Origin of the sequence: Prochlorococcus sp. MIT 0701 (assembly GCF_000760295.1) — a bacterium.
Lineage (GTDB): Bacteria > Cyanobacteriota > Cyanobacteriia > PCC-6307 > Cyanobiaceae > Prochlorococcus.
On record NZ_JNBA01000039.1, the window covers coordinates 1 to 115,343 of the forward strand.

The following is a 115,343-nucleotide window of genomic DNA, read 5'->3' on the forward strand; positions in this document are numbered from 1 at the left end:
AATCAAGGCTGCCTGGATCCAAAGTGGTGATTTCTCGACCTTCCTTCTAAATTTGAAAAAAATTGCCGAAAGGGGCTGGATCCTTGAGTTTGCCAAATATCAGCCAGTTAGCTTTAAGGCTTGGTGATGGATTGGCTCAGGAATGATTTACAGAAATCATTGATCATTATCTTTTTTAGACTTTATTAATATCTTCTTTGATTTTCTTGGCTTCTGTCATGGTCTATTTCAGTACATTAGTGATGTGTATTTTATATTTAAGCTTGCATAACTATTTAAGCTTTTCGTTCAATCATTTTTCATTGCTCATCGATGGTTATGCAAGATAATTACGGGTCAGGATTCGATTTGCCTTTTGATAAAATATATATTCGTTATTATATGTCAGCCAAGTTGTGTTCTAATCAACATCAATATTCCCTAGTATATGCGATTAGCAGTGTTGTTGCCAGTCAAATTCAGGCATCCTGAGCTTTAATTACACTGCTTTGTGGCGCCTTTGCCAGGAACGATTTCTCGTTAGGTATTTATCATTACATATGACTTCGAATTCTGATTTAAATCCTATACTCCATGCTTTTAATCGATGCTGGTATCATGACTCTACATCCTTAATCAAAATCTATTCTGTCTGATGCATAGCCTTTTAATTGATAGTGGGCAATCATTTTTCCGGGCCCTCGTTATGATGCCCTATTTTATTTGAATGGATTTATTTAACTGCCTCCCCATAAAAGGAAATGGTAATCAATTAGTGGTCTAATGCGAAGATTTCGTTTAACGTCAAAATATCATCACAACTAATCCTTTTGCTAATGACATGACTCGCCTCTTGGTGGTTCAACATTTAGATCGTGAAACTCCTGGTTTGTTTCAAGACCTTGCACATCAACACGGGATAGAAGTCCATGTCATCCGTGTAGACCTTGGGGAACCCTTGCCTTCTTTAGTCAATGGAGATGGTTTGTTGGTGCTAGGAGGACCGATGGGCGTAGGCGATCTGCATAACCCAGTCTTCCCATGGGTACAGGATGAGGTTCTCTTAATTCAACAAGCCTTGGAGCATCAGATCCCTTTTGTTGGAGTGTGTCTTGGTGCACAGTTGCTTGCACATGCTGGTGGTGGTGGTGTTGAGCAACTGTTGGGTGGCGACCCACCGCGACCACTTGCGGAAGTCGGGTGGGCACCAATTAGATCAACGGTCGAGGCGGCAAATCAGTCACTCATAACGTCTTTAATGCAGCCACTGGATGTTTTGCATTGGCATGGGGACAGGATTATTCTGCCTAAAACAGCGACCGTTCTTGCTAGTAGTGAGCGCTGTCGTGAGCAACTGTTCAGAATTGGCCCATTGGCTTATGGCCTCCAGTTTCATCTAGAGATCGAGGACGAAGATGTTTTTCGTTGGATTTCTGAAGACAGTGATTTCATCTGTGCCGCCCTTGGTGAGAACGCAGCAGATATTTTGCGTAATCAGCAGCGATTGTATAGCAGTAGTAGTAGACCTAGGCGGCTAAAATTACTTGCAGGTTTATTTGGCGAGCTTTGGCCATCACATTTTTAGATCATTATATATGATGCAATCTATTTCTACGTATTCTTAAACTACTTACGGTTTAATTCACCAATTTAAACTTAACAAGCAAGTCTCTAGTTTTCCAATGTATTTGACGGTCGTATGCTGTGTAGACTTTAGATAGATCATGTCTTGCGCTAATGTTTGCTTTCCAGCAAACATTAGTTTTTTTAATGCATTTAACTTTGACTGCGTGATCGATGGCTGGATGGTTTTCTTTTAAAACAAAGAAACCTCCGCAAAATTTTTTAAGATGCACTTTCATTGTTTTTTTGTGTCCCATTCCATTATTGGTTACTTTCTTTGCCTATTGATTATGTTTGGTCTATGCCTTGTGCTGGCCAGCAAGAATTTGCATGTAACTTGATGATTAGGTCTTTATAATATTATTTTTGCTCTCTCAGCATGTATTCCTTGGACGTTTCCGCCGACAGCCTTGGTATTCATTAAATGAATCGCAAAAGGTTTATGGCCTGAATCTTTATAGTTTTAAATCATGATGTATGATCGTCAATATATATATTTAATGAGTATTTGGCTTCGATGTTTGCTACTGTTTGATTGTTGCTAAATGAAGTTTTCAATACATTTTCTGGGCGATGGTTGCCTAGCTATCATCAATAGATCAGTGGCCTGAAATGTGTTGAACAAGCTTAGCGATTTCATCCATCTCTATGCAAAGGAGCAGCTTGCTGATAAAAGTGGCATATTAGAGGGGCACTTCAAACGTTAGTCAGATCGCAACACAATCCTACGATCCACCAACTCCACCGGAGAACAGGCCTCTAAACAGGACTGATTTCGTCATTGAGCCCTACTTGCAACGCAGTGACCCTTGGGCTTGTTGGCAGTTGTTATCCACTGTTGTTCCGATCGCTGGATTATGGCTGATGGTGTCATTGATTGGTCAAGCAACCTCTCCAGTTGGTCTGAAGGCTGTTCAATTATTCATTGTTCTTGTCCTGTTGGTTTTGCTGTCGTCTCGCTGTTTTTCTTTAATGCATGATTGCGGACACGGTTCTCTTTTTCACTCCCGATGGCTCAACCGCTCGGCCGGTTTTTTTCTTGGAGTGCTGAATGCGATACCTCAGCACCCTTGGTCACGAGGGCATGCATATCATCATAAGCACAATGGTAATTGGCAGCTTTATCGAGGACCTTCAGCTTTATTAACTCTTGCTCAGTATCAATCTCTATCCAAAATCAACAAGATTATTTATTTTATAAGTCGGCATCCATTGATGTTATTTCCTGGTGGTTTCTTTTACCTCATAATCAAGCCTCGATTGGCCTTGATCCTGGGATTAACAGAATATTGTTGGGCTAAGTGCTGTGAATTTGTTGCAGGTCTTCGAGATGAGGGCTTGAACAGTATCAATAGTTTTAGCTCTCAATTACTGAATCATCAGTCAAGTTATTGGTATACCTCTGGAGAATTAGCTGATCTTCTTGCAAATAACCTCTTGGTACTAGCAAGTTGGTTATTAATGAGTCGATGGCTTGGAGTCGGTCTGTTTTGGACTTGTTACTCGTTGGTGATGACAGCTTCGGCAGCAATCTTTATTTGCATCTTTTTTGTTCAACATAATTTTGAAGGTTCCTATGCTCATGGTAATGACGATTGGAGCTACTTTACTGCAGCAATTGAAGGGAGTAGTAATTTAGATATTCCTATATGGCTTAATTGGTTTTTTGCAGATATTTCTTTCCACAGCATTCATCATCTTTGCGAGCGGATACCTAATTATAGATTGAAGGCATGCCATACACATAATCAAACACTTCTGCTTGGAGCAAAGAAATTACGCATTAAAGACATACCAGATTGCTTTGCTTATATTCTTTGGGACTCAGACTCCAATAAGTTAGTCACACTTTCAGAAGCGAATTTACAACCTGCTTGAGTGGCTCGTCGAACACTCAGATATTGAGTTTCCTGCTACAGCTATAAACATAAAAGCTCTCTTGGAATCTAATAACGTCTTAATACCGTAACTGAAACGGAGAGGGTGGGATTCGAACCCACGATGCCCTTGCGGACATGCTGGTTTTCAAGACCAGAGCCATCAACCACTCGACCACCTCTCCATATCTCATGCTGTCGCTAGGCGACATAATTAATTATACCTGATTGTAGGATCAAGCATCAATCATACTGTTAAAAAATGAATTCGTCCTGAGTAAGCTTAAAGAAAGATCATTAAGCGGATAATAGCAAATGAATAGTATTGATTATATTATTATATAGTTTATGGTAATCCGCGCAATAGACTGGCTACTCTTCTTGTAAATAAATCCTTGCCGTAATAGTTACTATTTATTAAAAAAGGGAATTCTCTATTCATCCTTTGATATAAAAAAATAAGGAGCTTTCTCTGCCTTTCGCGTTTGACTTTTGACAGTCAGATTGATTTTTAATACTGTAATCAATTATTTTCTCACTAGTATCTATCTCTTTTAATGATTAATGCCTACTTGGATTCTTTGATCCAGAATTGGAATAGACAATTAACGACTTTTATTCCCGGTTGGTTGAACTGTGACCGAAATGTCGGCGACGCATCCCTGGTGATTTCAACAACCCCAGATCTTTGTGCTATTTATTTTGGATCAAAATGATGCTTCTTTCTGTTGAATATGGGGAGCCCATCTTTTTGCACCCAAGAGTATTTTGAAAGAATAATTTCAACCTATGACAGGCCTTCCTCTTCTTTCCCTGAATCAATACTACACCTCTGTTGTATGAGTGCATTGCGTCTCTTGTGTCAATTTGTCGACCTGTTCAATTCCTTTCCGATTCAATCGATAAATTATATCTGTCGATGAATTCCTTGAGAAGTTACTGATGCCAAGCAAGCCACGCGATCGGCTTGGAGAAGTTTATGGTCGGCTAACCGTTGTCCGCGCATCAGATCGCCGTACCGCAGCAGGTAATTCATATTGGTGGTGTCGCTGTAGTTGCGGGAATGAGCGTGAGGTACCGAGCGACTCTTTATCTCATAAGTTGAGAAAGAAAAAAAATATTACCGAATGCATTGAATGTTCTCGCGAACTCACAACGGAGGCAGTTTGTGATAAGAATGATCGTGAGGAAAACTTTAGAAGGAAGCAAGCGCTAATGAATCGAGAGAATCTTGTAGGCAAGGTTCCAGATCAATGGCTAAAACTTCCCTTAACTGATGCTCATGCTAGGGAAATCGGAGTAAAGAAATTTTTCAGAGGTATTTACTGTCTTAATGGTCACCTTTCTCCTTATCGAATCAATGGTGGCTGCTTGGCTTGTAATAGAGCTGAATAGGATGCCTATTAACCAATATTCCATGCACTCTGAATAGTATTTCTTACCAAGCACCCATAACATTCATTCCCGTAGCCCAAATCCCCATTCCTACAAGGCACGCGCTAATTGCTCCCATGCCAACACAGCCGATGCTCACCAATCCCATTGACACAACACCAATACTCACAAGGCCCATCGGCACGATGCCGATGGCAATGATTCCACGCGGTGCAATCCCGATAGCAAAAATTTTTGCTAAACCAGAAAACTCTTCTTCTTGTTTAGATTGATTTGGTCCATCAACAATTTTGGGCTTCATGCTTGAATGGCTGTTTGTTGATTGTAATACCCTAGCGCTACTTGCACATATGTAGTCATCCCAAATATGAATCAATTAATTTGATGGGAGAATGATCAATCTATTTGTTCGGCTATCGAGGTCAAATTAGTTTCTTACACTTGCTCTTGTGGTGTGCTCGAGTCATGTGATTGATAGATCTTCTTTCGTAGACGCTAGTGAAGAAAACGTAGAATAAATCCTATACTTTTTGCGATAGGCTTAATGCTTGCTGTCACCTGCCTACTCAAAAGTTGTTGACAATTGATTTGATGGTATACATATCATTCTTCAATTTCACAAGGTATTGTTTTCATATGTGTCTAAGATATTATTTTAGTTTTCAACACTCACGATCCGAAGTTTATTTTCACGATCTTCAATCAGTGTTTTTAGCCACTTGGCTGCAATCGCACGAGAGATCGTGCGATTATGTAGAAATTCGCAGATCACGATGTATAACGGCCCTAAATTGCCCTCAATGTTGAATTGAGCATCGAATTCAAGTAACTGCTCGTCTGTTTGACAAGCTCTAAGTTTGTCCACTATTGCTTCTCGTGTGCTTTTACTCATCGCATTGATCTGGCTCTTGGCAGTGCTCATTGGCTTAAGGCGGTGTAGAACGCTCTTTGCTCACTCCATAAATTGCCACTTTTAGCTTTTGGTTGCCATGCTCTTTACCAACTAATTGATGTGGTCCCATCAGAAATTGAAGATCCATGGCAAGAAACCCGTCCTGGAGCAACCCAGGACAGATTCCATCATGAGAGTCTTCGTCAGACTCCAGGTTTGGCCAGTGGAAGTAGGCATTTGTCTGAATCACAGCCAGCCGGCCCCGCCTCCATCAGTTCACCTTCGTCATAGGAGTGAAGAGCCTCGAAGAAGTTGCTCCTTACCCTCCGATTAACGACCTCTGCTTGCAGGCGCTCGAACGTGTTTTCATTGATCGGTTCAAACGGCAACCGCGGGAAGGTTGCATTGTTGGCATCGAAGCGAGCAAGTAGCGCAGCAGAGATGTAACCCTCACTGTTGTCAATGGCCTGATGTAACGCTTCGCCCAGAGTCTCTATCTCATCCTCCCGCAGTTCGATCGTCGCTGAAGTGTTGTGGGCCGTGTAATGGCGTTGCACTTGCATGTAGAAATCAAATTGAGCGAGTGCAGAGAAGTTATTGATATTGACAGCATCGGCACCAGGAAGATTGGCCCAGCTGACTTCTGTGGGGATTTCAACCAACCATTCGCTGCAGCGTGGATCAAATGGATCATCCAGCAAGCGACCTTGCTCATCTTTATCAGATTGAGACGGCACAATGGTGTATCCGTAGTCCATACATGCCATTGCTACTGGATCATTTTTTCGGAAGGTAATCCGACGTATGAAACGTTGAGCCTTAGGAGGATGCCATCCCGGAGCTGCTCCTGTAAGCAGACTTTTCGTTCCGGCTGGTTGCACTGTGGTGCAACGGCTAGGGCGACGCATCCCGTGGCGATCGCAATAGTCCCAAACAGTTTCGTTGACTATTTTTTTCCAACCGATCAAAAAGGATGCTTCCTTTTGCTTGAAATCGCGACCTTCATCTGTGTCAGGTCTGCCGTTTTCCCACCATCTGAGCCAGGCAGTGCCGAAGGCATGGACAAAGAAGTCAAATAAGCCAGTAAAACTCACGCCCACAATTGGATCCCAGGCACGGCTTTGGCGATATCTGGGAACTTCAAAGCGATGGTTCAGTAGGCAGGCAACCGATAGAGCCGCAGCTTTGAATGCATCGGCTTGACCTTCTTCATCGGAAGGGTCGATTTGGTTGAGATGGATCTCGGCCAAATTGCAGTGAAAATCTGCTCCAAGAATTTCCCCGCATGGGTTTAGGCCATAGCGGCCTAGTCGATGCTCTACTTCGCTGGCATCGATCGGACCGTGGTTGGTCTGCAACCAGCGACCTGCTTCGTCTTTTCCTTGATCGCAGTAGACCCCAATGAATTCCTGGCGTAATTCTTGTGTGGTGAGCAGGTCTGCATTGGAACGGGCAATGGCCTCTGGTGCGAATTGGATGGCACCCTCTCCAGAGTGGAATTGTTTTCTTACGGCATCAATCACAATGGATCGGCTCGGTCTGTTGTGGTAAACCCTGGTGTGATTTGCCATGCGTAGCGCATCTTTTTCGGGATCGATGCGCCAATTGCCGTCGGAATCTTGATGCCAGAGATTCTCTTTGGCATCTGCAGCTGCAAGATCTTCCGCCGAGAACTGACGCATGCCAGCACTGCGGCGGATGTTGCCTGCAACGATCGTTACTGCTGCTTCGTCAATTAGGAGGCAACACTCCACTGATGTGAGGCGACGGCCGACTGCCTTGCCAAGCAGTCGAGCGACACGGGTATAAAGATCCTTCAGCTTCACTGGATTGGCCATTCCACCAAAGCCCTTGAGGGTCTCGCCTACTGGCCTTACGTCTGAAAGGTCAATGCTCACATTGATGGTTTGTCCAGCGAAGCGTTCGTCGCTGCATAGTTCGAGTAATAACTGATAGCTGTCAACCCATCCACGACGTGTGTCTCCAACCTTGATCAAGACGTTGTCGTTTTCAATGCTGTGCGTTGTGTGCTCTTGTCTTTGATGTGCTGCTGTTAGGCCGATATCTGTTACGCCATTGATTTTGATGGGGTTGCGAACCACCGGAAGCTGAGCAATCAAGTGAGGTTCAATGACTGCACCAGTTCCGCAGCCCATCATCGCAAGGTCCATCATCAGACCAAAGGCTTCCCAATCCACCAGGTTGGTGGATGTGCAGTTGTACGCACCTGAGAAATTCTCTGATTTTTGGATCCAATCCGTTCCACCGATCCATAGCCAGCGTCCAGAGGGGAGAGCCTTTTTCTCGGCTTGCATGCGCGACATCAGCGCCACCTCCTCAGCTCTGAGTTTTCCGAGCTGCTGCAGTCCTTGGAGGTTGCGTGTGCTGACTTCGTTCCAGCTTTCTCGTCCCGAGGAGGTGCGGCGGCTATAAGTGCGATAAAAAACTGGATTAGCGGCTGGAGCTGTAGCAGGGAAATCGCCACGTTGTCCGCTGGCTTCTAAGGCTGTCATTGCTATCTCAGGTCTGCTCGAAGTCAGGGTCATAGGTTGGCTCATGCCGATAAGTATGGGAACGCTACCGCCACTTATGGTGTCTGCAAGCTTTAGTAACACCATCGACAGTGCCTGGTTGAGACTAGTGAGAAATTTGAGTGAGATCTTGTGAGGCGGTTGCCTGAGCCGGAGTTAATGAATGATCCGCTTCAGGCCAAGGCCTATGCCGAAGCAGATTTCTCCTGTGCCGATGAGGCATTGATCAATCGCTTGCAGGATTATCTGATCAGCTTGAGCAAGGTTCCTTCTCCAGGCAGCATGATCGTTGATCTTGGTTGTGGACCTGGAAATATTTGTGAGCGTCTTCAGTGCCTCTGGCCTGATGTGATGGTGCTTGGCATTGATGGCTCTCAAGCCATGCTTGATCACGCTTTGCAACGGCAAAAAGCGATGGCAGCCGAACTTAAGCGACTGACCTATCGCTGTTCCAATCTTTCATCACTAGTGAACCAATCCGTCGATTTGGAAAATTCGGCTGCTCTCGTTGTTAGTAATAGCTTGCTTCACCACCTTCATGACCCTAATCTTTTATGGCAGGTTACTAAGTATTTAGCAGCCCCAGGTGCGATTGTTTTTAATCGCGATCTGCGTCGACCCTCGTCCACTGAACAGGCTATTGCGCTTCAACAAAAACACATGCAGCAAGCACCTTCTATATTGATTCGCGATTATTTGGCGTCTCTGCACGCAGCCTTCACCTTGGAGGAGGTGCAGACACAGCTTGATCATGCAGGGCTAGATCATTTGCATGTGAACGAAGTTGAGGACAGGTATCTCGAAGTATTTGGCACGATCTAACTGCATAGGTTCAGTTTGATTTATGAGGCCTTCTTGCCCATTCTCACAAGTGAGGGAGCAAGCCTTTCCCCATTGAATTGAGTTGTCGCACAATCGAAGTATTGAGATCAATGTTGGTGTTTACTAGCTTGCTTGCAGGTATGGGTAAGTACTAGAAATTGATGAGATTGGTGGCGTCGATGAATCAGGATTGATTGATAACGGTTAAGCACTTTACCGGAACAGTTCTTGTCACTGAGATTAGCTTAGATTGAAAAACTGATCACAATCATTCATTGACAGAGGCTTGCATGTACTCGTGCATCTGCCATGAAGAGAATTCCTCGTCTTATGAATCTCAGAGGCAGTCAAGTGCTGGATCATTTATCGCACCTTTAATATGCACTTGCACCCGCCAGATCTTCGTTACCGCTTGACCTCTCTTCCCGATTCCCCGAGCGCGCCGATTGATTCGGCTTCTTCGATCGATATAGATCAAGTCCTTGAGGCCTCGTTGGCCGAGGCCATTAGCCGTCGCCGCAATTTCGCGATCATTTCCCATCCGGATGCAGGGAAGACCACCCTTACAGAAAAATTGTTGCTTTATGGAGGTGCGATCCAGCAAGCCGGGGCCGTTAAAGCTCGTGGTGAGCAGCGCAAGGTGACCTCTGATTGGATGGAGTTGGAGAAGCAGCGGGGTATTTCGATCACCTCCACCGTGCTGCAGTTCGATTATGCCGATACCACAATTAATCTCCTTGATACACCCGGACACCAGGATTTTTCTGAAGACACTTATCGCACCCTGGCGGCTGCAGATAATGCGGTGATGCTTGAGGATGCAGCTAAGGGTTTAGAACCTCAGACAAGAAAGTTGTTTGAGGTATGTCGCATGAGACATATCCCAATCTTTACTTTCATCAACAAGATGGATCGCGCAGGGCGGGATCCTCTGTTGCTCTTGGATGAGATTGAAGCAGAGTTGGAATTAACACCTTGGGCCGTGAATTGGCCTATTGGTAGCGGGGAGTTATTTCGTGGTGTTATTGATCGCCGGACTAGAAATGTCGTTCTTTTTACACGAGCGGAAAGGGGCCGGCAAGCTAGTGAGCGTCATCTACATCTTGACGATCCGGAACTGCCAAGCCTTGTCGAGAAGGAGCTTTTGGATCAGGCTTTAGAAGAGTTAGAGCTCTTGGAGGCAGCAGGTGCAGAGCTTGATCTGGAATTAGTACATGCAGGCGAGTTGACACCTGTGTTTTTTGGTTCAGCAATGACCAATTTTGGGGTAAGGCCTTTCCTTGATGCCTTTCTTGAGATGGCGCAGCGGCCTGTAGCTCGTTCTACAAGTGAGGGTCCTGTTGATCCTTTGCGTTCGTCCTTCAGTGGCTTTGTGTTCAAATTACAGGCCAATATGGATCCTCGCCATCGTGATCGTGTTGCCTTTGTAAGGGTCTGCAGCGGACGTTTTGAAAAGGATATGACGGTGCGTCTAGCACGAACCGGTAAATCCATACGTCTATCTCGCCCACAGAAATTATTTGGCCAAGAACGTTCGGTAGTTGATGATGCTTATCCAGGTGATGTTATTGGTCTAAACAACCCCGGTATGTTTGCAATTGGCGATACTCTTTATACCGGTTCTCGAGTTGAATACGAGGGGATACCATGCTTCAGTCCTGAGATATTTAGCTGGTTACGTAACCCAAATCCTTCGGCATTTAAAAACTTCCGTAAAGGAGTTAATGAGTTAAGAGAGGAAGGTGCCGTACAAATTCTCTACGACACTGACCAGAGCAAACGGGATCCCATTCTTGCTGCAGTAGGTCAGTTGCAGCTTGATGTTGTTCAGCATCGTTTAGAAAACGAATATGGCGTTCAAACCCGCCTTGAGCCTATGGGATTCCAAGTGGCACGATGGGTCAGTGATGGTTGGCCTGCTCTGGATGAGATGGGTCGCATCTTTAATTGCAAGACCGTTCAGGATGCCTGGCAGCGCCCTGTTCTCTTGTTCAAGAACGAGTGGAACCTTAATCAGCTTCTTGATGATCACCCTAAGTTGGAACTGAGTGCTGTCGCGCCTGTGGTGAGTGGTGTAGAGCCGATCAGCCTCTGAGCTTTCGGCTTAAATCTGCTTCCCTGATGAAATGGACTCGCGATTCACTGCTCTAGTTAGCCAGAATCGTTAAAGAATGTTTTCAGTGGTAGTGGACAACCAATGGCTGATACGTCCCCGTGTTGATGGTGGGACTGAGTACGTTTGCTTTCGTGCTCCAAGCTGCAATGATCAGCCTGGAAGGGTTGAAATGCTAGTTGGCTCCCACCTTCCACCACAGATGCCGTTGCTCAAGAGTAGGCAGTGGATGGGACGGCAAGAGGCTTTGGTTTGTTGCAAACAGCTCCAGAGCAGCCATGGCTATTGCCATGGCGCACCCCTCTTTTGAGCTGATCTCGATACGCTCAGAGTAGTTCTCGTAGAACCATGGCCTCGGGCATCGGCTCCAGTTCGAATCCAGGGTCGCAGGATCCATACTCCATTCTTGGTCTTGAACCAGGAGCCAGCTTTGAAGCTGTGCAACAAGCAAAGGAAAAGCGGCTTTTAGAGGTGGGAGATGACCTACAAGCAAGAGCAAGGGTTGAAGCGTCCTACGACGCTGTGCTTATGTCCAGCCTCAAGGAACGTCAGCTTGGCAAAGTGAGCAATGCTGCAGTAAGTGCCTCTCAGCGAGAGGAGGTTCAGGTAGTGACAGCAGGACGCAGTGGTGGAAGCAATGCACTGCTTACACGCCTACGCAGTATCAATTCATCAAGTTCTAACACCAAGCCTGGAGAATTCTGGCCGAATCTCTCCCTACCTGAAGGTCAGGGCCTGACTGTTCGATTGGTGTTGGGAGGCCTTGCCTTATTGCTTGTGATTGTTGCTCCTGTTGGTAGTACGGAGCTCATTCTTTCTGTCTCAACAATCGCTCTGTTTTTGAGTCAAATCAGACGAGGTCGTCGCCCACTTGCATCATTGGGATGGAGTGTCCTCTTGCTCGCTACAGGCTTGATTCTTGGGGGACTCCTCATGCAAGCAATGACAGCTTTGCCAAGCGTTACCCTGCCGATTACAGGAGATCAGCTTGAGGCGGTGCCAACCGTTTTGTTGCTTTGGGGTGGCGCACTTCTGTTAGCTTGATCAGATAAGACCGATTTAAACAATGGCTCGCTTTAACGATCTAGTTAACTGATAAAAAGGCCTATGTTGCTTCTATTAAGCAATTAGATAGTCTTCCAAATTATAGCTCAATTGTATATTAAGAGCTTCCTTAAGTATGCTTTTGAGTCCTTCAGTAATGAGTCTTAGGGTTGCAATGCTCGTCGGCGCTTAGGCTAATCTTTTGTTTTTATTCAATTTCATCAATTACCTATTGATTAAACCCCAGGAAGATGTTTTTAGATCGCTGGACCAATTGGCTTTAACAGTGTTCCTAATGAATGGTTGGCCAATGTGAATTGCTTCGCTCTGAATTTCGAGTGCGAAGCCAGCTAGTTATTCAAGTTGATATAGGGCTATCTAGACACCTTGCGAAGCTTGCCTGAATCGAGCCGATAAGCTGCACGTGACCAGCCCTCAAAGAGTTCTGGTTCATGAGTGGCCACGATTAGCAACTGATCTCGAGCAAGATTGGCAAGCAGTTTCAAGACCTCATCACGTACTGACCAATCAAGCCCAGCGGTTGGTTCATCAAGCAACAAAATGGTTGGCTTGCGTAGCAACTGAACAGCAAGGGCAAGCCGTCTTTGTTGCCCTCCACTGAGGCGTTCCGGTGCTTGTCTCATATCAAGCTGAGCTAGCCCAACCTTTTGAAGTGCTTGTGTTTGTGCCCCAGTGGTGAGTCGCCGATGACCTAAGCGCAGCTCCTGGGCCACTGTTAATCCAAGAAAGTGGCGCTCTGGAAATTGAAATACGACCCCACACATCCATCGCCGTTGACGCTGATTTAAGGGTTTGTGTTCCCAGTGAATTTCGCCTTGTTGAGCGCTTGCAAGTCCACTGATCACTTCTAGCAGACTGGTTTTGCCACTTCCACTAGCTCCAGCTACCACCACAGGTTGGCTCGCATGAGCAATGAGATCAACTCCCTGCAGCACAGGCTCTTCAGATGTTGAGGGACGGTATTGAAGGCCTTTCAGCTCCAGCATGAGCTCCTCACTTCTCTTGTCCTAGCAGCTAATGACCCCCCACTTTGATTGATGAATGCTTGCTTATGCAGACGTATATGGTGAATGCCGCGATGATGGAGCCATCGTCGAGCTTTCATGGACGTTCGTTTCCGCGAGGTTGATCCATTCAACTGTTGGCTATGGCTTCACTTTGCCGATGTACCAAGCCAGGGTGAGCAAAATTACGTCGATGGCATCTTTGATAGTTGGTACGTGATTGGCCGTTTGGGTGGATTTAATGCTGAGAACCTACAAGTCCATGAGGAAGGTGCGGATCTCAGTTGGATCACTTACGACAATGAAGACGCCAGATCGGTGATCCCTGCGCTGATGCACAACATGGGCCAGTTGGAATATCAAGGCTGCTGGGCACGTTGTTGGGTTGATCTTGGTACAAGTGATGCTGTTGCACTTGATGTCCTGATCAACGCTCTTCAACAAATTGACTCCGATGTGGTGCAGTTGGATGAAGTGCTGATTGGTGGTGTCAATGATGACTGGCCTGTTGAGCCCCATCCTGACAGCATCTTCCCTGTGGAGGCCTAAAGCATTCTCTTGGCTGAGCTCAGACGCCTTTTGGTTGAATCGCATCGTCTTGCGGCAATGAAGACTGCGGAGGGGATGTTGTCTCTCACCAAAAACGAAACCCACTACCTACGTCGTGTGCTTCGCCTTCGCCCGGGGCAAAAGGTTGCGGTTGCTGATGGTATTGGTCACATCTGGGAAGCTTTTCTTCAAGCAGGTGATGTTTTGAAATTTGCCACATCACTGGCTCAACCATGTCTAAACGAACCTTGCCCTGCCCAACAACTTGGTTTGGCTGTTGTTATCCCAAAGCGTGGCTTTGATGAGGTTTTGAGGATGAGTTGTGAACTAGGCGTAAACCTGATTCAGCCTCTACGTTCTGATAGGTGTACTCCTCAGGCGGAGGATCGACCATTGCGATGGAAGGTGATCCTTAGGGAAGCTGTTGAGCAATCTGAGCAGCTTTGGCAGCCAGAACTTTTGCCCTTAGCAGAAGCTTCAACCTTGTGGAAAAGTCCACCAAATAATGCAGTTTTTGCTTTGGCCACCACTCGTCGGCAGGGACTGATTGATCTACAACTTTTGATGGAACGATTGACACCAGAAATCAATCAAGTCACCGTTGCCATTGGTCCTGAGGGGGGTTGGAGCCCAATTGAAGAGTGTGCCGCTGAGGCCGCCGGTTGGGTGCCTGTGGCGTTGGGAGATTCAATCCTGCGCACTTGCACAGCTGCTGTGGCAGCAGCTCAAACAATGGTGTCAAGTCGACGGATCAGGTTGTCAAGAGATCAGTCAAGATTTGATTGAATTCCTGCAGGTTTGTTTTTGATTCTCGCGGCTGCGTTTCAGCTCAATAATGGCAGCGGTTATAGGCGTCTTTTTCAAGGAAACTTCGATTTCATAGTGGCTTTCTTTGACTCGAGGGCTTGGACTTCTTCCGTGGTTTTCTGCAGAGGCTTTTGAGGTGATAATTTTTTCATTGCTGAGATTGAGAAGATCAAAACCGTAGGCTGTTTTTCTGCTTCATGCTCTGGTCTGCCAGATAGCGTCAAGCAATAACCCGCACTTGCTGTCTTTTGTCCAATTTGGCGAAGGGCAGTGCTATCAAAGTTGATGCTTTTTTCTAATCCGACTCTGGCTCAATGGCTCTGGGCTTTTGCTCTCAATGCTCTATTGATTGCGGTGGCCCAGAGGCTGCCATTACTCACTTCCACCGGATGGGTTCATGCCGGGGCACTAGGCACCATCCTCTGGGGATGTCTTGGCTGGCGCGGTTGGCTTGCGGTTGTGATCTATCTCGTCCTGGGATCGATGGTCACCCGTCTTGGGATGGCCCAGAAGAAGCTCGCTGGCCTTGCTGAGGGACGTGGTGGCAGGCGTGGGCCTGAAAATGTCTGGGGATCTGCAGCCACTGGTGCTGTAGTGGCAATCCTGATCAAACTGGACCTTGGTTCGCAGTCTTTGTTGATGATCGGCTTCGCAGCAAGTTTTGCTGCGAAACTTGCTGACACCTTCGGCAGTGAGATAGGCAAACGTTGGGGCCGAACCACTGTGCTCATCACCACACTGCGTCCTGTACCTGCTGGTACGGATGGCGCCATCAGTCTCGAGGGCACTCTCGCAAGTGCCCTTGGCAGTCTTTTGATGACGTTCGTGATGGTCTCCCTCTCACTTCTGCCTTTTGGTCCCCAGGCGATCTTGGTTGCTTTGATTGGCTTGTTGGCCACTCTTATGGAGAGCCTTTTAGGAGCAGTTGCTCAGAACAGAATTAGTTGGCTGAGTAATGAACTTGTTAATGGTTTACAGACAAGCTTTGCTGCTGTTTTTGCCATCGCAATCGGCGCTTGGCTTGGATTGGCTGCTTGATGAGCTCATCAGATTTGTTTGCGGACCAAAGTTGGAGTTGTTTAATTAAACCTCGTAAAACCCTTCGCAGGACTCTCTCCTTCATCTTTTCGCGCTTTGCTAACTCTCTCAAGCTGATGTCATCAATGTAATGGGCGTAAAGCAAGTGTTGCTGGTGGGGTGTTAGACGCTGCATAGCCTTTTTCAGCCATTGATGTTGCAGATCAGGCTCTTTCAGCTTTGGTGACTTGAGCAGTTCCAATAATGGGACTCTCTTCTCAGCATGATTGCCTCCTGTTGAAGTCTCTCTGGCATCAAGAGCTACAAGGCGTGTCTGCCATACAGCTTCGACAGCTTTTTGCCAGCGCTCTGAACTTACATCTAATTGTGCAGCCAGCTGTTCTTCAGTGAGCGGGTTTAACCCATCATTCTGTTGAAACTGTTGGAGTCTCATGCCGCGGGTATATAGGTCTCTCAGTCGCCAGGGCACTCTCACGATCTGGCTTCTGTCTCTGCGGAAATGGAGGATCTGGCCGTTGGCACGGGCCATTGCATAACTGCTTATTTTAAATCCACGATTGGCATCGAATTTTTCCATCGCCATGATTAATCCCAGTCTTGCTTCTTGAATTAGATCATCCAGTTCCTCTGCGCCACGGGTGGCCTGGCGAGTTGCTGCAAGGTGAGCCAATCCCAAGTGTTCAACTACAGCCTGATTGCGTTTTTGTATCGATTCGGGCAAAGAAAGAGAACCCTTATAGCCAGATCGCTTCGCCCTCTTTGTCATCAAGGTCTTGCAAGAAGTTTGTGCCATGACTTGACTTTCTGTTGACTTGCTTAACTGTCTGCTTTTCTGCAGCGCTGGTAAACCAACTAAAGGATGAACATCAGATTCCTTAGGGGTGATTTCAGCCAACCGTAGGAGTGAAATTTGTTAGTTGTTCGAGCTGTGCCCACTCCAACAGTGATGTCCATGTCATCACCCGTTGGTGGATCCAGTCATGTCCATCTGAGTTGAGATGGATACCATCGGGTTCGATCCAGCTGAGCCAGTCAGGTTCATTGAGCATGGCGTTGTGCAACGGCAGAAATGGCACATCAACCTCTAGACAGGCTTCCTCAAGCTGTGCTTCATAAACCGACCCCGATTGGTTTGAATACCAGAGGCATTGCGCAAATGGCATTACAGCTTCATCGACAGGAGTGAGGCCCATCACCATCACATTCGTGAGGTGTTTCATCTCTGTCAGCATTTGCTGCAGGCCAAAGCGAAAGGCCTCTGCTGTCAGTTGGGGCCGTCCATCGGGTCGTCCAATACGTGCTGTGTCATTGAGGCCCACCGCCAGTAGAACTGCATCAGGAACCTGACGACGGAGTTCGCCTCGACTTTGCCATTCTTTTAGCCAGCGTTTTGCAACGCTTTCCAGCCCATCGCCTCGAATTCCAAGGGGGTAGACCACTGGGGCATCAGGGAGACTCATCCATTGGCAGCGAAGACGTTCACACCATCCGCCCCCCTCTCGATCTCCCCATCCATAAACACCACTGTCACCAATGACAACGAGTCTCTTGTATGTATTCGCCATCACATCGACAAGTGGAACCTGATCAGCTTTGTAGGTCTACAACCATAGGCAGCTTTTTAGTGAAACCAGTCCAGTGATATCGCAAGCGATCAGTGATCGATTCTCCGATCAAGGTTAGAGCTGTGAAGACCGTGATTAGGACACTTACCTGTGCCCAGTTGAACGAACCAAGAGATTCGATCAACTGCCAGCCCAGTCCAGTACCCCCAACCAGGCCAACTACCACGGTTTCACGCAAAATCACGTCCATTCTGTATGCGGCATAGGCTAAATAGCTACGGCTTTGGCCGCTAAAGCATCCATAGAGCCAAGCCGATCGTGCTCCGGCGCCAGTCGCGCTTAAGGCTTTCAAATTGTTGTCGCTTTGTTGGTCAAGTCCCTCTTGTAAAAGGCGACCCATCACTCCAATGTTGTGGGCTCCAAGTGCCAGAGCAGCAACAGCCAGACTCGGTTTGCTGAAGAGCAGCAAAAATAGAGCAGTAAGAGGGATTGGGATCAGTCTTAGCAGTCCCCAGATGATTCTCTGTATTGCTATTCCCAGCCTGCTTGGCCAAAGCATCATTGCTAGTGGCGGTGTTCCGATAGCTATTCCTGCCGCTAACACTGTTAGTAACATCGTGCTGCTGATTAGTTGGATCCATGGGAGAGCGTGAATAGCGTTTACTAGCTCATCAACCGTTGGTAATGGAAGGGGACTCCAGTGAAGAGGTTCTCCTAGATTAATGTCAACTGCATTAAGCCAGGGAATACTTAGTGCGCATAGAATCAATAAAACAATCAACATTATGAAAATTTGCCAAATGCCATTCTTCGAAAATTTAAAATATCGACGTATCAAACTTAATATCTGTTCAAGACTAAACATCACTGCAGCCAGTAACCATAAAGCTGTCCATACGTCATTGAATTGAAGAGATTGAAGTGCCAGTTGAAGGTCAGTCCCAATACCACCTAATCCAAAAACCCCCAACACGGTGGCCCCTCTTAATGCGCATTCAAGTCGATATCCGATGTAACTCAATAAGACAGGCCCCATCGCAGGGCCAAGAGCTGTAATCAAGGCGGAAGAGGAGCCCGCTCCAGCCTGTTTTAAGCCCCTCAAGGCTCGACGATCCTGGGTGTCAAGTTGATCGCTGACGACTCGAGCAACAAGTGAGGTGTAAGGAATGACGATTGCAACAATTGCCACCCAAGGGCTCAACCCAACCATTTGAAGTAACAACAAACCCCATAGCAGTTCGTGAATTGCGCGTGGTATTGCCAAAATTCTACGAATCCAAATCGCTGGCCAGCTTTCACCTAAAAAGGTCTCCCAAACCACCCTGGCGCTTGCTATACCAAGACAAATTCCGCATATTGAACTTAATGACCAGCTAAGAAGAGCAGTGGCCAAAGTGATCTGTATTCCTCTAAATCCACTTTGAACGACCTCTGCTTGAATAGATGGATGAACGGCAGCGCAAATAAACTCCCATAGAAGAGTAGCTCCACCATTGTGGAAACTTATGAATATGGAAATAAGCACAGGCAATAAAGCCAGTGCTGGCCAAAGACTCAGGATTGGAGGAGTTGGACTGAGGCGCCTCATGCAGATCCGTAGATCAAGGCTAAGGCTTCTTCATCAAGACAGTTGGCAGGTTGATCAAAGACAACTCTGCCCGATTTAAGTGCGATTACCCTGTCAAAGTGTTGAAAAAAACAAGGTTGATGCAGGCTCATCAAAAGGGTTCTTTCTTCGTCCATATCACTAGTCATTGTGTTGTCCAAAAAAAGATGGAGTATTTCCTCTGCAAGGATTGGATCGAGGCTGAATAAAGGTTCATCAGCAAGAATTAGTTCTGGTTTTTGACGTAAGAGTCGTGCTATTGCTACTCGCTGCCGCTGTCCTCCAGAGAGTTCGCTGACCTTTGCAGAAAGCACGCTAGTTGAAAGACCTACTTTTTCAAGACATTCACTGCAGGCTTTTAATTCGATTGGCCCCAGTAAATTAGCTAGAGCCCATAGCAAATTTCTGTTGGCCAACGCACCAGAGTTTATATTTTGTGCAACATTAAGCTCTTCTACAAGACGTAGATCTTGCCACAGAGTTCCTATTTTTTGTCGTTGACGTTGCCTTAAGTTTGAGGTTGAATAATTTTGCCAAAGCACCTTCCCTGAATCAGGGATAAGACTACCATTGGCAACCGCTAATAAGCTACTTTTTCCTGATCCGTTGCTACCTACAAGCGCAACACGCTCTCCAGAGGATATGCTAAGGTTGATATCATTAAGTCTACTGCCTCTACTGCTGTGAACAAATACGCCCCTTATGTCAAGCAATCTTCTCACTGAATCTTTCCTAATTGTCGGCCTATCTTCTCGATTGTTATGTACTGCTTTTGGCTGGCATCTATAAAACTATTTGCTCCAAAAAGTTCAAGTATCTTTTCTTGAGGTTCTGAACTTTTCTTTAATCCAGTAAGAGTTGATTTTAGTTTGTTAGTGAAACCATTTCCGAATTTTTTATCGAGATTTGGTTGTGCTAGCCAGTGATAGTCGGCATACGGGGGAGTCCTCCAAATCACTTTGACTTTGGCTGGATCGATGCGGCCATTTTTTTGAGCCGATTTCCATACACTTTCGTTCAGGGCACCAGCGTCATAAGAACCGCTTTGTACCAATGCAATTGTTGCATCATGACTGCCACTAAAGCCTGGCTGACCTCCTGAAAAATTTTTCATTTGTACACCTGCTTGCTGAAGGAAATGCTGAGGCATTAATCTTCCAGAAGTGGAGCTTTCTGAGCCAAACGTGAACCGCTTCCCATTAAGTTGTTGAAGTCCAGACAGACTTTTTAATGGCTTAATTCCGCTCTTTGTATTGGCTATAAATACACTTGTAAATTTGGCATCAATATCTCTTTGAGCGACAACTTCTGCTCCTGGCTTCTGCAACCTAGCTTGTACACCTGTTAGACCTCCAAACCAAACCAGATCAAGGCTGTTAGTGCGGAATGCACTGACTGCGGCTGGATAGTTCGTCACAGCTTTGTAGCGAACTGGCACGTTTAATTGATTGCTCAGTTCAGTCGAGAGTAGACCGTATAAACGATTCAATCGCTCAGGATTTTGATCGGGAATCGCCCCAATACGAAGTGTCTTCTCAGTTTGATTACTGCAGCTCAGCACCCCAAAGCAGCAGATCAATGCAGTGAGGACAAACGCCCGGTCTGGTCTTGAAGACATGTTCTATTTGTTTTGGCGTGTGTTTCGCTCTATTTGAGAGCGCTGCGGAGACGTTCTAGTCCATCGCAAATCGTCTCTGGTGATACTGCACAGGTGAGGCGTATACAGCTGTCGTCACCGAATGCGGCACCTGGAACCATGGCAAGCCCATAGTTTTCAAGAGCCTGCTGACAGAAACTTACTGAGTCGAGGCTGCCCGTAGGTAGTTTTGGGAAGGCGTAAAACGCACCTTTTGGAGGGACAAGACTGATTCCTTCAAGACCAAGCAAGCCAGAGGTGAGGAGTTCGCGTCGGGTGTTGTAGCTATTAACCATCGTGTTCACACACTCCCGTGACCCTTGCAGCGCGGCCAAGGCTCCACGCTGAGCGAAACTGCAGACATTGCTGGTGCTCTGGCTTTGGAGGGCAGTTGCCGCTTTCACAGCATCAGCGGGGCCGGCTAGATAACCCAACCGCCAACCGGTCATTGCCCAGCCCTTGGCAAAGCCATTAACGATGAAGGTTCTGCTTGAAAGATCCGGTGCTATGGCCGAGAAGCTGTGATGCTTTTGCCCGTCTTCAAGAATGAACTCGTAGATCTCATCACTCATTACCAGGATCTGGGGATGATCTCTGAGCAGATCAGCCAAAGCTTCCAGCTCCTCACGTGCCATCACACGACCGGTTGGGTTGCCCGGGGAATTAAGTATTAAGAGACGGGTTTTTGAGCCGATGGAGGCTTCTAGGTTGTTGAGATCTAGACAGAAACCGTTTTCTGCTGTCGTGGGAAGTGTTGTCACCTTTGCGCCGGCCAAGCGGGCCATTGCTGGATAACTCAGCCAATAAGGAGAAGGGATTAAAACCTCATCGCCTGGATTGAGGATCACCTGAAACAAGTTAAAGATTGCTTGCTTGCCTCCATTGGTGACCAACACTTGCTCTGCATTGGTAGGCACAGTGTTTTCTTTGCTCAGCTTGATGGCTATCGCCTCACGGAGTTCAGGATCTCCAGCGGCAGGGCCATAACGGGTGATGCCATCACGAAGTGCCTTCACCGTGGCATCAATGATGAATTCAGGAGTATTGAAATCCGGCTCGCCAGCACTCATGCTGCAGATGTCCCGGCCTTTTTGCTGAAGGGCCTTTGCTCGAGCGCTGATTGCCAGTGTGAGTGAGGGCTGAAGGGCAACGACTCGGTCGGAAAGTTGGGGCGGGCGTGGCATTGGTGCCGCATCCCATTGCGGGATGCCCGTAAGGATTACATCTTGCCTGATGCTCTGACAGTGACAACCAACTTCTTTAAATACGCTTTTTAAAGGTCATGTCTTGCCTGGGTTGTAACCCCACTGTCCTTTGAAGGTCATTCGATCTTGCCAAGAGCTAGTTTTTGGCGACTCTTCGCCGCTTTTAACGTCTGAATCCGCTTAGATCTCATCAACGCAAGGCTCTACTTTTCATGAAAGAGTCGTTTGCGTTGTTCGCAATTATTTAAAATAAAACTTGTCAAGGTTTACACCTTTGTATGGGGATCATATGGACGCCGCTAATGGCTGTGGATCCTGTGACTTGCCTTTTACCAAGCCCCAAGTCGTTGTGAGTCGTGGAAATCCACAGGCCTGTTTGATGATGATCGGAGAAGCTCCTGGCGCTCGAGAGGATGAGTTAGGAAAACCCTTCGTAGGACGTTCTGGAAAACTGATGGATCGTTTGATGGAGAGTGTTGGCCTTGACCCTGATGTTGACGCCTACATCTGCAATGTTGTGAAATGCCGGCCCCCTAAGAATCGGCGACCGACACTTGTGGAGATTGCTTCTTGCCGTCCCTGGTTGCAACAACAGATTGAGTTGGTTGATCCCTATGTGATTGCTCTTGCTGGGTCGACAGCAGTCGAAGCCATCCTTGGCATCAAGGGAGGAATTACTAAACTTCGCGGACAATGGCAGCACTGGCATGGTCGTTTACTGATGCCGCTTTTGCATCCTGCCTACCTTCTGCGCAACCCATCTCCAGCAGATGGTGCCCCTATCGCGCTGACCAGAAGCGATCTGAACGAGGTTCGCCACAGGCTCAAACAAGTCGATAGATGCGCTGTTGTGCCAATGTTGGATTCATCTAGGCGCCGTCTGCCATGACCGCAACCATGGCCGAGTCTCAATTCAGCACATCCAGGAGATACGACACCCAGATCCACAGACGTGTAACCCGCACTGTCAACGTAGGAGGTGTCTTGATTGGTAGTGATCATCCTGTCAGGGTGCAGTCAATGATCAACGAAGACACCCTTGACGTGGAGGGTTCAACAGCAGGCATTCGTCGCTTGCATGAAGCTGGATGTGAAATTGTTCGTCTAACCGTTCCATCTCTCGGGCATGCCAAGGCTGTCGGAGAGATTTGCAAACGCCTTAAGGAGACTTATCAGCCAGTACCACTAGTGGCTGACGTTCATCACAACGGCATGAAAATTGCCCTTGAGGTGGCACATCACGTCGACAAAGTGAGGATCAATCCAGGTCTCTTTGTGTTTGATAAAGCTGATCCAAATCGAACCGAGTTCAGCAGCGAAGAGATTACTTCTATTAGAGAACGCATTGCCGAGAATTTTGAACCCCTTGTCACCCTTCTCAAGCAGGAAGATAAAGCCCTTCGTATTGGCGTGAATCATGGTTCGCTTGCTGAACGAATGCTCTTTGCTTATGGAGATACACCTCTTGGGATGGTTGAGTCAGCAATGGAATTCGTGCGTATTTGCGATGCGCTCGATTTTCATAACATCGTTATTTCGATGAAGGCCTCTAGAGCGCCTGTGATGTTGGCGGCTTATCGATTGATGGCTGACACCATGGATCAAGAGGGTTTCAATTATCCCCTTCATTTGGGCGTAACCGAGGCTGGTGATGGGGATTACGGACGGATTAAAAGTACCGCTGGCATCGCAACGCTTTTAGCAGAAGGCCTAGGCGATACCATCCGAGTGTCTTTGACTGAGGCGCCTGAGAAAGAAATTCCTGTCTGTTACTCGATTCTTCAATCCATTGGGCTGCGCAAGACGATGGTCGAGTACATCAGCTGCCCAAGTTGCGGCCGAACGTTGTTCAACCTTGAAGAGGTGGTTAAGAAAGTACGAGATGCCACCTCCCATCTCGTTGGTTTGGATATTGCGGTGATGGGTTGCATTGTGAATGGCCCAGGTGAGATGGCAGATGCTGACTATGGTTATGTTGGTAAAGGCCCAGGTGTGATATCTCTCTACCGTGGCAGAGATGAGATTCGCAAGGTTTCTGAGTCTGAGGGGGTAGATGCGTTGATCCAGTTGATCAAGGACGACGGTCGATGGGTGGATTCGCCATGAAGTCGTTATTGTGTGCAATCAGTCCAATTTGGACGCCATGCCTATCTCCAGAAGTCTTCGCTCAATAGGCCGCCAGCGCAGTTCATGGCTGATCCTTCTGGGCGCGGGAGGAGCCGCTACCGCAATTGCACTTGCCTCTCCAAGTTTGGGTCTGCCAAGCAGTTCTTCTTCAGCTATTAGCGATAGCCCCAAAGAGGTGATTGATCAGGTCTGGCAGATTGTATATCGTGACTATCTTGATTCCACAGGTAAATATAACCCTGAAGCCTGGAAGGTACTACGCAAGGACTTATTAGCAAAGAACTATTCAGCCACTTCAGAATCTTATGAAGCGATCCGTGGCATGTTGGCCAGCTTGGATGATCCATATACACGATTCTTAGATCCAAAGGAATTTAAGGAAATGCAGATCGACACCTCAGGAGAATTAACAGGTGTTGGCATCCAGCTTTCTCTAGACAAGGATACAAAAGAATTGGTCGTGGTCTCACCAATCGAAGGAACTCCTGCGTCTAAGGCTGGTGTCCAACCTAAGGATGTGATCGTTTTCATTAATGGACAATCCACTAAGGGTATGTCTACTGCGGATGCTGTTAAGTTGATTCGTGGTAAAGAAGGTAGTGAGGTCACCCTTGGGTTGCGTCGCAAGGGTGAAGTTATCCAGGTCCCGTTAATACGTGCACGGATTGAGATACAGGCAATTGATCAACAGTTAAATACGACAGTTGATGGTACAAAGATTGGTTATATACGCCTGAAACAGTTTAATGCCCATGCAGCTAAGGGTATGCGTAGTGCAATCAAGGATTTAGAAAATGAGGGCGCTCAAGGCTATGTACTCGACTTGCGTAGTAATCCTGGAGGTTTGCTTGAGGCTAGTGTTGATATCGCACGCCAATGGCTTGATGAAGGCACAATTGTTCGAACAAAAACTCGTGATGGCATTCAAGATGTACGCCGAGCGAATGGTAGTGCCTTAACCAAACGACCTGTTGTTGTTTTGGTAAATGAAGGCTCAGCTAGCGCAAGTGAGATCCTCTCAGGAGCACTACAGGACAACCATCGTGGTGTACTTGTAGGACGGAAGACCTTTGGCAAGGGCTTGGTTCAATCTGTTCGAGGTCTTTCTGATGGCTCTGGTCTTACTGTCACGATTGCTAAGTATCTCACCCCAAGCGGAACAGACATTCATAAAAATGGCATCAAGCCAGATGTTAAGGCCGTGATGTCGGAAAAAGAAATCAAAAATCTTAAGCTTGAGGATCTTGGGTCTGGGAAGGATAGTCAATATAAGGTGGCCGAAACAACACTAATTAAAGTCCTTGAAAAAGCACTTGATGGGCAATTATATAACCCTGTAGGAGTCAATCTTCCATACGCCATTCCTTCATCTCTATAATGTCTAAGCAGTTAGATCTTGGATTAAATGATGATTGATTTATGATTTTTCTGGATGCGCAGAGCGCATAAAAATGACTTCCTGTTTAATCCTTAAGTAACAGGTTGCATTAAGCCACCATCTCCGCCTGAATTCGAATCGTCGTCATCGTTTTCGGCATCGCTTTGAAGAAAAGCAAAAATAGCCATGGCTGCGAGACTGAACACCCCGCTCATTAAACCCATGATTCCCTGATTGCTACCTATCTCAGTGAATTCCCCCAAAGCCTTTTTTGCTATTTCTGCAAATGTAACGAAGAATTGCGCTTTTGTAAAGACTTCTTAATATAGTTGCGCGAGAAGGGCCTAGGGGGTAAGGACAGCCTCGTCTCGCTCTGCGGCTTGCTGCTTTTGCTGAATTGCAGTTAATCCATCCTCGCAAGGAATCTGAGTAGCCATGAGACGCAACCACTCCATCAGTTGTTCAAGTTGTTTTTCCATAGGCAAGACGCTTAGACCTCGTGCCAGCACCTTGGCTTTATTTCCACTTCCAGTCTGGTAAATCAGTCGACCGTGTAGGTGTTGAGGTAATCCTTGCCTAAGTAGCCGGAAGGCGGGCTCCTCCATAGGCGTTTCCATAGCAATATTTGGCTTTTCTGGCTTAATTCTCGAGATCCCGCAGCGACGAGCTAAGAGTTTGAGCTCCATGAGTTGAAGAAGTGATTGCACAGGGCCAGGAATGGCTCCGTAGCGGTCTGTCCAGCTAGCTGCCAACTCAATCAATGATTCATGAGAAGTACAATTTGCGGCAGCTCGGTAAGCAGCGATCTTTTCGTCACCATCAACAATCCATTCCGCTGGTACGAATGCTGTTACCGGTAGGTCGACTTGAGTGTCATCTACAGATGGAATGCCCTGTCCTTGGATTTCAGCAAGCGATTCCTGCAACATTTCCATGTATAGATCGAAACCAATGGTTTCCATTTGTCCGCTTTGTTCAACCCCGAGAAGGTTGCCAACACCACGGATTTCCATGTCTCGCATCGCCAGTTGATAGCCACTTCCTAGCTGTGCAAATTCTTGGATTGCTCTTAGGCGTTGTCTTGCGGCATCACTGAGTGATGCGTCACCCGGATAAAACAACCATGCATGAGCCTGAACACCACTTCTACCGACACGTCCGCGTAGTTGGTAGAGCTGTGCTAGTCCAAATTTATGAGCATCCTCAATGAGAATAGTGTTCACACGTGGGATATCGAGACCACTTTCAACGATCGTTGTGCATAGCATTAAGTCGGCTTCCCCTGCATTAAAGGCGACCATCGAGCTCTCAAGTTCGCCTTCTGCCATCTGACCATGGGCTACCAACAACTTCAAATCGGGCAGCATCTGTTGAAGTTGACTAGCTACATCTTCAATACCCTCAACGCGTGGAACGACATAGAACACCTGTCCGCCTCGATCAAGCTCCTGGCGGATAGAACTACGAACTGCTTCTTCATCAAAAGCGGCTAGGTGGGTTTTGATAGGACGGCGCAATGGCGGAGGGGTTGTGATCAGACTCATTTCCCTTACCCCTGAAAGGCTCATGTATAACGTCCGCGGAATTGGTGTGGCTGAAAGGGTCAAAACGTCGACATCCTTACGAAGCACTTTGATCTTTTCCTTTTGATTGACTCCAAAACGCTGTTCCTCATCAACAACCAACAACCCTAGTTTTTGGAATGTTGTGTTTTTACTGAGTAGCTGGTGGGTACCGACAACTGCATCGATTGTCCCTTCTTTTAGGCCATTAAGTATTGATTTTCGTTCTGAGCTTGTTCTGAATCGGTTCAGTAAAGCGACCTTGATTGGGTAGGGAGCGAAGCGGTCCGAAAGTGTTCTCCAGTGTTGTTGGGCTAGCACTGTTGTGGGGGCAAGCATGGCAATCTGGCGTCCAGATGTGATTGCTTTGAAGATGGCTCGTATTGCTACTTCCGTTTTTCCGAAACCAACATCACCGCACACAAGCCGATCCATAGGTTGTGCTGCTTCCATATCGCGTTTTACATCAACTACTGCCTTGACTTGATCAGGTGTTGGTTCATAGGGAAATGATTCTTCTAGTTCAATCTGCCATGGTCCATCTGGCGGGAAGGCATATCCAGGGGCTTGAAGTCGCTCTGCATAGAGCTTGACGAGATCCATCGCCACTTTGCGAACCAACTTTCGGGTTCGCTCTTTAATTTTTTGCCACGCTGTTCCTCCCATACGATTAAGTTTTGGTGGCGATTCACTTGTTGATCGATACCGACCAAGGCTGCCGAGCTGATCGGCGGCCACGCTGAGTGTTCCATCCAAATACTGGATAACCAAATAGTCACGGACCTCTCCACTGATGGCTAATTTTTCTAATTTCAAAAAACGACCGATGCCGTGATTGCGATGTACGACGAAGTCCCCTGAGCACATTTTATTGGGGTCAACCGTGCGACTCGCGGCCCGTCGACGACGACGAACATAGCCGCTTGATTCAAGGTTTTTTTGACCGAAAAATTCACGGTCAGTCATCAAAACAACACGCCAGGCTGGCAATATCAGCCCCTCTAAATCCACAGAACCGCTTGTCTTTAATGCCACGGGGGTGTTTTGCTCGAGCAAACGTTCAATCGCTGGGTGATCTTTAGCGTTTGGGACGAAGCGTGTGATGCAGTCATGTTCCTCAAGAAGAGCCACAGCACGGCTTGGTTGCGCTGATAAAAGCCAAACGGGGTGATGTTCTTTTTGATAATTTTTGATTTGCTCTCCTAACCGTCCGAATTGGTTTGGGTTGGCCGGAATTGGGCGACTAGCAAGATCAAAACTATTTGTATAACCATCATCTTCATGGAGTTCGGCAAGATCAATACCAGCAAAGCTATCTGTGTTTGCATAGCTTTCTTCGATGCTGCGATGAAGCAAAGGAGGCCAATATTTTTTTTGTTCTTCAATGGACAAGCCCATTGATTGCCCGACATCAATGTGATGTTCTTCTGCATGTTGAAGCCATAGCTTTCCATGTGCAGAGCCATGACGCTTCTCATCTATTGCGATAAAGGAGTTGGCAGGAATGTAGTCAATTAGCGAGGCAGGTTTGTTCCATGCAATTCCCATTAATCTTCTTATCCCATCAGGCGTACAACCTTCTAATAGTTGATCTAACGTTTCTTCATTAACGAGACGGTCAAATCCATCGGGCATGGACTGTCGTAGTTGGTTAGCAATTAATGGACTAAACCCTGAAGGTGTTAGACAAAGTTCATTAACTTCATCCAGGGAACGTTGGCTGACTGGGTCGAATTCTCTTAACTTGTCAAGTTCATCCCCGAATAACTCCAGGCGAACTGGTAATTCACTGCTAACTGGAAATATGTCAACGATGTCACCACGACGACTCCAGGTAGCTTCCTGATCAACAGCTGTAACTCTTTCATATCCAAGCTTAGTGAGAGTATTCGCTAAGGCTTCAAGATCAATATGCTGTCCACGATTGAGTGTTTCACACTGTGATGCGAGTGCTTCAACAGGAGGTAGATGTGGCTGCAAAGCTCTTTCTGTGGCCACAATGGCTCGATCCCACCTTTTCGTTGATTCTCCAAGTAGTTCACTTAGAACCTGCAATTGCCCCCAGACGATTTCTGTTGTGGGGTCAAATGGCTCATAGGGTGATCCTTCACTTGTTGGGTAGAGGTGGTTATGCGACCAACCCATCATTGCAAGAAGCGAAGACCAGCGATTCGCCTCTTCTAGTGTCGGTACAATCACAACCAATGGACAGCTCTGCTGACGAGCTATTGCACTTGCAATTAATGCACGGCCAACACGCCCGGCCCCACGCATCAGCAAGCGGTCCTTTCGATTACTTCTATCCACTAACTCACCAGTGAGAGTGGAGTTCTGAAGCTGACGAACTAATGAGCTGAGAGGCATGGGAGCTAAATAGTAAGCAAAATTGACACGTGATAAATATAGCTTGCGATGTTTAGGATAAGTTCTTTGTCTACATATTAGGCATGAATTATTGCTGGGCAATAATTCATCAAATAGAAAATCTAAATCTGGAAAATAGTAGCGTCATTTATTCTTGACTCTCAATAATCGGTATTGAGGCATTGCTAGGGTGGATTTGTTGAAATAAGTCTGGCGCAAAGATGAATGCTAGTATGATCAGAATTATAGAGAATAGCCGAATAGCAACTTTACGATGGATTGTCCTTTGAATATCATGAGCAAATTTAGGGTTTGCGGGAGGGTATACCATCAACATATCTTGATGAATGGTATTTGTATGTGCCGTCGTAGGGTGTAAGTCCCAAGGGCTTTCTTTCTCAAGTGCGTTCTGATGCCAATCCCAAAACAGCTTAATCATTTTATCTTCTGCTAAAAGTTTATTTTGCTCTTGATTCATGTATCCCATCTGTTCATTAAATGTTTGAGTTTGTAAGACAAGATAATCCTCAGAGAAAATGGTATAAAAAACTTTTTGCTGACGTTGCTTGAAAAGTAGTATTTTGCATAGAAGCTGATTCGTGATGAACTTTCTATAATGACGAACAATAATACGAGCCCTATTATTTGCCAAGGGGATATGATCTAAAACCTGTACATATCTTGCTTTATCAGTTGCACCCTTGAAGATAATCACCCTGCCAGGAGGGATAAATATCTGAGAAATAAATTCATCCTTATTGTTTCCTTTCTCGTTGTAGACACTTCTTAAATGCTTATGATCTTTGCTAATCGTTTGATTAAAGCTTTGAATTGTTTTACGATTAACATCATTGCCGGGCAAGGTATTGCCATGCATCCAGAAAATATGCAATATGTCTAGATGATTTTCTATAATCCGAGACCAATCACACTTAAAATCAATAAAAACCTCTTCAAAAGCAGAATCACCTAATTGAAATCCATATGTCTCTGGGAAGCTTGCTTCTAGAGGAGTTTTAATGTCAAAATCATGGGGACTAGCTTTTGCATGGCCTGTATAGTAAATATAAATATAGTCACCTTTTTCAATACAGGGATATTGACGTAGATGAACATGTTTGGCGAAATTACTGTAATCGGAGTCGACAATATGGCTACAAGTTATCTTGTGTGATCCATTACTGTCACATTCAGTGTTGTAACGTGCCCCATGATATGGACAAATGATTTCGCCATTTATATTTTCTCCACCTCGAAATGATGCTGCTCGATGAGGGCAAAAATCTTTGATGCATCTAGGCTTGTTATTCTTGTCTCTGTATATCACTAATGGTTCATTAAACATGGACAGATGATATAATTCATTTTCTTTTAATAACTTACTAGCACAGACGGAATACCAACCCAGCAGGCCTACTGAAGGACGTATGGCTTTCTCGGTTGGAGACTCAACTGTCAACTTGGTCTTTTTTTATTAATTCGATTTTATCGTGCGGGCATCTGGTTTGTAAATTCTGCAGTTATGGCGTAATAATATTGATATACTGTTGAGCTGCTCATTAGCCTCCTGGCTGCGACATTAAGACCCATAACCTACTGCCCTGCAGGCGATCATACGGGTGGCTCCTAGGTTTCAAACCCCTGGCAGGACCTTCCTGGCACTTGGCTCACTGCTTTCTGCTCACTCATTCCTGCCTTGAAGGTACAGGTTTCAGCACCTTCGTACTTTGACGACCTAATTGATTATTCAGGATGAAAACTATTTAACGCTAACAATTTATCAAATATACCAACGCTGACCAATCACGAACAGACTACCAGTATCTCTCTGGCTGGATCTCAATTAACAGTTTAACTCTTCTGTAGTCCTTGCAATTAGGCTGCAACTGATCACACCTGCCTAATGTAGATTTTTTCAGCTTAACAGTCTTATGTCGATATTATGGTGCAAGATACTATTCTTTGCGCCCCGATTCCGCGCATTTGATTCCTCCCGATGTAGCAGGATAGATCCTTCTCTTTGTTGACGCAGTCTCATTGTATAGGAAACAGTCCTGATTTAAACTCCTTATTCTCATTGTCTTTAATGCTCATATTGCTCTAGAGTATTGACACCTCTTGAATTTTATTTTTTAAGCTTTTATCGTTTGTGCATATGTTCCAGACGATATTCAGAGTCATTCTTATTTAGTCTATATTTATGCCCCTCTATATGTTTTATTCGGTGTTAGTCGATAGATTTACTTGACTGCCATAATGATCGTTGTCCTTAAGCCTTTTCTCTATAAAGCCATCAACATATACGAATCAAACGTGCAATACTTACATGTTGATTACTGACTATTTGTTATTAGCTCTGCTTCTAGCAACATGTTGAAACTCAGCAATTGTTGATCATTTAATTGTTGTCGACTTCTTGCTTTTAGTTGGTCTTGTAAGTATCTCCTGCCTTGGTCTGGAGTCCATCTAAGTTTCTCGAGTAATTGATCACATTGGTTCAAAAGATCTGTTCGCCGTAATGGTTTACCAGCCTCATTAGGGTCTTCGCCAGGCTTTAATTCTTTTAGTTGATTAAGAAAGGAAGTTAAATCACTGTAACGAGTGATGCGATGACGACTTGAGTGACCAAAACACTTCTGCAGGTAAAGCATCTCTTGTTCCCTATCCCATCCGATTCTTTGCAGCTCATTATCTATTGCTGCCAATTCATCACTCCAGTCTTCGGGATCTGTCAGAGCCTCTACTTGATGCTCTGATGCTGATACTTGTTCTGCATTATTTGGTTGACGTATCTGCTCATCTTTTTTAAATGGCACCCTTATTAATCTTTTATTAGTGCTTGCATCTGACTCAGCTTCTTGAGTCTCAACTAAATCACTATCATTGAGAGGGCTTGTCTTGTTGGCTAGTCGTTGGATCAGCCTTCCCAAGGCTCGGTCTTCTGCAGATTCAGCTGTCGGTCCCTCTCCTAAGGCACTTCCTAGAGGTTCACCGCCTTGCCAACCCGAAACTTGCACAATGCAACGACTTGGGTCTGTGTGGCACAACTTTACCTGGATCTGCATCACCAACGGCTACTGCCAGCCTTTCTAGGCATTATTGACCACACCAACTCATTATTGCGCTGATTGTGATTTCTCTATTCCTTTCGCCTTTTTTGCATTGCTCTTCTAAGCATTCTCCTATATGGATTAGTCATGTCTTTGTTTTAAATAACGGCATGTTAGTTGAAACTCGTTAAACGGACTCATCTGGATATTGGATCGCTTAGGTTAGATGTTGCCATCTTTCCCAATGTAATCACCGACAGACGCTTGCAATTGTTGTATCAATACCTGTCCTGTGGCTTTGCTTTTGCCTTCCAATTGCGCCTGCTGAATCAGAACAGGGCAGGTTTTTGTACTTACGACTAGGCCCAGATTGGGTTCGCATGACAGTATCTTTCCTGGTGCATGTTTGCCATCTTGCCAGCGTCCGAGCAGTGGTCTTACTTTTTCAGAAAGCTTGGATTTCAATCCTTCCTCAAGAGGTTCAGTTGCCTGTACTTTCAACCTCTTGTTATTCCAGCTGCTTAATGCATTTGGATAAAGGCCCATGACCCTGCGATGCAGTTCCATTGCGGATTGATTCCAGTCCAGAATGTAGTCTTTTTTCGAGAGCATTTGGGCATATGTCGGGTTAGCCCCAATCTCCTCCTGTTTGATCACTTCTAATTGTTTCCAACGTTCCGATTCGACTCCGGGACCTGCTGCTGCAATTCTTGGCATTGATTCTAAAAATAATTTTGCCGTTATAGAACTCAAACGATTAGCCAGTGCAGTCGCATTTTCCAGTAGGGCGATAGAAACCCGCTCTTGGACCAAAACGGGACCGGTATCAAGTCCCTCTTCCATTGCCATGATTCCAACGCCTGTGACGTTGTCACCACTTAGCAAACTCCATTGAATAGGTCCTGCTCCACGCCAGCGGGGCAACAGTGAAGCGTGACCATTCCAACAACCGAGAGGTGGTTGCTTGAGAACTGCTGAAGGTAGAAGCTGCCCAAATGCCACTACAACTGAAATATCAGCCTTGAGTGATGCTAATTCTGCTTGAACGACGATGTCATTCCTAATCCGTTCTGGGGTGAAAACACGGATGCCCAGCTCCAGTGCTCGTTGTTTTACGGGCGAGGCAATTTGCTGATTGCCACGTCCACGGCGACGATCAGGCTGGCTCACCACACCTACAACTTCATAGCCTGCATCATTTAGAGCATCCAGAGTTGGCACTGCATAGGTGGGAGTACCCCAGAACAGCACCCTCATGCTTCACCAGTAATTGACAACCCTTCAATCCACACATAAGGAGATACCCCTCCAGGTGTGATCACCTGTTCAGCTTCAATATTTACAATGTTATTCAGAAGCGAACGGATGTCCCCAGCAACTGTGGCTGCTTCGATCGACACTCTTTCCCCTTTGTTTACCAACCAACCATTAAATGGCAGAGAGAATGAACCCTGACTTGCTTTAACGCCAGCATGTAGGGCATTTAAACCTTCAATTAACACGAACTTTTCTTTGCACTTGCTTTGCTGCAGATGAGTATTTGTGCTGTTTTGACCTTCAGTGTTGTTCACTTCAAACCAATCTGGTCCCACTGATACCTTTGCTCCTAGTCCTGCATGGCCTGTTGGGGGTACACCGAATGCTCTTGCGGTAGCTTCCGAGTGCAGGAAATTCTCAAGTCTTCCCCCGTTGATTAAGCATAGTTTTTGAGTTGGTGTGCCTTCTCCATCGAAACTAGAGGCCCCTACATGTGCTGGATGTAATCCGTTGTCATGCAGGGAGAAGAATGGAACGGCGATGTTGTTGCCGAGTGTTTCTCGCTGGCTGAGGCTGACGCCATCGAGGACTGCTCTGGCATTGAACATGCTGCTGAAGGCACCGATCAAGTCCAGGAAAGCCTCTGGTGTGAAGCAGACGAGATAACATCCAGTGTCGATTGGCTGATAGTCAAGATGGCTAATTGTTCGTTCTGCTGCTTCATCGATACATCCATCAATATCAAGATCTTGACTACCTAAAGCAAGGCGAATTGCACCACCACTGCGGGGTTTACGTCCACTTTCTTCTGCGCGGGCAAAAAGGTAAAGGCTTGCTTGACTACGCTTCATTTGACGTAGCGCTCCATCGCTGTTCAGATAAACTCGTTCGTAGGTTGCTTCCCCTAGACCGTTGTAAGGAATGGTCTGTATAGCAGAATGTCGACTAAGAAGATCAGCTTCGGCCTCTTTAAGCACCTCCAGCATTCGTTGAATTCCCTGTGCTGGTAGTAGGGGGCGCTCTAGTTTTGGTAACGGAGATGTGGCGAGTTTTGAGAATGCAGGAACGTCATTTCCGTTGCCAAAGTCACTTGCCTGATGAGCACCAATAAGTGCTTTTTCTAATCCTTTCTCTGAAAGATCTGACGTGCTTGTTATGCCTACAAGGCCTTTGTTGTTCCATACACGCACTGTGATTGAGCTGCGCTGCGCACCTTTTAACTGCTTGGCTTCGCCACGATCGATTTGAACAGAGCTATCTGTGCTGCAGGCTGCTCCCAAATCCCATTGATGGATACCCTCGCGGCTAGCAAGTTGACTGAGCTTGTCTCGTAGAGCATGAGTATCGAGCTCGATAGCATTCGCTGTTTTTATCTCAGACATAATCAGCGGCCTCCCACGGTGATTGAATCGACTTTGATATGTGGTTGTCCAACGGTGACAAAAATGTTGCCGCTTACTGACCCGCAGAAACCAGCGGCTAGCTCAAGGTCATTGGCACACATAGAAATCCGTGGCATCACATCCTTTGCTTCGCCAATCAGAGTGGCTCCTTTTACAGGTTTGCCGAGCTTGCCTTTCTCGATCAGATAGCCCTCTTCCACGGCAAAATTAAATTGACCGGTTGGCCCAACGCTGCCTCCACCCATTGATTTGCAGTAAAGCCCTCGATCGATCGAGGCGATGAGTTGTTCCGGTGAGTGCGGGCCAGCGGCGATATATGTGTTGCGCATGCGGCTAGCTGCAGCGAATGTGTGGGCTTGACGTCGGCCGCTGCCGGTTCGTTGGTGACCGGTGCGGAGCTCACCGGCTCTATCGCTGATGAATTGCTTAAGCACACCGTTGTTAATTAACACGGTTCGCTGGCTTTCCATGCCTTCGTCATCCATGCTCAGTGAACCGAAGGCCCCATCGGTAATACCCTCATCGATTGCCGTTACAGCTTCATGGGCGATCGATTGGTTCAACTTGTCGCTGAAGGGTGTTGTACCGCGTTCGATCTGAGTGGTTTCGAGAAGATGCCCACATGCTTCGTGAAAGATCACACCACCAAAGCGGTTGGCCAGTACTGCTGGCATTTGTCCGGCGTCCACGTAATCGGCATAAAGCATTGTGCCTGCGCTTTCGCAAACTTCCTTGGCACTCGTTTCGGCATCCCACTTGCGAAGGTCGTCTGGTCGTCCCGAAGTTCCATAACGGCGACCAATGCTTGAGCGGTGTTCGCCATCTGTAGCAAGGACATTAAGCCCAATGGACTGATGCAAGCGGATGTCCCGTCCAAAGGTGCCATCACTTGCAGCCACGAGAACCTCCTGCCAGTCACGGGCATAACTGCCTCGCCGCACCTGCAGATGGGTTCCGTTCTGATCAAGCAATTGCGTTCCATTTAGAAGGCGATCACTTGCTTCAGAAAGCTCTGGGCATTGGTTGAGCCAGTGGGCCTTATCGATGGCGAAATCACGAAGGTTCGGCAGACCCTCAAATGATGAGCGAACAGCTTCATTAACCTCAATCCCAAGCATGCTGAGAGCTTGATCTAATGCATGTTTCAGGCCTGCATCTGAAAGATCATTGGTACTGACAAAGCCATCTTGTTTGCCCAGGAACACCCTGATTCCAGCCCCCCTACCGAAGGATGGATTGACACTGGTAATGGTGTCTTGTTCAGCAAGGACGCTGAGATGATCAATTTGCTCCAGGTAGACCTCCACCAGATCAGCACCGGCAGTTCGACCACGCGCTAGTAGAAATTCCAGTTGTGGTTGCCAGTGGCTATTAAAGGCTTCTGCCTTGTGCACCAGGCTTTGATCTGGGGTGTAGGTCGAGACCAACCATTTCTCCTGCAGCTTGCGTTGATTATGGAGAGAATTTGCGTAGATATGTAGATGGACAGCGCCGATCCAGGCGAACCGCAAAAAAAATGCTTATTTGGTTCTCCACCAAGTGGCGTTGGAAATGGCGAAAAACGTTAACAAGCCTGAAGAAACTAATAAGTCGCTCAGTTTGCAGTCAACCATTTCTGACCATTGAGCCGTTGCAGCAGACGTGAGCGCAATAAAACCAATGTCATCTTTTTTTCATCAATTAGGAATGGCTCTAAGAGACTCGGTTCGGTTCCAGTCTCAGCTAGAGAAATAGTCTTTTTAGAAGCGATTGAATTACTTGCAAAGCAAAGCCAAAAGCGACGACCGATGGGGATCTCACCGCAGACCATCCAGCAAGGATCACCGACAACTGGTCGATCTCCCTGAATCAGCTCAAGAGTTGAGGGTGGCATACCTCTTTCAGTAAGTGCCTGTTTTATATTTGGAAGAAAGTCATCACGAATAAAGGTCTCAAAAGGCTTGTCTTCTACCTTTGAAGCTGGGGGTTTGGCGGTTTGGGGCTTTGCTCCCTCCTGTTGATCTTCAGTAGGGTTGGTTTTCACTGGATTCTCTAGAGTTGGTCTTTGTTCGGCTGGCTTTTGAGCGTCAGCATTAGGATTTACTGGGTTGTCGTTCACTGGATCAGTACAGACGAATGAACTTTAAACAGCTTTGCGACGAACTCAACGATCCGTTGAGTTCGTCGCGCTATTGGTTTACCAGTCCTCACTGAGTGAATCTCCCCAAGAATCATTTTCTGTTGATGAATATCTATGTGGAACGTTGCTCTCGACAGGTTGACGCTGGGGCGATTTCCCAACATGTGTTTGCCGCCTTACTGATGATCTTCGTACGACTCGGAATGGCACAGCCACCGTGGGAGATGGATCTCTTAAATCCCGTTCTGGGTTCTCATCATGCTTTGTTCTTGATTGGGATGGTTCATCGTTAGCTGACTGCCAGTTTCGTTGCCACGTGGTGCTGGTATTGGGCGAAGCATCTCTTACCCCTTGATGGAAATGATCACGCAATGGGTCTCTGCTTAGTGGTAAGGAGAGACTTGTGGTTAGGGCGAAAATTGCCCCTGCGCTGCTGCCAAGGACCATCCACCCACCTAGTGTCAAGGTTGGAGACCGCCAATTCAATATGCGTAGGTTGACAGGTTGGTTGAGATTGAAACCTGCAACTACAACCACAGCCAGCAGAGGACTCAGGCAAGGCAAAAGTAAGTACTTTTGCAGTCTTGTCATTGTGAAGGACCATTCCAGCGGTTAATGGGGGCGAGCCTTTCATCAAAGAGGTCGAACAATCTCACAACAAGAAAATCAACCATCTCTTCAATTGTGTTTGGTTTTGTGTACCAGGCAGGAATTGGTGGCGCAATTTTGGCTCCTGCTTCTGCAAGTGATGTGAGGTTGCGAAGGTGGATAAGGCTCCAGGGCATGTCCCTTGGCGCAATCACCAGAGGTCTCCCCTCTTTGAGGTGGACGTCTGCACAACGTTCGATTAGATCTATTGATACACCAGCATTGATTCGACCAATTGTGCCCATACTGCAGGGCACAATTGCCATCCCGCGGGTGCGAAAACTACCGCTTGCGATGCAGGCAGATTGATCATTCCAGCGATGGCATGTCAGATTGCCATTTTTTACTTGTAGATGATTGCGCCAGAATTTCTCCTGATCAGAAGGATCCACTGGAACTTCAATTCCTCTTTCGGCTTTCCACACCTGAAGAGCCCCGTGGCTGAAAATCAAATGAACGTCACGGCTGTTTTTAAGCAAGAGCTGCAGCGATCTTTCAGCTAGAGGTTGAGCTGAAGCTCCTGAAACGGCAAGGACATAGGGATCCACAAACTATGCCTCGCTTGAGGTGACTAGTTGTTGACCATTCTTGGTGCTCTTGCCTTTGACCTCACTTTTTGTTGTAGTTGCGTGATTGGTTAGATCTGAATCAACATTCATATTGGCTTCAACAGTCATTGCTGATCCATTAACTTCGAGGTCAATTTGGTTCCGTAAGGCGTCAACTTTGACAACCTTCACGTTTACTTGATCACCAAGTTGATAGATCTTGCGATTCTTCCGACCCACCAATCGGTTTTGACGTGAGCGATATTCGTACCAATCGTCATTTAAAGAGCTGACGTGGACAAGACCCTCTGCCATAGAAGGTGGAATTTCCACAAAGAACCCATAACTCTGCACTCCGCTTATCACCCCCTGATGCTCTTCCCCAACAAGGGATTCCACGATACGTGCCTGAACCATGGCGATCAGGTCTTGGCGAAGCTCTTCAGCTTGACGGCGCAGTGTGTTGAGGCGATGCACGAGGCCTTCACTACAGATTTCTTCTAGGTTCTTTGCTTGGCTTGTGCTGAATAGTGGCCATTTGATTTGTTGCCAGCATTCACGAGATCCCAGAACCACCTTTTCTTTTTGTCGGACATTTGGACGATCTTTACCGTTACTTAAAAGTGACACTATGATCTCTTGATTAACAAGATCGGTGTAATGGATAGTTGGACAGCACCAAGGTGATTGTAGGTTCGAAGCCATTGACTTTGTGTCTTCATGGTCGGACTCAATGTTTCCATTCTCTTTTTGACTATCATGAATTCCGAGCCGTAACACTGGTTCTGGCAGTGCATGGCGTAGTTGCTGATCCAGCACTCTTCGACACGCTGTTGTCGAAAATGCTTTTGCAAGCTCTGTGGCAGCAGGACTACCTTCTTCATCAAGTTCCAAGGCAATATCAAGAGCTAATGCTGATTTAGCAACGTCGTTCAAGGTGTTGTTGTCTGCTTCTGAAGCCTCAATCACCAGGCCAGGGAGTTGCAAGTTCTGGGCATGTTGCGCCCAGGCGCGATGTGCAGCTCTAATCATGGGGCTCAAAACTGATTGGGGGTCAGTTTGATCAAGAGGAAGCGCCCATTGATGACGATATGAATCAGGGTCTGCCCAGCGGAGGTCGCCAAGACATTGAAGTTCTGGAACAGCCAGATCCAGCTCTATAGAGCCACTGGCCTGTTCTCCCATTTGCAATGTACGAGCACAAAAGATCAATGTCTCGAGTTGGGCTAAGTGATCCTTTACGGACTTCAGAGCCGCAGGGACTGTTCTTGCCTTTGGTTTCCTGTTGCTAAGAGCTGTGAGGGTCTTCGGTCCGATTTCTGCTACTGGCTTGATTGCGCTAAGGCTGAACTGCCAATCAATCACCTCACCTTCTGCCGAGATGTCGAGAGCAACGCTCACTGCATCGTTGATTTCTCCAACTTTAAATGAGCAGGCCTTTGAAAGAATTTGGCCGAGTAGGGGATGCCAAACTTCGCCAAGGCAGAGAGCTTCAGCTCGATCTCTTAGCCAGAGATCGAGGTTGTTCCCAATACTCAGACGTTCTGCTACAGCAGGCGCATGAATCCACAGACGTGTGCCACCTGCATGGGGCTCCACATAGACCGCTGGTAGGGGTGGAGCATCAGATACCTGCCAGCTGCGCAGTAGCAACACAGGTTGTGAGCTCAGATCTTGCCGATGTTTAGCCGTTGGGGTCTTTAGGCTGCTGCGTGGTGGAGCAGGTCGATCTTGAAGGTTGGCTTTGGTAAGAAGAAGATCACGATCACTTGAGGGGCCTCCATTCAAGGGAAGTGACCGCGCTACATGCCCTTCAGCGGGGAACTGGGCAATGGGATAGCGGTCAAGCTTCACCTCCACCACGCTTGTCTGCTCGCCATCATTCAGATGGGCTTTATCACCATCTGGCAGTTGGATCGTTGCAAGGATGCGGTCATCAAGAGGTATCGCAAGGACATTTTGATCTTTGCGTTCAACATGACCAAGCAAGCTGGTGGTGGTCCTTTCGAGGATGCATTGCACCCCACCTTCTGGCGATCTTCGACGTCCCCCATCTCTTGTGATGCGGACTAGTACCCGATCTCCGTTCCAGGCATGGTTGAGCTGATGATCGCGAATATAGATATCGTCTCCCCCATCATCTCTGAGGGCAAAACAAAATCCTTTACTGCTGCAGCGCAAACGAGCTTCAATCAGTGACTCGTCATCACTGCGCTTTATTGCACCGGCTTCTTCGTTGTTGACAATGCCGAGTCTCAAAAGACCCTGAAGGGCTGTTCCAAGACCGTCGCGATCGGCCTTTGTGGTGAGCTTGAGAATTTTTTCGAGTTTTTTGATCTCCAGTCCCCCAGTAGGGGGTAACTGGTCAAGCAGGTCAGCGACCGTGAACTTCATTGAGATAGGAAGGTAGAAGACCAGTCTTCATGACCGGCGGTGCCATCACCAAAGAGGAATGCGAAGACAGCGCAGAGTCAACATTGGTTGTGAGTTAATTCTAGACATTTAATCGCATTTATTTCTCAGGGGCTGCCTCCTCTGCAGAAGAAAGACTCAGGTTTGAGAACATAAGGCGTAAGCCAATGATCAGAAAACCTAACGAAGCCAGCAATTGCAAAAGGTTTTCAGGGATTAAAGCAGCCATCGAACCTCCGGCCATGGCCCCCAACAGGCTTGCAAAGACCAAAGCACTTGCAGAACCAAGAAAAACAGCAAAAGGTCGGTTTGTTGTTCCACTGATGGCTACGGTTGCCAGCTGTGTCTTGTCACCGAGCTCGGCAAGGAACACTGTGATGAATGTCGATAACAACAGGGTGAAATCCATAGACTTAATTATTGGCTTGCGATTAGCAGAGACTGTGTGGCTTGTAGTCCAAGCCATAACCCCAAGCCCACCATCAGCACCCCGGCCATTTTTTGTAGGCGTTCTGGTGGCAGGATTCCAGCAAGCCAACGACCCACCAAGACGCCCACCAAACTGGAGGAGATGAGAGCTAGGGCAGCCCCGAGAAACACAACCCATGGTTGGCCTGACTGAGCTGATAGCAATAGGGTTGCTAGCTGGGTTTTATCGCCAAGTTCAGCCAAAAAGACTGTAGTGAATGTCGTTAACAACACTGTTGTGAAACCCACTGCTCCGTTCTCAGGAGCGGGTTTTGGAATTGTGTCATTAGAAGTTGGTGCCTTAACCATCTTTTTGAAATGGCAGGCGCAGGCTACGTTCAAAATTTCGTAGCTCTCGGCTTCTACCGCCATAGACAGAGCGAATCTGCTGGCGGCAGCATTGGATTGCAAATGATTCTGATTTGTCCTGCGGCAGATTGAAAAGTGATGCCAGTAAACCAACCCTGCAGAAATCAGGGCGGGAGTCATAGATGCGACAACGACGTCCACCAGTGTCGTAATGCTTGCACCAGCCGTCTGGGTTGACCATCCCTAAATAAATCTCTTGCTGCCTTTCATTGAGTACTGCGATGGCTTCTCCTCGATCAGTGGGATCTAGACGGCAGCAGGCTCCGCAATTTTGAATGCATTGCCACTTCGTCCAGGCATGGCTCATCCTTCATGCTGTGACAAGGCATCACAGAGTCGGTGATCAGGCACACTTTATGTGAACGCAATCTCGTATCCTCAACCAGTCAAAAGGGATCATCTCTAAGTCGCTATGGACGCTGCCATCCGCATTCTCGAGATCTTTGGGCCACTTGGCGCAGTCGCCCTGGCCGGTCCAGCAGTGATATTCCTATGTTTTTATCAACGCCGATTAGGTCTTTGAAGCTCGGCAAGAGCGTGATAGACCGGCTTACGTGCCACTAACCGTCCTATGTAGGCTGCCAGCACTGAAGAAAGAACTACACCTGCAAATAGTTGCTGATCGCCAACTAGTCTCCAGGCGAACACAATCGAAACCAGTGGAAGCTGTGTGGCACCAGCCAAACCAGCGGCCATTCCTAGCGCTAAGCCGAGGTGAGTGCTTGAACCGACCAATGCACAAAATGTGTACCCAAGGAGGCCTCCAAACGCAAGTGAAGGGTCAATAAGGCCTCCAGGTACCCCCGGTGAAAGTGCAATCATCGGAGCTAAGACGCGAACCAAAGTGATCCATATGGAAGTTAGTCCTTGTGAAATAGAGCCACCTTCAGGGAAATGGTTCGGCATCCCTTCCTGAATCAACAATTGCAGAAGCCCCTCTCCATCACCTGTGCTTGTGCCCCAGCTGGACAGAGCTAAGGCGCTGAGGCAAATTCCAAGCAACAGACCAGTTCGGATTGGTCGTTGACGCACCCATGGCTCAAGAAATGAAGAGCACCAGACAAGGCCTCGATTAAAGAATCCCCCCACAATCCCAGCTAAGACTCCAATTGGAATTGCAATTAAGAGCTGTTCGGATTCTGAAGCCATCACATTGATCATGCCAAGACCGAAGATTGGTTCTCCGCCAATGCTGCTAAACCAAGCCGCGGAGATTCCAATCACAAGAGCAGGCCAAATCAGAGTGAGGGAATATTCAGTAGTGAGTTCCTCAATCATGAATATTGGTGCTAGTAGAGGGGTGTTGAAGCCTCCTGCAAGTCCTGCACCACCACCAATAGCCACAATCTGACGCTCATTCAGTGAAGGGAGCCAACGCTTAAAACGTTTGTGAATAGCTCTTGCAACAGCTGCTCCTACGTGCACGACTGGCCCCTCCCGTCCAAGAGGGAAAAGAGCAACCGTTGCAATAGTCCAGAGAAGACCACGTTGAATCGTTCTTGGTGCAGCGAGAGCAGGGGCTAGCTGTGAGTGATCTTCAAGAGCATTCATCGTCTGGGGTATCCCAGATCCAGCTGCATCTCGCCATGGCCCCCGCTGCAGTAACAAGAGGGTTGGCATCACTCCTATTGGCAAAAGTGCCAATAGCAGACCAATTGGCCGCCAGGAACTTCCTGTTGTTGCAGGTAACTGCTGAAATAGAAGCTTTTGAACTCCATCAATAAGGTTGAGTGGCAGGCATGCAAGGCCGATTAGAAGCCCAATAACCAAAAGACATAGAAGATGTTGGAAGAGCTGAACAATCTCAGATTGTTTTCTTCCGATCACTCCTGGGATTAATTGTTCGAGCCGTCGTAGATCAAAACTCATGGGCGAAGTCCCAGGCCTATTAATCCCTCTTCCATCAGATTATGAATGTATGGATGCCTAGCTCGACTGTCACTGCTTTTAAGGTTTCCATTGCTTGACAAGATGGCTTTTAGGACCTCACCTTTGGGATTAATTAGTACCATTTCACCTTCTTTATCGATAAGGCAGCGATAGGTTTTACCTTTTCGATGAAGGTTGATTTCAGGGCAATATGCTCGTAGGGCGACAATCTCCATCTGCAGGCGATCCTCCCCTTGCCAGTGGTTCATGTTGATTCGAAATGCCAAGTCAATCCGTTCAGGAACTTGGGCTTCGCTTATCCATCGCCACGCAATTGCTCTCCTCTGGCAGTCACCTTGGGACAAAATCATTTGTAGGTGACCACCACGCATTCTGTGCTGGTCAACAACAAGACAATCCCTGGCCCAGAACAGTGGAGCTGGGTGACCAATGCCAAAGGGCTCTAGTTGCTGAAGGCCATTCCATAGATCCAAGTTGATCTCGTGAAGCTTTAAAAGTGTTTCTGGTGAAATAGAGGCCCCACCACAAACAGTTGCATGCCAATTGGTAGCTAACTCATTTAATGCTTCATGCAGTGCTCCTACTTTTTCAGCCCGAATCGTGAAACCACCTGCTGCTGAATGGCCACCAAAGCGATCAAGATGAACAGCACAGGCCTTGAGAGCATCATTCACAGCGAACCCAGATGGTGCACGTACAGAGGCACGTAGACGTCCATCTCCCTCACCAGCAAGTAATGCAGTTGGGCGAAAATATCTTTCCATTAGACGAGCTGCCACGATTCCGATCACGCCATGGTGCCAATGATTCTGAGCAAGCATCAAAAATGGTGGAGGGGTTGCACCTTCGGCCTCAACCAGGGCAATAGCTTCTGCCTCAATGGCATTACAGAGATCCTTGCGCTGCCGGTTGAGCTGGTCACATTGACGAGCAAGGGTCATGGCCTCGTCTTCGTTGTCAACTGTCAAAAGTTTCACCACGAGCTGCGGATCACCTAGTCGCCCTACGGCATTGATCCTTGGGGCTAGCTGGAAGCCGATGTCTTCGGCTTTAAGGGGACGTTCTTCTAGACCAGCAAGTCGTTGGAGAGCTCTCAGGCCTTTACATCGGCTTCGATGCAGATTGTTCAGGCCTTCTCTCAAGAAGGCTCGATTTGCACCAGTGAGCGGTGCCATATCCGCTACGGTCCCAATACAGAACAAGTCTCTGGCAGGCCCTACAGCTTCTTTGCAATCCATCGCTTCAGCAAGAGATGAAGCAAGCAGGTATGCCAGCCCTACGCCTGCCAGACATCGGTAGGGTGAGTCTTGAGGTGTTACTGATGGATGAAGCAGGGAAAGGACTTTAAGAGGTGAATCAGGGAGTGTGTGGTGGTCGGTGAGGATCACCTCCATGGAGAGATTCTCTGCTTGCTGCAGTGCCTCTTGGGCTGTTACACCGTTGTCGACGGTGACAATCAGTCGAATGCCCTGTTCATGAAGCCTTGTCACCATGTCGCGATTTAGCCCGTAGCCTTCGCTTTTTCGGCTCGGAATCGCAGCTATTGGTTGAGCGCCAAGACACTTCAAGGTCAGCATTAGCAAGGCTGTGCTGGTCATCCCATCGGCGTCGTAGTCGCCACAGATGGCGACTGATTCTGCTTTTTGACAGGCTCCCTGCAGACGGATAATGGCCTTCGCTAGATCAGGAAAGTGACCGCAAGGATCTGGCGGTTTGGGTGGTTCCAGAATCGTTGCAGCTGTAGAGGAATCCAGCACGCCTCTGCGAACCAGCACTGCCCTTAGGGGCAAAGGAAGAGGAACTTCTGGCAGAGGATCAGGGGTGATGGGCGTCGGCAGCTGCCAGCTCCAGGAAGGATGTTCGGATGATGACAATGGTCCCAGGCAACCTTCTGCATTTTTAGCGTTGCATCAAGCTGTCAGGAAGTTGTATCGCCGCTAGACATGAACAAGCTTTGTTCAGTGTTCTGGGACGTTGATGGAACCCTTGCTGACACAGAAATGGAAGGCCATCGCGTGGCCTTTAATGCGGCCTTTGCTGAGGCCGAACTTACTTGGTATTGGGATCAAATCCTATACGCTGAGCTTCTTCTAATACCAGGTGGGAGACAACGTATTGAGACCTATGCTGAGCGGCAGGGAGAAGAGTTCAATGAAGAGTTTTTGGCTCAGTTGCGTAGGCGTAAACAACACCACTACATCGAAAGAATACGTTCTGGACACGTCCCTTGGAGACCCGGTGTGCGGCGTCTTCTCAAGGAACTCCAACTGAATGGAGTTGAGCAATGGGTGGTAACCACAAGTGGTCGCGACTCTGTAAATGCCTTACTTGAGGTGAGTTTCCCTTCTGGTGATTCACCGTTCCAGGGATGTATCACCGCTGAGGATGTTTGCCTTGGAAAGCCACATCCAGAGGGATATCTGCATGCTCTTTGCGCCAGTGGTTTCAACAAGAATGAGGTAATTGTGATCGAGGATTCTGCAGCTGGACTTGCTGCCGCTAGATCTGCAAATCTGCCATGTCTGCTCACCCCATCCCCATGGGATCAGGAACTCAAATCACAGTTTCACCAAGCCAATGCGGTGTTCGACCATCTTGGTGACAAAGAGTTGCCCTGCAAAGTGCTTGTAGGCCCTCCTTGTCTCCAAGGACAGGTCAAGCTGGAGTACTTAGAAAGACTCGTCGTTATGGCTCCTTCATGAGCCTACAAAACACACGCTTTGCACGATTCCAGCGTCAGCTTTGGGGGCATCTTTCTCAAGCTTGGCTTGGATCATGGCGGCGACGCAGCATTGCTCTGATCGCTTTGTTGCTTGGTTTTTATCTCGGTAGCAACCTCACTGTCTATTACCTGCAGAAGATTGACATGAGACCGCTCGTTGTCATTGTGATGGTTCTGATCATTGAGCTATTGGTCTTCTTGCGCAGCCGTGTTGAGATTGAGCCTTGGCCGTTGCACTGGTTGGCTTTGGACAACCTGAGGATTGGCGCGGTTTATGCAGTAGTCCTCGAGGCCTTCAAGCTTGGTTCTTGATCACCATCAAAACAAATTTTTAACGCCTTGGTCTGACCCTCCCGACCCCCAGATTCTCTTTCCAATTCAACCTTTTGAACAGTTACTCGTTCAATTGGGTTGGCCTGATCCACAAGCTTGGCTTATCCATTGGCAAGAACGAGGTGGCACATCGTTAAAAAAACCTTTCTGGTATCCATCGACCCGCACCGATTGGATTTGGGGGCTTGGTTTGCCTTTACTCACACTTGTGGAAGGCTGTCTTGGCAAAAGCGACCGATCATTGCTTGGTATTACAGGCCTTCCGGGTTGCGGCAAGACGAGCCTTGGCCGTTGGCTCGAAGCCGCTGCTGGAGAACTGGGTTGGCCGATCAGGGTGATTTCACTGGATGATTTTTATTGGCCATTCCCTGAGCTCGATCGAAGCATGAGAGGTAATCCCTGGGGAGTGCCAAGAGCTCTTCCAGGCAGCCATGATCTCGATTTGTTGGCCAGTGTGCTGGATAAATGGCAGTCAACTGGTCAGTTACAAGCACCGATGTTCGACAAAGCGCTCCGTCATGGTCGAGGTGATCGAGATGGCTGGCACCTTTCTGATCCAAAGGTGCTTGTCATAGAAGGATGGATCCTTGGTTGCTTACCTTGCAAATTTGAAGATGTAGACCAATTTTCGGATCAGCTCGTACCATCGCTGAGCAAGCTTGAGCATGATTATCGCCTTGTTGTCCAAGACGCATTGAGCGGCTATGTGCCGATATGGGATCGCTTAGATACTCTCTGGCATCTGAAAGCAATCGACCCTAACTCCACACGCATTTGGAAGGCTCACCAGGAGAGCTTGATGCAACTAAATCGTGGTGTTTGCCTTGATCAAGAATCGTTTGAGGGTTTTGTGCGCATGATCCTTGCCTCTATTCCCCTGACTTGTCTCGATGGAATAGAGGCTGATGTCGTCGCCACCCTTACGCCTTCACGGCAGTTGATGTGGGTCGGTATGAGGGGATATCAAGACTCATCATCATCAGACTCTTGCAATGGATAAACAAATCCTTGTGCTCGACCACTTAGAACCGATTTGCCGATTGATAGAGCGCGTTGAGCAGCTGTGGCGGCTTTAGCTTTCCAGATGGCATGACGCTGATTACGTTTGCCTTTGGAGGTTTTTTTCTTCGGTACAGCCATCTCAGGCAGGAACAGCCAAACGACAATCCTCCCCTTTAGTAAGGCCTTGCGTCAAATAGCTAGGCTCTTGAGACCGCAATGTTGCTGTGAGTTCAGGTCCATCGGCACTCCAGGAGTCGCGATCTCTGGAAGCAGATCAGTCTCAGCATTCATCTGAAGCTGTACCCTTTGCTCCCTTTAAGCAGAAACCCTCAATCAGCTATAGCCAGCTGCTCAATCAGATCAAAGAGAAAAAGGTTAAGTCGTTGGAGTTGATACCAGCTCGGCGAGAAGTCGTGGTGGTTTTCAAGGATGGACACCAGGAGAAGGTGGCGATCTTTGATAATTACCAACAAATCCTACGAGTGGCCGAGGCTGCTGATACCTCTCTGACGGTGAAGGACATTCGTCAAGAACAGGCATTTGCAGGAATGGCCGGGAATCTTGTATTGATCTTGATGGTTGTCGTTGGCTTGACGTTTCTTTTTCGTCGTTCTGCTCAAGTCGCAAACCGAGCAATGGGATTTGGACGTAGTCAACCTCGGTTGAAACCGCAAGAGGATCTACCTATTCGCTTTGATGATGTAGCGGGGATTACAGAAGCGAAAGAGGAGCTGCAAGAAGTAGTGACTTTCTTGCGGCAACCTGAGAGCTTCATCAAGCTTGGCGCTCTTATCCCAAGGGGTGTTCTGCTAGTTGGTGCTCCTGGAACAGGGAAAACCCTTTTGGCCAAGGCAATTGCTGGTGAGGCAGACGTGCCATTTTTCTCGATGGCCGCCTCTGAATTTGTGGAATTATTTGTTGGCGTGGGCGCTAGTCGTGTAAGGGACCTATTCCGCAAAGCCAAAGAGAAAGCCCCGTGCATCGTTTTTATAGATGAAATTGATGCTGTGGGGCGACAGCGAGGGGCTGGCATTGGTGGTGGAAATGACGAACGAGAACAGACTCTTAATCAGCTTCTGACAGAAATGGATGGGTTTGCAGATAATTCTGGCGTCATTCTTCTTGCAGCTACCAATCGCCCAGATGTGCTTGATGCTGCATTGATGAGGCCTGGACGCTTTGATCGTCGTATTGAAGTTTCCCTTCCAGATCGCCGGGGCCGTAAGGAAATCCTGGCTGTTCATGCTCGAACACGTCCCCTTGCAGAGGAGGTGTGTTTGCAGGATTGGGCACGTCGAACGCCTGGTTTTTCAGGAGCTGATCTTGCCAACTTATTAAACGAAGCTGCCATCCTCACAGCAAGGCAGGAGAAAGCATCCATTGGCACTGAACAGCTTGAAGCGGCGCTTGAAAGGATCACGATGGGACTCTCTGCAGCACCACTACAAGACAGTGCAAAAAAGAGGTTGATTGCCTATCACGAGATTGGACATGCCCTGGTTGCAGCCCTCACACCCAATGCCGATCGTATTGATAAGGTCACACTTTTGCCTCGTAGCGGAGGCGTTGGCGGATTCACTCGTTTCTGGCCAGATGAGGAAATCCTTGATTCAGGTCTGGTCACTAAGGGATATCTCTTCGCAAGGCTTGTGGTTGCCCTTGGCGGCCGGGCAGCAGAGTTGGTAGTTTTTGGACTCGATGAAATCACCCAGGGTGCAAGTGGCGACTTGCAGAGCGTTGCGCATCTAGCTCGCGAGATGGTGACGCGGTTCGGCTTTTCGACCCTTGGGCCTATCGCTCTGGAGACAGAAGGCTCAGAGGTTTTCCTCGGACGTGATTTGATCCATACACGCCCGAGCTACGCGGAATCGACTGGCAAAGTCATAGACGAGCAGATACGAGCTTTAGCTGTTAAAGCCTTAGAGCAAGCAATTAACTTACTTTCGCCAAGAAGGGAAGTGATGGATCTGTTGGTTGATGCTCTGATTCAGGAGGAAACTCTCCATACTGATCGTTTTCTGCAATTGGCGGGATTGACTGTTGATCATTCACAGCCAGTGGGCGTGTAACTAGAACGACTTAGCCTGTGTTGATTGAGTAGATGGGCTTGGCTAGTTTCGCCCGACCAATGCAATGGTTCAAGAGCCAGTGGCTTTGGCTCTTGCTCTCTATCGCAGCCTTCTGGTTGTTGATGCGGATTCAGGTCGAATGGCTGTGGTTCGGTCAATTTGAGTGGCAAGGGATGCTTCTCCGCCGTTGGCTCTGGCAACTGGGAGGATTTCTGCTCGCCCTTCTTGTTGTGGCGACTTGTCAGCTTTGGCAGCGCAACTGGATCAAACTCGAAGCTGCAAGCAACTTGGAAGAGCCATCCCTTCCCCTGCATGGATGGCGTTATGGCTTTGGTCTACTTGGCTGCTTCGTGGTGGTGATCGGTGATCTTGTATTACTCAGTCGATTGACGTGGTTAGCTTGTTTCAAGCCATTTGTCCTTGGGCATTGGTGGAGTGAACCTTTTGATGATATTTGGGCGGTGGTGATTCCACTGTCCTGTGTATTCATCACAACTTGCGTGATGCTTGGTAATGCCCGAGGGGGAAGGATTGCTCATTTAATGGGTTGTTTTTGCTTCAGTATCTCCATTGCTAGAGGTTGGGGACTATGGTCACTCGCCCTTGCTATCCCTCCCACAGGTATTAAAGAACCACTACTGGGTGGCGATGTGAGTTTTGGGCTTGGTCAATTTCCAGCACTTGTCTTTGCCTTGGTGGTTCTATTGTTCCAACTAATCTTAACAACGAGTTCGACTATATGGATGAAGTTAGCTCAGCCTGAATCTCTTTCGGATTGGGTTTTCCAAGGTTTATCGCCTAGACAGTGCAATGTTATGAGGCCACTAATTGGCATCATATTTTTAATACTTTCAGCACTTTTATGGTTGTCACGTCATCAACTTCTATGGACGCAGAACGGTACGGTGGCTGGAGCCGGTTGGTTAGATGCACACCTGATACTTCCTCTACGAAGTTTGGCGAGCCTAGCCATTTTGGTTCTTGCATTTCTGGTAATTCCATTTCCATGGATACAACAAAGGCGTCTCTGGAGATTAGTGGCTTCAATTATTGGCGTAGGGACACTACTTCTCGAAGTCCTTTTGGCTCCGTTTGTCCAGTGGATGGTTGTAAAACCTAGAGAACTGAAACTAGAAACCCCTTACATCATTCGAGCAATTAAAGCCACAAGGAAAGCATTTCAGCTTGACTCGATTACGACCACACTTATTAATCCAAAACCTCAGTTAACTCAACTTGATCTTGAGCAAGGTGCAAGCACTCTAAGAAATATTCGTCTATGGGATAGCCAGCCTCTCTTGGCAACCAATCGTCAATTGCAGCAATTAAGAGTCTACTATCGTTTTTCTAATGCGGCGGTAGATCGTTATCGCTTTGTGCCTGATATAACGAAGCGTCAACAGGTCATGATCACAGCACGCGAACTTGACCAGGCTGCACTTCCAAAACGTTCACGTACTTGGTTGAATCGTCATTTTGTTTTCACGCATGGTTATGGCTTTACTCTCAGTCCAGTCAATACAAGAGCTCCTGATGGTCTTCCTGACTATTTCATCAGTGACCTAGGAACCTCAACACGTCTTGAAGGGAGTTCCGAGCTAGGCATTACTCGTGAAGATGTCAAAGATGCTATTCCTATTGGGAGAGCAGCTCTTTATTTTGGAATGCTCCCCTCTCCTTATGCTCTTGCTCCCAGCAAAATAAAAGAACTAGATTATCCAGTAGGTGATAAGAACATCTACAATCATTATTTAGGATCAGGTGGTGTACCGGTGGGTCATCCCTGGCACAAACTAGCAGCAGCTATTTATCTTTTTGAACCCCGTCTTCTTAATACAGGGTCGCTAACGAGTGATTCCAAACTTCTTATTCGGCGAGAAGTTAGACAAAGAGTGAGCGCAATAGCGCCATTCCTTGAAGTCATTGGTGACCCTTATTTGGTCTCTACATCTGTTGATTCTAGAGATCCTGATTATGAGCCTCAGCAAAACCAATATTGGATTGTTGAAGCTTATACAAGCTCACGCACATATCCCTATGCAGCAAACCTTCCAGATGGTCCCCCTCTTCGATATTTACGCAACTCAGTCAAAGCTATTGTTGATGCATACAGTGGTCGTGTTCACTTGTATGTGAGCGAACCGCGGGATCCGATAATATTGGGTTGGCAGCGATTGTTTCCAGATCTTTTTAAACCTCTTGAGGAGATGCCTTCAAGCTTACGAGAGCATCTTAAAGTTCCGACTGATTTGTTTAATGTACAGGTACAGCAATTACTTAGATACCATGTTACTGATCCTCGTATATTTTATAGCGGTGATGATGTTTGGCAGGTTCCAAAGGAACTCTATGGTAAGCGGCAGGTTCCTGTTGATCCCTATCACATCACTGCACAATTAGGGACTAAGGAAAGTTCAGAATTTCTATTATTACAACCACTAACACCACTTGCTCGCCCCAATCTTTCTGCGTGGCTCGCTGCTCGAAGTGATGGTGATCATTATGGAAAATTAGTGTTGCTACGTTTCCCAAGTCAAACGCCAATCTTCGGTCCTGAACAGATTCAGGCCCTTATCAATCAGGACCCGCAGATCAGTCAACAGTTTGGTCTTTGGGATCGTGCTGGATCTGAAGTTGTGCAAGGGAACCTTCTTGTTGTACCCCTAGGCAAGGCACTTCTTTATGTAGAACCTGTTTACCTCAGGGCACGTCAAGGTGGTTTACCAACACTTACCAGGGTAGTGGTTAGCGATGGCAAAAGGATTGCCATGGCTGAGGATCTCGGCGAAGGCCTAAGGGCATTGGTTGAAGGCTCAAGCAAAAAAGTGAAGTATTTAAATACAAAAGACCTGCCACCGATTCAGGTGACAGGTCAACCAGTTCAGTGATATATCTTTAGGCTAATAATTAATTTATTGAGGCAAAGAATTCCTTGCTCCCCACTGGGTCTGGTTTCATTGTTTTCTCTCCTGGAGTCCAATTAGCTGGGCATACCTCATCTGGATGTGATTGTACATACTGAAAGGCCTGCAGTACACGTAATGTCTCATCAACGTTCCTTCCAACCGGTAGATTGTTGATTGTTGAATGCATTATTACTCCATCTGGGTCAATGATAAATAAGCCACGTAGGGCGACTCCAGCATCATCATCTAGAACGTTATATGCTATCGATATCTCTTTCTTGAGATCAGCTATTAATGGATAGTTTATGTCACCAAGCCCTCCTTCCTTTCGTGATGTCTGGATCCATGCAAGATGGCTGAATTGACTATCAACTGAAACACCTAATACCTCTGTGTTTCGGCTTGAGAAATCAGCATATCGATCACTAAATGCTGTAATTTCTGTTGGGCATACAAAAGTGAAATCTAGAGGATAAAAGAATAAGACCACATACTTACCCCTGTACTGGGAAAGGCTTATCTCCTTAAACTCTTGATCAACAACAGCTGTAGCGCTGAAGTCTGGGGCCTGCTGACCCACCCGTAGGCATCCGTTGGTCGTCATGATGGAGAGTTAAGAGTTGATTGCTCTGCAAGAGGTGAGCTTAATCAGAGCTAGAGTGAAGTCGAAACGACTTCTGGTTGGCTGCTCAAATTTATCATGCCTCTTGCGTCTTTTGCTCGCTAGAGCTAAGCAAAATCAATGTGGCTCAAGCGGGACTCATCTAGACTTCTTGCATGCTCAAAAAATCAACAGCCTGGGACCAAGCATTACTGCGTAAGTTCAGTTGTACAGGTCATTTTCGTCTTCTCAATCAGCTTAGGTCTGAACTCAAGGTCCAACCACTTAATCGTGATCCCAACACCAGAAAGCTAACCCTGCAGGCGATGCCGATTCGAGGTGGGAGCCCACGAGGCAATAGCAATAGACGTCCATATACTCCTGAAGTACCCCAAACTGAAAAATCCCAAGGTGTAGAGAGCCAGACTTCATTTCGAGAAAGACTGAATTCGATTGAAATGCGTTAGAGCTTTTATTTAAAATTGTCCCAGCTGCCTTATAATAAAGGCCGGCATTCATAGATTTAATGATGTCATTGATATCGATAAAAAGCACGTAACTGACTAATTACATTAAATCTATAGCTACAAGTTATAAATTATTATGCTAGATCTAATTATTTATCCTGAATCACTCTTGTACTTATGCTTAAAGATAAATCGTGATATTCTGCAAAACTACTTCTTATTTATTTCAAGTCAACTGTTGCTCGATTTGCTCAATTCTTCTTTGTCGATATTCCTGCCACGGTTTTAAATAGATTAATATCTTGTCATGGGACTTAATTATCTGTCTAGTCAACTATTATTCAAATATATGATGATTCATTTCTTTTGTCTGCAACGCCTTTGATGCGATATAAGATTAATTATGCTCCATGACCAATAACTCTATTGCCTTTTTTTCTGTTGACAATGGATCTTCTATACTGATTGAATCCCTATGAGGCTATAATTGCTGCCCAACAAAGTCCGATAATCTAGATCTACATAGATCTGTAACGCCTTAGCAAAATTTGTTTAATAACCTCTCTCGTCATCAGTTGCTATCAGGCTTGTGGTTGTTGTGATAGCAATTAGAACCCACTTTGAGAATCATTGACTGTTATGAAAAAGCCGAGTGGATCTAAGTGCTTGCAAGCAATTCAGGCAATTTTGATTAGCTGCTGTGCTTGCACAACCAAATAAGATCTTTCCCCTCCTGGTCGGGATTTCGAGAATGGGAACAAGCACATTTTCTATAAGCAAACAATGCATGGATTGGAAGCGATTTCTCTTTCTGTCTCACTGACGCTATGGGAAGGTGACAATTGCCGGAGAAACATGATTGAGAGATGAAGGTGCTATTTCTTATCATCTATGTATTTCTCTGATGAATAGATTATTGAAACTCTTGGTATTATTCGCTATTTAATTATACGTGGTGTTCATGAAATGATCCTCCATGGTGATAACAATAGTGAAATGGGGCTTCTGTTGCAACAAGCTTTGAGGGCAGTAGGCTTGCTGGATTTATTGCTGTACCACTCTTCTTCCTTATCTCAAAGTGAAGGTGAGGTCCAGTGCTACGACCTGTGCTTCCCATTGTTGCGATTGTGGCTGCTTGGGGTACGATCTGCCCCTTTTTTACAAGCAGTCGATTGTTGTGAGCATAACGAGTTGAATCCCCGTTTGCATGTGCTATTTCTACAAGATATCCGTAAGCTCCTTTCCAGCCGGAATAGGAAACAATGCCGCCTTTTGCAGAAAGGACAGGTGTATTGACCTTATTCGCTATATCGATACCTTGATGCATTCTTCCCCAACGCCAGCCATACCCTGATGTGATTACACCCTTTGTCGGCCAAATATAAGAGTTAGTGTCACCCAGTTCAATCCATCCTCCTCCATCAGTGAGTAGGGAAATGGAGTGAAGGTTGTTCCTGCCAATACTTGTATTTAAAGTGGCCTTCTGTGGACGTGTTGCCTTGGCAACTCGAATATTCCTACCCACCTTGAGTTGATTGAATTTAAGAGTTGGATTTAACTTACGAATACTCTCATGTGTTTGCCCATGCTGCTTGGCAATTGATGCTATCGAGTCTCCCCTTTTTATTTTGACCACGCTTGAGGGTGGGGCGGGTGCGGTCACTGGCGGCGGATTGTGCCTCAATTCTGTTATATGTAAGGACTTGGACTGCTGCAATCGAGCCTTAGCTGATACAGGTAATACAATCCAACTGCCACCGCTCAGCTTTTTTGCTGATGACAGATCATTGAGCTCTGAAATCTCAGACCAGGAAATGCCAAGCTGATAAGCAATGAATTTAATCGTTGCTGGCTTGTTGATTTTGGCCCATATATGGCCATCAGTTTCAGGAAGAACAGGTGGTGGTAAGGGATGGGAGGCAGGAACATGATATTTACTCGCTTCACTAGGCAGGTGGTTGAGGGTCCCTAATGCGAGCACTGGCGTGGCGATGGTTGAGATCAGCAACGGCAGCGATTTCATGGAGACCAATCAAGGTGCTGTACCCCTTAGACATTCAGCCTTTTAGGAGTTCGCGCGAAAATTAGCTATTGAATTAAGGATCCGCAAGGGGTGTTTGATTAGCTATTCATGATTTGATCCCATCGAAATGCTGGTCAACTTCGCGCATGGGTAAAAATTGAGAGGCACACGATAAGAAAAACTGGAGGAAATGAATGCTGCCTAGGGATTAATACTCATGGCATGTCTGCTGTGCTGTTGGCTGCTTTTGATTGTCAGCACTAAGCTATTCATCTTTTAGTGAGGGTGAATTTGCTGTTAAATATGTCGAGCTGGCTTATCAAGGATCAAGAGAAGAAAAACTGTCTCTTCAGATATTGCCGAAGATTGATAACGTTTTCACTTGACTTCAATTAGATCTCAATATATGGGCAATACGCCCGGTGATACTTATCTCACTTCATTTCGTAATTAGACTTGATTCATATATTGATTTATCGCATGGATATCCAGTTTGCGGCTTTCCCTTATGTGATTTGTTGCCGTGAAGGAGCATTGATCGATTTCGTAGATTTTAACAAGTGACAAGACTGGTCGGTCCATCTTTCATATGTATTGAAAATAAGCTGATTCCGATTGTAAATCCTGGTAAAGTCTTTACTTTCTTTCTCAATTTAAAAATAAAGTAATAATATATCATTGTCAAAAGGCTAACTTCTGAGAATATAAAAAACTAGGTTAGGCTTGAACTCCCGATCTTGCCAATGGACGTGAATCTGCAGGAATACTGCAAACATCTGATCAATTTCAACATCCCCTTACAACCCTGCAGGCTCGAGCAGCGCAATGACTGTATTGACTGAAAACTGATCAATGAACGCAGCCTTGCTTCTGCTACCCCCTCATCTAAGGCCCCCAGAAGATCCCTCGATTAGCGAATTGCTACATCAATGATCAATGAGAAATAGTCTGGATACTGGATTGGCTCGCCTGCGGTGTGTGTCGGGTTGGGCTCCATTCGAAGAATATTGGCCAGGATCAAAGCGAGGGATATTTGCGCGAGAACCTCACTACCGCTGGAAGAATCCTCTAAAGGCAAAGTCAGATCGTCTTCGGAACTTGGATCGTGTGCTGTTGAAGATGCTGATGAACCGTGCTGACTCGTTGCGATGTAATGTATCCCGGCAGGTCAGAGTAGCTCAGCTGGTTAGAGCGACGGACTCATAACCCGTAGGTCGGGAGTTCAAGTCTCCCCTCTGACATTGTCCCCTTTTCATAGAGATTTCTTATCCCACTGATAGGAGTAGGAGCGGCTTACCCTTTTGCAAATCAAACTATGAGTTTTTGCTCTTTTGGGGTCTCCACTCCGCTAGTCCGCCTCCTTATGGAGCGAGTCGACCATTGTCTTCTGTCTCGAATTAAGCTTCTTGGCTTGGCGGGACTCTCTCTATCAGTTTCTCTAGCTCCAGCGAAGACGTAGAGGTTTCAGGGAGCTTCTGATTCGCAAGCACTGGCATGGCACGGCTGAACCCCGCAGTGCAGCCGTTCTGATCAGACCTTATTAGATGGAAGCAACGTGACTGGATTCATTGCTAAGCCACCCTTCTTTCGGATCTCAAAATGGAGATGTGGCCCAGTGCTCCGACCTGTGCTGCCCATCTTCGAGATCGTTACTCCTTGCGGTATGAACTGACCTCTGCGAACCAAAATTCGACTGTTGTGGGCATAGCGGGTTGTGGAGCCACCACCATGTGCAATTTCAACGAGGTATCCGTAGGCACCCCTCCATCCGGCATAGGTCACTATTCCGTCTTTTGCTGCAAAAACGGGAGTGCCCACTTTATTGGCGATATCTATGCCTTGATGCATTCTTCCCCATCTCCATCCGAACCCAGATGTGAATACACCTTTAGTAGGCCATATGAAGGTATCAATGCTTCCTAACTCAAGTATGTCATTACTTCTGGTGAACAGATCCACTGTGCTCACTGGTGATTCAACATCTAAGCAGGTGGGGCAATTGCATGGAGAGTCAAGGGAACACTCCTTCTTAAGGATGTTGTTGCTACTAACTTTATTTTGGGTCTGTATTCCGGTTTTTTTCTGATTAAGATCATTCAATGACAATAAACTATTATTATCATTAGACTCTTCGAGTAGTCGACTCAAGCGATTGCTATTTAATTTGTCGTGACTGTTACGAGGGTTATGCAGTAATACCTCCTCAGAAGCCAGGTTACTGATACGCCTCAAGTTGCTATGAGCAGATCTTGGCAAAACAATCCAACTACCTTTACTTATTTCAGCATCTGATGACTTTTTATTGAGTTTTGACAGTTCAGTCGGTTTCAGTCCAAGCTTGCTTGCTAATTGATCTATGGTTATTGGAATGTCTACTTTTATCTGTATCAGTTCCTTTGAATTTGCGCTTGAGATCTTGGCCTTCTCCTGTACAGCAGTATCTGCATAGCCAGGCAAGGATCCAAAGTTTCCTAAAGCAAGCACTGGTGCTGCAAAGGTAGAGATAAGCAACAACAGGGGCTTCATTGAATAAAGTCGATGTTAAGAGCCCGTATCAAGCTGAACTTGTCCGGAGTCCGGGAGAAGTTAGCTGATTTAACCTCGATTAGGCAAGGGGGGGCAGAAGCAAGATTGGTTCGGTTTACTCACCACAGTCCCAGTTGCCGGCCTGCCTCAAAGCTCACGATGGCGCAAGCCACAGACAGGTTCAGGCTCCTTACCCCATCCTGCCCCTCTTCACTTGCTGCTCCAGGCATGAGAATTGTCGTGATCTGATCACACTGCTCACGGATTTTGGTAGGAAGACCGGTGTCCTCACGGCCGAAAAGCAAAACATCTCCGGTTTGGAAACGCATCGAACGGAGGGGGATTCCTCCAAATCTGCTGCAACCGATCAGTCGATGATTTAATGGCAGGCACTGGCGAAATTTATTCAGGTCAGAATGAACTGACAAAGCAACGTGAGGCCAGTAATCAAGTCCTGCTCTACGTAGATAGCGGTCTTCAAGGCTGAACCCAAGAGGTTCAATCAGAGCAAGTGGTATGCGGAAGGCCGCACAGGTTCTGGCGATGTTTCCTGTATTTGGTGGAATCCGTGGCTCGTATAGCGCTACGCATAATGGTGAAAGTCCATTTGGTTCGTTCATGGCACCGCAATACCCAGCTGTTTGAGATTCAATGCTCGACCCTGTAGGACAAGCCAGCTATCTGATGCCAATGGTTCGAGCTGTTGAGATAGCTTCCCAAGACGATCTCTAAAAAGACCTCCATAGGATGTGCTGGGTACAACACCCCAGCCAGTTTCTTCAATGACAATGACGATCTGAGCATCATGTTGTTTGATCGTATCTAGTAGATCGTTCTTAAGGGCTCTCCAATTGCTCGAAGATTGGTCTAGGTGCCATGTAACAAAACCACCTAACGCTTCAATTAAAACAACATCTGATCTTGGCAATTGAGTGATTGCATTTTTAAGGTCTGGTCCAGATTCAATCACTGACCAGTGCTTTGGTCGACGATTACGGTGTTTTTGAAGCCTTTGCTCCCAATTCTGGTCGCAAGCTCTTGTAGGCGAGGTGGCGATATAAGTTACAGACTTAAATTGTTTGACCAAGTGTTCAGCCCATCGACTTTTTCCACCTCTGCTTGGGCCTGAAACTAGGGTAAGGCCATGAAGTATAGGAATAGTGTTAGCTACTACCATTCATTCCACGCAGGGTTGCAACAGATGAGGGAGAGACGCGATTGAGATAACGGAAAATCCAGTACTTGAAGATGGTTGCAAGTATCACAGGGAAGGTGGCGATGAATAAAAGTATGAAATTTTCTCGCGCTGGAAATCCAAAATGATTTGCGATTCCCTGCAATAATACTTGCCATCCTTCAGGACTGTGGAATCCTACAAACATATCTGTAAAAAGAATAATTGCGAATGCCTTTGCAGAGTCACTTAAGCCATAAACTGCTTCGTCTAGGAATCCTCTGAGAACTCTCAACTCTTCCCGATTAATTATACAAACAAAAGCAAAGGCAATTAGTGCTACGAGATCTGCTAGGACATTCTTTACGGCATGTGTGCTTTCTTTATCAGCTTCATCCTTAAGTTGACTTGCTTTTATTGCCAGAACCTTCTGTAGTTCAACTTGACCTGGAATTGAATCACCTTTGAGTAGGGCGTCAAATTCTATCTCTGCCTTAAATACTCTTAGTTTTTCAACCGCCTGTTCTTCAAGTTGGGGTTTGGGATAACTCAGGAACGGAAGCTCAGGGGCTAAGTAGTCAATAGCCGGGGTGATGAGATAAGTTCGGCTCATCTGTTGCACAAGTAACGGCACCAGAATTAGCAGCAAGATGATCTTTAGTGAGACCAGAGTGGAATCGCGACGGCGGCGAAAACCTGCAACCAAAGTCGCTTCGGATGTTGGATCAAGTTGTCGTCGCACCTTATCGAATAAACCAAGAAGAGATCTGGGAAGAGGGTCGGGTGCCCTGCTCATAGAAGTTGATCTTGATGAACTCTTCGGGGCATAGCGATTAACAATCGTCTCAATCAATTGAAATTTTCGATATTCCTGACTGTCAAGTTGACTGATATTAGGCTTAATAGCCTCAAATGTTATACGGCAGATATTTACTGCCGTATGAAATTTACGCAATATGGTTGACTGTAATGATCGTGGAACAGAAAGTTGCAGGTTGGGTCTTATAGGCCGATCTCCGTAGTATTCAAGCTCAAGTGTCTGGATCAGAAGTGCTGCTTCGTAACCACGTTCAAGGTCATTATTGATGTCTATCGATCGAGCTTCCCCAAATGTTCTCATCCAGTCCCTAAGCGTCATGGTGATTGTGTCAGCGAGAGAACACCCACCAAGTGGCCATAGGAACGATGGTGCCGACAACCATCAAGACAACGACCCATAGGGTGGCATTACTGTTTTTTGTTTGTTCTTGTGACGGGATATTGGTTTGCTTAATTGCGCTAAAAGTTTCTATAGGAGGTCCTGGGTCATCCCCTCCATCCAATACGACTTGTAAGCGCGCAATTGCATCAAAAGATGCTTGCTGGTAGCGCTCTCCTCCCACCACTGGTTTATTCATTGTTGTACGGCCAGTGCTCTGCAAAAGGGCGTCCGGCAATGTGCTTTTTAAACTTGTATCTGCTAAGACAACAGTTTGCTTGGTTTGTGCATCTATCAACATCAATAGCAGGGGCAGCTCTTTTTCACCAGCGTTTGTGGACCATCGATCGATCAGTGAACTGCCAATGTTGGAAAGGGAAACACCATAATCAAGTTTACGAAGAGTAATCAAGCGAGCATCAAGTCTTTCGTTTCCGAGCTCAACAAGACGTCCTTCAATCTGAGAACGAGACACTCTGCTGAGGACATCAGCAGAATCGACAACATGGCTTTCAGGCCTTGCAACAGAAAAATCATCTGTTGTTATGGCAAAAGCTCCTGGTACAAGGAGTATCAGACCCAGGAGGATGCTGATCAGAACACCGAGAACGCGGCTTGACCTCAGAACAGGCATCAGTTCAACAACAGCTGATATTGCAGTCTGACGTCAGCTGAGCAAGCTGTCTCGATTCAGAGCAGAAATTGCTTGAATCACAATCCTTGCTCGACCAGAAGGTAAGTCAAGCTTGCAAGCCAGATCCTCCAGGAAAGCGGCTTCCTCCTTTGAGACCTCGCGATCTGAATGGACTAACTGGGCGGCGACTGCCAAGGCACTTTCCTGTTGGAGCGAAGACAGGGCAGGTAAGGCTTTGCTAATGAGTCCATCTACACCCTCCTGGCGCAACAGTTTTAGGTGTTGATCAAAGAGCTCTCCCATAGCGGCTTCAGAGCGCTCTCGATAGGGGTATCTGAATTCAAGTTGGCGACGAAGGGCATGAGCTTCGTCGCGACCGAGAACCCCGTCACAAGCAACGGCGGCGAGGGCCACTGCTGCAAAGGCTTCAGCATCGGTCATGAAAGATGGAACAACACAACCCATTTGAGCAAGAGTGCGTGGATCTGACATCACTTTTGTTTCGTTCGATGCGACCAGCTGCGCGTATTTCCCTTATTGCAGGGCTGTTGACCCTGTCTTTGGCAGCATTTAATGCCTTGACAGTGGACCTTGTCACCCCGAGTTTTCAGCGTGCTGAGGTCTTGGCTGGCGTTGCTGCCGTTGGGTTGATGCTTATGGCAGTGTTATGGACACAAGCGAGCCCGATGGCTCCCAGCAAGCAGATCCTTGAGGGAAACCAGACATTCGAGTTAGTAGAGGGATTGAACGATGTATTACAAAAAGAACTTGCCTGGGGAAGTCATTTATTACTTACGGCAACCCCAGCCGCAGTGATTCTAGTGTATTGGAATAATGAAGTTCTTTTACGTCGAGGAATCAGCGGTAATGGAACATTCATTCCAGGTGAGATCTGTAAACAGGCCAGAGATCGATGTGAATTGATTTCTTTAGTGAACACATCACTGTTTCCTGGAAGAATCGAATTCAATCCAATTGTTGAGAATTTGCCTGCTGTTATGGTGTATCCATTAGCATCAAATGGTTGGGTTGTGCTGGGTGGATGTTCTGAGCGATGTTTTAGTCGCTCAGATGAACTCTGGTTGATTGGATGGTCGCAACGTCTTAGAACTGAATTGGAGGAGAGGACTTAGAGGAAGGTTTTAATTTCTCCTCACTTCCTTCAATTGTTAGTTGTGATCTGACTTTAGAACCAGATGATGAGAAAGACACTGTTCCCTCCTCTCCAATTCGTCCTTCTAGTTTATCACTTTTAGTAATATGATTATTTGCATCTCGTTTTAAAATTACATCGCCAATTGCCTGGACCTCCTCGGTTCTCCAATTCCAAATACATTTTTCAGCGTTGAGTTGTTCGCCAGGCTGACTGAGTTCACAATTCTGGGGAATCTCTACTCTTGTATGGGCAAGATCAACTTTAAAACTGTTTCCTCGATAGGTTGATTTTTCCTGAGTTGCAATGAAAGGCTGATTGCTTTCAAGCTTTTCGCTATTAAATTTCCAGCGCGTTGTTTGCGCAAGTAAACTTGCTTTTTGTTCTGGAATCATCAGTGTAACAGGCTTGATTAGATCGAGGTAGCCCTTCTTCGTGTTTCCTTGCAACCTTGTGGCTGTAAGTTGCTGTGGAATATCATTTTTACTTACAATTCGGTGGCCAAGGATTGGCCCCATAGCATTAAGTTTACCGCTGTCTAGATTCCAAAGGCCATTGCGACCACGGATCACAATGGAGGGGTCTTGATTGTTATTCCGTTGTTTTTCCCAACGTTCAAATTTTGTTGGACCTTTAAATACAAGCTCTTGGGTTAACTGTTGAAACAATACTTTCTTGGCACTAATTCTTGAAATGTTGTCAAGAGCTTGGGGTCGTTGCTCAATCACCATCTTCGACTCGTTAGGTGACCAACGCAAACGATCACCAATGATCAACACTTTTTCTCCTGTAAGCTGCTGAACCATTACATTTCCCTCAAGCAGCACTGTCTCACCATCATTTAAAACTGTGGCGGCCTGGGCACTAATTTCAAATGATGGTTTGTTCTCTTTGTACAGAACACCCTCTGGGTTGCGAGCCCTTACAACCCTGCTGCCTAATTCATAGCGAGCTAAGGGGCTATTTAGGTCCCAGTCTCGTGAACCGTCAGCTTGCTTGTGGCGAAGTTCTAGAGATTTAAATACAAAAGGAACTGATGACTTCTTCTGTATTGATGGTGACTCCTGACATCCCACCATCGTTAAGATCAGCAGCAGACTGCCAAGATGGCGTGATGGTAGAAGGTTTAATCGCATTAGAGTGAAGAAGAGAGTTCTAGCCTTTGCATTACGGGTTGAGAGGGTGGCAATAAAGCTCCACTTTCCAATTGTCCCCAAGTTAAACAGTTAGACCAATCGTTGCCATCAATACTGAGTCCCAATTGGCTTAGTAAACGTTCGCTTAGAGAAGGTACAAGAGGATTAATTAATAGTCCTACAAGTCGACAGGCTTCTAAAACTGCGTATAAATCATCAGCCACGTCGGCTTCATTCCCAGCCGTCTTCATCCGACTCCAAGGTGCCGTCTCATTGAGGTAGACGTTGGCTGCAATAGCCAATTTAAGGATCGCCTCAGCCGCATCCTGAAAAGCCATTGAGGGCATTGATTCACGCACGATGGTAATTGTTGTTTCAGCAGTGGTCACTAGAGGATGACCGTAATCTATTTCATTCCGATGTGAAGGGACAGATCCTTCAAACCATTTTCTTGACATAGACGAAGTTCTGTTCAGGAGATTTCCGATTGTATTTGCCAAGTCGTTATTGACTAAATCCATGAAGCGTTGCTGCTGAAAGTCACCATCATGACCAAACTGGATGTCACGTAATAAATACCATCGAACAGCATCTGGACCACACATCTCAAGGAGTTTTTCTGGATCAAGCACATTTCCTAGTGATTTACCCATCTTTTGACCTTCACGAGTGAGAAAGCCGTGGCCAAAAACTTGTTTTGGCAAGGGTAAGCCAGCTGAGATGAGCATTGCGGGCCAGTAGATTGCATGAAAACGGAGGATATCCTTGCCAATTAAATGTACTGACGCCGGCCATCCACACTCCTCAAGACGTTCTAGCCGAACCTGGCCACCATCATCTAAAAGAGCACTTAAATAGCCTACAAGCGCATCAAACCAGACATAAAAAGTGTGTTTTGGATAACCAGGTACTGGTAAGCCCCAATCAACATCAACTCTTGAAATTGAAAAATCCCTAAGACCCTGAGCTGCAAAATTCTGTATTTCATGCCGGCGACTTACTGGCGAGATGAAATCAGGCTGCGAAATGAGATCTTCGATTTGTGATTGGAATCGGGAAAGTCGGAAAAAAAGATTCTCCTCATCCCTCCATTCAAGAAGCTTCTGATGAATAGGGCAGCAAGGTGACTGGGCTTGTGGAGGTTCGTCCTTGTATTCTTCACAACCGACGCAATACCAACCCTGCTGCCGACCAAGATACACATCGCCTGAGGTCTCGACACGTTGAAAAAAAGCCTCGACTAGTAACTGATGGCGGTGGCTGGTAGTACGAATGAAGCGATCATTTGAAATACCCCAGCGAGACCAAAGATTTTGATAACTCATTGTGATCTGATCACAATGTTGTTGGGGGCTGATTTTATTAAATTCTGCTGTGCGTTGAATCTTCTGGCCATGTTCATCCACACCAGTAACAAACACGACCTCCTTGCCTTCTAGTCGCTGGAAACGAGCCAGTGCATCACAGGCCATGGTCGTGTACATGCTGCCTAGATGGGGCTTGTCATTGACGTAGTAAAGAGGGGTTGTAATGGTATAGGTCATCATTGAGGAGAGTTTCTGCTGCTGTGCAGAGCGGCCGGATCCTAACCAGACAACTCATTTCAGCTTATTGATCGTCTGCCGTCATCTCTCAGACCAAGCCTTGCCTTCCTAGCGTGGTGCTCTTCGGCGGCTAGAGCAAGCAGACGGATATTTTGACGCCCTCAATCCTCAACGACTTGATGAAAACCTAGCTGAGATGCTGCCGGATGCACCGCTTAACAGGCATTCTCAAGCATTACACGATACAAAAAAACTCGTAAGCCACTTTGCTGCGGCCCCGATCCAGTCAGCAGACTTTCTGGGTACACCGATTGTGGTAGCCAATGGTAGATATGGCCATATCAGAACAGAAGAACTGACTATGGTTAAGGTTTTGGCAGCTGCGCTTGATATTCAGATGATCTCATTCTTGGCTTGGTGAAAGTGATCAAGACCTTCGACCTTTGGCTTCCATCTCGCACTGGCTTGATGATTTGATCCTCATGACACTCTTATCTCCAAATTCATCGTGCACATGATTGTGGGGCAATGTCTTTTTGAGAGTAAATGCAGAATTTTGTGCTGGAGATTGTTCATATTTCGACGATGATCAAGTTAAACCGCCTCTACGAACAATTTGTTGCGCTTCGCCATCGTTGTTTAAGCAGCCTTTGTCATGAAGCTCAATTGCTTTCTGGCAAAGACGATCATGTTGAGGGATGACAGTGTCTGCGACCAAAACTTGTTCCACTGCACAGGTGCCCTTGGTGGTCTGGGGTGGAGGCACAGGAGGCGTCGCATCAGCCGTACAAGCTGCTCGACATGGAATTAGAACTCTGTTGTTAACACCAGGCGCGTGGCTTGGCGGAATGGTCAGTGCAGCAGGAGTTGCGGCTCCAGACGGCCATGAACTCAGTTGCTGGCAGACAGGACTGTGGGGGGCCTTTCTTCAAGAAATCGCCAAAGTTGAACAGGATGGACTGGATCAGAACTGGGTGAGTTGCTTTGGTTTTAATCCCGCTCGCGCAGAAGAGGTTTTGCGGAGCTGGGTAATAGATCTCCCCAACCTCGAATGGTGGTCAGATGTCCAGCTCAAATCACTGTTACGTGAGGGAGATCGCCTTGTCTTGCTTGAGCTGGAGATTGAAGGGCGACAGCATCAACTGCGTTTCGACTTATTCATTGATGGAAGTGATTTAGGCGACAGCTTTTCCCTCGCAGACATTTCTCATCGTTGGGGTTGGGAATCACAAGAACTCTGGAATGAGCCAAGCGCCCCTTCGTCAAAACAATTGAATTCAGATCCATTCTTTGCTAGCCAGCCTGTTCAATCCCCTACTTGGGTTGTGATGGGTCAACTCGATCAACAAGCAAAATCACCTTCATCACCAGTGTGCTTGCCTCGACCATTTGAAGCTGCAACTCAGACATTTGGTTTTGAGCGCACCGTTACCTATGGCCGCCTTCCAGGTGGTCTAGTGATGCTCAATTGGCCCCTTCATGGAAACGACTGGCATAGAGACTTGGAGCGTATTCGCAGCTCAGACGACAAAATTAAAAACCAGCTTGCTGATGAAATGCAGCTGTATAGCTTGTCATTCCTACAAGCTCTTCAAACAGTTAGTGAGGGTTGGATTAACCCTGGCAAGGTGTTTCCAGGGATCAATAAAAGCCTTGCATTGATGCCCTATTGGCGAGAAGGGCGCCGCCTTAAAGGTCAATACACCTTAGTGGAAAGAGATCTTCTGCCATTAGCCTCTGGTGCTGCCAGAGGACCAATTCCCTTAGATAAACAGGGACGTTGCACCAGTATTGCCGTAGGGACTTACGCTAATGATCATCATTATCCTGGTAGAGATTGGCCCTTAGCCTCAAAAAGTTGCAGATGGGGTGGGAGATGGACAGGTACTCCATTCTGCATTCCTTATGGAGTTCTACTAAGTAGCGAAGTGGAGAACATACTGATAGCTGACAAGGCCTTCAGTGTGAGTCACATTGCCAATGGTGCAACTCGATTACAACCAATGATTTTCAATCTTGGCCAGGCTGCTGGAATGGCAGCAGCTATTGCTTTGAAAAAGAGGCTTCAACCAGCAGAAGTTGATGTTTCTGAAATACAACATGAACTATTGCATGATATTTATGCCCCAGCCGCTATTGTTCCAATTTGGGATTGGCCTGCATGGCACCCTCACTGGCGTAATGCTCAGAAATTTGTTTTGGCGCAACCAGATTGCCTCAGCCACCATGGAGTAATTAAAGGTAATAATCTTAAAACAAACGTAGGAGAAATGCCTCTACCACATCAAACGCCACTCAATAAACATGTAAGAAAGTTTTCAGGAACACTACGTATTCATTCTGATCAGACATTTTCTCTTAACACCAAGTTTAAATCCTGGCAATTAATAACCCTAGAACCGGCATTAAAGCGGTGGCTAGAATCATGCGAAGACCAACAGAATGTACACCTTTTAGCAGTTGCTAATCCATGGGGACCATGGCTGAGGTTGATTCGCGTTTTAGATTAATAGCAGCTTTTGGTAGATTGTATGCTTACGTTGAGGATCTACTTGGCGACAAACTCAATCTGATCAGTCAGTGGATCAACAAAAAGAACTCTCATGATCAATGCAAGACCTGGACTAGGGTCGATCAAACCATTGAGCTTGCAGGCAAGATCCATAGCAAGGCATTCCACATGCACAAGTGCAATTTGATCTTGTGGCCTCAACCAGCGCAGGAATAGGGCGGGCCATTGTTCATGGCGATTTTTTAAAAACCACACCTTTTGCCAGTGTCGCTGGTCTTCGCGTTGGATTTGCTGTGCTTGGCGAAGAGGGTCTTCAAGTGCATCCAACTGCACCATGAGATCATGCTCGCTTAATGGAACTGAGCCTCCTAAGTGAGCCACCACCTGTCGATGGGCAAGTAAGTCTGCATAGCGACGGATCGGCGAACTGGCTTGTACGTAGGCAGAGAGGCCTAGACTGAAATGGGCCATCGGACGAGTACCAAGGACACCTCGGCTAAGGCAACGCTTGATCGCGGCATGTCGTACAGGTCCTTCAATCAACTGAGACAAGTCAGTTGCACTTGGTAGTTGAGTCGGAGGCTGACTGCGATAGGGCAGAGCAAGGTTTTGATGCTTTCCAAATTCAGCAATAACAGTACCCATCAGGATCATGGCTTCGCTTACTAGCCGTCTGGCTGGACTTGACTCAACAACATGAAGCTCAGGCTGATCATCCTTTACTTGGAATCGTCCTTCAGATTGTTCAAGCATCAGAGCACCTTGTCGCTCACGCCAGAATTGGCGTTTTTTTAGCAGGATTGCGAGTGTGGAAAGATCTTCATCACCAGGAGGCGCAAGCTCAATCAATTCATCCCCATCTTCATAAGTGAGTCGATAGCAGGGGCGAATCCAGGTACGAGAAACACGTGTGTCGGCTATACATCCTGATTCGTCTAGAAGCACACCAACACTCAACGATGCACAGCGACGGCCAGCTCTAAGACTGAGAACTTCAGCAGCAAAACTCAATGGCAGCATTGGTCTTAGGCCATCAGCCAAGTAGAGACTGGTTGCTCTTGCACGCGCCTCAAGATCTAAGGGACTGTCTACAGGAATAAGCCTTGCCGGATCAGCAATATGGATCCAAATCCAGTTGTATTGATCAACACACTGCAAGGAGATTGCATCATCAATTTCCTGAGTTTGGTGATCGTCGAGGGTGTAGGTCCTTAAAGCACTCAAATCAAGACGATTATCATCGCTTGCAAAAGATAGTTGCTCAAACTTATTGAGTAATTGGTCCGCTTGAGCTTGTACACTCCCTTCAAAGTTTTTTGTCCAGATACTGCCTTTGAGAGTTGTTAGATCGTGTGGATCACGCCAGCCTTTCTTGATTAACCAATGACGGAGGTCGCTAAGCGATCTACCCAACTTTAAATCTTTAATAAGCTCAAGAGCTTGTTCATCCGTTAATAAGGCATCCTCTGGACCGTCAGCAAGCTCGATTAAACGGTTGATCGTTAACTGAAGATCCGAGGGTAATTCCTGCCACTGATCTTTGCTCAGAGGTGAATCTGAATTCAACAATTCTAGAGAATCTAGGCGTTGCTGCGCTCGAGATTCTTGCTTGCGTCGCAGATGGCGGATGCGGCGTAGATCAATAAGTTGACGTGCTTCGACCATGTGGTCACGTCGAACTCGGAATAAAGGTTGGTCGCCATTAAGCCAAAACCATAATGCGGCGAGATGGATAGGATCGTTATTATTAAGCAGTAAATCAGCTATTTCCGTAATTTTGAGTGCTGTTGGTGAAGTCTTACTTTTTCGCCTTTCGCCTTCAAGTAATCGCCAACCAGCAATTAAATCGCGTGAATTAAGACTAAGGTTACGGACCTCATTCATGGTGGGTAGAGATGTCTCCACCTCAACCATATTGAGATTTTGCTTCAGAACGGACAGCTCTCGACTGGCTAGCTGTTGTTCTCGGCGTGTTCCTGCAACTCTTACGTTTGCCCGGCTGCCCTTCAGTGAAGTTAGCAGGCCAATTTGTGGTTGACCTTTCAAAACAAAGCCAACTAAATCACCCTGCTGAAGAGAAGGCGTCAAAGGTGTTGCAATCAGCCTTCTGGATTCACGAATGGCAAAAGTGCAATAATACGCGCACGTTTTACAGCATTAGTAAGGTCTCGTTGTTGCTTAGACGTTAGGCCTGTAAGGCGCCTAGGCAGAATCTTGCCACGATCAGTAATGAACTTCTTGAGAAGATCAACATCCTTGTAGTCGATGGGATCGCCAGGCTTAATTGGCGATAGCCGCTTTTTAAAAAAGGAACTGGACATGATTTAAAAGGGCTGGAATGTGTGTTGAAACTGCTGAGTCACTTGATCTCCTTGTGAGGAGTTGACTTATTGCAGTGAGGACAGAACTTCTTGATTTCCAGCCGTTCGGTGGTGTTTCGACGGTTCTTTTCAGTGGTGTAGCGAGACACCCCCGGAGACCTCTTGGCGGGATTGGACCGGCATTCGTTGCACTCAAGAGTGATCACGATCCGGACGCCCTTGTTTTTGGCCATAAAGGACGTTGCGCCGCAGTTGCGATGCGTAGTGAAGAACTAAGATCCTACAGGGCAGCCTCACATGACTTGACGCCTTCGTTCTCTTGCTTCGTAAGATCTTTGGCTGCATCTAGCTGATCCATGCGGGTTCCTCTCTCCTGGCTGCAGGATCTAGTACAGCTGAATGAGACCGTCGAGATCCTCGCCGAAGGCCTATCGATGGCTGGATTTGAGATTGAGGCTATTGAGGATTTAGCTAGTCATGCACAAGGCGTGGTCGTTGGCTTGGTGAAAGACCATCAACCCCACCCCAATGCCGACAAACTCAGTGTTTGTCAGGTGGATGTGGGGTCGGGCGAATGTCTTCAGATCGTCTGTGGGGCTCAAAATGTTCGGACTGGTATACACGTACCCGTTGCCATGGTTGGAGCAACCCTCCCAGCAGTCGGAATCAAGATCAAAGCCAGTCAACTTCGGGGGGTGCCAAGTCAAGGAATGATCTGCTCTCTAGCGGAATTGGGACTGGAATCAAATTGTGATGGAATAGCCATCCTTGAAGAGATCGCTGAAAACGTTCCAAACCTCGGCCAGCCTGTAGGCCCTCTGTTCGGACTCGATGACACAGTGCTTGAGTTGGCAATCACAGCCAATCGCCCCGATGGAATGTCGATGGTTGGTATCGCAAGGGAAGTCGCTGCTTTAACAGGAGCAAGCCTGCAGCTCCCACAGCTTGATATGGCACCAATCCATAAGTCTTTTACGCCTGATTCCACCAGTTCTGTGTCCATGCTCAAGGGTGGTCTTTATGGCTTAACCGCCTTGGAGAATGTGGATGGTGGATTAACGTCGCCTGCCTGGATAAAGCAACGCTTGGAGCGTTCAGGATTGAAATCAGTGAATGGTGTTGTCGATATTACAAATCTGGTGATGTTGGAGCAAGGCCAGCCATTGCATGCATTTGATATTGATGCACTCGAAATGATCACAGGTCAAACAGTTTCCGCAGAATGTTTTGGCCTTCGCCAAGCCAGAAATAATGAAGTTTTTAATGGCCTAGATGGACATCAACTTGCACTCAACGAAAACTGCCAGATCGTTACTTGCCATCACATTCCTGTAGCGATTGCGGGTGTTATGGGTAGTGCTGAAAGCGGCGTGTCTGCAAAGACAAGACGTATATGGCTGGAATCTGCAATGTTTACCCCAACTGCCGTGAGAACTACGTGCCGAGCTCTTGGCTTGAGGACCGATGCAAGCAGTCGCTTTGAGAAAGGTTTGCCTATTGAAATGACTTTGGCATCAGCCCGTCGAGCTGTGACACTAATGGAGGAACATCTAGGTATTAAATCAAATGGATGTTGGGTATATGGTGAGCTCCTAAAAACTGCTGAGCCGGTAAAACTTCGCCGCAACGCTATCCATCGTCTACTCGGACCGGTAGCTGAAGAAGTAAGTAATGAGTTCCTACTAAGCAGCCTCGAAGGTGATCTGCTTAGTTCGAAAGCTGATGAGAATGATCATAGGTATCTAGAAGACGAGATTATCGAACGCTCGTTGCTAGCTCTCGGATGCGAGTTGGCTCCCTGCGAAGACGGCTGGTTGGTCACAGTTCCACCAACACGTCGGAGAGATCTTTCGCGAGAGGTTGATCTGATCGAAGAGGTTTCTCGGCTTGTTGGCTTTGACCGCTTTGAGGCCCATCTGCCAGACCCAATTGAGCCTGGTGGTTTGACGAATACACAAACAGCTGAACGCCTATTGAGGCAGATGTTGTCCGGAGCAGGTTTGCAGGAGGTCACAACTTTGTCGTTAGTAGGTGCGGACAATGATGAACCACAACGGATTGCAATTAGCAACCCTTTACTGGCTGAGACCAGCCACCTGCGTACTAATCTTTGGGAGGAGCATCTACGCATTTGCCAACGTAATCTCCAGTCATCGCAGCCTGGTTGTTGGTTATATGAAATAGGTAATGTCTATACACAAACTGGAGAGCAGATCAACCAACGTGCTGTTCTTGGTGGCGTGATCTGTGCAGAGCGAAGGTTTGAACGATGGAGTACAAACGGGAAGATCAAGTCAATGACATATCACCAGGCACGCGGTCAGCTTGCCCAGGTATTTAAAGGGTTGAAATTGGACATTAACGACCTTCCCCTCAAGGACAATCCTTCACTTCATCCTGGACGTTCAGCTGAATTATTTGTCGAAGGTAAACTTCTTGGACATTTTGGTCAGCTTCATCCAGCACTGTCTGAGCGCCTTGATCTACCTGAAGCAACCTATCTATTCGCGTTGGACTTGCAGTACATCATCCAAGCTGCGACACGATCTAATCGATGGACCCCTATCTTCCGACCATTTCCGACAGTTCCAGCAATGGAACTTGATTTAGCTGTGATCGTTTCAAGGGAGTGTAGCTGTTCAGATTTGATGCAAGCCATTCGAAAAGCTGGTAAACCTCTTCTAGAGCATGTTGAGCTTATTGATCGTTTTGAGGGTGGGCAGCTTGATCATGATTCTTGCAGTCAAGCGTTCAGGTTGCGTTATCGGAGTAAAGACAGCACACTTAGTGAAGACAGGGTTAACCCGATTCACGAGAAGGTACGTCAAGCACTTGTAAAGCAATTTTCTGCAGAGCTCAGGAGCTAATACGAATTAACAGTGCCAGACACTCGATATGCATTGTTTGTGGGAAGAAATCAATTGGTTGTAATTGATCAATCTCATAGGGTCCATTTGGTGCTATCAATTGCTTGAGGTCACGAGCTAATGTGGCAGCGTCACAACTAAGATATGCCACTCTCTCAGGACGAACTATAAGGATTGTCTTAATCACCATTTGATCTAAACCTTTACGCGGTGGATCCAGAACTAAAACATCATGATGTCGAAGTGTTTTGGCTAGTAACAAGGAAACATCACCACACATGAACGAAGCATTGTTAAGATTATTCCGCAAGGCATTCTTATTTGCTTGAGCAATAGCTTCGGCATGTAGTTCAAGGCCTACTACTTGATAACCAGCTGCGGCTAAGGGAAGTGAAATTGTGCCAATTCCACAATATGCATCAATTATTTTGATGTCCAATAAAGTAGTAGCCAACCAATCACGTAATTTCACGATTATCCGTTCTGCTTGAATAGTATTTACTTGAAAAAATGTTGTGGTAGAAAGCAATAATGAGAGATCACAAAAATTCTCCTCAATTTCGAGATCACCAGCGAGTAATATAGTTTCTTGACCAAGGATAAGGTTGTTCCTCTGCCGTTGGATATTTAAAGTAATTCCTCTCACTTCAGGCCAGCGACGATACCAGTCATTGGCTTGTTGATGTAGGCCAGAGAGATCATTGGTACTACTTACCAGTGTGATTAGAACTTGTCTTGTTTTTTGGCCAATACGAATGCCTAGATGCCGGAGTCCTTCGCCAGAAGATAGGTCTGAATCTGCTGGCCAATCATGCTGTTGAAGATCATCTTTGATCAAAGCCAGATATTGATCGATACCTCGGTCCAGCACCGGACATCGATTGAGATCAATAATTTGGTGACTACCGCGTCGGTAATACCCCATAAGTAACTGTCCTTTTCTATTGCGATAAAGAGGAATTAAAGCTCTATTTCGATATCCAAGAGTTCTAGTATAATCATTCATTATTGGCTCTATTCTATGATCCAATTGACCTAAACGAAGAAGTGTTTCCCGCAGATGACTTTGCTTTAATAAACTCTGTTCTTGATCGTCAAGGTGTTGTATTGAGCAACCTCCACATTCATTAGCTATTTGGCATGGGGGGGATCTACGACCTGATACCGTCTCAATTGACTTAACCTTCTTGGCAAACAACTGGCTTCGATGTCGTTTCACAATCTCTATTTGTGCACGTTCTCCAGGTAGAAGGTCATTGACTATTACAACCCAATTATTCCATCTCGCCAGTCCATTACCATGACGATCTAAATCTATGCCTGTGATCTCAAACTTTTCCCCTGGTGATGGTGTTGTTGTTAAATTTGAGTTTGTAGAGTCTTTCATACCAAGTCATCACATGGATTAGCCATGACAACAGAATCAACACTGTTAATCAATAAATTGTAAACATCCAGATGTGTGGTATTCGATTGAGAAAACATAATCCTAGTCACATCCAGCAGACTTTCAAGTGTTCGGATGCTGATCCATTATAGATTACTTATAGTTTGCTCCATGATGATGAGTCTAGCCTCTAATTCAGCAAATTGACCAAATAGCAAGGAAATTATTTAGGACTCCACTCTTAGGCTTACTATCAATAATCATTATAGAAAAACTGACACTTCACAATTAAGAGTTATTTTTAGCCAAGTGTATGGCATGGAAATAATGGATTTCATAAAGACAGTTCACGATCTAAATTTAGATTTTCTTTTTGAGCATATCGCCACTTGCTGGACAGTTCAGGTTAGAAAAAATCATTCTAGATCGGGTATGGCAATCCACTGAATAGGGCATGCAATCTTGAGGACGAGATGAATAGATCTGACCATTCCTACCAAAAGCTTTTCTTAGTAGCCTCATATGAGACCTAGTGCAAGTCTTGCGATAAGTCCATAGAGAGAATATTGGACCACGAACATTGTCTCGGCTATCTACTATGAGACGCTATAGTAGTCTATCCTCAAGTCTAATATGAACAGAATGAGCCGTGAAGCCTTCGAGCCTTCGAGCCTTTGAGCATTTGAGCCCTGGAAGAGCCCATCCTGTTCCCCGATCGTTGCATATTTAGCTTCCTTGAGCCCACATACCCCTATGAGCGGGAGTGGAATAGATCAAAACCTGCGTACCTGTGTAAAATGCAGTTACGCAGACCGGTTAAGCCTTTTGTTAACAAGGATTCTGATTAATAGATTTACTTATGGACGGAGCATGGACCGCAGTTGGGCTCTCCTTAAGGACAAGAAAATAGTTTTTTTCAATAATCACGGATTACGGGTGAAGGTTGTTTTGCGATAGCTGAATCTGAGGATATTAAATCTCTTGCTGTTAACAGCACCTATAACCGTTATTTCGCCTATCAAGTATCAGATGAGTCTTGCTTATAGTCCAATGATGAGTCGCAGAGCATACTGTTAATAACCAATTAGCGGAAATATTAATGCCATTCCTGGACCTTCCAAGATTTTCTCGTAGTGACTCTCCTTCCTATTCTTGCCCTCGTTACTTGATCTCAGCGGGACACCTAAAAGCTGTTCCATGTATATCTACAATGTATTTCTCAATTCTCATCAATAGACCACGCATGAGTCGCTCATTGGATTAGTGAGACTAGCTAGTTTTTTCACGGTAGAGCTCTTTAAGTAATTGATATGCTTCATTAAGCCTTCTCATCCCCTCTGTTGAACCTCCTGCGTCCGGATGGATGGTTATAGCCTGTATTTTGTAGGCATCCCGAATGGTAGAAAGTGTCATTGGTGCACCAGCATGAGATGGGAGCTTGAGTAGTTTGAGTGCTCCATGAAGTGTCATGGTTGATTCAAGTGTTTGGAAAGAGGTGACCTGGCGACTTCGTTTAAAGCGATTCACAAATCTGCGGATCAATGTGGGCATTCGCTCTGAAAGGCTTTTGCAGGCAAAAGGATCTTCCAAAATTCCAGCGACCACCATCACAAGCTCAAAAGTTGCCGGTTTAACCTTCCAACTTGAACAGAGTTCCGTCATTAGTCGATTTGCGGCACTCCATGTGAACGGCCGATCTTCAGTACCATCGACATGAAGCCATATGTCCCTCGCTAACCAGATCATTGCTGCTTCAACGACTGTCTCTCCTGGTGGATTGCCGTAAAGTGAAATCCAGTGTCTATTTGCGGCATTAAGACTTTCAATCACATCAGTTTCAGCAACTGTTGTAACTAAGGGCATGTCCCTCGAACTATGACCGGGTTTGTTATTGCCAAGACTTTCTCGAAGATTATCCGTTCGTTTACGCACAAAACCTGGCAAATCAATCCCAACTGAATTTGATGTCTTAACTTCATCACTATTTTTTACTTTGTTTTCCTCTGTCTTTAAGCCAGGCTCACCCCTATCATTCGATCCCCGCCCTATTAATACCAGTGCTTTTGTCTCATTGTATTCGGGCGTTAAGTTTCTAGACAAGGATCCACTCTGATCATTGTCGAGTGGATGTGAGTCATTTATTTGGAATATCCCATCACCCTGTTGATCATCTTCACCATTATCTTCAGGGGTAAACAGTTCTTCAAGTAAACGTGCTAAAAGATCACCTCGTGCTCTTAACCCCCATTCCCGTTTAAGTTCATCGAGTCTTGCGATCAGATGATTTGGCAGTTCAACGGTAATCCGTCGTCTCGAATTTTCTTCGGACGCTTTCACTTGAAACCGAACAACTGTAGGTAGCCTATCGGTTTTGCAGTTGACGCAACCATTGCTGTTGTGCCTTTATGGCTTCGTTGTAGTGTTTTCTTAGGCTTGAATTGACTCTTTGCGGATCGATAATTGCTGCTGGCATAACATTATTTCTACTAGGACTAGAAATGAGTACTGGTGGGATGTTGACCGGAGAATTGTGAGTAATTGATTCAGTCGGTAACAGTTGCCTCTTGTATATGATCGAGTCATATTTATCATGATTTCTATGCTTAGACGAATTCTTATTCATTTGAACGACTTTTGCTTTGACTATAGGCTTAGGTGTTAATGGTTTAGCTTGGTAATTCTTCGTTATTGTATCTGGCTGCTTTGATTGTTTCACTTTTTCATGATTTTTTATAGCCTGTTTATACTGCTCAACTGGAACAACACTTAGAAGATGTCCAGGTGTATTATCTGCGGGATAGACTAAACTAATAGTAACTGGATTATCACTTTTCGTTGTCAGGTTTAGCTCTGATATAGGAAGACTTTGTCCTGAGCGTAGTCCTACATGAACTTCTTTATATTCATCATCAATCTTAATTCCAATTGAGCCTCGAAATGCCGTGAAGGGTTTCTTTTTGTCGGTTGCTGCAGGGTGGCTTAAAACTAATTGATGTGCGCCTGAGCCTTTAAGATTAAGGGTAATATCAAAACGTACCCCGTAAGTACCTACATTATTTACGGCTGAATCAATCATCCGAGTTTTCAGAGAGTTGACCTGTATCTCTCTTGTACCAAAATGATGTTTACGAGTACTGGTAAGCGGAACATGAAGAGCGCCATGCTTAAGGTCATGATTTAGCTTGGCGGTATAGTGATCACCAATTGCTACTCCTGCAACCCTCGAAAAGACCTTGCCCGTTTCAATTTCACTAATTCTATTGAGATAAGTACGGCCGGGTGCCAATCGCCCGGAATTAAGAATAGCGATCAGATCTTTTTCTGATGTGGCTCCCTCTGCAGCAACCACAGCTAGTTGAAAAGGTCCGTTGCTAGTACCACTAAGTAGTCCGTTGGCAATACCTCTTGCAGGTATTTGAGTTGTGAATACAAGTTTTTTAGTGTGAGGTGGAATGACAATATTATCTTCTAACTTTCTGTCCAATTTACCTCTCAGCATCTGTACAGCTGTTGCATCTCCCGGGCCTGTATTCCATGGACGCGGCCCCAGCGGCTTTACACCCATTAGTTTATTCGAATGGTAAGGAGCCTCAAAACTGTTTTTAACTGAACCTCGATCAAATTTAAGTTCGATTGATGAATCTGTTGGATTGTTTGCAATTGCTGCGATAGTAAGCAATCCACGGTGTCGGATGTTACCAAGCTTACGACTGTCGCGAGGATAATACTTATGATGAATATGAATCCCGAACTTGCCGTCAAAGGTAAATTCTGCATTTCTTAATTGTTGACCTGTATGGACGACTACTGCCGAACCTGGAGCTGTATTAACTAGTATTCCTGTGCCAACAACTGTTTCTGGCTGGTTGGAGTGGAGAACAGGAACTTTGTTAAAGCTTCCATTGAGAGGTCGTGCTGACTGACCAGCCATTAAAGGCACATAGGACCAGGAAGGTTTTGCGAAAGCAATCTCACAGGTAAAAGCTGAGAGACTTAATGAGACTAGTAATGGGATTTTCAGTGACACCTTTAAATCGGATGGATTTGTTAAGTTGAGCAGCCTGCTCCTAGAGCAACTCGGGCAATTCAAACCTAGTCACACGAGCCCAAACCGCCAAGAAAGACAAAATACGCACTCTTGGCAGAATTTCGCGAAGATTCACCCACCTGTAGGAACGGCATGTTCTCTCCCTTCTGTCTCACCTCAAATGTTGACTCGGCAGACCGTCGCCGTCACTATCAGAACAGGAAGCTTGAAATGCTTCTTTTCCTCCGTGATGGTCTCGAGCGTCGTCTGTCTGCAGTGAAAGCCGCTATAGAGACCTTGGAGGAACAGATCCAAAGGGATCAACAGCCGGCTACCTGAGAGTGGAAACAGCGTCAGGAGACAACTCAGCGCAATTCACAGCCAGTCGACGAAGGGCTCGCTTCACTCGTCTTTGTACGGTCATGCAGCTCATGCCTAGGTGACTGGCTGTACTGCGTAGGCTTTCTCCTCTGAGTACGACGTGATCAATCACCGCAAACTCTTGGCAATCGAGCTTCTCTAGAGCATTCATAAGCATTTGATTACGTTCCTTGCCGACCAGTTCACTCCACTGATCTTTATCAGCTGTTATCAACTGATGATCGAGAGGGTACCAGCGGCCTTTCTGCTTGTAGCTCTCTATGGCTGTTCTATCGAAAGCATTGAGCTTTTCAGAAAAACTGGCACTGTCCATCCAGGTTGAATCTCTGAGAAGTGCTTGAGCTCGTTCCTCTAGTCTCCTAGGTATTTTCACTGGTCCTATGCTATCCCTGAGGTAGTGAAGGATGGCACCGCGTATATGCGGTTTTGCAAAGGCCGTAAATGGTACTGACTTGCTACTTTGAAAATATTGTGCTGCTCGGATAAGGCCTAACATTCCGACCTGAGTGAGGTCCTCTTTGTCCTGTCCAGTACGACAAGCGTAGTGAAGCGCTATTGGCCTAACGAGTTGCAGATGTTCTTCGATCTGCTTATTTCGACGTTTCAGTTTGTCATTCATGCTTGGAAGGAAGTGAAATGCGGTCGCTTACCGATCGCCTGTCCCTCTAGCGATCCATGTAATTGCCCTGCAGCACAACCGTAAAATCACTGAATCGTCTTAACCACGCCTTCTAGCAAGGCCTCAGGCCCATGACGATTAAGCCAGTCCAGATCAGACGTTTCTGTGGATAGAAGGTAACCAGCGAATCCAAGAGCATTGATGCTGAAACCTGCGATTCCCTCTCGACTTCGAAGAATCAGTGCGATCCATTCCTTAGTGAGGAGCAAATTGTATGGTTGTCTTGGATGTTGACTCTCTGTCGGATTACCAAGCCCAATCTGCTTGCAAAGTGTTAGGTAAGCCTGATAATGAATTTCTGGTTTACCATTATGTGTTCTAGCTTTTGCGGCGCAGCATTGAGTGAGTGGACTGTTTTCCCTAGGTGAAGCCTCCAACAATGATTGAAACCATTCCTCTCGAGGACAACTGAGATCGTCATCGCTTCGTCTTAGAAATTGCAAGTGTCTGTGAGGTTGGCTCGCTCCAGCCGCTGGAGAACTATTAAAAAACCAAAGCCCATTTGTGTCCTGATCGACACTTAGCAGTGCCTCCCAGTCATGACAACTCAGCCAACCATGTTGAGGGGCCCATTCACGTGTGATCAGCAACATGTGACCCTGTTGAACGGGGTATTTGTTGAGAATTAGCACATGTTTCATGCCAATTTGACTAACCTCCAATCTTGGGTCCCAAGGCAAAAACGGGTTAGGTTTCGGTCCTCTGGCTACGAGATGAGAAGGCGGTGGACCTATTAGCTTGCGCAGTTCAAAGGGCTCTCCTTGTCGTGCTGGAATTCTGGTGAGCTCTGTGCTTAGAGGTACCAGTGCACCATTTAATTGTGCTGCAGTGCTGCGTTCGAGCGCCTGATCCCAGTAATGCTCAATTGCCACGGATCTGTAGTTTGGCTAAGGAAGCACCTGTGTAATACCTAGCAAGAATTTCATTGAACTTCAAACCACGTCGTGCCATGTTCTGGGCCCCATGCTGGCTCATGCTCGCTCCAAGGTGGCCATGAGCTTGCAAACTGATATCTGCCGTTGACGCATAAAGGCTTTCAACAATTCCTCCCTTGTAGCGAAGAACAATTCCCTTGGTGGCTTGAGTTGCTTTTATAGAGCGTGATGTTTGGCTTGAAATCCCACGATATGCCTGCCATCGTGTGGTATCCCCAAGATGGAAATCCTTGTTGGCAGGTCTTGCGATATGGGCAAGCGCATAAGAACGGGCAGCTACCGCCTGAGCTTTAAGAGCCTCCATATTCCAAAGACTGGGCATTTCAGCACCAACAACAGAAGCAACATAAGCCTCAAGCGAGAGTTGGTTGATTGCAATCCAGCCATTGCCACGATTAACTAAATAAATTTTAGACATATAAGGCTGATTATTCACAAGGACAACCCCATTTACTGTGGCAAAACATTGGATATGATCAATCTGATTATTCTTTGTTTTTAATATATTATTCAGCATTTGCTCATTCACAACCCTCCCAGAGCGCAGCTTGCAAAAGCCTGAATCCTTTACTTTGATTTGTATTGGTGGAGTTTGGCTAATTAAGCCAACCCTCAACTCCAAAGACAAGGGATTGACATATGGAGGAGAATGAAGATCAGTATAGAGTGTTGGTTGCGAAGAAACGGCCTTTACATTCTTTGAAACTGAACTTTCATCTTCTATGGCCTCTGAACTATCAAGAAATAGCTGCATAAGTTGATTTCTTGCTGTTGTTTCACGGAAGCTATTGATTGAGGTTATAAGGATATTAACTGTAGCTGCGATTAGCCCACAAGCTAGTAGGCCTTGTATAAAAAATAAAACATTAGGAGATTGCCCTCTCACAGAGAATTAAATATCAAATTTTTGGCAATTTGCACTATGTTACGCATGTCAAGAAACAAGATCTCTATTTTACAGCTGGAAACTGAACTGTCAATGTTTCTTCATGATGATGAATACAGGAATTGGACGTTAAACAACAAGACATCCCCGCGACTGCACAAATAAACCGATAGGCTTTCGAGTTAGAGATGTATGTTCTTATTTTAATAATATTAAAATTTAATTGCTATTAAACTATTTGCCTTTACGACTGATTGCTAAACCTGGCCATGAGACGCATGGTTTCAGATTAAAATCAGAAACTATTTATTTGAATAATCATCTTGAATAGCTGATGCTTTATTAGATCCCCTCAACGTTTACCGTAAACTACTAATTTCAAGGCTGTAAAATGTGTCCAGCCTCAGCTTTATGCAGCCCATATAACATATAGGCATAATATAATTTCATTTAATTAGTGATTAATACTTGTATTTAGAATTTTTAAATTCAATAAATGATTCGAGTGCTCATCATCAATGCAGTCCTATGCATATAATATTTCATAATTATTCTTAGAGTAACTTATAAGGTTGACTGCCGTTGGTAACTATGTTTGATATCTTTGCACAGATAAATTTTATATACCAGCTCTTGCTTGATAAAGCTTTTTCTTTACGAAATCCTTTTGGTGTGCTTCGTAAGAGCTACTAAATTTATCTAAAAGGCTGGCCTGCTTAGATAAAACAGAACGAAATTGATCGTTCGCTGTATTTATTCAAGCCTACTTAGACCTATTTAGAACAATTATTCAGTACAAGGTGAGAACCATGGCCATCAAGGATGACGCCAATGCTCATCGAAGCGCCGCCAAGGCCTTCACAAGGGGGTCAATAGGGGCTCTGTGGGAATTTGACCAGGAATCACCTTGAGCAGCCTCTATAGAGGCTCCTAGGGCCACTCTTGCTTAATGGCTATGAGGTGTTGCATTGATGACTCAAGCGCAGCGAAGGCAACAAAAGCCAAAAAGCGCTTGGATCCGATGTGAACAAGCTTCACCAAATATTGCATGGCAAACGCAGTCAGAAAAGACCTCTGTGTCTTCGAGATCAATTGCTATTACTGACTTTATAGAGTTCTAGCTGCTCTGTTTGAGCATAGGAGTCTGCCGAAGTAGTGGCACATTTTTCTTCGAGATGGTTGACGGATGACGGGGGGCAGGCGTTAAAGGTCAATCAGATATGCCTCCTCAATGGATTGGGAGTTCACAGAAGACGCCGCCTTCCTTGCTCTTTGCGATGCCTTTCGCGAAAGCGGTGAATCGTCGGCTATCGAGTTCCTCGCTAATGGGGAGGGTGCTTTTCACTTCCATGAACTGACCCAAAATGCAGCTGGAGAAGGACTGGACCTCAGCGACTCAGGTTCACTAGACGATTTTCAACAGGAAGTCATCGATACAATGGAGGCGCTTTGCCAGGATTAAACCTGGCAAAAGGGTCTCATGTCATGGGAGATGAGATTGTCCTGAAATCAACAGAATGATTCTTTTTACAAGTCACTAAGTAAACACATGGCAATTTAGGCACTGAAATATCTAGCCTGACTGTGAAGAGTCACCAGAGCGGTTGTGCTCTGCTCTGGGTGTAGCTGATCATTTGGATCCATTGTCAATCCGATTAAATCGGCTTTTAACCACTTCAATTGTTGGCGAGAATCTCCAACATTTGGGCAGGCCGGATAGCCGAATGAAAACCGACTACCTCTGTAACGCTGTGCAAGTACATCTTGCAATGTTTTCGGCTCGTTTGATTTAAAACCACACTCACAACGTATCCGAGAATGCGTCCATTCTGCGAGAGCTTCAGCCAGCTGAACAGAAAGTCCATGGAAGAAGAGATAGTCAGTATATGCATCTGATTCAAATAACCTCTGCGCAAAAATACTCGCATTCTCTCCCATTGTTACTGCTTGCATCGGCAAAATATCGGCAGGTAAGCCACCTTCAAGGTCTCTATAGAAATCGGCAATACAATATCTATTACCACCTTTTTGCCGTGGAAGGTTAAACTTACCTAGTAGACTTTTACCTTCATTGTCGAAGACTAAAAGATCATTGTCTTTACGACCACATGGGAAATACCCATAAGCGACTCCTGGATGTAAAAGAGACTCGTCACGAATTCGTTGGAGCCAATTTTGTAATATTGGTTCTATCTCATCATTAATATACTTGTCATATTGCTCGCGAGATTGATCCTTTGTCTTACGAATTTGCCATTGCCCTGAAAACAAAGCATTTCGGTCAAGATATAGAAGAATCTCATCGAGAGGAATCTTGTCTGATTTCAGAAATTTTGAGCCGAGGAATGGAGGGGAGACTGCGTCTTCTTGGCAGACTTTTTCAGAACGGTCAGTATTAACAACTGAATCAATATGTTGTATGTTCTTTTCATTTGAATCTTGAGGTTGTACGTCTTTGCCAGAAGGAAGTGAATCAGATTCGGTAGATTGGCCTCCTAGAGTCAACCCATCAGGAGTGCCATCAAGAAAACCTCTACAATCATCCCAACGATTATTAGAAAGTGCATTTACATAGGCGTCCATAAACCTTAGATCTGTAAATGCATCCTTGCCATAAATAAGTTTACCTTTATAGACTTCACTGCAATCTTGGTTTACAAATCTAGGGGTCAGAGCTGCACCACCTAATATCACTGGAACTGTAATACCAGAATCATTAAATTCCTGAAGGTTATTCTTCATAAATGCTGTTGATTTTACTAGCAGTCCACTCATCGCAATACAATCTGCCTTATGAGTCATTTGAGCATTGATAATTGAATCCGCGTCCTGTTTAATTCCTAAGTTAATTACCTCGTAACCATTATTTGTCAAAATAATATCGACTAGATTCTTGCCAATATCATGTACATCGCCCTTTACTGTAGCAATTAGGAATTTTGCTTTAGATGAGTTGTCTCCTTCTGACTTTTCCATATACGGTTCAAGGTAGGCAACGGCTGCCTTCATCGTTTGAGCCGATTGAAGAACAAAGGGGAGTTGCATTTTCCCTGAACCAAAAAGCTCTCCAACAACCTTCATGCCATCAAGAAGAAATGTATTGACAAGTTGTAGAGGCTTGTAAGATTCCAAGCCTTGTTCAAGGGCATCATTCAGTCCAATTCTCTCTCCATCAATAATGTGCTGCTTGAGTCGATCTTCAACAGGCAAATCAGCCAATGATGGGCCTGAAGCACGTGCTTCCTTGGCGCTAACGCCTTCAAATAGAGTTGTTAGCTTTGTTAATGGATCGTATATACAGATGTCATTTTCAAAGCGTCTGTTGTCATTTATTAAATCGCGACATATCTTTTGTTGCTCTTCACTTACTTTATTGAGAGGTAGAATTTTTGCAGGGGAAACGATAGCTGCATCCATTCCAGCATCAGTACAGTCATGAAGAAATACTGAGTTGAGAGTAATTCGGGCGGCTGGAGATAATCCGAAGCTTACATTAGAGACACCCAGAACAACATGTACGCCCTCTAGCTCTTCACGAATACTTCGTATCGCTTCTATTGTCTCAAGGCCATTTCGCCTATCCTCTTCGATACCAGTTGAAATTGGCAGTGCGAGTGGATCATAGAAAATTTCATGAGCAGGTATGCCATATTCAGTTGCATCACGATAAGCCCGTTTTGCAATCGCGACCTTCTGCATGGCTGTTCTTGCCATACCATTCTCATCGATGGTGCCAATTACTAATCCAGCACCATATTTTTTCGCCAGATGTAAAACCTTAAAGAAACGTTCCTCTCCATCCTCGTAGTTTGTGGAATTAAGGATACATTTACCACCAGCGACCTTCAGCCCTGCCTCCATTTTCTGCCATTCTGTTGAATCCAGCATCAATGGAAGATTAATGTTAGTGACAAGACGGCTAACAAGTTGATTCATATCTTTCTCACCATCACGTCCAACGTAATCAACATTAACATCAAGAATATGTGCATTCTCTTTAAGCTGCCCTCGAGCAAGACCAACAAGCCCGTCCCAGTCTTCACTATTTAATAGCTCTCTAACTTTCTTTGAACCACTTGCATTTAGGCGTTCACCAATTATCAAGAAAGAATTGTCTTGTTGATAGGGAGTAATTCCATAAATTGATGCAGCTGATGGTTCATAACCGAATAGTAGACGTTGGGGTTGGTTTTCACCTTGTCGACATGGTCTATCAGCAGCACGCATCTCCTTTGCAAGCTCTGCCAAAGCAGAAGTGTGTTCTGGAGTTGTACCACAGCATCCTCCAATGACTTGAACACCAAGATCTTCTACAAAATGCATGAGTTGCATTTTTAGTTCGAGTGGCTTTAATCTGTAATGAGCAACTCCACCAATATTTTCAGGTAACCCCGCATTAGGAATACAGCTAATTCTAAAAGGTGAGTGTTCTGATAGGTAACGTATATGTTCCTTCATCTGTTCAGGACCAGTTGCACAATTAAGGCCCAGAATATCGATAGGGAATGGTTCTAGTATTGTTACCACAGAAGCGATGTCTGAACCCAGTAACATCGTCCCTGTGGTTTCCATTGTCACTGAAACCATGATAGGGCGACGTATATCAGCTTGTATAAAGGCAGCTTCGATTCCTTGTAATGCGGCCTTGATTTGTAAGACGTCCTGACAAGTCTCAACAATAAAAAGGTCAACATCACCTGCCAATAACCCCTCTGCTTGTTCTTGAAAGGAGTCACGCATCGTGTCAAATGCGATATGACCAAGTGTGGGTAACTTTGTTGTTGGTCCGATTGATCCTGCGACAAAACGAGGTTGATCTTTTGTGCTGTATTTCGCTGCCATTGTCTTTGCTAACTGTGCTGCTTGTTTATTTAGTTCAAAAGCCTTGTCTTCTAATCCGTATTCCGCAAGAACAATGGAAGCAGCACCAAAGGAATTGGTCTCAATCACATCGCATCCTGATTCAAGAAACTGGCGATGCACCTCCTTCACTGCGTCTGGTCGAGTAATGACAAGATTCTCATTACACCCTTCTAGTAATGCACCACCAAAATCATCAGCGCTGAGATCCTGTTTTTGCAGGGATGTACCCGTGGCACCATCAAAAACGAGAACAGGACGTTCTGCCGAGTGGAGGCGTGCCAAAAAAGCTGATTCTGATCTCGTGACATCCAATGGACCTGTTGTCATCCTGTCTCTCATGCTTTGAAGTGATCCTACCTAGATAGCCCCTTACTGATAGATCGGTTGGTCTTCTCAACAATCAGTCTTTAGTCATACAAATACGTGTTATCCAGTGCTCATAATCCTTATCACGTCCTTGAGTTATCTCCAATAGACGGTCTCGAAGAGCATTCATAATCGGACGTTCTGTAGACAATATGGTTGATTCAAGCTGACGTATTGGCGTTATTTTTGCAGCTGTTCCAGTAAGGAACACCTCATCAGCAATAAATAGTTCCGTTTTGTCCACAGGCCGTTCAATCACAGATAAGCCCATCACACGCGCCAGTTCAAGGACACTTGATCGCGTGATCCCTTCCAAAATGTCTTGATCAACCCCAGGGGTAATCAACTGACCATCCCTTACCAGGAATAGGTTCATGCCACTCGCTTCACTGATCTTGCCTCTGCTATTGAGCAACAACGCTTCATCGAATCCACTTAAGACCGCCTCTGTTTTTGCTAGAGAGCTTGTGATGTAAGCACCACTGATCTTGCCTCGTAGCGGCAGTGAGCGATCCTCTTGGCGTGTAAAGCTACTGATCCGGCAGCTCACTCCTTCTGGAGATAGGTAGTCGCCAAGCTCTAGACCATAGATAAGGAAGTCAGATTCAATATTGTGGAGTCGCGGGGCAATGCCTAGATCGCTGGTGTAGACGAATGGTCGCAGATAAATGGGAGTGGTTGGTCGATTCGCCTGCAACATCGCCTCAAGTGCTGAGAGAATTTTTGTCTCGCTGAGTTCCGTCAGCAACAATCGAGCACTTTGACTGAGTCTTCTGGCATGACGGTCTGCCCTAAAGAGCAACATGGTGTTGCTGTTTTGGGGATCAGGTATGGCACGCATACCTCCGAAAGCGCCTGTGCCGTAGTGCAATGCATGAGTGGCGACAGAAATCTTGGCATCCTCGAATGGAACACAAGCTCCCTGGAACCAGGCATAAGGCAGGAACTGATGCATTACTTGGATAGGTCCCTAATGGCCAAATCTTCTCATTACCTCGTCTCACACGTGGCATTTCCAGCCAAACAATGAGCCAATGCATCGATTAGCAAGCCTGCCAGGAGAAGGACCAGCCGAGGAGGTGCTCCTTGTTGAACAACCACAGGCACAAATCCTTCTACTGACCAGTGCAAGAACAGATATCTCGACTCTTGCCTCTGTTCTAGAGGTTCCATCACAACACGCGTGGAAGGGTCGTATTCGCGCTCTACCGCTCGCCGCGCTTGACCATCCAGCTCAGGTTGATCACTATCTCGCTACGACGGCAGCAAAAGCCCAGTTCATCGTTGTGCGCCTTCTTGGGGGTCGGGGTCACTGGAGTTATGGGCTTGAACAACTCAGGATTTGGCAACAACAAGCCTCGTCCCGTCAATTGCTGATTCTTTCTGGCACTAATGATCTGGACTTTGAGCTTCATTCCCTAGGTAGCCACCCCATCCCATTGGCTGATCGGCTCGCTCAGCTCATGCGTGAAGGAGGTGTGGACAATATGGCGATGTTTCTGGGGGTCATTGATCAACTTCTCGTAGGCACACCCATCGATCTTGATCAGATCGTGTTGAAAGCGATGGTTGACCCTTCACCTTGGGATTGGCGACAGGAAGATGGACCCAAGGTGGGAGTTGTGCTTTACCGAGCCCTTTCTCAGGCCGGTGATCTTGCCTTTCCAGAAGCCCTTAATAGGCATCTTCGTGCGCAAGGGTTAGTCCCGCGTGCTCTCTGGGTCAGCAGCCTTAGAGATCCTGCCGTTCAGCAAGGCGTGAAACACCTGCTTAAGCAACAGAACGTCGCTGCAGTGATGACGACCACCTCGTTTGCATCGGTGCAGTTTCAAGAAGCTGGGCTTGGTTCAGATCTATGGGAGGCCTTGGATGTACCGGTTGTTCAGGTGCTCAGCAGCGGTCGCACCCGCAACGAATGGATCAACAGCAGTAGAGGGTTAGATCCTCTAGATCTTTCATTGCAAGTGGTTCTTCCAGAACTGGATGGACGGATCACTTCTCGGCCAGGTGCTTTTCGTTCAACTATTCAGGCGAATTCCTCACTCGCCACTGCTGTACAGGTCATGGAGCCTGATGATGACGGACTGATATGGGCGGTCAGTCATATAAAGGCCTGGATCAATCTTCAACAATCTCAGCCCAACCAACGACACATCAGTCTTGTTCTGGCCAATTACCCCGTCCGCGATGGGCGACTTGCTAATGGAGTAGGGCTGGATACTCCTGCAAGTACAGCTTCCATTTTGAGGTGGTTGCAAGAGAGCGGACATGACCTCGGTTGCGAACCAATTCCTGCCGATGGCCAGGAATTGATGAAATATCTACTCAGATCCCGTACCAATGATCCAGAAAGCCAAAATCGACAACCTCTGTCATATCTCTCACTTTCACAGTATTTGAAGTGGTGGAAAACCTTGCCAGCAGAAGCATGTGAGCCGATTGTTAAACGTTGGGGTTTACCTGAACAAGCTGAGGATCTCGAAGACGATGGTTTTGCTATTCATGGCATCCGTTTTGGACAGGTCGTGGTATTGATTCAGCCGAGTCGTGGCTACGACAGCAATGAAATTGCTGACCTGCATTCACCCGATCTACCACCACCTCATCGATACCTCGCTCAATATCTTTGGATGCGACAAGTACAAGCAACCAATCTGTTGATACACGTTGGTAAACATGGAAGTGCCGAATGGTTGCCAGGTAAAGGTGTAGGTCTTAGCCAATCCTGCTATCCAAATCTAGCCCTTGGAGTAGTACCACATATTTATCCATTCATTGTTAATGACCCTGGAGAAGGATCTCAAGCAAAACGCCGTGGAGCAGCTGTGATTATCGATCACCTCACACCACCCCTTGGTCGAGCCGGACTTCATGGAGACTTACTTAGGCTTGAGTCTTTGTTGGATGAATATGTCGAGGCCACCCAGTTGGGAGCCAAACGAGTGCAGAGACTTGAGGAAGAATTGTTAAATCTTCTACGCTTAAATCATTTTCCTGGGCTGCCTGATGTGTTCGATAACTCAGAAAGTTGCCGTGATTCACTAATCAAAAGTCTTGATCAAGCTGAGGCATATCTTTGTGAACTTAAGGAGTCTCAAATTCGAACAGGTTTGCATCGGTTTGGCCAGGTACCAACTCATAAGATTGCTGTTGAACTATTGCTGGCAATAGCTCGCTCACCTTCTTCGGATCAGCCAGGTCTAACACAGGCCATCGCTAAGCGCCTCGAATTGAACTGTGATCCCTGGTGTGATGAAGAAGGTGAGTTCCTTTCCAACCATGATACTCAAATTTTAATCAGCCTTGGACTGGACAATCCTCGTCGAATAGGAGATGCAGTGGCATGGATCGAAGAACAAGCTTTGATGTTTTTAAATGCTCTTCTAGACACAAAAATGATTGAACAGAAGAAGGACAAAGGCCAATATTTACTTGTAAAGCCACTACGAGACTGGTTCAAGTCTTCTAAAAATGATCCACTACTTTCACTAATCCAACATGACCTCTGGCCTCGGCTTATCACTAGTGCGACGAAAGAACATGAAGCACTCCTAAAAGCTGTTTCTGGACGCCGCATAGCAAGCGGGCCTTCAGGAGCACCAACTCGTGGACGCCCAGAAGTACTTCCTACTGGTCGAAACTTTTATTCAGTTGATCTACGTGGACTGCCTACAGAAGCAGCTTGGGACCTGGGGCAGCGAAGTTCTGAACAGTTGTTGAACTTACATCTACTTGAGCATGGTGAGCCACTAACTCATCTTGCGCTTTCTGTATGGGGAACAGCGACCATGCGCAATGGCGGCGAGGACATTGCGCAACTGATGGCATTGATCGGTGTTCGACCTGTTTGGGATGGTCCCAGTCGGCGAATGATTGATCTAGAGGTGATCCCCTTAAGCCTTCTTGGACGTCCAAGGGTTGACGTGGTCCTGAGGATTTCAGGTCTCTTTCGTGACGCATTTCCCCAACTCGTGAGTTGGGTGCATCAGGCTCAAAAACTTATCTCAAATCTAGAAGAAGATGAAAAATTAAATCCCTTGGCAGCAACCACGCGCAAGCACGGACCTCAAGGAAGAATCTATGGCTCTGCTCCTGGGGCCTATGGCGCGGGACTTCAAGCATTAATTGACTCTGGATCTTGGGAAGATCGTTCTGATCTTGGCGAGGCGTATCTGAGCTGGAGCCAATGGCGATACGACGGTACATCTAATCCAAGCCTTGATCGAGAGGGGCTTGAGCGCAGCTTGCAGGATGTGCAGGTTGTGCTTCACAACCAAGACAACCGCGAGCATGATCTCCTCGATTCAGATGATTACTACCAATTTCACGGTGGATTAGCAACTGCTGTGGAAGTGACCTCAGGGCGACGTCCTGACCTTTGGTTCGGAGATCATTCTCGACGTGAGCGTCCAAGGCTAAGTCGACTTGAACGTGAAATCGACAAAGTCGTACGAAGCAGATTGTTGAATCCACGCTGGATCGATGGAATGAAACAACACGGATACAAGGGAGCATTTGAAATGGGTGCAAGCTTGGATTATCTCTTCGCTTACGATGCAACTACTGATCGTATTCCAGATTGGTGTTATAACGCTCTTTGTGAGCAATGGCTAGAAGAAAAAGATATTCAACGTTTCCTCCAAGAAAATAATCCATGGGTTCTTAGAGATATGGCCGAACGCTTACTTGAAGCGGCAAACCGTGGCATGTGGAAATCAGCATCACTAGAAAAGATGGCAATACTAAAACAACTTGTTCATACCAGTGAGGCTCAGATTGAATCAAGGCCTGATAATTTCTAGCCGCTAAAGCAATACGCTATAAGAGTTAATTCTTATATGCTATTCTCTATGCGCCAATATTTTAAGTAAATCACACCTCGCTTTAATTTTATCTATAGCTAAAGTCAAACGCAAAAGAAATAATTGACCAGAGAATTCATTGATGTACCCAGCTCGTTAGACATGCTTGTGTCTTCAGCAATATAATCACTATTAAGGTTTTACTCTATTGAGCTTTTGAAGACATCATCCATGCAATCAACCAATAGTTATTGAAAACAATAAACATCTAGGATTTTAATATGACGAGTCCAGGTCTCTATTGGGGAGTGGAAGTATATTCATATTTAGGTCTTAGAGATTTTATCCATTAGCAAGCTTCTCCATAATTATGTGAATAGGATTTCACAGCCCTAGCTGATTTGCGCTTGTCTTACGATCTATGGCCATAGAATAGGAGATCGTTGTAAATCAGCGTCCACCAAGGTCAAATCCATGTGTGTCAGTGCCACATGTACGCATAAGGCCAAGATTCTGTAATTGATCATCTATTGCTTCACATATGAATGGTGTAGGACGCCATTGAGTCTGAAAGTCATAGTCATACCATGCTTCACCTGCATCGAAGCCAAGTTCAGCGGCTGCTTCTATGAGCTCAGTATGACTGATGCGGTATCGAGCTGGATGGGCTAGCACTGCCAACCCTCCAGCCTGATGAATCGCCGTCTTTACAGCTTTAGCCTGCAATGATCCCCCGATTGGAGAGTTGTCTTGGCAGTAGTTGTAAAGAGCGCGATGTCCAACCTCAAAGCCAAGAGCCAGTACATGGACGAGACAACCTTTCAACAAACAACTGATTTCTAAACCACTCCAAAGTCTTGGCACTGGTAATCCTTGATCACTTCGCTTAGCAAGCCATTCCTTCATGGGATGATAGGCATGCGTATTGTGGTGATCTGTGACTGCTATATGTTGCAAACCTCTTTCGCTTGCTTGGGCAATTAAAAGCTCTGGCTCAAGGCTGCCATCACTGCAAATGGTATGACAGTGGAAATTCAAAATATTTGGACAACTCTCAGGACCAACACCCAAGAAGATTTCCCTTAGAGGATGAGAAACATTAGCCATGATTTTAGAGAACTTTATATTTGCCGATTGAGTCTTAATCGCCGCCACCGGGCATAAAACTGAATTGATGCCGCCATAAACAGCACAAGGCCCACGATCAACCAAGTAGCGGCACCTGTTGGAAACTGGTTTTTGAAGACAACCAGCATCACTACTAGAACTAAGATGAGAGTTGGAAGTTCATTTAGGGCCCGAAGCTGACGGGCGCTCCAGCTGCATACCCCACCATTCAACTGACCCATCAGCCGATAGCAGAAAATGTGGTAGGCGAGTAGCCCAGCCACCAAAGCAAGCTTTGCTTGCATCCAAGTTTGATGAAGCCAACTTGGCTGGGTGATCAGCAATCCAACAGCCATGGAAACGGCAAGAATCATCCCTGGAGTGGTGATGATATTTGCCAATCGCCGTTCCATCAGCTTGTACTGTTCTTCAAATGCTTTTTTGACAGTTGGTTCAAATTCAGCTGCTTCCACGTGATAGATAAACAAGCGCACAAGATAAAAGAGGCCAGCGAACCAAACCACAACCCCAACAATGTGGAGGGTTTTGAACCACAGGTATGCCTCGGGAGGAAACGTCATGGATAACTATCAGCAATCAGCTGAGATGAGGAAGTACTGAAGAATTGAAAAATGATCCGTCTTGATCAGGCAACCTCCTCCATAGCCTTATCGGCTTCAGGGTGAAAATAGGTCCAAACCTGTAAGGCAAGTGCAGGACCAAGACCTGGTGCTTGACTAATTTGCTGGACGCTAGCTAACTGAATAGCATCAATGGATTGAAAGTGGGCAAGAAGGTCACGGACACGCCTAGGCCCAAGTCCAGGGATGTCTGTAAGGCGAGATCGTTTCATTCTTACTCCTCTTTGTTGGCGGTGATAACTCACGGCAAAGCGATGTGCTTCATCCCGAAGCCGCCTTAAAAGGACAACACCCAGCTGATCAGGTTCTGAATCCAATGGTTTGCTTTGTCCAGGTACATAGATCTGTTCATGCTGCTTTGCCAAAGAACAAACGACGAGATCCTGATGAAGGTCAAGCTCACGTAATGCTTCCATGACTGATGAAAGCTGCCCTTTGCCACCATCAATCATCACCACATCAGGCCAATCGTTGAGGCCATCTGTCTGCAAGGTGCTGCCACTGCTGCGCTGCAGGTGTTCAAAATTTGATCCTTCTTGCTTCACTCTTGCCCAACGACGAAAGCGACGACGCATAATCTCAGCCATCGCCATAAAGTCATCGCTATGGCCTGATTTGATACTACTACTTTTAATTTTATACTTTCGGTAATGCTGTTTAGCGGGTAGTCCATCGATAAATACAACCTGTGATGCAACAGCATCACTTCCTTGGATATGACTAATATCATATCCTTCTATTCTTCTTGGCTGTTTCGTAAGCTCAAGCAATTGGGCAAGGTCCTCTGTTGCCAATTCCTGTTGCTGCTGACCACTCTTTGCACGAGAAAGTTCAAATACTGCATTGCGTTCAACAAGTTCAATCAATTCTGCTTTCGTTTGACGTTGTGGACAGTTGATTTGCACACGTCGTCCTCGTTGCTCACTGAGCCAATCAACTAACAACTCATGCTGTGGTAAGGGGTGCTGAACAAGAACTTCTGGCGGCACCTCTACGGCATCTACTTGACTGTAATATTCTTCAATAACTCGTTGAAGAACACTTCCAGGTGTCTGCCCAGCTGCATCAGCAGTAAAGCCGAGCCGATTAACAAGTTTGCCTGCACGCATCTGAAAAAGCTGAACTGCAGCAACCCTATGATCGCTTGCTACAGCAAGTACATCTCGGCTTACAGTTGAATCCGGTAAACTCATCTTCTGTTCTTCTGTAAGCTGTTCTAAGCCTTTAATTTGATCCCTTATATTAGCTGCTGATTCATAGTCCATTCGATCTGAATAACGTTCCATTTGTTCCTCGAGCAAATGCTTAAGTTCTTGATTCCTGCCCTGAAAAACCATTGCAACTTTACGAAGAACTTGTTGGTAATCCTTTGCTGTGATCTTCTGCTGGCAAACACCAGGGCAACGTCCAATTGAATAGTTAAGGCAGGTTCGATCATGATGCAATGGACGTGGTCGTTGTCGCAGCGGGAATGAACGTTTGACTAAAAATAATGTTCTACGCAACAGTCCTACATCCACATATGGGCCATAGAAGCGATCATTCTGATTTCGGAAACGGCGCCGTCTTGTGATAAAGATTCGTGGATACTCCTCACTCCAGGTGATGCAAATATAAGGATATTTCTTGTCATCTTTCAACAGTACATTAAAATGTGGTTGTTGATTTTTAATCAGGTTGGATTCCAGGACTAGTGATTCAGCCTCGCTATCTGTAACGATAAATTCAATGTCAACAATTTGCCGCACCATTAATCGAATCCGAGCCCCATGATCACTGCCAACTCGAAAATAACTTCTTACTCTATTTCGCAGACATTTTGATTTGCCCACATACAACAATCGGTCTTCTCCATCACGCATGAGATAACAACCAGGTTCAGCTGGAATCTCCTTAAGCCTTTGCTCAAGTCTGTTTTCATCCTTTAAAAGGATGGTGCGCTGAGAAGCGTTGATCAAATTATTATCAACCGCCGTAGGACCACCCCGTTGAAGCGAGGTTAAGCGCATCCCCATCCTGATTTAGATGGGCTGACCTCACTTCTCCGACGAACACAGTGTGATCTCCATGGACGATCTGGCCCACAAGTTCACACTCAACTCCTCCAATCGCATCTTCTAGTAGGGGTAGACCCAATTCGCCAAAACGAAAGGGGGCTGACTCAAAGCGCCCTCCCATCGCCGACTGAGGCTTGAAGAAAACTGCTGCAAGTTCTTTCTGATCAGCCCTAAGCATATTGAGCGAGAAACGCTTCGTACGCTCGATCATTCCATGACTGCTTCCCTCTGATCGAACTGCCATAACAACAAGGGGAGGTTCGAACGACCCTTGAGTCACCCAACTTGCTGTAAAGCCGTTGATTTCATCACCTTCGCGGACGCCACAAATAAAAAGACCATGGGGGATTTTGCGAAGCAAAACCTTTTTCGCTTCTAGATCCAGTGCCATTGAGCATCTCATCAGATCTACCAACTCTAAGCAGCACCTCCCTGCATAGGATCCAGAAGTGGTTTGATTCGATCATGAGGGCCCTTTACCCCGGCAGCTTTGACCCTTTAACACTTGGTCATCTGGATTTGATTGAGCGTGGCTGCGCACTCTTCGGCGAGGTTGTGGTGGCGGTTTTAAGCAACCCTGCCAAAACGCCAGCATTCACCTTGCAACAGAGGTTTGACCAGATTCATGTGGCAACAGCACATTGCAAGGGTGTAAGCGTGATCAGCTTTGATGGCCTCACAGTGAGCTGTGCTCGTCACAATCAGGTTGATCTGATCCTGCGTGGGTTGCGGGCGATGAGTGATTTTGAGTATGAGCTCCAAATTGCCCATACAAACCGCTCCCTGGCTCCCGATTTTGAGACAATCTTCCTTGCGACTGCAGCTCATCACAGCTTTCTCAGTAGTTCTATGGTGAAGGAAGTCGCCCGTTTTGGTGGCAATATTGATCACATGGTGCCTGAGGTGGTGGCACAAGACCTCCACAGGTTATTTAATTGAGGTTTAAAACAAAACTGTGATGAGCGAGCCTAGGTTCACCGTTCTCGAACAGCTCGACCAACTCGAAGAGATAGTTCTGGAAGGCAGCCGTATCCCCTTTAGTGGCGGTCGCCTAGTGAATGAACAGGAAGCGATCGAAGTGCTTGATGCCGTTCGAGAGACCCTCCCGGGGCAAGTGAACCAGGCCGATCAGTTGCTCCAAAAACGTGACGATTTCATCACAACTGCGCGAAAGCAAGCCGAAGAGATTGTTCAGCAGGCCAATCAACAGCGCGAGCAATTGGTCAATGCAGCTTCCATTCGTCAAGAAGCGGAAAAACAGGTTTGTGAGCTTCGTGATCAGAGCCGCCAACAATGCGAACAGCTGCTACAAGCAACCAGGCAGCAATCTGCTCAGCTGGAACATGAGATGCAGTCGAAACTTGCTCAGCTTGAGCAGCAGTTCGCTAGCCGTCGACAGCATCTTGAGCAGGAGGCCCTGGAGCGTCGACAACAACTGGATCATGAAGCCATTGATTTCAAGAGGCAACTGACCGAACAGCACGAACGCAACCGGCAACAAGCAATGCAAGAGCTTGATCAGATCAGAGGAGAGGGATCACGACTCCAGAAGGAAGCTCAGAACGAAGCTGAACGGCTACATAACGATGCTCTCCAGTTCAGGCAGCAAACACACCAGCAATGTGAATCACTTATTCAGCGCAGTCGTCATGAAGCAGCTGGTGTTCAGGACGGTGCTAACCGTTATGCCGAACAGACTCTTGGAGAACTTGAGCAACGCCTCAAAGAAATCGCTCAAGTCATCATTGCTGGTCGCCAAGAGCTGGTAAAAATCCAAACCATCAGCAGTCATGACAGTCGCGGATCAGCTGATCAACTCACAGACAAGGCCGTGCCGATCAACCGGGGGCGTAGAGCTACTTCGAGGTTGAGACCGATGAAGAACACGGGCTGAAGCGTTGGGTAGCCTTCAACAACAGGCCGATTGTTGTATTCGGTGAGCTGGCGCCATTAGCTAATGCACTCACGTAGCGTGGACCATCTGCAGTCTCAAGAATTCCTGAGATTGAACGCACTCCATTGAGAGTGCCGGTTTTTCCCCAGAATCTCCCTTCTAGAGCAGTACCTCTAAAAAATCTGCGCAAGGTTCCACGCTGTCCGGCTATGGCCATTGAAGCTTGGTAGTAGGGAGCAAGTGGGTGATGTCCCATACGCATCAACAAAGTCGCCAGAGTTTGGCTGCTAATTCGGTTGTTCCTTGAGAGGCCGCTGCCATCGGCTATACGTAGCCCGGTCAGAGGAAGATTTTGCCGTTGCATCCACCGCATAGCCTCCCTGGAGGCAAGCCTCACATCCCAGCTTTCTGCGGCATGTCGAAGCAACACCTCTGCCGTGAAGTTATGGCTCTCCGCATTGGCAAGACTCACCAAGGCATGCATCGGTGCGGAATCTTCCTCATGAAGAAGAACGGACTGGGTAGAACTTGTCTTCACCTGGTCGTGGTTAACAAGCTTTAAGTGAGCTTTGCCCCCCTGCCGATGTATTTCGCGCTCAAGCAAGCGTTGTAAACGACCAATTGGATTGGGGACAGCCACATCTAAAGCATTGCTTGTTAGCGCAAGACGGGTAATTGGTGCTCCGTAGGCATAAATACGGTCAGCTGGGTGCCAATCACTAGGCCACCAGTGTTGACGAGGCTCCTCCCGAATCGTTAATTGGAGATCGTCACGAGAACGAAAAGAGCGAGACCCACCGTGACCAAGGGCGGCCATCGCAAAGCGTTGAATCTCCCTGATACCAAGATCCGGATCTCCTTCACCAGTGATTTCAAGTACCCCATCAGGGCGTCGTAATAGTTGGGTGCGCAACTTGAAATCAGGGCCGAGCTTATCGAGCGCAAAGGCCGTTGTAATCAACTTCTGATTGGAGGCTGGAACTTTTGCAACTGTTCCGTTGATGTCTGCAAGGAGCTGACCGTGACGATCAACAACGCTCACGCTCCATGCCGATGAGCCCTGGCCGAGTAAGGACTTGAAACTCCTTTGCAAGGAAGGGCAGAGTCGACCAGATTGAAGAGAAGGCCAGCCCTGGATGGCAACTGGAGGGGGTGGTGAAAGAACAACTGGTGCCGCACTAACAGTTGAACCGATCAGTATTCCCCCAGCTCCCAGAATTCTGATCAACAATTGAGGATGCTTTCTCCTCGCGATCTGAAAGCCTGCGGGGGGAATGCTCATTGAACACTCACACCACTAACGGTTCCGTTGATTCGATAGGTGGATCCCTCTAGCTCAACTGGTGTGCCAATTTTGAGTTTTGTTCCAGCCAACACAACTCCCGTCTTGGCGATTGTGCCATCACCCTCAAGTATGAAGCGAGCATCAAGAACACTGTTGGCAGCCAAATTGGGATCTGTTGCGACTACGACAGACCCGTCCGGCTGTACCGCCACCAGCTTGCTTCTGAGGTCTTTGATGCTCTTAAGTTTTAGTGAACCAGCAGGTTGATTGCGAATAATGATGCTGGTACTGCCATGGGCCAATGCCGCTTCGATCAGTCCATTGGGCTCAGCTGTAGGCACGTTGCGAACATCGACAGAAACCTGCACTGGCCTCATTGCTCCTGATGCCCTGGCCAATGAATGACTTAACTTCGGGCTCCACAGAACCCCTCCCAGAGCGATGAGTGCCACGATTGCGGCAATCCCATCAATAGGGGTGAATTGCTTGAAAAGGGTTGGGCGACTCATAAAAACTCTTCAGAGCTGCACCATACGGAGACCGATCCGATTGATCAAGTCAACCATTGGTCTCTCAAACGACGCCAACAATTAACTAATTACTTTTGTTTGCCTCATGTCTCCTTGATGTCCTAAGTGCCAAAAAGAGCAGCGTCGATGGCTTCAGCATCTGGACGCTGCTCGAAGGTAGTCGTCTCTCGATACCCATCAACATCAGCACGAAATAAGATCCATTCGCCTGGGTGGGAACGCATCAAAGCACCAGACTCCAATGGCTCAAGCCAATAGGCCTTGCGCCATAAGGATAGAAATCCTCGTCTGCGTTGTCTAGCAACACCTCCAATTCCTACAGCACTATCTTCTAAACGGCCGTTCAGCATGACAACAGCGCCTGAATGTTTATTGCATAGGAGTTCAAACTGCTCGTAATCAGTTGGCTGTGGTGCAACAACCAAAAAGATACGATCATCGTCATTTCCATTCTGCTTGTCGAGCAAATCATTCAATGAAGAGATCTGATTGGCAAGCTCAGGAGCATTGTGCTTAGCCAAAGCTGCACCACCCATATCAGGCCAAACAAGAACAGGCTCAAAGCCATTTTCTTGCAGATTTTGACTCAGGCGTATAGCCACGGGCATCAACTTCAAGCCCTCAAATTTCAAGGTCACCTCCCATCGTCCCAGGGGTTGATCCCTTAAAGAAGCTTGAAGAGCCTCCAAAACCATGCTCTCTGCGGCGAGGAGATCAGCGGGAAGGGTTGTAATCACAGGCTTGGGGGGTACTGAAGGAATAGAAGTAAGGCTCAGTCTGTCGAGGCTGCAGCAATCATGGCCTGTTGCAGCAAATCAGGAATCTGTTGCAGCTGCGTTTCTTCTAACCAGGAACCCAGAGAGAAACGTAATCCTGATTGAAGCCATTCAGGTTTGATCTGCATGGCCTGCAGTACATCACTATTTTTTGGTTGCCCTGCCATACAGGCACTACCACTGCTTGTTGCCACACCAAGTCGTGAAAGTTCTCGCACAACAGCCCTACCAGAGATGGGCTGGTCATCTCCTGATCCCACAAGCATGGATATATGGTGAGGCAAACGATTGATTGGATCGCCGGTGAAGTGAAGTCCAGGCAAGGTCTGCAGGTTGATTCTCAACGCGTCACGCATTCTTTGAACTTTGTCCTGATCGGCCATCTCAACATCAGCGAACCCTGGCCTGGATAGCTTCAACTGTTCAAGGGCTATCGCCATACCTGCTGCTAAGGCGACAGATTCTGTACCAGCCCGAAGCCCCTGTTCTTGGCCACCACCACCTTGTAAAGGTTGTAAAACCTCGATCAATTCAGGTCGTAATAGAAGCAAACCAATTCCCTTAGGTCCCTGAAACTTGTGTGCTGATGCGCTTAATAAGTCTATCGGCAGATCAGCCCAAGAAAGTAGTCCCTGACTAAGAACTTGAGTGGCATCAGTATGAAAAACAATGCCCCTTTCCCTACAAGCTAAGCCAATCGTCTTAATAGGTTGAATGGTACCGACCTCACTTTGCCCCCAGATGATTGAGACCAATCGTGTTGGCGGAGCAAGCATGAGTTCTAGATCCTCAAGTTTGACGCGACCTAGTGGATCAACAGGCCAGTAACACACATCCCAACCCTGATGCTTGAGGGCCTGAGCTGCTGCAAGAACAGCAGGATGTTCTACCGCTGAGATCACTAGACGACCCGACTGCATGGAACGAGCCATGCCCAAAAGGGCTAAATGAATAGATTCTGTAGCTCCTGAGGTCAAGACAACCTCGGTTGCGCTAGCCATTAGGCATGAGGCGATCATCTGACGACTGCGTTCAAGTAACTCAGCAGCGATCAGGCCTGTGCCATGAAGACTAGAGGGATTACCCCAAACACTCTCCTGAACTTCCAAGATGCGTCGAATCACCTCTTGTCGAGGTGGAGTCGTTGCAGAAGCATCGAGATAAATTTCAGATGGGCTCGAACTAGATCTGACCATCCCTTCCTAGAACGATTCCAGTTTGATATCCAAATGAATCACCAGCAGGAGTGATAACGCTTTCTAATAAGGGACTATTTAAACAATCATTTACCATGTCAAGGGAATTAATCTCAGTTTTTTTGTCTTTTCCAAGATAGGAGTCTCTATTCATTCTAGAGCTATTAATATTTGCTGAATATTCGATGTCTTCAACTAATGCGATCTGATCATCTTGAGGTAAGACCTCATTATGACTTGGTGTGAGAAGAGGTGTTAAAACCCCGTCAAAAACAGGTTCAGCGGGCCCGGTCATAAAAACAGAACCCCTACGTCCTGGCCAACTGATCCGTAATACACCTCCTGGCAAAAGAACCTCCGCATTGTCATCAGAAAGGCCTAGCAAACAGGCTGCTACAAGAGATGCACAGGCTCCTGTACCACAAGCCAGGGTTGGTCCCGACCCACGCTCCCAAACCCGAATTTCAAGTTGATTCGGGCTGTGTATTTTCAGGAAATGAACATTTGTTTTGGCTGGGAAAGCCTGATGTTTTTCAAGACTTTGTCCCCAATTCTCAAACGGAATACTTTCAAGATCTTCAACAGGCACGATCACATGGGGATTACCCATTCCTACAGCTGCAACATTCAATGATGTGCCACCCAAGTGGCACTCGCCTTGGGGCAATCCAGCAGCGCCGATTGTCAGGGTGGTAGGTATCGATTCTGGATCTAAGAATGGAGATCCCATATCTACGCAAATTTGTCCATCTTCTTGCAAGATTGGACAAATTATTCCTGCTAGGGTTTCGATGTTCCACCGCTGAGCAAACAAATCTCCGTCGATATCAGCCAAGAAACGTGTTAAGCAACGGATGCCATTGCCACACATTTCGGCCTGGCTGCCATCAGCATTGAAAATCTGCATTCTCAGATCGCCATCAGCCCTAGGCGGCAAAGCAAGAATCAGCCCATCAGCTCCAACCCCGAAGTGTCGATCACAGATTTTTCTTACCCAGGCTGGATCAGGATTTATTACTTGTTTAGTCAACTGACCCTCACGCCCATCAATCAGTAGGAAGTCGTTGCCGAGTCCCTGATATTTGCTGAACTGCAACATAACCAGCATGTAACGATCCCAATCCTATGGAGCCCCCCCCTCTCAATCCCAGCCTTCCAGGGATTCGTCTGATTCAAGGTTGGGTGAGGGACGAGATCCCTCTCAGTCTTGAATTAGCTGATGGGCTCCGACTGGAAGGACGCTTGCTTTGGCAGGACCCGGAATTCCTTGCCCTGGAACGGCCTGGATCGACCCAACCTGTGCTGGTTAACCGTCGGGCTGTACTGATAATTCGTCCACTGGGCTAACTCAACTCCCCAGCGTCATCTTGTTATGACACGATCGAAAGTTGGTGAAACTTGTTCGTGACGGAGTCTTTCCCCTCAACGTCTGCCTCCAGCCACTCCTCAGCTCGATATGACCCTATTGAGCTTGAAACGCGTTGGCAAAAGGAGTGGTTACGACAAGGATTAGATCGAACGCCAGTCGCTGAAACTAACCAGAAACGCTTTTACGCCCTGTCGATGTTCCCTTATCCATCAGGGAAACTGCACATGGGCCATGTACGCAATTATGTGATTACCGATGTGATTGCCAGGGTGCAGCGCATGCGCGGTGATGCGGTACTCCACCCAATGGGATGGGATGCATTTGGCTTACCAGCTGAGAATGCAGCCATCGCAAGAAACGTCGATCCAGGTGATTGGACAGACCAAAATATTGCCCAAATGAGGGCCCAGCTTGATCGGCTGGGTTTGTCGATTGACTGGGACCGGCAACAGGCGACTTGCCATCAGGACTACTACCGCTGGACCCAGTGGTTGTTCCTTGAACTTTTTGCGGGTGGATTGGCTTATCAGAAGGAAGCGACAGTCAACTGGGATCCCGTCGACAAAACTGTTCTGGCTAATGAACAGGTCGATGGCGAGGGTCGTTCATGGCGATCAGGCGCTCTTGTGGAACAGCGACAACTCAAGCAATGGTTTCTCAGAATCACCGACTATGCCGATGCGTTAATTGATGACCTTGATGAATTGACTGGTTGGCCCGAGCGTGTACGCACGATGCAAGCCAATTGGATTGGACGCTCTCATGGTGCTGAGATCAAGTTCAGAGTTGCTGGTCAGACCAACTCAATCATCACGGTGTTCACAACACGGCCAGACACACTTCACGGTGCAAGCTATTTGGTTTTGGCACCTGAGCACCCCTTGGTGGAAGCCCTAACAAGTCCGGAGCAACGTATTGCTGTAACTGCGTTCTGTGACCTTATAAGCCAACTCAGCGTCAAAGAACGCACCGCTGAGGACCAACCAAAACGTGGGGTTCCGATCGGTGCACAGGTGATCAACCCAGTGAATGGTGAATCACTACCAGTTTGGATTGCCGATTACGTATTGGCTGACTATGGCTCAGGAGCAGTCATGGGAGTACCAGCTCATGATGAGAGGGATTTCATCTTTGCTCGCAGCCACGAACTGCCGATACGCATTGTGGTGCAGATGCCAGATTCAGACGAGCATCACAATGATGGACAAGCCTGGACCGGAGCCGGAGTACTTATAAATTCCGGAGCCTTTAATGGCCTCTCCACAGAGGAAGCGAAGGTCGCGATTACAACCCATGGGGCGTCTAAAGGTTGGGCTCAAAGCAAAGTGCAATACCGTTTGCGCGACTGGCTCATTTCTCGTCAGCGCTACTGGGGTTGCCCGATCCCAATCATTCACTGTGCAAGCTGTGGAATAGTTCCTGTTCCGCAAGAGGACCTTCCTGTAACCCTTCCTAGGGACATAGATCTTTCTGGAAAAGGAGGATCCCCCCTAGCGCAAGAACAAGATTGGGTTCAAGTGTTATGTCCTTGTTGCCAGAAAAGCGCTTCTCGAGAGACCGACACCATGGACACCTTTATGTGTTCTTCATGGTATTACCTACGTTTTGCTGATCCACTCAATACTAAACGACCATTTGATAAAGATATTGTTGATGAATGGTTGCCTGTTGATCAATATGTAGGTGGTATTGAACATGCAATCCTCCATCTCCTGTATGCACGCTTTTTTACCAAAGCACTCCACGATAGAAACTTGATCAGCGTTAAAGAACCATTCAATCGATTGCTTACTCAAGGGATGGTTCAAGGGCTCACCTACCGCAACACTAAAAATGGCAGTTATATTTCTCCTGAACTTGTTACTGATGAAGGTGATCCGAGGGACCCAGAGTCTGGAGATAAACTAGAGATCCTTTTTGAAAAGATGTCTAAATCAAAATATAATGGTGTTGATCCTGCCGTTGTGATCGATCGATACGGAGCTGATACCGCCAGAATGTTTATTCTTTTTAAAGCGCCACCAGAGAAAGATCTGGAATGGGATGATGCAGATGTTGAAGGCCAATTTCGTTTTCTGCAACGACTCATTCGTCTGATTGATAGCTTCGTATGGCCTAAAACTGAAGAGGGTAATATCTCCATCTCTTCCACCAACTTGATCATAGATTCAGCTAATCTCAGTGAAGAAGAGCTCAATATGAGAAGAGCTACTCATATGGCTATTGAAGCAATAACTGAAGACTTAAGTGGTGATATTCAATTGAATACAGCCATCTCCGAACTGATGAAGCTATCCAACTCCTTGAGTGGACATCTAGATAAGGTCCGTAGTGAAGTGGCTTTAGAGGCTCTTTCAGTTTTAGTTCGATTAATGGCACCCTTTGCTCCTCATCTTGCAGAAGAATTCTGGTTGAACCTCCATGGGGAAGGAAGCATCCATCAACAATCGTGGCCTGTAATCGATCCAAGCGCACTTTTACTCGAAACGATTGACCTCGTCATTCAAGTCAAAGGTAAGGTACGTGGAACAATCCAGGTTCCTGCTAACGCAGACAAAACCAAATTAGAAGAATTGGCCTTAACAAGTGACATCGCCGCCAAATGGTTGGAGGGTCAACCGCCTAGACGGATCATCGTTGTGCCAGGCAAGTTGGTGAACTTAGTGCCATAGAAAAGATCAACCCTTGCTGAAACGTAGTGAAGTCGGAATTCCCCAATCACCCTCTGCAACGTAACCACGATTATTCACAATTAGATGCCTCATGATCCAAAAGATTGCTTCTTCTGACCCATCTCCAATCGCTTGATGTATCTCTAAAACTGAACGATCGACACCATCAGCAAACAAGTCTTCAACTCGAGACTGCAAGTTAAGGATGGCAGCGGCTGCTTTCTTACCTGATTCCACTCCAGGCTGGTGATACGCATTAATATTGACAAGTTCCCCATATAGACCAACTGCCCTTTCAAACAACGCAACTAATGCGCCGAGTCGACGAGGATCAAATCGACGCATCGAAATGCTAAGGCTTTGACGACCTCCCTGGCTGAGCGCTGAGCGAGTGCCTTGAAGGAAGCCATCAAGAAAATCACCTGGATGCTCATTGTTGATGGCCGGTATGTCTTCAGCATCATCAAGCACCTCAATGAATGTCGCGAAGAAATTGTCAACACCATCGCGTAATTGCTGCACATAAGCGTGCTGATCAGTTGAGCCCTTGTTGCCATATACAGCAAGGCCTTGATGAACAACATTGCCATCCCGATCTAGACGCTTGCCAAGCGACTCCATTACCAGCTGTTGCAGGTAACGACTAAAGACCTCAAGGCGATCTCGATATGGAAGCACAACCATGTCACGACGCCCAAGGCCATCTCCTGCAACAAACCAAGCAGCGGCCATCAGAGCTGCAGGGTTGCTGTTGAGATCAGACACACGTGTGGCCTCATCCATTTGGGCAGCACCAGCAAGAAAATCACGGATATCACAACCAATCAAAACTGCCGGCAAAAGGCCAACAGCACTCGTGATGCTTGTTCTACCCCCAACCCAATCGAACATGTCAAAACGCTTAAGCCAGGATTCCTTCTGTGCAAGCTGATCTAATTGGCTATTGAGCATCGTCACGGCAACTGCCTGCCCCGCCCAACGACCGCCCATCTCTTCCAGACGTTGACGAGCCTGCTCCATGCCGAGGTGTGGTTCCGGAGTTGCGCCAGATTTACTTACCGTGACAACCAAAGTCGTGCTCAGGGCATCTCCAAGATTGCCAAGTACGCGACTCATGCCATCTGGATCCACATTGTCGAAAAAATGGAATCGCAATCCCTGCTCAGCATTCTGAAGAGCACGGATGATTAATAAAGGTCCTAGACCACTGCCTCCGATCCCGATCCAAAGCACATCAGTGAACTGTTTGCCATTGGGGGCTTTGATGAGGCCATTGACCACATTGCTGCCAAAGGTCTCAATCAGGTCAATTTCCTTGGCAATGTGATCACTGACCTCTTGATCAGGCGCCAGCTGCGGCTGACGCAGCCAGTAGTGGCCGACCATCCGCTTTTCGTCAGCATTTGCGATAGCTCCCTGTTCCAAAGCCTGCATGGCCTTGAAAGCCTGATCAAAGCGTGGGCTTAGCTGCTCAAAATCTGCTGCATTGATATGCATTCGGCTGATGTCCAGCCAAATTCCAAGATCGTTGTGAAACCAAAGCAAATTGCAAAAGCGCTGCCACTGAACCTGGGCATCGCTGGCGCTGAAATCCGGGAAACTCATCAGCTGATGCACGTTGCTCACAGCTCGAAACTATCCACGATCAAAACGCTTGCCCATTTTCTCAGACACTCAGGCTAGCCTCGCGCGATGATCAAGACCCTTTTCAGTCTCCTACAAACGCTCAAAAGAGGTCTTCGACCAAGCAACTTTGCAGTCCTGGCTTCGCTTTTCTTGGTTGTCATGGTTGAGAACCATGACCGGCATGCAAGCAAGACGCGGCAATCTCCACCGCTGAATATTGCAACCGTTAATCACCTTGATCCAACCGATTTCACAGCAGAAGAGCTCAGATATCTTGAAAAGCGCTTCGGGGTACATGGCCCTCAGACGCCTTTAGCCCAGTTGTTCACACGAGGAATTGATCACCTTCAGCCACTGCGGGCTCAGACAGTCAATCGACTGGATGGATTAAAACCTGTGATCGTTCGCGAATCCAAGCGATACCGTGTCAACCCAATGCTGGTCACAGCAATCCTGTTTGATGAAATTCAGCATTCAAAACCAGGCGAAGACATCCCTTTTGTGGCTCACTCCGGTCTATTGAAGACCCATGGGCCAGCCCAACTAGGCATCTCTGAACTCATCCATCAAAAACGTTTGCCTCAGCATCCAACGGAAGTACAGATTGCAAGTGCACGTAACTTGCTTCTCAATCCAGAATCTAATATTGAATTACTTGCAGGAAAGATTGCGCGTCTTAAGGGTAACTTAGGATTACCTTCTAATGCCTTAATCCAAGCCAGTAGCTCATATAAACATGCCAAAGCGATCGCCACACTGGCCTATCTTCATAATGGCAAGCTTGACTATCCCGCAAGAATTCTTCGTTATATGCAAGACCCTGAACTACATGGTCTTATTTATTCCCAACGATCTTCAGCCCAGACGCCCTTAATCTGAGGGATTTCTACTTAGACAAAGATAACCAATTGCCGCCAGTCTTCGCTGCAGATATGACCAATCAAAACTACGGGGATCTGATCGCTCGCCTGCTAAATCAACATGCTGATGAGTAGTGATATTTTCTGGGGGAATATTGAAGCGATCCATCCAATCTGCCAAGACCAGAGCAAGAGAATCATATTGATTGTCGCTATAACCACTATGGTTTAAATAGCCATTGCGACCATCCCATGGTGTTTCTAGGCTGACATGCAATGCGAAGTTATTGACGGATCCCTTAAAGCGAGGATTTGTTACAACCCACTCGCCAAGAAAAGCAGAATTCCCTGCTCCATATGCTCTATTAATTGGGTCTACAACATCAATGATTTGTCCATCTAATGTGATTAGTGTGTGGTAGCTAACTTGATCTTCATCCTTATGATGATAATCTTTAAATGTATACAGTGCAGAATGATACGAATCCGTAGTCTCATGGAGAATCACGACACTAGGTGATGGATTAATTCGACGTCCATAGAGATCCAAGCGATATCTTTTGCCATAATTGGATGCATCAATGACTACATTATTGCGTTCAGTTGCTAGCCGCTCTTGACGGTGATTAAGATTTTTCTTAAGCCTTTGATCGATATTAGAACATTGTTTTGAAAGTGGCGATGACCATGAAATTGCCCGCGGCGGCTTTTGTTGACTTGTTGATCGCAGGCCGTTTAACTTTTGATTATATTCGTCAGAAAATTGGTCGCGCCGTTCTGCATGAATTTGTAGATTTTGATTTGATTTTGGCTGATCATCATGACTGTTCCGCTTTGCTTGCCAGATGAATATTAACAAACCACTAAGAGTAAGAATGAGTACAATTAGGAATCGCTTGTTTTTGCTTTTCATAGACATAATCAGGGTGGTTATATAATCTGAAACCATCTCTCCCGTAAATCGCATAACTCAGATGATGCCTCAGGATCAACAATAATCTCCCAGTGATCGACTTGTGGCAAACCACTCGCAAGTGTTATTTCACTAAGTCGTCCTCGTCTAGAATAAATTATCGATACAGGCTGTTCATTTGAGATAAGTTTGCATAAATCATCGACCTTACGCAGTCGAAATCCGCCAACGGCAAGCAATTCATCTCCGACTACAAGACCTGCATGATGGGCTTGGCTAGATAGTGCAACTCGTGACACCAAAACAAGACCTTCTCGTTCAACTAGAGTAAGCCCTGTTTCTCTTTTGTTTGAATATCTCTCTTCAAACCGTAGTCCAAGATCTTTGACTATCGAAATCAACGGGAGAGAGTCAGGTTGATCAAGCCATGCATCAACCTCATTCGCCGTACTGGGATCGAACTTAGCGATAGCAGCTTTGATGTCTAGCCTGGAATATCCTCGATGACTACGACCAAACTTCCGCCAAAGGTCACGGAGAACTTGCGTTAATGACGAGTTTTGTTGACGCAGGCGAACGTCCAGGCAAAAGGCCATCGCAGCACCAAGCTTGTAGTAGCTGACCTGTGAATCGGCACTAGCCGGTGTTGCTTTATATAATTTCACCCAGGCTTCACGTGAACTGTCAGCCAGGCTCTGTAATTGACGACCTGGGTTGATTAAAAGAGGTGAAAGCTCTACAGATAAATCTTTTAGCAATGTTGAGCGATCGCTTAGCCCAGCAAGGAATGGCAGGGTGAGGTCAAGGTAGCTAGTGACACCTTCGGCAAACCAAAGTCCATCACTAATCACAGATTGAGAATAATCGTAAGGTCGATACTCCCTGGGTCGTAGACGTCTCACATTCCATTGATGCAAATACTCATGCCCTATCAATTGTAGGAGCTTCCGATAGCCATCAGGTTCCGCTAGTGCACGCCAGGAATAATGCAAAACTGCGCCATAGTCATGCTCAAGACCGCCATAACCAGTTTCTAACATATGAATCACTAATTGGTAGAGATCTCCTGCTGGTGGAGGTTCATCCATTAGACAGCAAGTAGCATTACAAACAGCGATGGCATCATTCACAAGGTTCGCTGGCCATCCCATAGGAGGATCGCCAATACAGAGAAGTTGATGAGAACTTTTTTTGACAACAAAGGGCTGAGAAACAAAATTGCCAGCATGAACAGGAGCATCGACAAGATGATCAAAATCCTTAGCCCAGAGTGTTTCCTCTCCAGGTAGCGGAACGTAGGCATTCCAACCTGCTGGTAGGGCCAGGGTGAGGCAATGAGGAGCCCAACGCTGACCATCAATTTCCATTACAGCAGCCGCAAGACAAAGGGATGCAAAATCCGGATCTAAGTAGCAAGTGCGAACAGTGAGCTGCCGAGCCTCAATGACATAGCTAAGGGTGACAAGATCCAGCGTGTCGAGATCAGCCTTCCAACCACTTGGGCCTATCCGTTGGACTTGACGATCATTTGAGGCCTGAGAAAGGTTCAGACTGTGGAGATACTGAACATGGTCTCTAATGGTGTATGAGCCTGGGGTCCATATCGGCAGAGCCCAACTCTGACGATGTGTTCTTGGTTTCCATTTCAGACTGACCTTAAAGGTCTGACTTGCCTTGTCACACAGATCAAGATGGACGTCAACAACCTCGATCACCTCAAGCAACCCCAAAAACAGCCTCAGCCGTTATGCGACAACTGTAATGGTCCTGGTGAAGGGTATCTTGACGGAACATGTTCTGGATCATGGCTGTGAGCCATCTGAAGGCTTGACTTTGTCTAAAAAAATCATGGATCAAAGAAGGGGTTCCAATTGGATGCTGAATACAGGAATTAGGTTGTGAATTGGATGTGCTTAGAGCATGCAGCTGGTCTTCTCGATCGTCAACAAGATGAACAACTTAGATGAAAAGAAGATGAATCTTATCAGCGCCGCTACGAATCCTCGTCAGAACAGTTGCTATGAAAAGGATGAGAAGCGATCGCTTATCTGGCCGCCCCCCTCGGCCAGACCAAAATTCAACCCTCGCTTAAATCTTGGCGTGATGGCATCAGGCAATGGCAGCAATTTCGAAGCCCTGGTTAAAGCCATTCAAAATTCTGAACTTGATGCTTATATTTCCATATTGGTGGTTAACAACCCTAACTGTGAAGCACGTCACCGGGCTAAACGGCTAGGTGTTCCTTGTGTCATCCACGATCATCGTGAATTCATTAGTCGAGAAGAACTGGATGAGGCGTTGGTAAAGACATTCACCAACCATGCTGTAGAAGGCGTGGTGATGGCCGGCTGGATGCGAATCGTTACCCCAATCCTGATTGCTGCTTTCCCGAATCGCCTTCTTAATATTCATCCATCTCTGTTGCCTAGCTTTCGAGGTTTAGATGCAGTTGGGCAAGCATTAAAAGCGAAAGTTCCTATCAGTGGTTGTTCCGTTCACCTGGTTACACCTCAAGTAGATGACGGACCGGTGCTTGCGCAAGCTGCAGTGCCAGTATTGAGCTCAGACGACCATCAGAGCCTCAGCAAAAGGATCCAGAGCATGGAACATCAACTGCTTCCACTATCTGTGGCTATTGCAGGCCGGAATTGGAGAAACACAGCTCAAAATTAAGGGTAGAATGTTAGTAAAGACATGCCGGTGGTTGGTGGCAGTCCAGCCATCAGGTTTAGACATTGAACCCCTTGACCAGCTTGGCCTTTAATCAGGTTGTCGACAGCGCTCATCAAGACAAGCCGGCTGGTGCGGTTGTCGACCTGAACAGAAAGAAGAGCTTTGTTGGAGTACTTCACCCACTTAGTCGCTGGATACGTTCCCACAGGAAGAACATCGATGCAGGGATGATGTCGATAGACAGCTTTAAGCACAGTTGTGCAGTCCTCAGCGGTCAATCCTGGATCTCTCAGGCGTCCATAAACCGTCGCCAGCAGTCCACGCACCATCGGTACGAGATGAGGGGTGAACTGAAGCTCAATCGGCTGTCCGGCTACCTCACTAGCAAGTTGTTCGATTTCTGATGTGTGTCGATGCCCAACCACGCCATAAGGCATGATCGACTCCGAGGCCTCTGCCAGAAGAAATTGTTCTTTGGCCACCCGCCCTCCACCAGAGGTGCCGGTCTTTGCATCGATAATCAAACCATCGTTTTCGATCAATCCCTGTTTTAGAAAAGGCAGCAAGGGCAACAGACTTGCGGTTGGGAAGCATCCTGGTGCAGCTACAAGATTTGCGACTGCAATTTCAGGTCCCTTCCATTCAGGTAACCCATAAACAGCCTCTCTACACAGCTGAATATCATCTCGATTCAGATTTTGAGCTTCATGAACATAAACTTGTTTCCATTGTTCCAGTGAGCGATAGCGAAAGTCAGCAGAGAGGTCTACAACCCGAACATTGCGCTTCAGCAGTTGCGGTGCTAGTTGACAGGCAAGTCCATTGGGAAGACTGAGGACTGCGTAGTCGGCGAATTCAGCGATCTTGTCGGGATCGGGAGATTGAACTTCAGGGTCATCAGGGATGGGTAAAAAAGGGCAAAGCTCACTCCATCGCCTGCCGGCACTTCGTTCGCCGCCCAGGTAGGTGACATGGAGCTGGGGATGGTCCTCAAGCAATCTGATTGTTTGAAGACCGCCGTAGCCCGTAGCGCCGATAACCGCTACTCGGTTGCCTCGAACCTGAGAAATGTCAGAGGCTGGAGAGCGATGGGTACTTTCCATTGCCTTCATCGGACGCCGGCTGATCGTACTGGTGTCGATAATGACTGCAGCACGTTCATCCCTAAGGCTCTGAGGACATCTCCTATACCCGCTGAATCGGTCGACATCCGCTTCGACGACATTTCTGACGCACTTGCCGCTATCCGAAACGGTGAATGCGTTGTGGTTGTTGATGATGAGCGCAGAGAAAACGAGGGCGACCTAATTTGTGCTGCTCAGTTCGCAACGCCTGAGCAAATCAACTTCATGGCAACAGAGGCTCGTGGTCTGATCTGCCTTGCTATGCAAGGCAGTCGCCTAGATCAACTTGACCTGCCACTGATGGTTGATCGCAACACAGATGCCAACCAAACGGCTTTTACGGTAAGCATCGATGCAGGCCCTGAAAAAGGGGTTTCTACCGGTATTTCAGCGGAAGATCGAGCGCGCACGATTCAAGTTGCCCTGCATCCGGAGACTCGTCCAAGAGACCTGCGCCGCCCAGGACATATTTTCCCCCTTAGAGCTAGTCAAGGAGGAGTTCTCAAAAGGGCTGGGCATACAGAATCCGCCGTGGATTTGTCACAGCTGGCAGGACTTGCTCCAGCAGGCGTGATCTGCGAGATCCAAAACTCAGACGGATCAATGGCAAGACTGCCGCAATTGCAAAACTATGCGCGGCGTTGGGGACTAAAGCTCATCAACATCGCCGATCTCATTCGTTACCGTCTTGAGAACGAACGCTTTGTATACCGTCAAGCCACTGCCGAGTTACCAAGTCTCTTTGGCAGTTTTCAGGCAATCGGCTATTTAAATGGATTGGATGGATCAGAACACATTGCTCTAGTCAAGGGCGATCCACGAGAACTGAAAGAACCAGTTTTAGTGCGCATGCACTCCGAATGTCTTACGGGAGATGCTTTTGGATCACTGCGCTGCGATTGTCGCCCCCAACTCGAAGCAGCGTTGGCTCGCATCGAACAGGAAGGTGAAGGCGTGGTTGTTTATCTCCGCCAGGAAGGTCGCGGCATTGGCCTAATTAACAAATTAAAGGCCTATAGCCTTCAGGATGGCGGTCTAGACACTGTTGAAGCCAATGAAAGTTTGGGTTTCCCTGCAGATCTGCGTAACTACGGGGTTGGTGCTCAAATCCTCACTGACCTTGGCATCCACCGTCTACGTCTACTTACAAACAACCCACGCAAGATTGCTGGACTGGGTGGATATGGCTTACAAGTCGAAAGTCGTGTACCCCTAGTGATTTGTCCTGGAGATCACAATGCCGCTTATTTGGCTGTAAAGCGCGAAAAACTTGGTCACTTGATTGATGCAGGCAAATCAGAGAATCAAACTCCTGAAGTTGGACCTTTTGTTGTGGTTGCCTGGGACGGTGAAGTGAACGGAGAGACGCTGGCTAAGCTGAGGACGCGTGCACTTGATTGGGCCACAATCAATGGACTGGAGCTCATAGCAGAAAGCTCACCACGTCTACTTGCCCTATGGGATCGCCCCCTCTTTGTATGGCGTGTATGTCCACGAGTCGAAACCTCCTCTGAGGTTTCATCAGATCCACTTAAAAAAGCATCGTTGGAGTTACTGCTTCAAGAATTGATTCAATGGTCAGGTAGCCGTCGGATTGGTCTTCTGCGTACTGACCGCGCTGAGCAAGCAATGCATCCTCCTCAGGATCTAAAGCGAGAAGAGCGGTCATTGGCAACACTATCTAGAGATGATTTTTCCCCACTAAAAGATTGGGATACCTCGAGCTTTCCCAATCTGATCCTTTGGTCATGAAATAGACCAACTATATATTTTCAATCCTCTTGAATGGTTACTTTGTTGATCCTAGATCCGTTCTTTAAGGCTAAGACCACATCGATGTTGGCGGCCTGACCGAAAACGGTATGCACACCATCGAGATGAGGCTGAGTATCATGGACAAGAAAGAATTGACTTCCACCAGTGTTCTTTCCTGCATGTGCCATAGAAAGAGATCCGGCCAGATGCTTTCTGCTATTTATTTCACAATTAATCGTATAGCCAGGTCCACCGGTTCCAGGCATTCCCTTTGATCCCTCACGTGTATTTGGGCAACCACCCTGAGCCATGAAACCATCGATCACACGATGGAAAGACAGACCGTCATAGAAACCCTCCTTAACCAGCTTTGTGAAATTGGCAACCGTGTTGGGAGCATCATCATCAAAGAGGTCCAACTCAATCAAACCAGCATCAGTGTCCATCAGGGCCTTGGTCACAGTTGGATACACAAAAAAACATTCTAGTCAGTGAGTCCAACTTCCGCGACATCTCTAGAAATATTAATTAAATTATAGCAATAGAATCAATTGAAATATTGACAGCATTTAAAAAGGACTGGAAGGCTTGATAAGCAATAGATCTATGCCGTTTAAAGATATTGAAAGCGCATAGAATCTATTATTACTATAGTGAACTTGACGCGTAGAACGAACTTATTATCTTGCTTTTAGCCAAGAAACAATCAAAATCAAGCAATGCAATGGCCACAACTCGCAAACGCTGTTCGCAATTGATTGCCATGGTCTATCAGGAGTTTCTGGGCAGCCTCAGCATCTAAACCGCAAGTATGCATCAGCAGTGCTACTTTTACAGAGCCACCGCTTGATTGAAGCAACTCAATACCAAGATCTCGATCAACATCAGCTAAATCATGCAGGATTCGCAAGGCACGATCCATGAGCTTGATGTTGCTAGCCGCAACATCAACCATGCGATTACCAAAGACTTTGCCAAGACGAACCATCGCACAGGTTGAAAGAATATTTAGAACCATCTTTGTTGCAGTACCGGCCTTCAAGCGCGTGGAACCTGTGAGTAATTCAGGGCCAGTCAAAAGTCGAATATCGATGCTGCATGGCAATACAGCTTGTTCTATAGGCACACATGAAATTGCAATTGCCAAAGCATTGATTCCCTTTGCGTAGGCAAGTCCTCCTTTGACATAAGGAGTCGTTCCCCCGGCAGCAATGCCGACAAGACAATCAGCAGGGCCAAAGTCGCGCTCTTCAAGATCCTTTTGCCCTGCCTGTTCAATGTCTTCAAGTCCCTCGGAACTTTTCAGCAAAGCTGCGCTCCCACCAGCAAGAACACCCTGAACAAGATCAGGATCGCTGCAAAACGTTGGTGGGCACTCTGCGGCGTCAAGAACACCTAGTCGTCCTGAGGTGCCAGCACCCAAATAAAAAAGGCGTCCTCCGCTTTGAAGCCGGCCCGTAATCGCTTCAACTGCCTCAATAAGTTCGGGAATAGCCGCTGCGACGGCGCGCTGTGGCTCTCGGTCCTCTTCGCAGAAAAGTGTCACTAAGGATTCTGTGGTTAGTTGATCCAGACATTCACTTTTGGGATTGACCTGTTCAGTCAACAGATGCCCTCGATCATCTGAAGGATGCAAATTGATGTCTTCAAATAGATTGGTCATGTTTAAATCAGCCCTTCAAGCCGCTTACGAATCTCTTCAAGATCTGTTGATTCAACCTGCTGATCCAATCCATTGCCGTCAGCAACGGAACGATCCTCATCCTGCCAGTGACTCACATCTCGATTTGATTCTGGTGGAGCAAATAAAAGACGCTCCTCATCAGTTTTTGGCATAAAGCCAACCTCTACAAAACGAGCTTCATATCCGGCCTGGCGACAGAATTCTTCAATCTCATCACGGCCAAGCTCCTCAACAGTCGGTAAAGGAAAGTCTTGAGCCTCAAGAAGACCGGCATAACGCTCGGCATCATCAGCGTTTTCGAACATCAGCACAGCTGTCTTGCCAGCAAGTTCGAGGGAATGAATACCCTCGTTGTCTTTACCGGC

At 46.7% G+C, this 115,343-nt stretch carries 99 protein-coding genes and 2 tRNA genes (1 of these 101 running past the window's edge); 36 read left to right on the forward strand and 65 right to left on the reverse strand.

The window, feature by feature from the left end; translation table 11 throughout:
- Positions 1-820: 820 nt before the first annotated feature.
- Both EV12_RS10310 and EV12_RS10320 read left to right on the forward strand, forming a co-directional pair.
- Entirely contained in the window at positions 821-1,564 is a 744-nt protein-coding gene (locus EV12_RS10310; RefSeq protein ID WP_036915064.1) for a type 1 glutamine amidotransferase, read from the forward strand.
- A gap of 830 nt (positions 1,565-2,394) precedes the next feature.
- Entirely contained in the window at positions 2,395-3,480 is a 1,086-nt protein-coding gene (locus EV12_RS10320) for a fatty acid desaturase (protein WP_052039595.1), read from the forward strand.
- A 97-nt stretch (positions 3,481-3,577) separates the two neighbouring features.
- Here EV12_RS10320 and EV12_RS10325 read toward each other — a convergent pair.
- A tRNA-Ser gene (locus EV12_RS10325) sits at positions 3,578-3,664 on the reverse strand.
- A gap of 757 nt (positions 3,665-4,421) precedes the next feature.
- On the opposite strand from EV12_RS10325, the gene EV12_RS13270 reads away from it, so the two are divergent.
- A complete protein-coding gene (locus EV12_RS13270; RefSeq protein WP_072014311.1) occupies positions 4,422-4,874 on the forward strand; it encodes an early protein (E6) in 453 nt (150 codons plus the stop codon).
- 43 nt (positions 4,875-4,917) lie between these two features.
- Here the strand turns inward: EV12_RS13270 and EV12_RS10330 are convergent, their stop codons facing one another.
- The 3 genes from EV12_RS10330 to nrdJ form a co-directional block, all read right to left on the reverse strand.
- Entirely contained in the window at positions 4,918-5,175 is a 258-nt protein-coding gene (locus EV12_RS10330; RefSeq protein ID WP_036915070.1) for a hypothetical protein, read from the reverse strand.
- Between the two features lie 354 nt (positions 5,176-5,529).
- Positions 5,530-5,796: an RNA recognition motif-containing protein gene (locus EV12_RS10335; protein WP_036915071.1), complete on the reverse strand. Its 267-nt coding sequence runs from the start codon at positions 5,794-5,796 to the stop codon at positions 5,530-5,532.
- A 173-nt stretch (positions 5,797-5,969) separates the two neighbouring features.
- Positions 5,970-8,312, reverse strand: a complete 2,343-nt coding sequence (nrdJ, locus tag EV12_RS10340) for a ribonucleoside-triphosphate reductase, adenosylcobalamin-dependent (protein ID WP_193742217.1) — start codon at positions 8,310-8,312, stop codon at positions 5,970-5,972.
- A gap of 126 nt (positions 8,313-8,438) precedes the next feature.
- On the opposite strand from nrdJ, the gene EV12_RS10345 reads away from it, so the two are divergent.
- The 4 genes from EV12_RS10345 to EV12_RS10360 all read left to right on the forward strand — a co-directional run bounded on the left by EV12_RS10345 (position 8,439) and on the right by EV12_RS10360 (position 12,276).
- Positions 8,439-9,119 carry a class I SAM-dependent methyltransferase gene (locus EV12_RS10345; RefSeq protein WP_036915073.1) on the forward strand — a complete coding sequence of 227 codons (681 nt, stop codon included), beginning with the start codon at positions 8,439-8,441 and terminating at the stop codon, positions 9,117-9,119.
- Between the two features lie 379 nt (positions 9,120-9,498).
- Positions 9,499-11,214: a peptide chain release factor 3 gene (locus EV12_RS10350; RefSeq protein ID WP_241466614.1), complete on the forward strand. Its 1,716-nt coding sequence runs from the start codon at positions 9,499-9,501 to the stop codon at positions 11,212-11,214.
- Between the two features lie 76 nt (positions 11,215-11,290).
- Positions 11,291-11,542 carry a hypothetical protein gene (locus EV12_RS10355; protein ID WP_036915074.1) on the forward strand — a complete coding sequence of 84 codons (252 nt, stop codon included), beginning with the start codon at positions 11,291-11,293 and terminating at the stop codon, positions 11,540-11,542.
- Positions 11,543-11,580: 38 nt separating this feature from the next.
- Positions 11,581-12,276: a CPP1-like family protein gene (locus EV12_RS10360; protein WP_036915075.1), complete on the forward strand. Its 696-nt coding sequence runs from the start codon at positions 11,581-11,583 to the stop codon at positions 12,274-12,276.
- Positions 12,277-12,650: 374 nt separating this feature from the next.
- On the opposite strand, the gene EV12_RS10365 is transcribed toward EV12_RS10360, so the two are convergent.
- A complete protein-coding gene (locus tag EV12_RS10365) occupies positions 12,651-13,283 on the reverse strand; it encodes an ABC transporter ATP-binding protein (RefSeq protein WP_036915076.1) in 633 nt (210 codons plus the stop codon).
- A gap of 117 nt (positions 13,284-13,400) precedes the next feature.
- Here EV12_RS10365 and EV12_RS10370 point away from each other — a divergent pair, with 117 nt between their 5' ends.
- The 3 genes from EV12_RS10370 to EV12_RS10380 all read left to right on the forward strand — a co-directional run bounded on the left by EV12_RS10370 (position 13,401) and on the right by EV12_RS10380 (position 15,695).
- Positions 13,401-13,850: a DUF3531 family protein gene (locus tag EV12_RS10370; RefSeq protein WP_011130165.1), complete on the forward strand. Its 450-nt coding sequence runs from the start codon at positions 13,401-13,403 to the stop codon at positions 13,848-13,850.
- Between the two features lie 9 nt (positions 13,851-13,859).
- A complete protein-coding gene (locus EV12_RS10375; protein ID WP_036915077.1) occupies positions 13,860-14,636 on the forward strand; it encodes a 16S rRNA (uracil(1498)-N(3))-methyltransferase in 777 nt (258 codons plus the stop codon).
- A 306-nt stretch (positions 14,637-14,942) separates the two neighbouring features.
- Complete coding sequence (locus EV12_RS10380; RefSeq protein ID WP_036915707.1) at positions 14,943-15,695, forward strand: DUF92 domain-containing protein; 753 nt, start codon at positions 14,943-14,945, stop codon at positions 15,693-15,695.
- Here EV12_RS10380 and EV12_RS10385 read toward each other — a convergent pair.
- From EV12_RS10385 to EV12_RS10410, 6 genes are all read right to left on the reverse strand, one after another.
- Positions 15,622-16,461 (reverse strand): sigma-70 family RNA polymerase sigma factor, encoded by an 840-nt coding sequence (locus tag EV12_RS10385; RefSeq protein WP_241466613.1) that lies wholly within the window; start codon positions 16,459-16,461, stop codon positions 15,622-15,624. The two genes, EV12_RS10380 and EV12_RS10385, sit on opposite strands and share 74 nt — an antisense overlap.
- Positions 16,462-16,582: 121 nt before the next feature.
- Positions 16,583-17,260, reverse strand: a complete 678-nt coding sequence (locus EV12_RS10390) for a GDSL-type esterase/lipase family protein (protein WP_036915078.1) — start codon at positions 17,258-17,260, stop codon at positions 16,583-16,585.
- A gap of 22 nt (positions 17,261-17,282) precedes the next feature.
- On the reverse strand, positions 17,283-18,848 hold the full coding sequence (locus EV12_RS10395; RefSeq protein ID WP_036915079.1) for a phosphonate ABC transporter: 1,566 nt from the start codon (positions 18,846-18,848) through the stop codon (positions 17,283-17,285).
- Positions 18,845-19,588, reverse strand: coding sequence for an ATP-binding cassette domain-containing protein (locus EV12_RS10400; protein ID WP_036915080.1), 744 nt, complete (start codon positions 19,586-19,588; stop codon positions 18,845-18,847). Before EV12_RS10400 ends, EV12_RS10395 begins: the two co-directional genes overlap by 4 nt.
- Positions 19,585-20,484, reverse strand: a complete 900-nt coding sequence (locus tag EV12_RS10405) for a putative selenate ABC transporter substrate-binding protein (RefSeq protein ID WP_036915081.1) — start codon at positions 20,482-20,484, stop codon at positions 19,585-19,587. The genes EV12_RS10400 and EV12_RS10405 overlap by 4 nt, the downstream gene beginning before the upstream one ends.
- Positions 20,485-20,513: 29 nt before the next feature.
- Positions 20,514-21,686, reverse strand: a complete 1,173-nt coding sequence (locus EV12_RS10410) for a pyridoxal phosphate-dependent aminotransferase (protein WP_036915083.1) — start codon at positions 21,684-21,686, stop codon at positions 20,514-20,516.
- Between the two features lie 310 nt (positions 21,687-21,996).
- Between EV12_RS10410 and EV12_RS10415 the strand changes: the two genes are divergently transcribed.
- The 3 genes from EV12_RS10415 to EV12_RS10425 are packed head-to-tail and all read left to right on the forward strand — an operon-like array spanning position 21,997 to position 25,212.
- Positions 21,997-22,596 carry a uracil-DNA glycosylase gene (locus tag EV12_RS10415; RefSeq protein ID WP_036915085.1) on the forward strand — a complete coding sequence of 200 codons (600 nt, stop codon included), beginning with the start codon at positions 21,997-21,999 and terminating at the stop codon, positions 22,594-22,596.
- Positions 22,593-23,813 (forward strand): (E)-4-hydroxy-3-methylbut-2-enyl-diphosphate synthase, encoded by a 1,221-nt coding sequence (ispG, locus tag EV12_RS10420; RefSeq protein WP_052039594.1) that lies wholly within the window; start codon positions 22,593-22,595, stop codon positions 23,811-23,813. The genes EV12_RS10415 and ispG overlap by 4 nt, the downstream gene beginning before the upstream one ends.
- Before the next feature lie 37 nt (positions 23,814-23,850).
- A complete protein-coding gene (locus tag EV12_RS10425; RefSeq protein ID WP_036915712.1) occupies positions 23,851-25,212 on the forward strand; it encodes a S41 family peptidase in 1,362 nt (453 codons plus the stop codon).
- Between the two features lie 92 nt (positions 25,213-25,304).
- Here EV12_RS10425 and EV12_RS14850 read toward each other — a convergent pair whose 3' ends face one another.
- The 4 genes from EV12_RS14850 to EV12_RS10440 form a co-directional block, all read right to left on the reverse strand.
- Positions 25,305-25,427 (reverse strand): hypothetical protein, encoded by a 123-nt coding sequence (locus tag EV12_RS14850; protein ID WP_255327658.1) that lies wholly within the window; start codon positions 25,425-25,427, stop codon positions 25,305-25,307.
- A 129-nt stretch (positions 25,428-25,556) separates the two neighbouring features.
- Positions 25,557-29,138: a transcription-repair coupling factor gene (gene mfd, locus EV12_RS10430; protein WP_036915087.1), complete on the reverse strand. Its 3,582-nt coding sequence runs from the start codon at positions 29,136-29,138 to the stop codon at positions 25,557-25,559.
- A gap of 148 nt (positions 29,139-29,286) precedes the next feature.
- The gene (locus EV12_RS10435; RefSeq protein ID WP_036915089.1) at positions 29,287-30,597 is read right to left on the reverse strand and encodes a Rieske (2Fe-2S) protein; all 1,311 of its coding nucleotides are present in this window, start codon (positions 30,595-30,597) and stop codon (positions 29,287-29,289) included.
- A gap of 874 nt (positions 30,598-31,471) precedes the next feature.
- On the reverse strand, positions 31,472-32,068 hold the full coding sequence (locus EV12_RS10440) for a hypothetical protein (RefSeq protein WP_241466612.1): 597 nt from the start codon (positions 32,066-32,068) through the stop codon (positions 31,472-31,474).
- 66 nt (positions 32,069-32,134) lie between these two features.
- On the opposite strand from EV12_RS10440, the gene EV12_RS14855 reads away from it, so the two are divergent.
- Positions 32,135-32,266 carry a hypothetical protein gene (locus tag EV12_RS14855; protein ID WP_255327656.1) on the forward strand — a complete coding sequence of 44 codons (132 nt, stop codon included), beginning with the start codon at positions 32,135-32,137 and terminating at the stop codon, positions 32,264-32,266.
- Positions 32,267-32,410: 144 nt separating this feature from the next.
- Here EV12_RS14855 and fmt read toward each other — a convergent pair whose 3' ends face one another.
- The 12 genes from fmt to recJ all read right to left on the reverse strand — a co-directional run bounded on the left by fmt (position 32,411) and on the right by recJ (position 45,176).
- Positions 32,411-33,445, reverse strand: coding sequence for a methionyl-tRNA formyltransferase (fmt, locus tag EV12_RS10445; protein ID WP_036915094.1), 1,035 nt, complete (start codon positions 33,443-33,445; stop codon positions 32,411-32,413).
- A complete protein-coding gene (locus tag EV12_RS10450) occupies positions 33,442-34,827 on the reverse strand; it encodes a TldD/PmbA family protein (protein ID WP_036915095.1) in 1,386 nt (461 codons plus the stop codon). The genes fmt and EV12_RS10450 overlap by 4 nt, the downstream gene beginning before the upstream one ends.
- A 2-nt stretch (positions 34,828-34,829) precedes the next feature.
- The gene (locus tag EV12_RS10455) at positions 34,830-36,275 is read right to left on the reverse strand and encodes a TldD/PmbA family protein (RefSeq protein WP_052039604.1); all 1,446 of its coding nucleotides are present in this window, start codon (positions 36,273-36,275) and stop codon (positions 34,830-34,832) included.
- Positions 36,276-36,442: 167 nt separating this feature from the next.
- Positions 36,443-36,946 (reverse strand): DUF2996 domain-containing protein, encoded by a 504-nt coding sequence (locus EV12_RS10460; protein ID WP_036915096.1) that lies wholly within the window; start codon positions 36,944-36,946, stop codon positions 36,443-36,445.
- Positions 36,947-37,024: 78 nt separating this feature from the next.
- Positions 37,025-37,558, reverse strand: coding sequence for a hypothetical protein (locus EV12_RS10465; protein ID WP_036915101.1), 534 nt, complete (start codon positions 37,556-37,558; stop codon positions 37,025-37,027).
- Entirely contained in the window at positions 37,555-38,163 is a 609-nt protein-coding gene (locus EV12_RS10470; protein ID WP_036915102.1) for a flavin prenyltransferase UbiX, read from the reverse strand. The genes EV12_RS10465 and EV12_RS10470 overlap by 4 nt, the downstream gene beginning before the upstream one ends.
- Before the next feature lie 3 nt (positions 38,164-38,166).
- Positions 38,167-40,557: an RNB domain-containing ribonuclease gene (locus tag EV12_RS10475; RefSeq protein ID WP_036915103.1), complete on the reverse strand. Its 2,391-nt coding sequence runs from the start codon at positions 40,555-40,557 to the stop codon at positions 38,167-38,169.
- Positions 40,558-40,675: 118 nt separating this feature from the next.
- Positions 40,676-40,984, reverse strand: coding sequence for a TMEM165/GDT1 family protein (locus EV12_RS10480; RefSeq protein ID WP_036915105.1), 309 nt, complete (start codon positions 40,982-40,984; stop codon positions 40,676-40,678).
- An 8-nt stretch (positions 40,985-40,992) separates the two neighbouring features.
- Entirely contained in the window at positions 40,993-41,352 is a 360-nt protein-coding gene (locus tag EV12_RS10485; RefSeq protein ID WP_052039593.1) for a TMEM165/GDT1 family protein, read from the reverse strand.
- A complete protein-coding gene (locus tag EV12_RS10490) occupies positions 41,345-41,719 on the reverse strand; it encodes a YkgJ family cysteine cluster protein (protein WP_036915107.1) in 375 nt (124 codons plus the stop codon). Before EV12_RS10490 ends, EV12_RS10485 begins: the two co-directional genes overlap by 8 nt.
- 194 nt (positions 41,720-41,913) lie before the next feature.
- A complete protein-coding gene (locus EV12_RS10495; protein WP_036915109.1) occupies positions 41,914-43,281 on the reverse strand; it encodes a chloride channel protein in 1,368 nt (455 codons plus the stop codon).
- Complete coding sequence (gene recJ, locus EV12_RS10500) at positions 43,278-45,176, reverse strand: single-stranded-DNA-specific exonuclease RecJ (RefSeq protein WP_036915111.1); 1,899 nt, start codon at positions 45,174-45,176, stop codon at positions 43,278-43,280. The genes EV12_RS10495 and recJ overlap by 4 nt, the downstream gene beginning before the upstream one ends.
- A 69-nt stretch (positions 45,177-45,245) precedes the next feature.
- Here recJ and EV12_RS10505 point away from each other — a divergent pair, with 69 nt between their 5' ends.
- From EV12_RS10505 to EV12_RS10515, 3 genes are read left to right on the forward strand one after another with little or no spacing between them, the layout of a single operon-like run.
- A complete protein-coding gene (locus tag EV12_RS10505; protein ID WP_036915113.1) occupies positions 45,246-46,004 on the forward strand; it encodes an HAD-IA family hydrolase in 759 nt (252 codons plus the stop codon).
- Entirely contained in the window at positions 46,001-46,336 is a 336-nt protein-coding gene (locus EV12_RS10510) for a DUF565 domain-containing protein (RefSeq protein ID WP_036915115.1), read from the forward strand. Before EV12_RS10505 ends, EV12_RS10510 begins: the two co-directional genes overlap by 4 nt.
- A complete protein-coding gene (locus EV12_RS10515) occupies positions 46,326-47,357 on the forward strand; it encodes a kinase (protein WP_052039592.1) in 1,032 nt (343 codons plus the stop codon). Before EV12_RS10510 ends, EV12_RS10515 begins: the two co-directional genes overlap by 11 nt.
- Here the strand turns inward: EV12_RS10515 and rpmF are convergent.
- The gene (gene rpmF / locus EV12_RS10520) at positions 47,321-47,497 is read right to left on the reverse strand and encodes a 50S ribosomal protein L32 (protein WP_036915117.1); all 177 of its coding nucleotides are present in this window, start codon (positions 47,495-47,497) and stop codon (positions 47,321-47,323) included. The two genes, EV12_RS10515 and rpmF, sit on opposite strands and share 37 nt — an antisense overlap.
- 86 nt (positions 47,498-47,583) lie before the next feature.
- Between rpmF and ftsH the strand changes: the two genes are divergently transcribed.
- Together ftsH and EV12_RS10530 are read left to right on the forward strand one after the other, a co-directional pair.
- Positions 47,584-49,428 (forward strand): ATP-dependent zinc metalloprotease FtsH, encoded by a 1,845-nt coding sequence (gene ftsH, locus EV12_RS10525; protein ID WP_036915120.1) that lies wholly within the window; start codon positions 47,584-47,586, stop codon positions 49,426-49,428.
- A gap of 122 nt (positions 49,429-49,550) precedes the next feature.
- Complete coding sequence (locus EV12_RS10530; RefSeq protein WP_241466617.1) at positions 49,551-52,316, forward strand: UPF0182 family protein; 2,766 nt, start codon at positions 49,551-49,553, stop codon at positions 52,314-52,316.
- 19 nt (positions 52,317-52,335) lie between these two features.
- Here EV12_RS10530 and EV12_RS10535 read toward each other — a convergent pair whose 3' ends face one another.
- Positions 52,336-52,938, reverse strand: coding sequence for a peroxiredoxin (locus tag EV12_RS10535; protein WP_036915124.1), 603 nt, complete (start codon positions 52,936-52,938; stop codon positions 52,336-52,338).
- Positions 52,939-53,111: 173 nt separating this feature from the next.
- Here EV12_RS10535 and EV12_RS14460 point away from each other — a divergent pair, with 173 nt between their 5' ends.
- A complete protein-coding gene (locus EV12_RS14460) occupies positions 53,112-53,402 on the forward strand; it encodes a hypothetical protein (RefSeq protein ID WP_036915127.1) in 291 nt (96 codons plus the stop codon).
- Positions 53,403-54,348: 946 nt separating this feature from the next.
- On the opposite strand, the gene EV12_RS10545 is transcribed toward EV12_RS14460, so the two are convergent.
- Entirely contained in the window at positions 54,349-55,425 is a 1,077-nt protein-coding gene (locus EV12_RS10545; RefSeq protein ID WP_036915129.1) for a LysM peptidoglycan-binding domain-containing M23 family metallopeptidase, read from the reverse strand.
- A 1,167-nt stretch (positions 55,426-56,592) separates the two neighbouring features.
- Between EV12_RS10545 and EV12_RS10550 the strand changes: the two genes are divergently transcribed.
- Positions 56,593-56,666 (forward strand) — tRNA-Met (locus EV12_RS10550).
- A 289-nt stretch (positions 56,667-56,955) separates the two neighbouring features.
- Here the strand turns inward: EV12_RS10550 and EV12_RS14960 are convergent.
- The 6 genes from EV12_RS14960 to EV12_RS10580 form a co-directional block, all read right to left on the reverse strand.
- Positions 56,956-57,951, reverse strand: coding sequence for a M23 family metallopeptidase (locus EV12_RS14960; RefSeq protein ID WP_036915135.1), 996 nt, complete (start codon positions 57,949-57,951; stop codon positions 56,956-56,958).
- Between the two features lie 119 nt (positions 57,952-58,070).
- Positions 58,071-58,571: a tRNA (cytidine(34)-2'-O)-methyltransferase gene (locus EV12_RS10560; RefSeq protein WP_036915137.1), complete on the reverse strand. Its 501-nt coding sequence runs from the start codon at positions 58,569-58,571 to the stop codon at positions 58,071-58,073.
- On the reverse strand, positions 58,568-59,128 hold the full coding sequence (gene cobU, locus EV12_RS10565) for a bifunctional adenosylcobinamide kinase/adenosylcobinamide-phosphate guanylyltransferase (protein ID WP_036915139.1): 561 nt from the start codon (positions 59,126-59,128) through the stop codon (positions 58,568-58,570). The genes EV12_RS10560 and cobU overlap by 4 nt, the downstream gene beginning before the upstream one ends.
- On the reverse strand, positions 59,115-60,263 hold the full coding sequence (gene pxcA / locus EV12_RS10570) for a proton extrusion protein PcxA (protein ID WP_036915140.1): 1,149 nt from the start codon (positions 60,261-60,263) through the stop codon (positions 59,115-59,117). Before pxcA ends, cobU begins: the two co-directional genes overlap by 14 nt.
- 10 nt (positions 60,264-60,273) lie before the next feature.
- Entirely contained in the window at positions 60,274-60,957 is a 684-nt protein-coding gene (gene psb32 / locus EV12_RS10575; protein ID WP_036915142.1) for a photosystem II repair protein Psb32, read from the reverse strand.
- A gap of 33 nt (positions 60,958-60,990) precedes the next feature.
- A complete protein-coding gene (locus tag EV12_RS10580; protein ID WP_081939944.1) occupies positions 60,991-61,449 on the reverse strand; it encodes a tellurite resistance TerB family protein in 459 nt (152 codons plus the stop codon).
- A 17-nt stretch (positions 61,450-61,466) separates the two neighbouring features.
- Between EV12_RS10580 and EV12_RS10585 the strand changes: the two genes are divergently transcribed.
- Positions 61,467-62,090, forward strand: coding sequence for a cofactor assembly of complex C subunit B (locus EV12_RS10585; protein WP_036915718.1), 624 nt, complete (start codon positions 61,467-61,469; stop codon positions 62,088-62,090).
- Here EV12_RS10585 and lptC read toward each other — a convergent pair.
- Both lptC and metG read right to left on the reverse strand, forming a co-directional pair.
- Positions 62,062-63,189 (reverse strand): LPS export ABC transporter periplasmic protein LptC, encoded by a 1,128-nt coding sequence (gene lptC / locus EV12_RS10590; RefSeq protein WP_241466610.1) that lies wholly within the window; start codon positions 63,187-63,189, stop codon positions 62,062-62,064. The genes EV12_RS10585 and lptC overlap by 29 nt on opposite strands.
- A 56-nt stretch (positions 63,190-63,245) precedes the next feature.
- A complete protein-coding gene (gene metG, locus EV12_RS10595; protein ID WP_036915148.1) occupies positions 63,246-64,790 on the reverse strand; it encodes a methionine--tRNA ligase in 1,545 nt (514 codons plus the stop codon).
- 196 nt (positions 64,791-64,986) lie between these two features.
- Between metG and EV12_RS14295 the strand changes: the two genes are divergently transcribed.
- The 3 genes from EV12_RS14295 (at position 64,987) to EV12_RS10605 (ending at position 67,300) form a co-directional block, all read left to right on the forward strand.
- Positions 64,987-65,211, forward strand: coding sequence for a hypothetical protein (locus EV12_RS14295; protein ID WP_036915150.1), 225 nt, complete (start codon positions 64,987-64,989; stop codon positions 65,209-65,211).
- Between the two features lie 125 nt (positions 65,212-65,336).
- The gene (locus tag EV12_RS14965; protein WP_152562391.1) at positions 65,337-65,492 is read left to right on the forward strand and encodes a Mo-dependent nitrogenase C-terminal domain-containing protein; all 156 of its coding nucleotides are present in this window, start codon (positions 65,337-65,339) and stop codon (positions 65,490-65,492) included.
- Entirely contained in the window at positions 65,489-67,300 is a 1,812-nt protein-coding gene (locus EV12_RS10605; RefSeq protein WP_052039591.1) for an FAD-dependent oxidoreductase, read from the forward strand. Before EV12_RS14965 ends, EV12_RS10605 begins: the two co-directional genes overlap by 4 nt.
- A gap of 38 nt (positions 67,301-67,338) precedes the next feature.
- Here EV12_RS10605 and EV12_RS10610 read toward each other — a convergent pair whose 3' ends face one another.
- The 3 genes from EV12_RS10610 to rpmG are packed head-to-tail and all read right to left on the reverse strand — an operon-like array spanning position 67,339 to position 69,856.
- Entirely contained in the window at positions 67,339-69,390 is a 2,052-nt protein-coding gene (locus EV12_RS10610) for a ribonuclease catalytic domain-containing protein (RefSeq protein ID WP_036915152.1), read from the reverse strand.
- Positions 69,391-69,401: 11 nt separating this feature from the next.
- A complete protein-coding gene (rpsR, locus tag EV12_RS10615; RefSeq protein WP_011130118.1) occupies positions 69,402-69,623 on the reverse strand; it encodes a 30S ribosomal protein S18 in 222 nt (73 codons plus the stop codon).
- Positions 69,624-69,661: 38 nt separating this feature from the next.
- Positions 69,662-69,856, reverse strand: coding sequence for a 50S ribosomal protein L33 (rpmG, locus tag EV12_RS13275; RefSeq protein WP_011130117.1), 195 nt, complete (start codon positions 69,854-69,856; stop codon positions 69,662-69,664).
- Between the two features lie 123 nt (positions 69,857-69,979).
- On the opposite strand from rpmG, the gene pheT reads away from it, so the two are divergent.
- Positions 69,980-72,490, forward strand: a complete 2,511-nt coding sequence (pheT, locus tag EV12_RS10620) for a phenylalanine--tRNA ligase subunit beta (RefSeq protein WP_036915153.1) — start codon at positions 69,980-69,982, stop codon at positions 72,488-72,490.
- Here the strand turns inward: pheT and rlmD are convergent.
- The 3 genes from rlmD to EV12_RS10635 form a co-directional block, all read right to left on the reverse strand.
- The gene (rlmD, locus tag EV12_RS10625) at positions 72,480-73,877 is read right to left on the reverse strand and encodes a 23S rRNA (uracil(1939)-C(5))-methyltransferase RlmD (protein ID WP_036915155.1); all 1,398 of its coding nucleotides are present in this window, start codon (positions 73,875-73,877) and stop codon (positions 72,480-72,482) included. The genes pheT and rlmD overlap by 11 nt on opposite strands.
- 1,269 nt (positions 73,878-75,146) lie before the next feature.
- On the reverse strand, positions 75,147-76,214 hold the full coding sequence (locus EV12_RS10630; RefSeq protein ID WP_036915157.1) for a molecular chaperone DnaJ: 1,068 nt from the start codon (positions 76,212-76,214) through the stop codon (positions 75,147-75,149).
- A 25-nt stretch (positions 76,215-76,239) separates the two neighbouring features.
- The gene (locus EV12_RS10635; protein WP_241466616.1) at positions 76,240-77,808 is read right to left on the reverse strand and encodes a DUF3370 domain-containing protein; all 1,569 of its coding nucleotides are present in this window, start codon (positions 77,806-77,808) and stop codon (positions 76,240-76,242) included.
- Positions 77,809-78,057: 249 nt separating this feature from the next.
- On the opposite strand from EV12_RS10635, the gene EV12_RS10640 reads away from it, so the two are divergent.
- Positions 78,058-78,243 carry a hypothetical protein gene (locus EV12_RS10640; RefSeq protein ID WP_036915158.1) on the forward strand — a complete coding sequence of 62 codons (186 nt, stop codon included), beginning with the start codon at positions 78,058-78,060 and terminating at the stop codon, positions 78,241-78,243.
- On the opposite strand, the gene EV12_RS10645 is transcribed toward EV12_RS10640, so the two are convergent.
- The 3 genes from EV12_RS10645 to EV12_RS10655 form a co-directional block, all read right to left on the reverse strand.
- Positions 78,236-78,904 carry a sigma-70 family RNA polymerase sigma factor gene (locus EV12_RS10645; protein ID WP_036915159.1) on the reverse strand — a complete coding sequence of 223 codons (669 nt, stop codon included), beginning with the start codon at positions 78,902-78,904 and terminating at the stop codon, positions 78,236-78,238. The two genes, EV12_RS10640 and EV12_RS10645, sit on opposite strands and share 8 nt — an antisense overlap.
- A gap of 86 nt (positions 78,905-78,990) precedes the next feature.
- The gene (locus tag EV12_RS10650; RefSeq protein WP_036915160.1) at positions 78,991-79,836 is read right to left on the reverse strand and encodes an ATP adenylyltransferase; all 846 of its coding nucleotides are present in this window, start codon (positions 79,834-79,836) and stop codon (positions 78,991-78,993) included.
- Complete coding sequence (locus tag EV12_RS10655; RefSeq protein WP_036915161.1) at positions 79,826-80,785, reverse strand: SpoIID/LytB domain-containing protein; 960 nt, start codon at positions 80,783-80,785, stop codon at positions 79,826-79,828. Before EV12_RS10655 ends, EV12_RS10650 begins: the two co-directional genes overlap by 11 nt.
- 1,231 nt (positions 80,786-82,016) lie before the next feature.
- Between EV12_RS10655 and EV12_RS10660 the strand changes: the two genes are divergently transcribed.
- A complete protein-coding gene (locus EV12_RS10660; RefSeq protein ID WP_011130108.1) occupies positions 82,017-82,247 on the forward strand; it encodes a hypothetical protein in 231 nt (76 codons plus the stop codon).
- A gap of 95 nt (positions 82,248-82,342) precedes the next feature.
- Here the strand turns inward: EV12_RS10660 and metH are convergent, their stop codons facing one another.
- Both metH and EV12_RS10670 read right to left on the reverse strand, forming a co-directional pair.
- Positions 82,343-85,987, reverse strand: a complete 3,645-nt coding sequence (gene metH / locus EV12_RS10665; RefSeq protein WP_036915162.1) for a methionine synthase — start codon at positions 85,985-85,987, stop codon at positions 82,343-82,345.
- A 61-nt stretch (positions 85,988-86,048) separates the two neighbouring features.
- Positions 86,049-86,969, reverse strand: a complete 921-nt coding sequence (locus EV12_RS10670) for a branched-chain amino acid transaminase (RefSeq protein ID WP_036915163.1) — start codon at positions 86,967-86,969, stop codon at positions 86,049-86,051.
- 79 nt (positions 86,970-87,048) lie between these two features.
- On the opposite strand from EV12_RS10670, the gene cobN reads away from it, so the two are divergent.
- Entirely contained in the window at positions 87,049-90,816 is a 3,768-nt protein-coding gene (gene cobN, locus EV12_RS10675; RefSeq protein ID WP_036915165.1) for a cobaltochelatase subunit CobN, read from the forward strand.
- Between the two features lie 450 nt (positions 90,817-91,266).
- On the opposite strand, the gene EV12_RS10680 is transcribed toward cobN, so the two are convergent.
- The 4 genes from EV12_RS10680 to EV12_RS10695 all read right to left on the reverse strand — a co-directional run bounded on the left by EV12_RS10680 (position 91,267) and on the right by EV12_RS10695 (position 95,012).
- Positions 91,267-91,923, reverse strand: a complete 657-nt coding sequence (locus EV12_RS10680) for a PHP domain-containing protein (RefSeq protein WP_036915166.1) — start codon at positions 91,921-91,923, stop codon at positions 91,267-91,269.
- A 14-nt stretch (positions 91,924-91,937) separates the two neighbouring features.
- Positions 91,938-92,504, reverse strand: a complete 567-nt coding sequence (gene hemJ / locus EV12_RS10685) for a protoporphyrinogen oxidase HemJ (protein ID WP_036915167.1) — start codon at positions 92,502-92,504, stop codon at positions 91,938-91,940.
- A gap of 65 nt (positions 92,505-92,569) precedes the next feature.
- Positions 92,570-94,573 carry an excinuclease ABC subunit UvrC gene (uvrC, locus tag EV12_RS10690; RefSeq protein WP_036915169.1) on the reverse strand — a complete coding sequence of 668 codons (2,004 nt, stop codon included), beginning with the start codon at positions 94,571-94,573 and terminating at the stop codon, positions 92,570-92,572.
- On the reverse strand, positions 94,530-95,012 hold the full coding sequence (locus EV12_RS10695) for a flavin reductase family protein (protein ID WP_036915170.1): 483 nt from the start codon (positions 95,010-95,012) through the stop codon (positions 94,530-94,532). The genes uvrC and EV12_RS10695 overlap by 44 nt, the downstream gene beginning before the upstream one ends.
- Before the next feature lie 74 nt (positions 95,013-95,086).
- Here EV12_RS10695 and coaD point away from each other — a divergent pair, with 74 nt between their 5' ends.
- Positions 95,087-95,560 (forward strand): pantetheine-phosphate adenylyltransferase, encoded by a 474-nt coding sequence (gene coaD / locus EV12_RS10700; RefSeq protein WP_036915724.1) that lies wholly within the window; start codon positions 95,087-95,089, stop codon positions 95,558-95,560.
- A 19-nt stretch (positions 95,561-95,579) separates the two neighbouring features.
- A complete protein-coding gene (locus EV12_RS10705; protein WP_036915172.1) occupies positions 95,580-96,515 on the forward strand; it encodes a hypothetical protein in 936 nt (311 codons plus the stop codon).
- Here the strand turns inward: EV12_RS10705 and EV12_RS10710 are convergent.
- The 5 genes from EV12_RS10710 to dapF all read right to left on the reverse strand — a co-directional run bounded on the left by EV12_RS10710 (position 96,478) and on the right by dapF (position 101,401).
- Positions 96,478-97,797 carry a D-alanyl-D-alanine carboxypeptidase/D-alanyl-D-alanine-endopeptidase gene (locus tag EV12_RS10710; protein ID WP_036915173.1) on the reverse strand — a complete coding sequence of 440 codons (1,320 nt, stop codon included), beginning with the start codon at positions 97,795-97,797 and terminating at the stop codon, positions 96,478-96,480. The genes EV12_RS10705 and EV12_RS10710 overlap by 38 nt on opposite strands.
- Complete coding sequence (locus EV12_RS10715) at positions 97,794-98,309, reverse strand: DUF4330 domain-containing protein (protein ID WP_036915175.1); 516 nt, start codon at positions 98,307-98,309, stop codon at positions 97,794-97,796. The genes EV12_RS10710 and EV12_RS10715 overlap by 4 nt, the downstream gene beginning before the upstream one ends.
- 122 nt (positions 98,310-98,431) lie before the next feature.
- Positions 98,432-99,067, reverse strand: coding sequence for a DUF1995 family protein (locus EV12_RS10720; RefSeq protein ID WP_072014312.1), 636 nt, complete (start codon positions 99,065-99,067; stop codon positions 98,432-98,434).
- A 35-nt stretch (positions 99,068-99,102) separates the two neighbouring features.
- A complete protein-coding gene (locus EV12_RS10725; RefSeq protein WP_036915176.1) occupies positions 99,103-100,302 on the reverse strand; it encodes a cysteine desulfurase family protein in 1,200 nt (399 codons plus the stop codon).
- On the reverse strand, positions 100,289-101,401 hold the full coding sequence (gene dapF, locus EV12_RS10730) for a diaminopimelate epimerase (protein ID WP_036915728.1): 1,113 nt from the start codon (positions 101,399-101,401) through the stop codon (positions 100,289-100,291). The genes EV12_RS10725 and dapF overlap by 14 nt, the downstream gene beginning before the upstream one ends.
- 26 nt (positions 101,402-101,427) lie before the next feature.
- Here dapF and EV12_RS10735 point away from each other — a divergent pair, with 26 nt between their 5' ends.
- Positions 101,428-101,649, forward strand: coding sequence for an Hfq-related RNA-binding protein (locus EV12_RS10735; RefSeq protein WP_036915177.1), 222 nt, complete (start codon positions 101,428-101,430; stop codon positions 101,647-101,649).
- 57 nt (positions 101,650-101,706) lie between these two features.
- Complete coding sequence (leuS, locus tag EV12_RS10740; RefSeq protein ID WP_036915179.1) at positions 101,707-104,343, forward strand: leucine--tRNA ligase; 2,637 nt, start codon at positions 101,707-101,709, stop codon at positions 104,341-104,343.
- Positions 104,344-104,349: 6 nt separating this feature from the next.
- Here leuS and EV12_RS10745 read toward each other — a convergent pair whose 3' ends face one another.
- On the reverse strand, positions 104,350-105,948 hold the full coding sequence (locus EV12_RS10745) for a glucose-6-phosphate isomerase (protein WP_036915729.1): 1,599 nt from the start codon (positions 105,946-105,948) through the stop codon (positions 104,350-104,352).
- 87 nt (positions 105,949-106,035) lie between these two features.
- On the opposite strand from EV12_RS10745, the gene EV12_RS10750 reads away from it, so the two are divergent.
- Positions 106,036-106,848: a hypothetical protein gene (locus EV12_RS10750; protein WP_036915180.1), complete on the forward strand. Its 813-nt coding sequence runs from the start codon at positions 106,036-106,038 to the stop codon at positions 106,846-106,848.
- On the opposite strand, the gene EV12_RS10755 is transcribed toward EV12_RS10750, so the two are convergent.
- Both EV12_RS10755 and EV12_RS10760 read right to left on the reverse strand, forming a co-directional pair.
- Positions 106,840-107,778 (reverse strand): N-acetylmuramoyl-L-alanine amidase, encoded by a 939-nt coding sequence (locus EV12_RS10755; RefSeq protein WP_036915181.1) that lies wholly within the window; start codon positions 107,776-107,778, stop codon positions 106,840-106,842. The genes EV12_RS10750 and EV12_RS10755 overlap by 9 nt on opposite strands.
- Positions 107,760-109,457: a M61 family metallopeptidase gene (locus EV12_RS10760; RefSeq protein WP_036915731.1), complete on the reverse strand. Its 1,698-nt coding sequence runs from the start codon at positions 109,455-109,457 to the stop codon at positions 107,760-107,762. The genes EV12_RS10755 and EV12_RS10760 overlap by 19 nt, the downstream gene beginning before the upstream one ends.
- Positions 109,458-109,716: 259 nt before the next feature.
- Here EV12_RS10760 and purN point away from each other — a divergent pair, with 259 nt between their 5' ends.
- Positions 109,717-110,415: a phosphoribosylglycinamide formyltransferase gene (gene purN, locus EV12_RS10765; RefSeq protein ID WP_241466609.1), complete on the forward strand. Its 699-nt coding sequence runs from the start codon at positions 109,717-109,719 to the stop codon at positions 110,413-110,415.
- Here the strand turns inward: purN and argC are convergent.
- Positions 110,412-111,518 (reverse strand): N-acetyl-gamma-glutamyl-phosphate reductase, encoded by a 1,107-nt coding sequence (gene argC / locus EV12_RS10770; protein ID WP_052039603.1) that lies wholly within the window; start codon positions 111,516-111,518, stop codon positions 110,412-110,414. The two genes, purN and argC, sit on opposite strands and share 4 nt — an antisense overlap.
- On the opposite strand from argC, the gene ribBA reads away from it, so the two are divergent.
- Positions 111,399-113,291: a bifunctional 3,4-dihydroxy-2-butanone-4-phosphate synthase/GTP cyclohydrolase II gene (ribBA, locus tag EV12_RS10775; protein ID WP_241466608.1), complete on the forward strand. Its 1,893-nt coding sequence runs from the start codon at positions 111,399-111,401 to the stop codon at positions 113,289-113,291. The two genes, argC and ribBA, sit on opposite strands and share 120 nt — an antisense overlap.
- Before the next feature lie 20 nt (positions 113,292-113,311).
- On the opposite strand, the gene EV12_RS10780 is transcribed toward ribBA, so the two are convergent.
- The 3 genes from EV12_RS10780 to EV12_RS10790 form a co-directional block, all read right to left on the reverse strand.
- Positions 113,312-113,740, reverse strand: a complete 429-nt coding sequence (locus tag EV12_RS10780; RefSeq protein WP_036915736.1) for a peptidylprolyl isomerase — start codon at positions 113,738-113,740, stop codon at positions 113,312-113,314.
- Between the two features lie 266 nt (positions 113,741-114,006).
- Positions 114,007-114,957: an N-acetylmuramic acid 6-phosphate etherase gene (murQ, locus tag EV12_RS10785; protein ID WP_036915187.1), complete on the reverse strand. Its 951-nt coding sequence runs from the start codon at positions 114,955-114,957 to the stop codon at positions 114,007-114,009.
- Between the two features lie 2 nt (positions 114,958-114,959).
- On the reverse strand, positions 114,960-115,343 hold the 3' portion of the coding sequence (locus tag EV12_RS10790) for a DUF3110 domain-containing protein (protein WP_036915189.1). 27 nt of this gene lie beyond the right edge of the window; 384 of the gene's 411 nt are visible here — the last part of the coding sequence; its start codon lies off the right edge, out of view — the gene reads right to left on this strand; it ends in the stop codon at positions 114,960-114,962.

Excerpts from the sequence above, each read along its gene's own strand:
- EV12_RS10750 (WP_036915180.1), top strand. The coding sequence starts at position 106,036 with ATGATCAAGACCCTTTTCAGTCTCCTACAAACGCTCAAAAGAGGTCTT.
- EV12_RS10635 (WP_241466616.1), bottom strand. The coding sequence starts at position 77,808 with ATGGCTGGTCAGTCAGCACGACCTCTCAATGGAAGCTTTAACAAAGTT.
- EV12_RS10465 (WP_036915101.1), bottom strand. The coding sequence starts at position 37,558 with ATGACAAGACTGCAAAAGTACTTACTTTTGCCTTGCCTGAGTCCTCTG.
- pxcA (WP_036915140.1), bottom strand. The coding sequence starts at position 60,263 with ATGACGCTTAGGGACTGGATGAGAACATTTGGGGAAGCTCGATCGATA.
- pheT (WP_036915153.1), top strand. The coding sequence starts at position 69,980 with ATGCGGGTTCCTCTCTCCTGGCTGCAGGATCTAGTACAGCTGAATGAG.
- cobN (WP_036915165.1), top strand. The coding sequence starts at position 87,049 with ATGCATCGATTAGCAAGCCTGCCAGGAGAAGGACCAGCCGAGGAGGTG.
- EV12_RS10365 (WP_036915076.1), bottom strand. The coding sequence starts at position 13,283 with ATGCTGGAGCTGAAAGGCCTTCAATACCGTCCCTCAACATCTGAAGAG.
- ispG (WP_052039594.1), top strand. The coding sequence starts at position 22,593 with ATGACCGCAACCATGGCCGAGTCTCAATTCAGCACATCCAGGAGATAC.
- nrdJ (WP_193742217.1), bottom strand. The coding sequence starts at position 8,312 with ATGACCCTGACTTCGAGCAGACCTGAGATAGCAATGACAGCCTTAGAA.
- fmt (WP_036915094.1), bottom strand. The coding sequence starts at position 33,445 with ATGAGGGTGCTGTTCTGGGGTACTCCCACCTATGCAGTGCCAACTCTG.
- EV12_RS10755 (WP_036915181.1), bottom strand. The coding sequence starts at position 107,778 with ATGGTTTCAGATTATATAACCACCCTGATTATGTCTATGAAAAGCAAA.
- EV12_RS13270 (WP_072014311.1), top strand. The coding sequence starts at position 4,422 with ATGCCAAGCAAGCCACGCGATCGGCTTGGAGAAGTTTATGGTCGGCTA.
- EV12_RS10645 (WP_036915159.1), bottom strand. The coding sequence starts at position 78,904 with ATGAATGACAAACTGAAACGTCGAAATAAGCAGATCGAAGAACATCTG.
- EV12_RS10450 (WP_036915095.1), bottom strand. The coding sequence starts at position 34,827 with ATGTCTGAGATAAAAACAGCGAATGCTATCGAGCTCGATACTCATGCT.
- metH (WP_036915162.1), bottom strand. The coding sequence starts at position 85,987 with ATGAGAGACAGGATGACAACAGGTCCATTGGATGTCACGAGATCAGAA.
- EV12_RS10505 (WP_036915113.1), top strand. The coding sequence starts at position 45,246 with ATGAACAAGCTTTGTTCAGTGTTCTGGGACGTTGATGGAACCCTTGCT.
- ribBA (WP_241466608.1), top strand. The coding sequence starts at position 111,399 with ATGGTCCTCAAGCAATCTGATTGTTTGAAGACCGCCGTAGCCCGTAGC.
- EV12_RS10390 (WP_036915078.1), bottom strand. The coding sequence starts at position 17,260 with ATGGCGAATACATACAAGAGACTCGTTGTCATTGGTGACAGTGGTGTT.
- EV12_RS14960 (WP_036915135.1), bottom strand. The coding sequence starts at position 57,951 with ATGAAGCCCCTGTTGTTGCTTATCTCTACCTTTGCAGCACCAGTGCTT.
- EV12_RS10385 (WP_241466613.1), bottom strand. The coding sequence starts at position 16,461 with ATGACAAAGAGGGCGAAGCGATCTGGCTATAAGGGTTCTCTTTCTTTG.
- EV12_RS10680 (WP_036915166.1), bottom strand. The coding sequence starts at position 91,923 with ATGGCTAATGTTTCTCATCCTCTAAGGGAAATCTTCTTGGGTGTTGGT.
- EV12_RS10710 (WP_036915173.1), bottom strand. The coding sequence starts at position 97,797 with ATGAGCATTCCCCCCGCAGGCTTTCAGATCGCGAGGAGAAAGCATCCT.
- lptC (WP_241466610.1), bottom strand. The coding sequence starts at position 63,189 with ATGGTGGGATGTCAGGAGTCACCATCAATACAGAAGAAGTCATCAGTT.
- EV12_RS10335 (WP_036915071.1), bottom strand. The coding sequence starts at position 5,796 with ATGAGCACTGCCAAGAGCCAGATCAATGCGATGAGTAAAAGCACACGA.
- rpsR (WP_011130118.1), bottom strand. The coding sequence starts at position 69,623 with ATGTCCAGTTCCTTTTTTAAAAAGCGGCTATCGCCAATTAAGCCTGGC.
- EV12_RS10535 (WP_036915124.1), bottom strand. The coding sequence starts at position 52,938 with ATGACGACCAACGGATGCCTACGGGTGGGTCAGCAGGCCCCAGACTTC.
- EV12_RS10585 (WP_036915718.1), top strand. The coding sequence starts at position 61,467 with ATGCGACCAGCTGCGCGTATTTCCCTTATTGCAGGGCTGTTGACCCTG.
- EV12_RS10485 (WP_052039593.1), bottom strand. The coding sequence starts at position 41,352 with ATGGTTAAGGCACCAACTTCTAATGACACAATTCCAAAACCCGCTCCT.
- cobU (WP_036915139.1), bottom strand. The coding sequence starts at position 59,128 with ATGGTAGTAGCTAACACTATTCCTATACTTCATGGCCTTACCCTAGTT.
- rpmG (WP_011130117.1), bottom strand. The coding sequence starts at position 69,856 with ATGGCCAAAAACAAGGGCGTCCGGATCGTGATCACTCTTGAGTGCAAC.
- EV12_RS10495 (WP_036915109.1), bottom strand. The coding sequence starts at position 43,281 with ATGAGTTTTGATCTACGACGGCTCGAACAATTAATCCCAGGAGTGATC.
- EV12_RS10530 (WP_241466617.1), top strand. The coding sequence starts at position 49,551 with ATGCGGATTCAGGTCGAATGGCTGTGGTTCGGTCAATTTGAGTGGCAA.
- purN (WP_241466609.1), top strand. The coding sequence starts at position 109,717 with ATGAATCTTATCAGCGCCGCTACGAATCCTCGTCAGAACAGTTGCTAT.
- dapF (WP_036915728.1), bottom strand. The coding sequence starts at position 101,401 with ATGTTGCAGTTCAGCAAATATCAGGGACTCGGCAACGACTTCCTACTG.
- EV12_RS10545 (WP_036915129.1), bottom strand. The coding sequence starts at position 55,425 with ATGAAATCGCTGCCGTTGCTGATCTCAACCATCGCCACGCCAGTGCTC.
- EV12_RS14850 (WP_255327658.1), bottom strand. The coding sequence starts at position 25,427 with ATGAGCGGGGTGTTCAGTCTCGCAGCCATGGCTATTTTTGCTTTTCTT.
- EV12_RS10605 (WP_052039591.1), top strand. The coding sequence starts at position 65,489 with ATGACAGTGTCTGCGACCAAAACTTGTTCCACTGCACAGGTGCCCTTG.
- EV12_RS10660 (WP_011130108.1), top strand. The coding sequence starts at position 82,017 with ATGGATTGGGAGTTCACAGAAGACGCCGCCTTCCTTGCTCTTTGCGAT.
- EV12_RS10560 (WP_036915137.1), bottom strand. The coding sequence starts at position 58,571 with ATGAACGAACCAAATGGACTTTCACCATTATGCGTAGCGCTATACGAG.
- EV12_RS10670 (WP_036915163.1), bottom strand. The coding sequence starts at position 86,969 with ATGCATCAGTTCCTGCCTTATGCCTGGTTCCAGGGAGCTTGTGTTCCA.
- rpmF (WP_036915117.1), bottom strand. The coding sequence starts at position 47,497 with ATGGCTGTACCGAAGAAAAAAACCTCCAAAGGCAAACGTAATCAGCGT.
- EV12_RS10310 (WP_036915064.1), top strand. The coding sequence starts at position 821 with ATGACTCGCCTCTTGGTGGTTCAACATTTAGATCGTGAAACTCCTGGT.
- EV12_RS10780 (WP_036915736.1), bottom strand. The coding sequence starts at position 113,740 with ATGGACACTGATGCTGGTTTGATTGAGTTGGACCTCTTTGATGATGAT.
- argC (WP_052039603.1), bottom strand. The coding sequence starts at position 111,518 with ATGGAAAGTACCCATCGCTCTCCAGCCTCTGACATTTCTCAGGTTCGA.
- EV12_RS10715 (WP_036915175.1), bottom strand. The coding sequence starts at position 98,309 with ATGAGTCGCCCAACCCTTTTCAAGCAATTCACCCCTATTGATGGGATT.
- EV12_RS10425 (WP_036915712.1), top strand. The coding sequence starts at position 23,851 with ATGCCTATCTCCAGAAGTCTTCGCTCAATAGGCCGCCAGCGCAGTTCA.
- EV12_RS10490 (WP_036915107.1), bottom strand. The coding sequence starts at position 41,719 with ATGAGCCATGCCTGGACGAAGTGGCAATGCATTCAAAATTGCGGAGCC.
- EV12_RS10725 (WP_036915176.1), bottom strand. The coding sequence starts at position 100,302 with ATGGTCAGATCTAGTTCGAGCCCATCTGAAATTTATCTCGATGCTTCT.
- EV12_RS14965 (WP_152562391.1), top strand. The coding sequence starts at position 65,337 with ATGCAGAATTTTGTGCTGGAGATTGTTCATATTTCGACGATGATCAAG.
- EV12_RS10370 (WP_011130165.1), top strand. The coding sequence starts at position 13,401 with ATGGACGTTCGTTTCCGCGAGGTTGATCCATTCAACTGTTGGCTATGG.
- EV12_RS10350 (WP_241466614.1), top strand. The coding sequence starts at position 9,499 with ATGCACTTGCACCCGCCAGATCTTCGTTACCGCTTGACCTCTCTTCCC.
- EV12_RS10405 (WP_036915081.1), bottom strand. The coding sequence starts at position 20,484 with ATGTCTTCAAGACCAGACCGGGCGTTTGTCCTCACTGCATTGATCTGC.
- metG (WP_036915148.1), bottom strand. The coding sequence starts at position 64,790 with ATGACCTATACCATTACAACCCCTCTTTACTACGTCAATGACAAGCCC.
- EV12_RS10510 (WP_036915115.1), top strand. The coding sequence starts at position 46,001 with ATGAGCCTACAAAACACACGCTTTGCACGATTCCAGCGTCAGCTTTGG.
- EV12_RS10330 (WP_036915070.1), bottom strand. The coding sequence starts at position 5,175 with ATGAAGCCCAAAATTGTTGATGGACCAAATCAATCTAAACAAGAAGAA.
- EV12_RS10355 (WP_036915074.1), top strand. The coding sequence starts at position 11,291 with ATGTTTTCAGTGGTAGTGGACAACCAATGGCTGATACGTCCCCGTGTT.
- coaD (WP_036915724.1), top strand. The coding sequence starts at position 95,087 with ATGAGGGCCCTTTACCCCGGCAGCTTTGACCCTTTAACACTTGGTCAT.
- EV12_RS10735 (WP_036915177.1), top strand. The coding sequence starts at position 101,428 with ATGGAGCCCCCCCCTCTCAATCCCAGCCTTCCAGGGATTCGTCTGATT.
- EV12_RS10480 (WP_036915105.1), bottom strand. The coding sequence starts at position 40,984 with ATGGATTTCACCCTGTTGTTATCGACATTCATCACAGTGTTCCTTGCC.
- EV12_RS10705 (WP_036915172.1), top strand. The coding sequence starts at position 95,580 with ATGAGCGAGCCTAGGTTCACCGTTCTCGAACAGCTCGACCAACTCGAA.
- EV12_RS10380 (WP_036915707.1), top strand. The coding sequence starts at position 14,943 with ATGCTTTTTTCTAATCCGACTCTGGCTCAATGGCTCTGGGCTTTTGCT.
- EV12_RS14295 (WP_036915150.1), top strand. The coding sequence starts at position 64,987 with ATGCTGCCGGATGCACCGCTTAACAGGCATTCTCAAGCATTACACGAT.
- EV12_RS10410 (WP_036915083.1), bottom strand. The coding sequence starts at position 21,686 with ATGCCACGCCCGCCCCAACTTTCCGACCGAGTCGTTGCCCTTCAGCCC.
- mfd (WP_036915087.1), bottom strand. The coding sequence starts at position 29,138 with ATGCCTCTCAGCTCATTAGTTCGTCAGCTTCAGAACTCCACTCTCACT.
- EV12_RS10640 (WP_036915158.1), top strand. The coding sequence starts at position 78,058 with ATGTTCTCTCCCTTCTGTCTCACCTCAAATGTTGACTCGGCAGACCGT.
- EV12_RS10475 (WP_036915103.1), bottom strand. The coding sequence starts at position 40,557 with ATGAAGTTCACGGTCGCTGACCTGCTTGACCAGTTACCCCCTACTGGG.
- EV12_RS10360 (WP_036915075.1), top strand. The coding sequence starts at position 11,581 with ATGGCCTCGGGCATCGGCTCCAGTTCGAATCCAGGGTCGCAGGATCCA.
- hemJ (WP_036915167.1), bottom strand. The coding sequence starts at position 92,504 with ATGACGTTTCCTCCCGAGGCATACCTGTGGTTCAAAACCCTCCACATT.
- EV12_RS10580 (WP_081939944.1), bottom strand. The coding sequence starts at position 61,449 with ATGTCAGATCCACGCACTCTTGCTCAAATGGGTTGTGTTGTTCCATCT.
- murQ (WP_036915187.1), bottom strand. The coding sequence starts at position 114,957 with ATGACCAATCTATTTGAAGACATCAATTTGCATCCTTCAGATGATCGA.
- EV12_RS10695 (WP_036915170.1), bottom strand. The coding sequence starts at position 95,012 with ATGGCACTGGATCTAGAAGCGAAAAAGGTTTTGCTTCGCAAAATCCCC.
- EV12_RS10395 (WP_036915079.1), bottom strand. The coding sequence starts at position 18,848 with ATGAGGCGCCTCAGTCCAACTCCTCCAATCCTGAGTCTTTGGCCAGCA.
- EV12_RS14460 (WP_036915127.1), top strand. The coding sequence starts at position 53,112 with ATGCTCAAAAAATCAACAGCCTGGGACCAAGCATTACTGCGTAAGTTC.
- psb32 (WP_036915142.1), bottom strand. The coding sequence starts at position 60,957 with ATGCCTGTTCTGAGGTCAAGCCGCGTTCTCGGTGTTCTGATCAGCATC.
- EV12_RS10745 (WP_036915729.1), bottom strand. The coding sequence starts at position 105,948 with ATGAGTTTCCCGGATTTCAGCGCCAGCGATGCCCAGGTTCAGTGGCAG.
- rlmD (WP_036915155.1), bottom strand. The coding sequence starts at position 73,877 with ATGAAAGACTCTACAAACTCAAATTTAACAACAACACCATCACCAGGG.
- EV12_RS10415 (WP_036915085.1), top strand. The coding sequence starts at position 21,997 with ATGGACGCCGCTAATGGCTGTGGATCCTGTGACTTGCCTTTTACCAAG.
- uvrC (WP_036915169.1), bottom strand. The coding sequence starts at position 94,573 with ATGCGCTTAACCTCGCTTCAACGGGGTGGTCCTACGGCGGTTGATAAT.